This is a genomic window from Kamptonema formosum PCC 10802 (genome assembly GCF_000332335.1).
In the GTDB taxonomy this organism is placed as follows: Bacteria; Cyanobacteriota; Cyanobacteriia; order Cyanobacteriales; family Oscillatoriaceae; genus Oscillatoria.
Map to the genome: position 1 here is coordinate 976,497 of NZ_KB235948.1, position 115,343 is coordinate 1,091,839.

General features: G+C 53.8%; 89 protein-coding genes and 2 pseudogenes (1 of these 91 only partly in view). 46 read left to right on the forward strand and 45 right to left on the reverse strand.

The window, feature by feature from the left end; translation table 11 throughout:
• Positions 1-477: 477 nt before the first annotated feature.
• Positions 478-618, reverse strand: coding sequence for a hypothetical protein (locus OSC10802_RS48805; RefSeq protein WP_155967374.1), 141 nt, complete (start codon positions 616-618; stop codon positions 478-480).
• A gap of 6 nt (positions 619-624) precedes the next feature.
• Positions 625-1,320: a uracil-DNA glycosylase family protein gene (locus tag OSC10802_RS0104205; protein ID WP_017715534.1), complete on the reverse strand. Its 696-nt coding sequence runs from the start codon at positions 1,318-1,320 to the stop codon at positions 625-627.
• A gap of 227 nt (positions 1,321-1,547) precedes the next feature.
• Between OSC10802_RS0104205 and OSC10802_RS43935 the strand changes: the two genes are divergently transcribed.
• On the forward strand, positions 1,548-3,860 hold the full coding sequence (locus tag OSC10802_RS43935; RefSeq protein ID WP_017715535.1) for a GUN4 domain-containing protein: 2,313 nt from the start codon (positions 1,548-1,550) through the stop codon (positions 3,858-3,860).
• Between the two features lie 969 nt (positions 3,861-4,829).
• On the opposite strand, the gene OSC10802_RS0104215 is transcribed toward OSC10802_RS43935, so the two are convergent.
• The 3 genes from OSC10802_RS0104215 to hisD form a co-directional block, all read right to left on the reverse strand.
• On the reverse strand, positions 4,830-5,135 hold the full coding sequence (locus tag OSC10802_RS0104215; protein ID WP_017715536.1) for a small RNA NsiR4-regulated ssr1528 family protein: 306 nt from the start codon (positions 5,133-5,135) through the stop codon (positions 4,830-4,832).
• A gap of 66 nt (positions 5,136-5,201) precedes the next feature.
• Positions 5,202-5,627, reverse strand: coding sequence for a universal stress protein (locus OSC10802_RS0104220; RefSeq protein ID WP_017715537.1), 426 nt, complete (start codon positions 5,625-5,627; stop codon positions 5,202-5,204).
• 251 nt (positions 5,628-5,878) lie between these two features.
• Positions 5,879-7,219: a histidinol dehydrogenase gene (gene hisD / locus OSC10802_RS0104225; protein ID WP_017715538.1), complete on the reverse strand. Its 1,341-nt coding sequence runs from the start codon at positions 7,217-7,219 to the stop codon at positions 5,879-5,881.
• 271 nt (positions 7,220-7,490) lie between these two features.
• Here hisD and rpsT point away from each other — a divergent pair, with 271 nt between their 5' ends.
• The 7 genes and pseudogenes from rpsT to OSC10802_RS38650 all read left to right on the forward strand — a co-directional run.
• Complete coding sequence (gene rpsT, locus OSC10802_RS0104230) at positions 7,491-7,814, forward strand: 30S ribosomal protein S20 (protein ID WP_017715539.1); 324 nt, start codon at positions 7,491-7,493, stop codon at positions 7,812-7,814.
• A 76-nt stretch (positions 7,815-7,890) separates the two neighbouring features.
• The gene (locus OSC10802_RS0104235; protein ID WP_017715540.1) at positions 7,891-8,730 is read left to right on the forward strand and encodes a TatD family hydrolase; all 840 of its coding nucleotides are present in this window, start codon (positions 7,891-7,893) and stop codon (positions 8,728-8,730) included.
• 670 nt (positions 8,731-9,400) lie between these two features.
• Positions 9,401-12,760 (forward strand): DNA-directed RNA polymerase subunit beta, encoded by a 3,360-nt coding sequence (rpoB, locus tag OSC10802_RS0104250; RefSeq protein WP_017715543.1) that lies wholly within the window; start codon positions 9,401-9,403, stop codon positions 12,758-12,760.
• Between the two features lie 163 nt (positions 12,761-12,923).
• Complete coding sequence (locus OSC10802_RS38645; protein ID WP_017715544.1) at positions 12,924-13,907, forward strand: HNH endonuclease; 984 nt, start codon at positions 12,924-12,926, stop codon at positions 13,905-13,907.
• A 49-nt stretch (positions 13,908-13,956) separates the two neighbouring features.
• The gene (locus tag OSC10802_RS45785; RefSeq protein ID WP_071593272.1) at positions 13,957-14,223 is read left to right on the forward strand and encodes a hypothetical protein; all 267 of its coding nucleotides are present in this window, start codon (positions 13,957-13,959) and stop codon (positions 14,221-14,223) included.
• Positions 14,224-14,858: 635 nt separating this feature from the next.
• Complete coding sequence (locus OSC10802_RS48810) at positions 14,859-15,032, forward strand: hypothetical protein (RefSeq protein WP_017715545.1); 174 nt, start codon at positions 14,859-14,861, stop codon at positions 15,030-15,032.
• Positions 15,033-15,061: 29 nt separating this feature from the next.
• Positions 15,062-16,714: pseudogene (locus OSC10802_RS38650) on the forward strand (DNA-directed RNA polymerase subunit gamma); the annotation flags it as partial.
• Between the two features lie 154 nt (positions 16,715-16,868).
• Here OSC10802_RS38650 and OSC10802_RS54025 read toward each other — a convergent pair.
• Positions 16,869-17,660 (reverse strand): HNH endonuclease, encoded by a 792-nt coding sequence (locus tag OSC10802_RS54025; RefSeq protein WP_017715547.1) that lies wholly within the window; start codon positions 17,658-17,660, stop codon positions 16,869-16,871.
• Positions 17,661-17,799: 139 nt separating this feature from the next.
• On the opposite strand from OSC10802_RS54025, the gene OSC10802_RS0104270 reads away from it, so the two are divergent.
• The 5 genes from OSC10802_RS0104270 to OSC10802_RS0104290 all read left to right on the forward strand — a co-directional run bounded on the left by OSC10802_RS0104270 (position 17,800) and on the right by OSC10802_RS0104290 (position 28,621).
• The gene (locus OSC10802_RS0104270; protein WP_017715548.1) at positions 17,800-21,948 is read left to right on the forward strand and encodes a DNA-directed RNA polymerase subunit beta'; all 4,149 of its coding nucleotides are present in this window, start codon (positions 17,800-17,802) and stop codon (positions 21,946-21,948) included.
• A gap of 788 nt (positions 21,949-22,736) precedes the next feature.
• On the forward strand, positions 22,737-23,519 hold the full coding sequence (locus OSC10802_RS0104275) for an ABC transporter permease (RefSeq protein WP_017715549.1): 783 nt from the start codon (positions 22,737-22,739) through the stop codon (positions 23,517-23,519).
• Between the two features lie 48 nt (positions 23,520-23,567).
• Positions 23,568-25,916 carry an alpha-amylase family glycosyl hydrolase gene (locus tag OSC10802_RS38660; RefSeq protein ID WP_232731620.1) on the forward strand — a complete coding sequence of 783 codons (2,349 nt, stop codon included), beginning with the start codon at positions 23,568-23,570 and terminating at the stop codon, positions 25,914-25,916.
• 70 nt (positions 25,917-25,986) lie between these two features.
• Positions 25,987-27,402 carry an MFS transporter gene (locus tag OSC10802_RS0104285; protein ID WP_017715551.1) on the forward strand — a complete coding sequence of 472 codons (1,416 nt, stop codon included), beginning with the start codon at positions 25,987-25,989 and terminating at the stop codon, positions 27,400-27,402.
• 127 nt (positions 27,403-27,529) lie between these two features.
• Entirely contained in the window at positions 27,530-28,621 is a 1,092-nt protein-coding gene (locus OSC10802_RS0104290) for an acyltransferase (RefSeq protein WP_017715552.1), read from the forward strand.
• Positions 28,622-28,974: 353 nt separating this feature from the next.
• Here the strand turns inward: OSC10802_RS0104290 and yidD are convergent, their stop codons facing one another.
• The gene (gene yidD / locus OSC10802_RS45790) at positions 28,975-29,265 is read right to left on the reverse strand and encodes a membrane protein insertion efficiency factor YidD (protein WP_071593274.1); all 291 of its coding nucleotides are present in this window, start codon (positions 29,263-29,265) and stop codon (positions 28,975-28,977) included.
• Between the two features lie 213 nt (positions 29,266-29,478).
• Here yidD and OSC10802_RS0104295 point away from each other — a divergent pair, with 213 nt between their 5' ends.
• Complete coding sequence (locus OSC10802_RS0104295) at positions 29,479-30,351, forward strand: aldo/keto reductase (RefSeq protein ID WP_017715553.1); 873 nt, start codon at positions 29,479-29,481, stop codon at positions 30,349-30,351.
• 162 nt (positions 30,352-30,513) lie between these two features.
• Here OSC10802_RS0104295 and OSC10802_RS0104300 read toward each other — a convergent pair whose 3' ends face one another.
• A complete protein-coding gene (locus OSC10802_RS0104300; protein WP_017715554.1) occupies positions 30,514-31,647 on the reverse strand; it encodes a type II secretion system F family protein in 1,134 nt (377 codons plus the stop codon).
• Positions 31,648-32,012: 365 nt separating this feature from the next.
• A complete protein-coding gene (locus tag OSC10802_RS0104305; protein WP_017715555.1) occupies positions 32,013-32,840 on the reverse strand; it encodes an LmeA family phospholipid-binding protein in 828 nt (275 codons plus the stop codon).
• Positions 32,841-33,127: 287 nt separating this feature from the next.
• On the opposite strand from OSC10802_RS0104305, the gene OSC10802_RS0104310 reads away from it, so the two are divergent.
• Positions 33,128-35,464, forward strand: a complete 2,337-nt coding sequence (locus OSC10802_RS0104310) for a glycoside hydrolase family 31 protein (RefSeq protein WP_017715556.1) — start codon at positions 33,128-33,130, stop codon at positions 35,462-35,464.
• A 149-nt stretch (positions 35,465-35,613) separates the two neighbouring features.
• Here OSC10802_RS0104310 and OSC10802_RS0104315 read toward each other — a convergent pair whose 3' ends face one another.
• A complete protein-coding gene (locus OSC10802_RS0104315) occupies positions 35,614-36,438 on the reverse strand; it encodes a class I SAM-dependent methyltransferase (protein WP_017715557.1) in 825 nt (274 codons plus the stop codon).
• Between the two features lie 115 nt (positions 36,439-36,553).
• On the opposite strand from OSC10802_RS0104315, the gene OSC10802_RS56935 reads away from it, so the two are divergent.
• Both OSC10802_RS56935 and OSC10802_RS0104325 read left to right on the forward strand, forming a co-directional pair.
• A complete protein-coding gene (locus OSC10802_RS56935; protein WP_071593275.1) occupies positions 36,554-36,766 on the forward strand; it encodes a DUF6888 family protein in 213 nt (70 codons plus the stop codon).
• A gap of 1 nt (position 36,767) precedes the next feature.
• Positions 36,768-36,980: a DUF6887 family protein gene (locus OSC10802_RS0104325; RefSeq protein ID WP_017715559.1), complete on the forward strand. Its 213-nt coding sequence runs from the start codon at positions 36,768-36,770 to the stop codon at positions 36,978-36,980.
• 148 nt (positions 36,981-37,128) lie between these two features.
• Here OSC10802_RS0104325 and OSC10802_RS0104330 read toward each other — a convergent pair whose 3' ends face one another.
• The 7 genes from OSC10802_RS0104330 to OSC10802_RS0104360 form a co-directional block, all read right to left on the reverse strand.
• Complete coding sequence (locus tag OSC10802_RS0104330; RefSeq protein ID WP_017715560.1) at positions 37,129-37,932, reverse strand: PP2C family protein-serine/threonine phosphatase; 804 nt, start codon at positions 37,930-37,932, stop codon at positions 37,129-37,131.
• A gap of 107 nt (positions 37,933-38,039) precedes the next feature.
• Entirely contained in the window at positions 38,040-40,205 is a 2,166-nt protein-coding gene (locus OSC10802_RS0104335; RefSeq protein ID WP_017715561.1) for a hypothetical protein, read from the reverse strand.
• A 230-nt stretch (positions 40,206-40,435) separates the two neighbouring features.
• On the reverse strand, positions 40,436-41,860 hold the full coding sequence (locus OSC10802_RS0104340; RefSeq protein WP_017715562.1) for an NERD domain-containing protein kinase family protein: 1,425 nt from the start codon (positions 41,858-41,860) through the stop codon (positions 40,436-40,438).
• A complete protein-coding gene (locus OSC10802_RS0104345; protein ID WP_017715563.1) occupies positions 41,860-42,651 on the reverse strand; it encodes a PP2C family protein-serine/threonine phosphatase in 792 nt (263 codons plus the stop codon). The genes OSC10802_RS0104340 and OSC10802_RS0104345 overlap by 1 nt, the downstream gene beginning before the upstream one ends.
• A gap of 38 nt (positions 42,652-42,689) precedes the next feature.
• Positions 42,690-45,695 carry a serine/threonine-protein kinase gene (locus tag OSC10802_RS0104350; RefSeq protein ID WP_026098159.1) on the reverse strand — a complete coding sequence of 1,002 codons (3,006 nt, stop codon included), beginning with the start codon at positions 45,693-45,695 and terminating at the stop codon, positions 42,690-42,692.
• 453 nt (positions 45,696-46,148) lie between these two features.
• Positions 46,149-46,670: a DUF29 family protein gene (locus OSC10802_RS0104355; RefSeq protein ID WP_017715565.1), complete on the reverse strand. Its 522-nt coding sequence runs from the start codon at positions 46,668-46,670 to the stop codon at positions 46,149-46,151.
• A 119-nt stretch (positions 46,671-46,789) separates the two neighbouring features.
• Positions 46,790-47,308 carry a DUF29 family protein gene (locus OSC10802_RS0104360; RefSeq protein WP_017715566.1) on the reverse strand — a complete coding sequence of 173 codons (519 nt, stop codon included), beginning with the start codon at positions 47,306-47,308 and terminating at the stop codon, positions 46,790-46,792.
• Positions 47,309-47,516: 208 nt separating this feature from the next.
• Between OSC10802_RS0104360 and OSC10802_RS0104365 the strand changes: the two genes are divergently transcribed.
• Entirely contained in the window at positions 47,517-48,074 is a 558-nt protein-coding gene (locus OSC10802_RS0104365; RefSeq protein ID WP_017715567.1) for a Uma2 family endonuclease, read from the forward strand.
• 424 nt (positions 48,075-48,498) lie between these two features.
• Here OSC10802_RS0104365 and OSC10802_RS0104370 read toward each other — a convergent pair whose 3' ends face one another.
• Positions 48,499-49,122 carry a class I SAM-dependent methyltransferase gene (locus OSC10802_RS0104370; protein WP_017715568.1) on the reverse strand — a complete coding sequence of 208 codons (624 nt, stop codon included), beginning with the start codon at positions 49,120-49,122 and terminating at the stop codon, positions 48,499-48,501.
• Between the two features lie 112 nt (positions 49,123-49,234).
• Here OSC10802_RS0104370 and hemH point away from each other — a divergent pair, with 112 nt between their 5' ends.
• Positions 49,235-50,398 (forward strand): ferrochelatase, encoded by a 1,164-nt coding sequence (gene hemH / locus OSC10802_RS0104375; RefSeq protein ID WP_017715569.1) that lies wholly within the window; start codon positions 49,235-49,237, stop codon positions 50,396-50,398.
• 273 nt (positions 50,399-50,671) lie between these two features.
• Here hemH and OSC10802_RS57165 read toward each other — a convergent pair whose 3' ends face one another.
• From OSC10802_RS57165 to OSC10802_RS52570, 4 genes and pseudogenes are all read right to left on the reverse strand, one after another.
• A complete protein-coding gene (locus OSC10802_RS57165; RefSeq protein WP_512699231.1) occupies positions 50,672-50,893 on the reverse strand; it encodes a pentapeptide repeat-containing protein in 222 nt (73 codons plus the stop codon).
• 39 nt (positions 50,894-50,932) lie between these two features.
• A pseudogene (locus OSC10802_RS57170) lies at positions 50,933-51,022 on the reverse strand (pentapeptide repeat-containing protein); the annotation flags it as partial.
• Positions 51,023-51,447: 425 nt separating this feature from the next.
• On the reverse strand, positions 51,448-52,050 hold the full coding sequence (locus OSC10802_RS0104385; protein WP_017715571.1) for a DUF4126 domain-containing protein: 603 nt from the start codon (positions 52,048-52,050) through the stop codon (positions 51,448-51,450).
• 215 nt (positions 52,051-52,265) lie between these two features.
• Positions 52,266-52,442, reverse strand: coding sequence for a hypothetical protein (locus OSC10802_RS52570; protein ID WP_198525058.1), 177 nt, complete (start codon positions 52,440-52,442; stop codon positions 52,266-52,268).
• A gap of 658 nt (positions 52,443-53,100) precedes the next feature.
• Between OSC10802_RS52570 and OSC10802_RS0104395 the strand changes: the two genes are divergently transcribed.
• Together OSC10802_RS0104395 and OSC10802_RS45345 are read left to right on the forward strand one after the other, a co-directional pair.
• The gene (locus OSC10802_RS0104395; protein ID WP_017715573.1) at positions 53,101-54,387 is read left to right on the forward strand and encodes a Glu/Leu/Phe/Val family dehydrogenase; all 1,287 of its coding nucleotides are present in this window, start codon (positions 53,101-53,103) and stop codon (positions 54,385-54,387) included.
• 146 nt (positions 54,388-54,533) lie between these two features.
• A complete protein-coding gene (locus tag OSC10802_RS45345; protein ID WP_017715574.1) occupies positions 54,534-55,484 on the forward strand; it encodes a type IV pilin-like G/H family protein in 951 nt (316 codons plus the stop codon).
• Here the strand turns inward: OSC10802_RS45345 and msrP are convergent.
• The 4 genes from msrP to OSC10802_RS0104420 all read right to left on the reverse strand — a co-directional run bounded on the left by msrP (position 55,481) and on the right by OSC10802_RS0104420 (position 59,080).
• On the reverse strand, positions 55,481-56,464 hold the full coding sequence (gene msrP / locus OSC10802_RS0104405; protein ID WP_017715575.1) for a protein-methionine-sulfoxide reductase catalytic subunit MsrP: 984 nt from the start codon (positions 56,462-56,464) through the stop codon (positions 55,481-55,483). The two genes, OSC10802_RS45345 and msrP, sit on opposite strands and share 4 nt — an antisense overlap.
• A 187-nt stretch (positions 56,465-56,651) precedes the next feature.
• On the reverse strand, positions 56,652-57,008 hold the full coding sequence (locus OSC10802_RS0104410; protein WP_017715576.1) for a DUF5615 family PIN-like protein: 357 nt from the start codon (positions 57,006-57,008) through the stop codon (positions 56,652-56,654).
• Complete coding sequence (locus tag OSC10802_RS0104415; RefSeq protein WP_017715577.1) at positions 57,005-57,244, reverse strand: DUF433 domain-containing protein; 240 nt, start codon at positions 57,242-57,244, stop codon at positions 57,005-57,007. Before OSC10802_RS0104415 ends, OSC10802_RS0104410 begins: the two co-directional genes overlap by 4 nt.
• Before the next feature lie 144 nt (positions 57,245-57,388).
• Positions 57,389-59,080 (reverse strand): AAA family ATPase, encoded by a 1,692-nt coding sequence (locus OSC10802_RS0104420; RefSeq protein ID WP_017715578.1) that lies wholly within the window; start codon positions 59,078-59,080, stop codon positions 57,389-57,391.
• Between the two features lie 541 nt (positions 59,081-59,621).
• On the opposite strand from OSC10802_RS0104420, the gene OSC10802_RS38675 reads away from it, so the two are divergent.
• Together OSC10802_RS38675 and OSC10802_RS0104435 are read left to right on the forward strand one after the other, a co-directional pair.
• Positions 59,622-61,415 carry a PEP-CTERM sorting domain-containing protein gene (locus OSC10802_RS38675; protein ID WP_017715579.1) on the forward strand — a complete coding sequence of 598 codons (1,794 nt, stop codon included), beginning with the start codon at positions 59,622-59,624 and terminating at the stop codon, positions 61,413-61,415.
• 729 nt (positions 61,416-62,144) lie between these two features.
• Complete coding sequence (locus tag OSC10802_RS0104435; RefSeq protein WP_017715581.1) at positions 62,145-63,320, forward strand: trypsin-like serine protease; 1,176 nt, start codon at positions 62,145-62,147, stop codon at positions 63,318-63,320.
• 155 nt (positions 63,321-63,475) lie between these two features.
• Here OSC10802_RS0104435 and OSC10802_RS43945 read toward each other — a convergent pair whose 3' ends face one another.
• Positions 63,476-64,153 (reverse strand): tetratricopeptide repeat protein, encoded by a 678-nt coding sequence (locus tag OSC10802_RS43945; RefSeq protein WP_017715582.1) that lies wholly within the window; start codon positions 64,151-64,153, stop codon positions 63,476-63,478.
• 700 nt (positions 64,154-64,853) lie between these two features.
• Here OSC10802_RS43945 and OSC10802_RS0104445 point away from each other — a divergent pair.
• The 3 genes from OSC10802_RS0104445 to OSC10802_RS0104465 all read left to right on the forward strand — a co-directional run bounded on the left by OSC10802_RS0104445 (position 64,854) and on the right by OSC10802_RS0104465 (position 68,532).
• Positions 64,854-65,162, forward strand: coding sequence for a hypothetical protein (locus OSC10802_RS0104445; protein WP_017715583.1), 309 nt, complete (start codon positions 64,854-64,856; stop codon positions 65,160-65,162).
• Between the two features lie 149 nt (positions 65,163-65,311).
• Positions 65,312-67,039, forward strand: a complete 1,728-nt coding sequence (locus tag OSC10802_RS0104450) for a succinate dehydrogenase/fumarate reductase flavoprotein subunit (RefSeq protein WP_026098160.1) — start codon at positions 65,312-65,314, stop codon at positions 67,037-67,039.
• An 827-nt stretch (positions 67,040-67,866) separates the two neighbouring features.
• A complete protein-coding gene (locus tag OSC10802_RS0104465) occupies positions 67,867-68,532 on the forward strand; it encodes a TMEM165/GDT1 family protein (RefSeq protein WP_017715586.1) in 666 nt (221 codons plus the stop codon).
• A gap of 95 nt (positions 68,533-68,627) precedes the next feature.
• Here OSC10802_RS0104465 and OSC10802_RS0104470 read toward each other — a convergent pair whose 3' ends face one another.
• Positions 68,628-69,476, reverse strand: coding sequence for a tetratricopeptide repeat protein (locus OSC10802_RS0104470; protein ID WP_044170433.1), 849 nt, complete (start codon positions 69,474-69,476; stop codon positions 68,628-68,630).
• 398 nt (positions 69,477-69,874) lie between these two features.
• On the opposite strand from OSC10802_RS0104470, the gene patR reads away from it, so the two are divergent.
• Positions 69,875-70,915, forward strand: coding sequence for a heterocyst master regulator PatR (gene patR, locus OSC10802_RS38685; protein WP_017715588.1), 1,041 nt, complete (start codon positions 69,875-69,877; stop codon positions 70,913-70,915).
• A 94-nt stretch (positions 70,916-71,009) separates the two neighbouring features.
• On the opposite strand, the gene OSC10802_RS0104485 is transcribed toward patR, so the two are convergent.
• The 3 genes from OSC10802_RS0104485 to OSC10802_RS54030 all read right to left on the reverse strand — a co-directional run bounded on the left by OSC10802_RS0104485 (position 71,010) and on the right by OSC10802_RS54030 (position 74,553).
• The gene (locus OSC10802_RS0104485) at positions 71,010-72,194 is read right to left on the reverse strand and encodes a homocysteine biosynthesis protein (RefSeq protein WP_017715589.1); all 1,185 of its coding nucleotides are present in this window, start codon (positions 72,192-72,194) and stop codon (positions 71,010-71,012) included.
• A gap of 720 nt (positions 72,195-72,914) precedes the next feature.
• A complete protein-coding gene (locus tag OSC10802_RS38690; RefSeq protein ID WP_071593277.1) occupies positions 72,915-74,102 on the reverse strand; it encodes an AI-2E family transporter in 1,188 nt (395 codons plus the stop codon).
• A gap of 94 nt (positions 74,103-74,196) precedes the next feature.
• A complete protein-coding gene (locus OSC10802_RS54030) occupies positions 74,197-74,553 on the reverse strand; it encodes a hypothetical protein (protein ID WP_232731622.1) in 357 nt (118 codons plus the stop codon).
• A 167-nt stretch (positions 74,554-74,720) separates the two neighbouring features.
• Here OSC10802_RS54030 and ftsH point away from each other — a divergent pair, with 167 nt between their 5' ends.
• Both ftsH and purU read left to right on the forward strand, forming a co-directional pair.
• The gene (ftsH, locus tag OSC10802_RS0104500; RefSeq protein WP_026098162.1) at positions 74,721-76,670 is read left to right on the forward strand and encodes an ATP-dependent zinc metalloprotease FtsH; all 1,950 of its coding nucleotides are present in this window, start codon (positions 74,721-74,723) and stop codon (positions 76,668-76,670) included.
• Between the two features lie 151 nt (positions 76,671-76,821).
• Positions 76,822-77,676 carry a formyltetrahydrofolate deformylase gene (purU, locus tag OSC10802_RS0104505; RefSeq protein ID WP_017715593.1) on the forward strand — a complete coding sequence of 285 codons (855 nt, stop codon included), beginning with the start codon at positions 76,822-76,824 and terminating at the stop codon, positions 77,674-77,676.
• A gap of 109 nt (positions 77,677-77,785) precedes the next feature.
• On the opposite strand, the gene OSC10802_RS0104510 is transcribed toward purU, so the two are convergent.
• The 3 genes from OSC10802_RS0104510 to mrdA form a co-directional block, all read right to left on the reverse strand.
• Complete coding sequence (locus OSC10802_RS0104510) at positions 77,786-78,733, reverse strand: PmeII family type II restriction endonuclease (protein ID WP_232731623.1); 948 nt, start codon at positions 78,731-78,733, stop codon at positions 77,786-77,788.
• A 70-nt stretch (positions 78,734-78,803) separates the two neighbouring features.
• Entirely contained in the window at positions 78,804-79,979 is a 1,176-nt protein-coding gene (locus OSC10802_RS0104515) for a DNA cytosine methyltransferase (RefSeq protein WP_017715595.1), read from the reverse strand.
• A gap of 411 nt (positions 79,980-80,390) precedes the next feature.
• The gene (mrdA, locus tag OSC10802_RS38695) at positions 80,391-82,157 is read right to left on the reverse strand and encodes a penicillin-binding protein 2 (protein WP_017715596.1); all 1,767 of its coding nucleotides are present in this window, start codon (positions 82,155-82,157) and stop codon (positions 80,391-80,393) included.
• A 445-nt stretch (positions 82,158-82,602) separates the two neighbouring features.
• Between mrdA and OSC10802_RS48835 the strand changes: the two genes are divergently transcribed.
• Positions 82,603-82,758, forward strand: coding sequence for a hypothetical protein (locus OSC10802_RS48835; protein ID WP_155967377.1), 156 nt, complete (start codon positions 82,603-82,605; stop codon positions 82,756-82,758).
• Positions 82,759-82,800: 42 nt separating this feature from the next.
• Here OSC10802_RS48835 and OSC10802_RS0104535 read toward each other — a convergent pair whose 3' ends face one another.
• Positions 82,801-83,160: a DUF732 domain-containing protein gene (locus tag OSC10802_RS0104535; RefSeq protein ID WP_198525059.1), complete on the reverse strand. Its 360-nt coding sequence runs from the start codon at positions 83,158-83,160 to the stop codon at positions 82,801-82,803.
• A 481-nt stretch (positions 83,161-83,641) separates the two neighbouring features.
• Positions 83,642-83,935: a hypothetical protein gene (locus tag OSC10802_RS52575; protein WP_198525315.1), complete on the reverse strand. Its 294-nt coding sequence runs from the start codon at positions 83,933-83,935 to the stop codon at positions 83,642-83,644.
• Between the two features lie 119 nt (positions 83,936-84,054).
• Here OSC10802_RS52575 and OSC10802_RS0104540 point away from each other — a divergent pair, with 119 nt between their 5' ends.
• Genes OSC10802_RS0104540 through OSC10802_RS0104550 form a run of 3 tightly spaced genes read left to right on the forward strand, consistent with a single transcriptional unit; the run spans position 84,055 to position 87,266 of the window.
• Complete coding sequence (locus OSC10802_RS0104540) at positions 84,055-85,218, forward strand: DUF262 domain-containing protein (protein ID WP_071593379.1); 1,164 nt, start codon at positions 84,055-84,057, stop codon at positions 85,216-85,218.
• Positions 85,215-86,324, forward strand: coding sequence for an AAA family ATPase (locus OSC10802_RS0104545; protein WP_017715601.1), 1,110 nt, complete (start codon positions 85,215-85,217; stop codon positions 86,322-86,324). Before OSC10802_RS0104540 ends, OSC10802_RS0104545 begins: the two co-directional genes overlap by 4 nt.
• A 3-nt stretch (positions 86,325-86,327) precedes the next feature.
• Positions 86,328-87,266 carry a hypothetical protein gene (locus OSC10802_RS0104550; RefSeq protein ID WP_017715602.1) on the forward strand — a complete coding sequence of 313 codons (939 nt, stop codon included), beginning with the start codon at positions 86,328-86,330 and terminating at the stop codon, positions 87,264-87,266.
• 91 nt (positions 87,267-87,357) lie between these two features.
• On the opposite strand, the gene OSC10802_RS0104555 is transcribed toward OSC10802_RS0104550, so the two are convergent.
• The 3 genes from OSC10802_RS0104555 to OSC10802_RS0104565 form a co-directional block, all read right to left on the reverse strand.
• Positions 87,358-88,524: a CO2 hydration protein CupB gene (locus tag OSC10802_RS0104555; protein WP_017715603.1), complete on the reverse strand. Its 1,167-nt coding sequence runs from the start codon at positions 88,522-88,524 to the stop codon at positions 87,358-87,360.
• Between the two features lie 240 nt (positions 88,525-88,764).
• Positions 88,765-90,261, reverse strand: coding sequence for an NADH-quinone oxidoreductase subunit M (locus tag OSC10802_RS0104560; RefSeq protein ID WP_017715604.1), 1,497 nt, complete (start codon positions 90,259-90,261; stop codon positions 88,765-88,767).
• Between the two features lie 102 nt (positions 90,262-90,363).
• Entirely contained in the window at positions 90,364-92,196 is a 1,833-nt protein-coding gene (locus OSC10802_RS0104565; RefSeq protein WP_017715605.1) for an NAD(P)H-quinone oxidoreductase subunit F, read from the reverse strand.
• An 839-nt stretch (positions 92,197-93,035) separates the two neighbouring features.
• Here OSC10802_RS0104565 and OSC10802_RS0104575 point away from each other — a divergent pair.
• From OSC10802_RS0104575 to OSC10802_RS0104605, 7 genes are all read left to right on the forward strand, one after another.
• Positions 93,036-93,347 carry a carbon dioxide-concentrating mechanism protein CcmK gene (locus OSC10802_RS0104575; protein ID WP_017715607.1) on the forward strand — a complete coding sequence of 104 codons (312 nt, stop codon included), beginning with the start codon at positions 93,036-93,038 and terminating at the stop codon, positions 93,345-93,347.
• 206 nt (positions 93,348-93,553) lie between these two features.
• Positions 93,554-93,895, forward strand: a complete 342-nt coding sequence (locus OSC10802_RS0104580) for a carbon dioxide-concentrating mechanism protein CcmK (protein ID WP_017715608.1) — start codon at positions 93,554-93,556, stop codon at positions 93,893-93,895.
• 6 nt (positions 93,896-93,901) lie between these two features.
• A complete protein-coding gene (gene ccmL / locus OSC10802_RS0104585) occupies positions 93,902-94,204 on the forward strand; it encodes a beta-carboxysome shell vertex protein CcmL (RefSeq protein WP_017715609.1) in 303 nt (100 codons plus the stop codon).
• Positions 94,205-94,293: 89 nt separating this feature from the next.
• Complete coding sequence (ccmM, locus tag OSC10802_RS0104590; protein WP_017715610.1) at positions 94,294-95,931, forward strand: beta-carboxysome scaffolding protein CcmM; 1,638 nt, start codon at positions 94,294-94,296, stop codon at positions 95,929-95,931.
• Positions 95,932-96,108: 177 nt separating this feature from the next.
• Positions 96,109-96,729: a beta-carboxysome scaffolding protein CcmN gene (gene ccmN, locus OSC10802_RS0104595; protein ID WP_017715611.1), complete on the forward strand. Its 621-nt coding sequence runs from the start codon at positions 96,109-96,111 to the stop codon at positions 96,727-96,729.
• Positions 96,730-97,080: 351 nt separating this feature from the next.
• Positions 97,081-97,905: a beta-carboxysome assembly protein CcmO gene (ccmO, locus tag OSC10802_RS0104600; RefSeq protein WP_017715612.1), complete on the forward strand. Its 825-nt coding sequence runs from the start codon at positions 97,081-97,083 to the stop codon at positions 97,903-97,905.
• A gap of 268 nt (positions 97,906-98,173) precedes the next feature.
• Positions 98,174-99,103: a LysR family transcriptional regulator gene (locus OSC10802_RS0104605; RefSeq protein ID WP_017715613.1), complete on the forward strand. Its 930-nt coding sequence runs from the start codon at positions 98,174-98,176 to the stop codon at positions 99,101-99,103.
• A 202-nt stretch (positions 99,104-99,305) separates the two neighbouring features.
• Here OSC10802_RS0104605 and OSC10802_RS0104610 read toward each other — a convergent pair whose 3' ends face one another.
• Positions 99,306-99,881 carry a VOC family protein gene (locus OSC10802_RS0104610; RefSeq protein ID WP_017715614.1) on the reverse strand — a complete coding sequence of 192 codons (576 nt, stop codon included), beginning with the start codon at positions 99,879-99,881 and terminating at the stop codon, positions 99,306-99,308.
• A gap of 690 nt (positions 99,882-100,571) precedes the next feature.
• Here OSC10802_RS0104610 and OSC10802_RS0104615 point away from each other — a divergent pair.
• The 3 genes from OSC10802_RS0104615 (at position 100,572) to OSC10802_RS0104630 (ending at position 103,829) form a co-directional block, all read left to right on the forward strand.
• Entirely contained in the window at positions 100,572-101,195 is a 624-nt protein-coding gene (locus OSC10802_RS0104615) for a sigma-70 family RNA polymerase sigma factor (RefSeq protein ID WP_369797110.1), read from the forward strand.
• Between the two features lie 111 nt (positions 101,196-101,306).
• Positions 101,307-101,564, forward strand: a complete 258-nt coding sequence (locus tag OSC10802_RS0104620) for a tetratricopeptide repeat protein (RefSeq protein WP_198525060.1) — start codon at positions 101,307-101,309, stop codon at positions 101,562-101,564.
• A gap of 870 nt (positions 101,565-102,434) precedes the next feature.
• Positions 102,435-103,829 (forward strand): AAA family ATPase, encoded by a 1,395-nt coding sequence (locus OSC10802_RS0104630; protein ID WP_017715618.1) that lies wholly within the window; start codon positions 102,435-102,437, stop codon positions 103,827-103,829.
• A gap of 84 nt (positions 103,830-103,913) precedes the next feature.
• Here the strand turns inward: OSC10802_RS0104630 and OSC10802_RS48845 are convergent, their stop codons facing one another.
• On the reverse strand, positions 103,914-104,162 hold the full coding sequence (locus OSC10802_RS48845) for a hypothetical protein (protein WP_155967382.1): 249 nt from the start codon (positions 104,160-104,162) through the stop codon (positions 103,914-103,916).
• A 201-nt stretch (positions 104,163-104,363) separates the two neighbouring features.
• On the opposite strand from OSC10802_RS48845, the gene OSC10802_RS0104635 reads away from it, so the two are divergent.
• Entirely contained in the window at positions 104,364-104,954 is a 591-nt protein-coding gene (locus tag OSC10802_RS0104635) for a DUF4157 domain-containing protein (RefSeq protein WP_232731624.1), read from the forward strand.
• A gap of 76 nt (positions 104,955-105,030) precedes the next feature.
• Here OSC10802_RS0104635 and OSC10802_RS0104640 read toward each other — a convergent pair whose 3' ends face one another.
• Positions 105,031-106,353: a sensor histidine kinase gene (locus tag OSC10802_RS0104640; protein WP_017715620.1), complete on the reverse strand. Its 1,323-nt coding sequence runs from the start codon at positions 106,351-106,353 to the stop codon at positions 105,031-105,033.
• A 498-nt stretch (positions 106,354-106,851) separates the two neighbouring features.
• Between OSC10802_RS0104640 and lhgD the strand changes: the two genes are divergently transcribed.
• Positions 106,852-108,051: an L-2-hydroxyglutarate dehydrogenase gene (lhgD, locus tag OSC10802_RS0104650; RefSeq protein ID WP_017715621.1), complete on the forward strand. Its 1,200-nt coding sequence runs from the start codon at positions 106,852-106,854 to the stop codon at positions 108,049-108,051.
• Between the two features lie 190 nt (positions 108,052-108,241).
• Here the strand turns inward: lhgD and OSC10802_RS38700 are convergent, their stop codons facing one another.
• Positions 108,242-111,238: an adenylate/guanylate cyclase domain-containing protein gene (locus OSC10802_RS38700; RefSeq protein WP_017715622.1), complete on the reverse strand. Its 2,997-nt coding sequence runs from the start codon at positions 111,236-111,238 to the stop codon at positions 108,242-108,244.
• Positions 111,239-111,266: 28 nt separating this feature from the next.
• On the opposite strand from OSC10802_RS38700, the gene OSC10802_RS55430 reads away from it, so the two are divergent.
• Positions 111,267-111,398 (forward strand): hypothetical protein, encoded by a 132-nt coding sequence (locus OSC10802_RS55430; RefSeq protein WP_255349117.1) that lies wholly within the window; start codon positions 111,267-111,269, stop codon positions 111,396-111,398.
• Between the two features lie 752 nt (positions 111,399-112,150).
• Here the strand turns inward: OSC10802_RS55430 and OSC10802_RS0104665 are convergent.
• The gene (locus OSC10802_RS0104665; protein WP_017715623.1) at positions 112,151-112,981 is read right to left on the reverse strand and encodes a hypothetical protein; all 831 of its coding nucleotides are present in this window, start codon (positions 112,979-112,981) and stop codon (positions 112,151-112,153) included.
• Positions 112,982-113,384: 403 nt separating this feature from the next.
• On the reverse strand, positions 113,385-115,343 hold the 3' portion of the coding sequence (locus tag OSC10802_RS0104670) for a glycoside hydrolase family 15 protein (protein ID WP_017715624.1). 1,251 nt of this gene lie beyond the right edge of the window; the window shows 1,959 of its 3,210 coding nt (coding positions 1,252-3,210); the start codon falls outside the window, past its right edge — the gene reads right to left on this strand; the stop codon is at positions 113,385-113,387.

The window sequence follows — 115,343 nt, forward strand, 5'->3', positions numbered from 1 at the left end:
ACCAATATAGCGCAAGATGCCGGTGCTGTCAACCTTTTTGCGGGGAATTTTTTCTGAATTTCGTTTCAATTGTCCCTTGGGGAGGTGGGTTGCCCTCTTAGGACAACCCACCCTACAGCTGTCCTGCAAAAAACCCCACATATTTTTGAGAGTCTCACTCTTCTATGAAAGCCCGCGTAGGCGGGCTTCGTCTGTATAGCCGCGATTTCCAATCGCCAGGAACCTCTCACTCTTCTATGAAAGCCCGCGTAGGCGGGCTTCGTCTGTATAGCCGCGATTTCCAATCGCCAGGAACCTCTCACTCTTCTATGAAAGCCCGCGTTGGGCGAAGCCCTTCCCGAAGGGTAGGCGGGCTTCGTCTGTATAGCCGCGATTTCCAATCGCCAGGAACCTAGCTAATCGCGGAGGAACTAGCTGTATCTCTTCCCCACATCAATTCGCCAACAAGCTCTTTCCAATCGTCGGGTATCTGAGCAACTAATCCCCCACCGGCTCGCTTCCTCGATCTCCCCACAAATCCCCCGCTCCCGAACCCTTTCCCAAACAAGTGCCGGCAATTCTCCCTCGCCCCTCATCACAAAAAATTAGGGGCGAGGAAAATTCAGCATCTCCCGACAAACCCCATCAGATAAAACTTGTTGTCTGCGGGAATATCTCCGTAAGCCGGTACTGGAGCATCTGCGGAAATTGCGCGTAATATTGCTGGTTCAGCGGCGAAGGGTGAGGCAGGGGGCGCAGCGTCACTAGGCGCTGGTGCTTCATCCCTCCCTGATCAGACGCCTGCAGCGTCACTTGAATGCTGCTCGCGTACCGGTCGCCTCGCTCAAAAAACTGCTTTATCGCCCCTTTTGGAGCGTAAGGAATAAACCAGTTAAACGCTTCATTCCCCAGCGTGATAATATCAGAGCCTTTCCAGTGGAATACCAGAAACCGCTCTAAAAAAGGGCGAAATCGCTTCTTTACCGCTTCAGTATAAGCTTTATTTCCGGGCGGTTTGTAAGGTACAGTATTAGTGAGGGCAACCCGTTCGAGGACAATTTTCATGTCGGCATTTTGGCTAGGCAAATGTCCGTAGAGCGCTCGGTAAACCCCCTGGCGGACAAGGGAGCCGGCGGCACCGTAAAGGGGCTGTCGCGCCCGAACTTCATCAGCCCCCAAATCGCGGGCAAAAAAGCACAGCTCGCTTTCCAGATTGCCGGCATATAGAACCGGCTGCGTTGGCTCCAAGCCGGCAGCCCGATACACCGGCTCATCAATGGGAAAAGGTTCCCGCTGCGCTTCTAGCTGGATTTCGGCAATCAACTGCTGGATGTCTGACATAGCTGTTAGCGGTTATCAGGATTCTAGTTCGGATACAGTGAGCGCGAGCGTCACTGGTAGTGGTACGATCTATAGAATAGCTGTGGGGTATGGGGCGTGGGGCATTGGGCATGGGGCATTTTTGCCCTTCTCCCCCGCTCCAGAGCTTCCCCCCTCTCCCACCCCCGCCCCCCTGCAGCAGGGAAAGGAGAGCCAAAGGTAAAGAACTGCCGCAGCTATGTGCCACAATGAACGCAGGTGTCAAGGAGGCGTCATCGGTGATTTGGCCGGCTGGGCAGAAGTTATACGGCGATCGCTATATCATCGAACGGGAACTGGGCAAAGGTGGTTTTGGCATCACCTACCTGGCGAGGAATAAAAGGGGCAGGCTCGTCGTCATCAAAACCCTGAAAGACGAGGTGCTGAGCGACCCCAACCAAACTCAGTTCGGTGACAAATACCAGCATAACTTTCGGGATGAGGCGTTGCGGCTTGCCCTGTGCAGGCACCCGCACATCGTGCAGATTGAGAACGCTTTCTATGAGGGTTCTTTACCCTGCATTGCGATGGAATATGTGGAGGGGGAAGACCTCTGGAATCTCGTGAAACGCCAGGGGATGCTGTCAGAAGCGCAAGCGCTGCTGTACATCCGGCAGATTGGCTCGGCGCTCGCAGCCATTCACGAGAAAGGTTTGCTGCACCGGGATGTGAAGCCGCGCAACATTATTGTGCGTGCCGGCAAGCCGGAAGCGGTTCTGATTGATTTTGGGGTGGCGCGGGAGTTTGTCCCTGACGAGACTGTAACTCACACTTTAGCCGGCTCAAACGGGTTTGCTCCTATCGAGCAGTATGCTGAGAAAGCCCGACGCGGAGAGTGCACGGATATTTACGCGCTGGCGGGAACTCTGTACTATCTGCTCACCGCAGAAGTGCCGGTGCCAGCACCGGCTCGCGCTGCTAGAATTGCCCTTAACCCACCGCACCAGTTCAATCCCCGCATCAGCGACAGGGTGAGTCAAGCGATTCTTAAAGGCATGGCGTTTGAGCCGGAAGATCGCCCGCAGTCGGTGCATGAGTGGCTGCAATTATTGGAGCCAGACCGATTTAAACTCACTCAGCGACTTGACGCACCCCCGTCAGATGGGGCGCTGTTTTTCCAGACTCCTCAGTCCGCACTCTCTGGGAAACTGCGGCGAATTCTCTGGGTGAATAACCCGACGGCAAGCAATCCTTGGATTGTCGATCAACTGCAAAATATGGGGGTGGAAGTCGTCCCAGCACTTTCCACCGCTGAGGCGATGCAGCTTGTCACCTCAGACGGTTTATTCTTTGACGCGGTTATTTCCAGTATGGGGCGCACGGAAGAGGGCGAGTTCCGAGCCAAGGCTGGCATTTCCCTGATTGAAGCTATGCGAGAAGCCGGCATCAATCTGCCAATTTTTGTCTACACTTCCGCAAGGGTAACCGCTACAAATGAGGTGCTAGCCGCCGGCGGGAATGGCGTGACGGATTCGGCGGTAGAACTGTTTGAATTGCTCAGGGAGCACATCAGCCCACTCCCGCTCGCGTTTAACCCCAGCACTGCGCCTTTTGACCGGCACGCCCCTGACGGGCTCAGTTCCACAGTGGGCGCGGATTACAGCAAACTGCGGGATCTCCTCGCCGCCGGCAACTGGCGAGAAGCCGATCGGGAAACAGCGGCGGTGATGCTTAAAATAGCCGGTCGAGAAAACAGCGGCTCTTTGAAAGTAGAGCACATAGAAAGGTTTCCCTGTCAAGACCTTTACACTATAGACCAACTGTGGGTAAAATATAGTGACGGGCGCTTTGGATTCAGCGTCCAGCAGCGCATCTGGGAGAGTCTCGACGGCACAAAAAATGGCAATATAGAAACTTGGTGCCGTTTTGGCGCTCGCGTGGGATGGCGTCGCAACCGCACTTGGCTGCTGTGGGCGGATCTCGATAAAACTTCTAATGCGCCGGTGGGGCAATTTCCCGCACTTTTGGGCGCAGGGCGTCTGGGAGTGTGCGGGTTGGGTTTGCTGGTTTGGTTTTGCGCCCTCGTCTCCAGGCTGGCCATCTGTGAGAGACAGCTGATCGCTCCTGAGGATCTCAGCTCAGCGGTGGGGATAGATTATAGCCGACTGCGCGACTTGCTCGCAGCGGAGAAATGGCAAGAGGCTGATGGGGAAACTGAGGCTGTTATGCTCCAGATTTTGCGCCGCGAATCAAAAAAAGGGCTGAGCAAAGCAGAAATGGAAAAGTTTCCCTGTACAGATCTGCGCACCCTTGATGAACTCTGGGTAAAGTATAGCAATGGGCGGTTTGGCTTCAGCGTCCAGAAACAAATCTGGCACAGTGTTGGCGGGAAAGCGGATTACGCCACCTACTGCCGGTTTGTCGATCGTGCCGGCTGGCGCGTCAGTGGGGATTGGCTGTCTTGGTTTGACCTCAACTTTAGTTTAGATGCTCCCCCAGGACACCTGCCGGTGGCATTGGGGCGGGCGGTGGTGGGTTTTGGTCTGGCTTTTCTGTCTCGCATTGAAACTTGCGGGCTGTAATGTTCAGGGGTGCCGGTGGGTTTTAAGGATTAGACTTCGGAAATTAGGTGGGTTAAATAAATCTGGGTTTTTGCAGCTTTCTGGCAATATTAATTTAGCTTAGTAAGCTATTGCGCATTTATCGCAGCAGTCATATTGGTTAGGACATCAGTGGCCTAGGGGAAAAGGCGTAGGACAGGCGCTCCCTCCGATCTTATAGCAGCAGTCCTATTGGTTAGGACATTCATGGCATGGCGTATGGGGCTCATGCGCATGGGGCATCGCGCATGGGGTAAGTAGGGGCGGGTTCACCCAAGATGTCTCTGGGTTTTACCAGATGTTAGCAAACCCGCCCCTACCAGCTTTTGCGTGATGCCATGCATGCGTGACGCCCATGTACTAACCTAAGTGCATACTGCTATTCTTTCCTAAGAAAAGGCGTAGGACAAGCGTTCCCTCCGATAGCGAAGCGGGACGCGACAGCGTCCTTCCTACTGTCCTAACCTAAGTGAATACTGCTAGAATTTGTGATATAGCAGCAGTCATATTGGTGAGAACAATAGAAGCTTCGGGAGCTCTGGAGCAAGGGAGGCCGGAATGTAGGTTTCCTAAATGCTTACTGCTATATAGACGTAGGGGGGGCGTCCGCCGAGCCTGAAGGTCTAATGTTCTAATCTAAGTGGCTGCTGCTATATTCATTTCTATCCCTCTCGTTCCCAGGCGGAGCCTGGGAACGCGCCTCGGTCGGCTCTGCCTCCTTTTTACAATAAGCAGATTAAAAGCGTAACAGCTTACATGACGGTCTATTGCCACATCTGCGTTAATCTGGGTCGCTCTGCGGTTCAATATTTAAAACCCCAGATGAACGCAGAAGTTGATGGACGCGGATAGGGAAACCTATGAAGCTCTCACTCAAAAAGGTGGGAGAGGGGAAATTTTTTATTGCCCCCTCTCCCTTCGCACAAATGGGATGCTCCCTGCCAGACTTTCTTACTTCCCGCCGTAATAAAATCCGATTTCTTTCTCTTTCAGGGGGGCGAAGTCGGCGGCGGCGAGCATCTGGTTGAGTTTTTCGAGGGGAATGTGCTTAGCGCCAATCCGCACAATTCGCGAACGCATGGTGTTGGACACGCCGCTGCGCTGCCGGCCTGCCTCTAGGGCCATGACTTGGCGGTAGAGTTCGAGTTTGGCCGGTGGGATGGGAGAGCCGTCAAAATCAATTCCCTTGGCAATCGCTTCATCAACAGCATCAGCGCCGGTGGTTGTTTCAAGACCTGAGGTGGTTTCGGGAGTCATAGGAGTGTGAGAAAGGTTTACCGCAGCATTCTACCAAGGGTGCCGTCCCCATTTTCCCCCAGCTCGCTATCTGGGTTTAACGACTAGAACGGAACAGTGAGCGTCCGCAACGACTTGACTGCTGACAGAGCCTGACAAAATCCGCTTCATACCTGTTAGTCCCCGGCTGCCGATCACAATGAGATCGGCGCGGTGGATATTCGCCAAGCGGAGAATTTCTTCTGCTGGATCGCCGGTGACTATTTCCAATTCACTCGGGCAAGGCAAGTCAGTCTGGTAGGAATTCAGCTGTTTTTCTATCTGCCGGTAGATGATTTCCTCAGGAGGGTGGGGTCTGTCAGCGGCGAGCAGTTCCAGATCGGCGCTTCGCGGGGGAATTACATGGGAGAGGATGATTTTGGTCGCCGGTTGGAGTTGCAGTTCGCGTAGAGTCTGAATGACTTGCTCCGAGAAGTCTGAACCGTCAAGGGCCACCAGAATTGTTTTGAGCACCGATCGAATCTCCTGAAAGTTAAAAGCACTGCCTCTGCAGCTTGGCTCCCAGACGCCCCCAGACTCAGCGTCTGGTAGGGGCGCAATTCGGACATCCAGGCCAGAAGAGGTAGGAGAGTCCCTCCCAACGTCAGTTTAGCGGCATTTCGGCCTGAAATTGGGAACAGCCGCTGGAATCCCCGCCTCACTGTCTGTCAATTTTACAGCTGAAGTGGGGCGCAACTTGCTGGCGTCCCAAGGCGGCTCACTTTTTATTCTCGATCGCTCTGCCCATCGACTAAGCCCCATCCCCCATCGGCGCTTTGGGTTCGCAGCCGCACTGAGTCGGCGTGGGAGGGAAGACCTTCCGCATTGGCCAGCAGCTGGACAGCGCTGGCCACTTTCTGGAGGGCGGCAGGGGAGTATTGAATCAGGCTGGAGTGTTTCATAAACGTCTCGACGCCAAGGGCAGAGGCGTAGCGGGCGGCTCCAGAGGTGGGCAAGGTGTGGTTGGGGCCGGCCAGATAGTCTCCCACAGCTTCCGGGCTCGATCTCCCCAGGAAAATGGCACCGGCATGGCGGATGAACTCCAGCAGCGCCCAGGGATCGGCGACTTCCAGTTCCAGGTGTTCCGGTGCGAACAGGTTGGAGAGTTCTGCTGCGGCTTGCAGGGATTCCACGACAACGATTAAGCCGTAGTGGGCGATCGATTTCTCCGTCAGGGTGCGGCGCGGGTGATCCATCAGCAGGCGCTCTACTTCTCCCGCCACTTTTCTGGCTAGATGGGGGTCCGCTGTCAGCAGGATCGCCGCCGCCATTGGGTCGTGTTCGGCTTGCGCCAGCATGTCCGCCGCCACGTGGGTGGGATTGGCCTCGGCGTCTGCGATAATCAGCACTTCCGATGGCCCTGCTAGGGAGTCGATGCCCACTGTCCCGTAGACCAGTTTTTTGGCCAGGGTGACGTAAATGTTGCCCGGGCCGGTGATAGCGTCTACCTTGGGGATGGTTTCCGTGCCGTAGGCCAAAGCTGCGATGGCCTGTGCTCCCCCCACCCGATAAATTTCCTCCACCCCCGCTTCCTGCGCCGCGACCAGCACCGCAGGGCTGATCGCTTTCTCAGTTCCGGGGGGGGTGCAGATGACAATCCGGGGCACGCCGGCCACTTTGGCGGGAATGGCATTCATCAGCACGGTGCTGGGATAGGCGGCTCTGCCCCCTGGAATGTAGAGTCCGGCTCTATCTACCGGCGTGAAGCGCTTGCCCAGCACGATCTCGTCGTCCCCAAATTTTACCCAAGACTTGGGGACGCGCTGCCGGTGAAACGCTTCGATTTGTCGCGCCGCTAACCGAATGGCGTCTAGTAATTCTTTGGGCACCTGTTGGTAGGCGGCATCTAATTCTGAGCCACTGACGCGCAGCCCGTCAGGCTTCAGGGAAATTCGGTCGAATTCCTCCGTGTAATGCAAGAGGGCTCGGTCGCCTTGGCGCTTCACCGCCTGTAGCACCTCCCGAACCGTTGCCTCTTTGTGAACGACAGAGTCGTCGCCTGTGCGCTCGCAGATACGCCGCAGTTCAGCCTCTGCCTCAGCCCGCTGAGTGATTATTCGCAGCATGGAGTAGGAATGCCAATCTAGGTCTTACCCGTCCGAGAGCCGGTCCCGGCTTCAGGCCATATCAGCGCTAGGCGGTGGGTCTATTGCTAGATTGCCTGTTGCTCGATTGCCTGCTGCCCTGGCTTGTGCCAGACTTACCCGATCTCCCTGTTTCTATAAGCTTAACTCGGATTTTCGGTCTGGAGCGCGATTGAGTCGGCTGGAGATGCTATATTAGTTTTTCCAGGAGTTTGAATGTTTCTGCAGTAATAGAGCTGTTTCAGTACCAACCGTGGCCAATATTAAATCCGCCATCAAGCGCGTCCAAATCGCCGAACGCAATCGGTTGCGCAACAAAGCCTACACCTCAGCGGTCAAAACGCTGATGAAGAAGTATTTTGCCGCTGTGGAGCAGTACGCTGCTTCCCCCACTCCGGAACACATGCAGCAGGTGAGCCGGTCTATGGCAGATGCTTACAGCAAAATTGACAAAGCCGTCAAAAAAGGTGTCCTCCATCCCAATAATGGGGCTCGCAAAAAATCCCGCTTGGCCAAAGCCCTCAAACCCCACACCGCTCCGGCCCCGTCCGCCCCTGAGGCGGCAGCCAGCGCCTGAGGCCTAGTTGCTAATTGCCCGCCGCCGCAATGATCACTTATCAGTTGACCATTAGAAACAAGCAATCCCTTGACTCATGCAGCTGATCGATACCCACGTCCACCTCAACTTTGACCGGTTTGAGGCCGATCTGGAAGCCGTGCGGGACAGGTGGCGGGAGGCGGGTGTAGTCCGTCTCGTACATTCGTGTGTCGAGCCGGCTGAGTTTGCCGGCATTCAAGCTATAGCCTCCCGCTTCCCGGAAATCTCTTTTGCCGTTGGCTTGCACCCCCTGGACGCCTACAAGTGGACAGGCTCTTCCCAAGCGGAGATTTTGGCACTGGCCAGTTCTGATGGCCGAGTGGTGGCCATTGGGGAGACCGGCTTGGATTTTTACAAGGCAGATAATAAGGAGCTGCAAAAAACAGCGTTTGAGGCTCAGCTTTGTGTGGCGCAGCAGCTGAAGCTGCCGGTGATTGTCCACTGCCGGGATGCGGCAGCAGAGATGGCCGAGCTGTTGCGGGATTTTTTCGACTGCTTCGGTGCGGTAAAAGGAGTGATGCACTGCTGGGGGGGCACTCCAGAGGAAACTCAGTGGTTTCTAGATTTGGGCTTTTATATCAGCTTTAGCGGGACTGTGACGTTTAAAAACGCCACCGGGATTCAGGAATCGGCTCGCACGGTTCCTTTGGAGAGGCTGTTAGTGGAGACTGATTGTCCCTTCCTCGCCCCGGCACCCAAACGGGGAAAGCGCAATGAACCGGCTTATGTAAGATATGTAGCCGAAAAAGTTGCTAAACTGAGAAATGTCTCCCTAGAAACCCTAGCCGCCCAAACGACTCTGAATGCTAGCCTCCTGTTTGGCCTGCCGGCAACTCCCCCGTCAGAGCTCCCCGACGGGGGAGTTAAAGCAGCAGTTGCCAACGCTGCGCTATAATGGATAACCCAGGCAAACAACCCGCCGCTAAACTGAACGCTGACTTTTGTGCGGGGGCTGTTGGCAAATTTCCCCCTTTACCGGAGTCAGCCAAGGAAGTCCCTCTCTTTGGGACGGGGGTTGGGGAAGGGCTGCCGGTGGGACAGCCAGGCCCGCTGGCCGTGTTCAGCCGGTTTTGAGCGGTGCGCTCAACCGGCACGGTCTGCGTCAAAACCACTCGAGAGGCGGTGTCTTGCTGGCACAAGCGCTGGATAAAATTATGGTTGTTAGGGGAACGGTCTGGCTCGTTATGGCAAACGTAACCCCTCTAAGGGGAGTGCAATCCCTGCATGGAAGCAGATTTCCAGAAAAATATTTATTTCGAGAAAAGGCTCAATCCCTGCCCCGCCTTTCCTCCCCCCCCTCACCTGCTTCTGTGGCGGGAGTCTGTGGGCGGGAAGATAAATGAAGGCAGTTAAGGCGCAAATCCATTGCCCGCACGAGTTGAACAGCCCCTTGAAGTCCCTGAAAAACAAGGAATTTGAACGCTTGTGACGATCTAGCCACCAGCAACCAGCCGCTGAATGCTGGCAGAGCGTGGCTGGCGTCCTTTTTTGGCTGTTGACAGAGCAGCGTATGTCAGGTAAAATATGGAGTTCGCGCTCTTCGCTAACCCGTTTCCTGGAGAGGCATGACTAATCAGACTTACACGACACCGTCCTTTACCTTACCAGACCTCGTGGAGATCCAGCGGGCTAGCTTTCGCTGGTTTTTGGAAGAGGGACTGATAGAAGAGCTCAACAGCTTTTCGCCGATTACCGACTACACCGGCAAGCTGGAGCTGCACTTTCTGGGCAAAGACTACAAGCTCAAGCGCCCCAAATACAGCGTCGATGAAGCAAAGCGGCGGGACAGCACCTACGCGGTGCAGATGTATGTGCCGACTCGCCTGATCAATAAAGAAGACGGGACAATCAAAGAGCAAGAAGTGTTCATCGGCGACCTGCCCCTGATGACAGACCGGGGCACGTTTATTATCAACGGTGCCGAGCGAGTCATCGTCAACCAAATCGTGCGCTCTCCGGGAGTTTATTACAAGTCGGAAACCGACAAAAACGGACGCCGCACCTACAACGCCAGCCTCATCCCCAACCGGGGCGCGTGGCTGAAGTTTGAAACTGACAAAAACGATTTGGTGTGGGTTCGGATTGACAAAACCCGCAAGCTGTCCGCCCAAGTGCTGCTGAAAGCTCTGGGACTTTCGGACAGCGAAATACTGGACGCCCTGCGCCACCCGGAATACTTCCAGAAAACGATTGAAAAAGAAGGTCAGTTCAGCGAAGAAGAAGCTCTCATGGAGCTTTACCGCAAGCTGCGCCCCGGAGAGCCACCAACAGTATCGGGGGGACAGCAGCTGCTCGACTCCCGCTTCTTTGACCCCAAACGCTACGACCTCGGTCGCGTGGGCCGGTACAAGCTCAACAAGAAGTTGCGGCTCAATGTCCCGGATACATTGCGGGTGCTCACGCCGCAAGATATTTTGGCGGCAGTGGATTACCTGATTAACTTGGAGTTCGATATCGGCAACACGGACGATATTGACCACCTGGGCAACCGGCGCGTGCGCTCGGTTGGGGAGCTGCTGCAAAACCAAGTGCGCGTCGGGCTGAACCGGCTCGAGCGGATTATCCGGGAGCGGATGACGGTTTCGGATTCGGAAACTCTGACACCGGCTTCGCTGGTTAACCCGAAACCTCTGGTGGCGGCGATTAAAGAGTTTTTTGGCTCGTCGCAGCTGTCCCAGTTTATGGACCAGACTAACCCTCTGGCAGAACTGACCCACAAGCGCCGGCTCTCCGCTCTCGGACCGGGCGGGCTGACGCGGGAGCGGGCCGGCTTTGCCGTGCGGGACATCCACCCCTCCCACTACGGGCGGGTGTGTCCGATTGAAACGCCGGAAGGGCCCAATGCGGGGTTGATCGGCTCTCTGGCAACTCACGCCCGGGTGAACGCCTATGGGTTTATTGAGACGCCTTTCTATCCGGTAGAAAAGGGGCGGGTGCTGCGGGACCGCCCGGCGGTGTTCATGACGGCAGATGAGGAGGATGACCTGCGGGTGGCTCCGGGGGACATCTCGATGGATGAAAATTGGAAGATTCTGGGGGACACCGTGCCGGTGCGCTACCGCCAGGAGTTCACCACTACGACGCCGGATCAGGTGGACTATGTGGCGATTTCGCCGGTGCAAATTATCTCGGTGGCTACTTCTCTGATTCCGTTTTTGGAGCATGATGACGCCAACCGGGCCCTGATGGGGTCAAACATGCAGCGGCAAGCTGTGCCCCTGCTGAAGCCAGAACGCCCCCTGGTGGGCACCGGACTGGAAGCGCAAGCGGCGCGGGACTCCGGGATGGTGATCGTGTCGCGCACTGACGGGGAAGTGGTCTACGTCGATGCGGAGCGGATTCGCGTCCGTCCTGCCGTCCCGCCAAGCTCTGGGCCAGAGGGCAGGCCGCAGCCCGGAGAGCCCGGAGGGCCGCCTGCGCCCCAAGATATTGAGTACGAGCTGCAGAAGTACCAGCGCTCCAATCAGGATACCTGCTTGAACCAGCGCCCTCTGGTGTCGGAAGGGGATGATGTGGTTGCCGGTCAGGTGCTGGCAGATGGCTCGGCAACGGAAGGGGGCGAGATCGCTCTCGGTCAGAATATCCTGGTGGCCTACATGCCCTGGGAGGGCTACAACTATGAGGACGCCATCCTGATCAATGAGCGCCTGGTCTATGATGACGTGTACACGTCGATTCACATTGAAAAGTACGAGATTGAGGCGCGGCAAACCAAGCTCGGCCCTGAGGAAATTACCCGGGAAATTCCCAATGTGGGTGAAGACGCTCTGCGCCAGCTGGATGAAAGCGGTATCATCCGGATTGGGGCTTGGGTGGAGTCGGGCGATATCTTGGTGGGCAAGGTGACTCCTAAGGGGGAATCTGACCAGCCGCCGGAAGAGAAGCTGCTGCGGGCCATTTTCGGGGAGAAGGCGCGGGACGTGCGCGACAACTCTTTGCGAGTGCCGAACGGGGAGAAGGGGCGCGTCGTGGACGTGCGCGTGTTCACCCGCGAGCAGGGCGATGAGCTGCCGCCGGGCGCGAATATGGTGGTGCGCGTCTATGTGGCCCAGAAGCGGAAGATTCAGGTGGGCGACAAGATGGCGGGCCGGCACGGGAATAAGGGTATTATTTCCCGGATTCTGCCTCAGGAGGATATGCCTTTCCTTCCGGACGGGACGCCGGTGGATATCGTTCTCAATCCGCTGGGGGTGCCGTCACGGATGAATGTCGGCCAGATTTTTGAGTGCCTTCTGGGCTGGGCGGCGAAGAATATGGACGTCCGGTTCAAGATCACGCCTTTTGATGAAATGCACGGGGCTGAGAAGTCTCGGGAAACGGTGCATTTCAAGCTGCACCAAGCGGCGGAGAAAACTGGCAAGCACTGGCTGTTTGACCCGGAAAATGCCGGGAAAACTCTGGTTTATGACGGGCGGACCGGCGAAGCTTTTGACCGGCCCGTTACGGTGGGGAAAGCCTATATGCTGAAGCTGGTTCACTTGGTGGACGACAAGATCCACGCTCGCTCGACCGGCCCGTACTCTCTGGTGACGCAGCAGCCTTTGGGCGGCAAGGCGCAACAGGGTGGCCAGCGTTTCGGGGAGATGGAAGTGTGGGCCCTGGAGGCGTTTGGCGCGGCGTACACGCTGCAAGAACTGCTGACGGTTAAGTCGGACGACATGCAGGGGCGCAATGAGGCCCTGAATGCGATTGTGAAAGGCAAGACGATTCCCCGTCCGGGAACGCCGGAGTCTTTCAAGGTGCTGATGCGCGAGTTGCAGTCCCTGTGCTTGGATATTGCGGTTCACAAGGTGGAAACTAAGGAGGACGGCACGAGTCGCGATGTGGAGGTCGATTTGATGGCTGATGTGTCCACTCGCCGGGCTCCTTCGCGGCCCACTTATGAGTCGCTTTCTCGGGAGGGGTTTGACGATGGCGACGAATAGTTGCGCTTCGGGCCGGTAATGTGGGGACGCGACATGTGGCTTCTGCGACATGTCGCGTCTCTAGACAGCGGCGGGTAAAAAATGGGATAATGAAGTAATCTCCACGGTGCGCAAACACCGCGAGATCCAAACCAACGTCCAAACTTAAAGGAAATACGTTGATATGTCTCTTCATTTTGTCACAGTTGACCCTGGACTGACAGGCGTTTTAAATGATGCCGGTTGTATCATCTGGCAAGGGCCAAAAAAAGCTGACGGCTACGGCTACACAAAGCTCAACCGGAAAATGGTATCTGTTCACCGGCTGGCTCTGCAAGCTAAATTAGGCCGTCCAATTAAACCAGGATATTTCGCGTGCCATACGTGTGATGTGCCCGACTGCATTAACCCGGAACACCTGTGGGAAGGGACTCCTGCAGAAAATATGCAGGATGCCGCTCGGAAAGGACGGATGTCAAGGAAAAAGGGCGGGCGAAAGCCGGTGTCTAAAAGTGTAAAAGCAGCAGATCCTGCTAACTTAGTCGTTGTCCCTCCAGGATTAAAAGGGGTATTAACTGAATCTGGCTGTATCTTGTGGCAAGGTGGCAAAGGACCGAATGGCTATGGCAGCGGAAGCATCAACGGCAAACGAGTATTAGTTCATCGAGCCTCTCTCGAAGCTAAATTAGGCCGTCCCATCAAACCCGGTTATTGCGCTTGCCACGCTTGCGATGTCCGGCTCTGCATTAATCCAGAGCATCTCTGGGAAGGCACTCAGAAAGAAAATCTCAAAGATGCGGCTCAAAAGAAACGGATGAAAGTCTTTGAGCCGGGAAACCTTCCGGGAAATCACAAGCTGACCGCAGAGGAAGTAGAAGAAATTCGGATAAAGCTGCAAAACGGGCACAAACGCCTGCATTTGGCCAAGGAATATGGCGTGTCTCGTGCGGCCATTCACCGGATTGAGTATTATATTGGTTGGAAAGGAGGTGGTGTTCCTGAAAATGTAGTAAAATCTAATCACTGCACCAAAAAAAAGCTGACAGACAAACAAGTTGAGGAAATTAAGATGAGGCTGGCAGCTGGAGAGACAAGGACTCATTTAGCAGAGGAGTATGGAGTTTCCCGGCGGTCGATTTACAACATTGAGCATGGCTTAGGTAAGTAGGTAGTTAGCCTTGCCCCCAGGGGGCAAGGCGTTCAAGAGAGGTCAAAAAGTGGCAAAACTAGAGCAACGCTTTGATTACGTGAAAATAGGTCTGGCTTCTCCAGATCGGATTCGTCAGTGGGGGGAACGAACTCTCCCTAACGGTCAGGTAACCGGCGAGGTGACGAAGCCAGAAACAATAAATTACCGGACTTTAAAACCCGAAATGGATGGCTTGTTTTGTGAGCGAATTTTCGGGCCGGCAAAAGATTGGGAATGCCATTGCGGCAAATCGACGTATATATGCGTTAATCGGGCTGCGATTCGTTCAACCTAAATGAGCTGTAAAAAACTCAGGGACGGTTGGCTTGGTTTAAACAGAACCTTGATAACTTGACAGACATGAGGGTGCGATTGATTTTAGGGTTTGGGCCGTTATTTAATTAAATAATCGGCGTATTTTAGATTCAATCCAAAATCCAAAATCCAAAATCGGTTCAGTCCCTCTCCGCAGGTGCAGCGGTAAAAGCAGCACCCCCAAGGCAGCGACTAGCCATCAATCCTTGAAGCGGGGTGAAAAGGCGGTAACTGGAAGCCTAAATCTGGAAGGCCGCCCTTGCAGGAACCCATGAGCAGCGCAAGCAAAGATGCATGTGAACCATCGTAACAATGACCCGGCCAAATAAGGCTGACAGGCCGGAGCCAAAAGGCACAGGATAATGGGGTTGGCGGCTGTTTGCCCGACCAATACGCACTCCCAAGAAACCCGGTGGATAGCATCGCTCTAAAGGTTCAAACCAATGGCTGTCAGGAACGAAGTAACCCTCTCTAGCTCTGCCAATTTTAGATGGGGATTTTGGATTTTAGAGGGTTGGGCTGTCTGTGAGAGTCAAAGACCTCTGATTCTCAGCAGCGGATTCCAATCTAAAATCTGAAATCTGGACTCTGAAACCGGCAGCAGGTGCTAACCGCATGCAAGAGACGGGTGGGATTCCCCAAGAAGCCAATGCCTCGGGTAATGCCGAGGATATGCAGACGTGGGGAGAGCTGTCTGCCAGTGGCGCTGAAGTGGGAACCTTTTTCCGCTTTGGGGCAGACACTCAGGAGCCGTGTGCGATGAAAGTCGCACGCACGGTTCTGGAGTAGCGGCGACTACAGCGATGTACCGCTGACTACAACATAAACGTGTTCGCCATCGTGGTATTGTTTGCGAACGATGCGGAGTGGAGGTGACAGAATCGCGAGTGCGCCGGCATCGCATGGGATACATTAAACTTGCTGCGCCGGTGGCTCATGTGTGGTATCTCAAAGGCATTCCCAGCTATATGGCAATCCTCCTGGATATGCCGCTGCGGGATGTGGAGCAAATTGTCTATTTCAACGCTTATGTGGTTCTGGCCCCTGGGAACCACGAAAGCCTGCAGTACAAACAGCTGCTGACTGAAGATCAGTGGATGGAAATTGAGGATCAGATATATAGCGAAGATTCTGAGCTGCAAGGCATCGAGGTGGGGATTGGCGCGGAAGCGCTGCAGCGCCTGCTGCAAGATATCGACCTCGAAGGAGAAGCGGAATCTCTGCGGGAGGAAATTGCCAATGCCAAAGGGCAGAAGCGGGCCAAGCTCATTAAGCGCCTGCGGGTGATTGACAACTTCATCGCCACCGGCTCCCAACCGGACTGGATGGTGCTGTCGGTGATTCCGGTGATTCCGCCGGACTTGCGCCCGATGGTGCAGCTGGATGGCGGTCGCTTCGCCACCTCGGACCTCAACGACCTCTACCGGCGGGTGATTAACCGCAACAATCGCTTAGCGCGCTTGCAGGAAATCTTGGCCCCCGAGATTATCATCCGCAACGAAAAGCGGATGCTGCAAGAAGCGGTGGACGCCCTGATTGATAACGGTCGCCGGGGACGGACAGTGGTGGGTGCCAACAACCGGCCTCTCAAGTCGCTGTCCGATATTATTGAGGGCAAGCAAGGCCGGTTCCGCCAAAATCTCTTGGGCAAACGGGTGGATTACTCCGGGCGTTCCGTGATTGTGGTGGGGCCGAACCTGAAAATCCACCAGTGCGGCTTGCCACGGGAAATGGCGATTGAGCTGTTCCAACCGTTTGTGATTCACCGGCTGATTCGCCAGGGGCTGGTTAATAACATTAAGGCAGCGAAAAAGCTGATTCAGCGAAACGATCCGAGCGTGTGGGACGTATTAGAAGAAGTGATTGAAGGGCACCCGGTTATGCTCAACCGGGCACCGACACTTCACCGATTGGGAATTCAAGCTTTTGAACCCATTTTGGTAGACGGTCGCGCTATTCAATTGCATCCGTTAGTATGTCCAGCTTTTAACGCTGATTTTGATGGCGACCAAATGGCCGTCCACGTTCCTCTGTCGTTAGAATCGCAAGCTGAAGCGCGTTTGCTGATGCTAGCTTCTAACAATATTATGTCGCCGGCAACGGGGCGTCCGATTGTAACTCCCTCTCAAGATATGGTGCTGGGATGTTACTATTTGACGGCTGAAAGTCCGCAAAAACCAGAAAGTGTCCTGCGCTATTTTGCCAACCTCAATGATGCGATTCTCGCATACGAGCAGAAGCAAATCGACCTGCACGCCTACATCTGGGTGCGGTTTGACGGCATGGTGGAAACGGACGCTCCCGATAATGAACCCCAACAAGTGGAGCAGTATTCGGACGGCACCGTGAGGAAACTCTATAAGTTCCGCCAAGTTCGGGAAGATTCTGCAGGAAATCGGATTTCCCAGTACATCCGGACTACAGTCGGTCGCATCATCTTCAATAAAACCATTGAAGAGGCCCTGAAATAAAAAGTAGGGTGCGCGCCGGCGCACCCCACTTAAAAAAGGCCGGCCCTCTTGCCGGCCCTACCTTCTGTCAAAAAGGGGCGGGCGATACGCCCGCCCGGCGCTCACTCAAAAGGGGCAGAGGAGACGCCAGCCCTTCTCTCACTCAAAGGAGTTATCAGAAAAGTGGGAGCTGGCGATAGTCAACTTTAGACTTTCCCAGAATGCCCACTATCTTCTTCCATCGTTTTTCCTGATAGAACACTTTCTGGCGATACCACGCCAGAGGGTCAGAGTCATTCTTAGAAGAATTGCAACTGCCGCAGGCGGGGACTATGTTTCCCAGACAGTGCGGCCCACCACACGCAACCGGCAAAAAATGGTCTTGTGTCAGTTTTTCTGGCCGGCAGCCACAATAGGCGCAAACATTGCCGAAATCTCGGCATCGCTGCTCGAACTCCGCATCGGTAAACGGAACAAAGTGGATTTTCTCCAATTGCGCCCGATTCTTGGCAGCGTACTTGTTGGCAGCCTGCCGCTTAACCTGTTTGCGGCGCTCCGTAGCACTGGATTCCCGGTGGCGTTGCAATATCTTCTCTCTGTTCTTGCGATAATAAACCGGGTCATTTTTCTGATTGCGCTCTTGGCAGCATTTCACACACATGTCACTTTGGGTGTAGCGCCGGCTCTTCCCCTGACCGGCATCATGTCCATTAACGCACAGCGTGCCGAGGTAAAATTTTTCACCGGCAGCCTTCGCTTGTCGTCTGGCTTCGCCGCCCTCGGTTCTGGAATAATAAGTCCGGGCTTGCTGGGCTTGGTGCACTTGTGCTCGGCTGCGCATCACGGCGCACTCGACACAAACTTGGTTCTTTTTGTAGCGCTGGCTCAGCCCCGTCCCTTGGAAGTCGTGGCCCCGCTTGCAGAGAAGCCCCAAAAAATACTTAGTGTCATCTAAAAGTGCTATCATGGTCAAGCGTCCTTAAATTGAGATAAACGTCGTAAAACGCTTAGGAGGTGCGGAGTATATTAACAATTTTAATGGCTACAGGAGTCCCAGCAGGCAGTAGGGATTAGAAAATAGGGTAAGCAAAGGAGCAGGAACACAGATGGCAGAGCAAAAGATGATTTTCCGCAACCGGATCATCGATAAAGGCCAGCTGAAAAAGCTGATCGCCTGGGCTTTCACAAAATACGGCACAGCCCGGACAGCCCAAATAGCAGACTACCTGAAGGATTTGGGCTTCCGCTACGCCACGAGAGCCGGTGTGTCCATCTCGGTGGACGACCTGAAAGTGCCGCCCAGCAAGCGGCAGCTGCTGGAAAAAGCAGAGGCGGAAATCCGCAACACGGAAAACCGCTACATCCGAGGAGAAATCACGGAAGTGGAGCGGTTCCAAAAAGTGATCGACACCTGGAACAGCACCAGCGAAGACCTCAAAGATGAAGTAGTGCGCCACTTCAAAGAAACAGACGTATTAAACTCCGTCTACATGATGGCCTTCAGCGGCGCTCGCGGGAACATCTCTCAAGTGCGGCAGCTGGTGGGGATGCGCGGACTGATGGCTGACCCGCAAGGAGAAATTATCGACCTGCCGATCAAAACCAACTTCCGGGAAGGGCTGACGGTCACGGAATACATCATCTCCTCCTACGGCGCTCGCAAAGGATTGGTGGACACCGCCTTGCGGACAGCAGACTCCGGCTACCTGACCCGCCGGCTGGTGGACGTGTCCCAGGACGTAATCGTGCGGGAAACAGACTGCGGCACCCAGCGGGGCATCCCCATGCGCAGCATGACCGACGGCGACCGCGTATTGATCCCCCTGAAAGATCGCTTGCTGGGCCGGGTTTTGGCACGGCCAGCTCGCCACCCAGTTACCGGCGAGCTGGTGGCGGATCGCAACGAAGCTATATCCTTAGAACTAGCCAGTGAAATAGGTAGCGCCGGCATTCCAGAAGTCATGGTGCGCTCGCCCCTGACTTGCGAAGCCAGCCGGTCGGTTTGCCAATACTGCTATGGCTGGAGTTTGGCCCACGCCAAGCTGGTAGATATGGGCGAAGCCGTGGGCATCATCGCCGCCCAGTCCATTGGCGAGCCGGGAACCCAGCTGACCATGCGCACCTTCCACACCGGCGGCGTGTTCACCGGCGAGGTGGCGCGACAATTGCCGGCTGAAATAGAAGGCACGGTGCAGTTCGAGACAGGACTGCGGACTCGCCCGTTCCGCACCCGTCACGGGGAAGACGCCTCGATCGCAGAAAGCAATGCCAACTTGCAGGTGGTTCAGACCGGGGACGGCGGGAGGGCCCGCAAGACAGTGGCCATTACCCAAGGCTCCATCCTCTACGTTCAGGACGGCCAAAAAGTTCAAGCCGGCCAAATCTTAGCAGAAGTGCCGATTGCGGGACGGGCCACCCGCAAAAGTACGGAAAAAGCCACCAAAGACGTGGCCACCGACCAAGCGGGTGAGGTGCTATTTGCTGACGTAGTGCCGGAAGAAAAGACAGACCGGCAGGGGAACACTACCCGCATCGCCCAGCGGGGTGGCTTGATTTGGATTCTGTCTGGGGAAGTGTACAACTTGCCCCCCGGTGCGGAGCCCACTGTCAAAAATGGCGACCGCGTAGAACCGGGCAGCGTTCTGGCAGAAACCAAGCTGGTCTCCGAACACGGAGGCGTGGTTCGGCTGCCCAAGGAGCCGGTGGCGCATGAGGACGCTGCTGGTGAGGAGTCGGAACCGGCTTCTTCGGCACCGCTCTCGCAGGGGGCTCCTGAACTGCCCCGGGAAGTGGAAATTATCACCGCCTCGGTGCAGCTGACTGAAGCTCGCGTCCGCGCTGAAAGTTTCCAAGGTCGCGACCACTACGTGATTGAAACTAGCAACGGCCAGCAATTTTCCTTGAAAGCCACTCCGGGCACCAAGGTGCAAAACAATCAAGTGGTGGCGGAGTTGATGGACGGGCGCTATCGCACCCAGACCGGCGGGATTATCAAGTATGCCGGTGTGGAAGTGGCCAAGCGGGGTAAAGCCAAGCAGGGCTACGAGGTGATAAAAGGCGGCACCCTGCTGTGGATTCCGGAAGAGTGCCACGAGGTCAACAAGGACATCTCCTTGCTGCTCGTCGAAGACGGGCAGTATGTAGAAGCCGGCATGGAAGTGGTCAAGGACATCTTCTGCCAGAACAATGGCGTGGTGGAAGTGACCCAGAAAAATGAAATCCTGCGGGAAATGGTGATCAAGCCGGGCGACCTGTATATGGTGGATGACCCGGATGAGGTGATGGCTAAAGACGGCACCCTGGCTCAGCCGGGCAGCGAAGTCATCTCTGGCTTGGTGGTGCAGGAGCTGCGCTACATTGAGTACGTAGAAACTCCCGAAGGGCCGGCTCTGCTGCTGCGTCCGGTTATCGAGTTTGCCGTTCCCGACGAGCCGCCGGTGCCCTCCCAAACCTCGCGCGGCGATACGGAAGGCGCGGCGATCGAGCTGCGCGCTGTTCAGCGCTTGCCGTATAAGGACGGCGAGCGGGTGAAGTCGGTTGAGGGCCTGGAGCTGGTGCGGACTCAGCTGGTGCTGGAAATCGGCAAGGACGCGCCCCAACTGGCAGCAGATATCGAACTGGTGCCGGACCCGAACGACCAGGAAGTGATGCGCCTGCAGCTGGTGATTCTGGAATCTTTGGTGATTCGCCGGGATACGGCAGCGGACGCCCTGCAAGGCAGCACTCACACCCGGCTTATGGTGCGCGACGGTCAGGTGATTCAGCCTGGGGCAGTGGTGGCCCGAACCGAAATTCAGTGCAAGGATGCCGGTGAGGTGCGCGGCATTCGCTCCGGAGGGGAGGCGATTCGCCGGATTCTTCTGGTGCGCGACGCTGATCGGGTGAGTGTCAGCACCGGCACCCACAAGCCGGCCCTCAAAAGGGGCGACCTGCTGGTCGGCGGTAAGGATGAAGTGGCACCGGGCGTCCCTGTGCCAGAATCCGGCCAGGTGGTGTCGATTACGGCTCAGAGGCCACCGGCAAGGGAAGCTCTGCCGGGAAGCGCTTCAGGCGAAGCGAGCGCGCCGGCGGCTGAGGGGGAAGACATCTACACCTTAACCCTGCGCATCGCTCGCCCCTACCGGGTGTCTTCCGGTGCCGTGCTGCACGTTGAGGACGGGAGTTTGGTGCAGCGGGGCGACAATTTGGTGCTGCTGGTGTTCGAGCGGACTAAGACGGGGGACATTATTCAGGGTCTGCCCCGGATTGAGGAACTGCTGGAAGCTCGCAAGCCTAAGGAGGCGTGCGTGCTGGCTCGCACGTCAGGGACGGCTCAGGTGGAATACGCCGAAGACGAAAGCGTGGAAATTAAGGTGATTGCCCACGACGGGACGATTGAAGAGTATCCGCTTGGCCCGGGCCAGAACTTGATCGTCTCTGACGGTCAGGATGTGGAGGCTGCAGAAGCCCTTACGGATGGGCCGGCTAACCCTCACGAGATGTTGGAGATTTTCTTCAATTACTACATGGAAACGATGGGGGTTTACGAGGCGTCGATCGAAAGCTTCCAGAAAGTGCAGACTTTCTTGGTCAATGAGGTGCAGTCCGTTTACCAGTCTCAGGGCATTGACATTTCTGACAAGCACATTGAGGTAATCGTCCGCCAGATGACTTCTAAAGTGCGGGTCGATGACGGCGGGGACACCACTATGCTGCCGGGCGAGCTTGTGGAGTTGCGCCAGATATCTCAGGTGAATGAGGCTATGTCTATTACTGGAGGCGCTCCCGCCCAGTACACGCCGGTGCTCCTCGGCATTACTAAGGCTAGCTTGAATACCGATAGCTTTATCTCGGCGGCTAGCTTCCAGGAAACGACTCGCGTCCTGACTGAGGCCGCTATTGAGGGCAAGTCTGACTGGCTTCGCGGTCTTAAGGAGAACGTTATAATCGGCAGACTTGTGCCTGCTGGTACGGGATATAATGCGTATGAAGACGCTAATGCGGATGGGGATGTGGGGTATGAGGGGGCTGGCGTCCTCGATGAAGACGAAGAGCTCAAAGAGGTGGTTTACGACGACCGCAACCAGCGCTCTATGAAGGGTAATGGCCTCTTCGACCGCGACAGCGAAGAAGGCCCCCCTCCCAAGAAGCGACCCAGCAAGACTTTCGACTTGTCCCACACCGATGCCTTCTCTCCCTCTTTGGAAGAGGAGGACATCAGCGAGGATGACATTGACGAGGAGGAGGACGAACCTGAAGACGACGATGACTACTAGGTAAGCTGAGGGGCGGTTTCATAGCCGCCCCCACAGCAATGGACAGCTCGGACATTGGGACAGGCAGCCGGCAACTGTCCTGCGAGCTATATCCGCAGGTGGGAGTGCGGCGTGCCGCGCCCGCCAGAACGGCTCCGCCCTCAATGTCTAATGTCCCAACCAATGTGGCCAGTGTTCTATAGCAGTATGCACTTAGGTTAAAACATTAGACCTTCAGGCCCGGCGTTAGCGCAGCGGCGCGTTAGCGCTACGCCTTACCTATGTCTATATCCCAGTAGTAATATGGGTTAGGAGAATAGGAGCCGGAGTGCGGGGGTGCAAAAGAGGCCGAAATGTACGAACCTCAGTGGCTACTGCTATATTATGGGCCGGCGGGCCAATAAACTTCAGAAACCCAGTTTCTTAAAGAAACCGGGTTTCTATTTTTTCGGTTTATGTGCTATAGCAGTATGCACTTAGGTTAGAACATTAGACCTTCAGGGGGGGCGGGACGCCTGCCCTACGTCTATATAGCAGTAAGCATTTAGGAAACCTACATTCCGGCCTCCCTTGCTCCAGAGCTCCCGAAGCTTCTATTGTTCTAAGCAATATGACTGCTGCTATATAATATAGTGCTTTTAGCGAGTGTAAGACACACTAACGTTGTAGGACAGGTATCTTGCCTGTCCCACGAGTATTGGGCAACCGAAAGGGGCTAGGCTCTGAGGGGGAGAGGCTAGAATTGACTGGGGTAGTATTAGATGATCGCTCTAAAATCTAAAATCTAAAATCGAAAATCGAAAATTGATATGAGAAGATACCTGCAAGTCGTGGGGCTGTTTTGGAGTGCGGCAATCGCTGCGGAGCTGGAGTACCGCATCAATTTCGCGCTCTCTACTTTCAGCAGCTTGGGGAACCTTTGTGGGAGCGTGTTCGGTCTGTTCCTATTTTACCGCACCGGCTACACTTTTGCCGGCTGGAAGTGGGAAGAAGCTCTTGTGGTGCTGGGCGTCTTCACCGTGCTTCAAGGGTTTTCCACGACGTTCCTCGCCCCCAACTTGAGCCGCATTGTGGAGCAGGTGCAGGAGGGCACCCTGGATTTCGTGCTGTTAAAGCCGGTGAGCAGCCAGTTCTGGCTTTCCACCCGCACGGTTTCCCCTTGGGGGCTGCCAGATTTGGTCTTTGGAACCATACTGTTGGGATATGCCGGCAGCAAACTGGGTCTGGGAATAGCCAATTACCTCCAAGGTGCGCTTCCGCTTCTATTTGGCATGGCAATCCTCTACAGCTTGTGGTTTATGCTGGGAGCGACTAGCATTTGGTTTGTGAAAATTTACAATGTGACTGAGGTGCTGCGAGGGTTGCTGGAAGCCGGTCGCTACCCGATGGTGGCTTATCCGGAGGCTTACCGGTTTTTCTTCACGTTCGTGGTGCCGGTGGCGTTCCTGACTACGGTGCCGGCGGAGGCGCTTCTCGGTCGCGGAACCTCTGTGCCGACTGCCGGTGCTGGGGTGCTGGCGGTGGCGCTGCTGTTCGCTTCCGCCGGCTTCTGGCGGTTTGCGCTGCGCTTCTACACGAGCGCTTCTAGCTAGGGGAGTGAAAAGTGTTTCGCCGGGATTAGGGGATTGGGGGATTGTGGGATGGCGATCATTTCTTTAACGGCAAAACCTCTAATTATAGAAGAGGCACTAACAAATAGTCGAGCCAAAAATTTTTTTTCAAGGGGGTTGACAAGATTATCGAGAACTGCTAAGGTACAAACTACATCGCAGGAGGGCGAGCGCCATGCCTGCCGCAGTCAGAATAATTTTTCCGCCAGTCAAAGAATTGGCTGTATTTTCCGTAGGGTTTTTGGGAGGTTAATTGTGCGTTATTTTGAAGATTATTGTGAGTGTCATTTGGAATTAGGAAGTGCTCCTTTCCAATGGGTATGGAGGAGCAATGAAAAGATTCGGATTAGATTTGGAGTGTCTGTATTTAAGGAACCTGACTGCGGTCAAATTATATTAGAGACATGCGACGCTCAAGGATACGATACTGTAGAACGGATTACTGCCAAGACGGAATTTATCGCGAAAAATAACTTCAAAATGTTTTCGGTAACTTTACCTCCGGGTGCTAACGGGAGCCGGTATCGCTACAGGTTAGGGTATCGCGATAGCCAGGGGGTATCGCATACAAGTGAGCAGATTCGTGATATAATGGTCTGTGATGAAGCACCTCGGTCTGTTGGGGAGATTGAGTACGCGCTCTTGGATGTGGTGGATAATCACCCCTTGTATGGACCGGCACCCCAAGTTCAGATTACGCCTGGGCCCCAAGATTGGGATAAACGACTATTTTATATGTTAATGATTGATAGATTTGCTGTAAGCCAGGAAGAAAATCGCACAAAGCTAGGGATAGTGCCCTATGATTTATCAGCTCCCCATACCAGTCATGGGGGCACTCTGCGTGGGGTCTGTGAGAAACTCGAATATTTAAAATCTCTGGGAGTTGGTGCACTGATAATTAGTCCGGTTTATGTAAATGAGGCTAGTGGCTATCACGGATATCATCCGGTTAACTTGCTGATGGTAGACCCCCGTTTAGGAACGTTGCAGAGTTTGCAGGCATTAGTGGCTAAAGCCCATGAACTCGATATTGCAGTGATTTTAGATGTGGTGGTGAATCATTTAGCTGACAGCATTGACTGGGAAAAGTATGGGGGACCACCTGGAGGGGAATTTAAGTATGTGCGGGGTGATGCGACTGCGGTAATGCCATATCCGCTGGAAGCTCGCAACACGGTGCTGTTTCACGGATCGGAACACACAGATATGATTAACCAGCGGCTGTTTGGGTTTCTGGAAGATTGGCGGACGGAAACGACCTATGTGCGAGAACTATTGATACAGCACCTGAAGTATTGGCTAGCAGTAACTAATGTGGATGGGTTCCGGTATGATGCGGTCCGTCACGTTGGCTTGGATTTTTGGCAGCATTGTGTTGAGGAGATATCCAGATATGCGAAGTATTTGGGGAAAAAGCAGTTTTTCCAAATTGCCGAACATGCCGGGAGCTGTCACACTGAGTTGACGGCTTATAACGGGGCTAATTTTTCCAGTATGTTCGACTACCCAAATTACTATAAGCTGAAGCATTCATTAGGGCGCGGAGAGAATCTCAGTCCGTTTTCTGATTACTTTTGTGGTTTTATGGAGCCAGGCGAACCTTATGCAGCGGGCTGGCAGAATAACTTGATGTTTCTGGACAATCAAGACACGACACGAATTTTTCATGAATTTCTAAGCCGTCACGGGACACGAGACACGGCGAGAGCTTGTTTGCATTTTGCCCTGGCCTGTTTAATTTTAGGGCCACAGCGACCTGGCATTTATATGGGAACAGAGCAGGAGTTTTCAGGGGCGAAGGGGATGCACTACGACCTAGAGAGAAGGGAGTGGATTGGGCATGATTTCCATGTGCGGGAGGATATGTTTGACAATCCTGCTTGTGTGTGGAAGTTTGGCCCGATAAATCGCAAGGCTTTTCCCCCATACAGTCAAGATCACAAAACCTTTAAGCTGATTCAACAGCTGGCGATAATTCGCAGGCAAAGTCCAGTTTTTACGGAGGGAGAACGCACTCTGTTGGTCTCTCAGGATAATGGGCTGCGGTGCGTAATACTGCACAGCCAGCAGGAATCGCCTCCCCTGGTGGCGATCTTGAATGTAGGAATGAGTCACATCACGGAAATAGGACTGGCTGTTCCCAAAGATTACGGGAAGATTTTAGGAGTAGATATCCTAGTTACCACAGCAGACGGACGTCTGAAATGGGAGCACGATAGGATGCAAGTTCAATGCCCCCCTTTTGCTTTTGTGCTGGCTCAACTTGTTACAAAAACTTCCGCTCAAAGGCTGCATCAGTTTTCTGCAGAGGATGCAGTTTTGCCTTTTCCAGGCGTGGAGAGTAACTATATTTTGACGAACCGGGAGCCAAGTTAAATTAGAATGTGCTGCCCCGGGCTGTGAGTTTTGACGATTTTGGCTCAAATGACAGAAAATTTATTGGGAAATGAATTTGTTTGAAATGAACAGTACACAACCTCCTGTACCAGAAAATAGGGGCTCCGGCGACCGGGGAAAATCTCTGCTAGAATTTCTCTGGGATCTGCGCAATTTCACCATCTTTTGGCTGGGTCAATCGCTCTCGGAGATTGGCACTGCTCTCACGGGGTTTGGATTGGGGATTTGGGTGTATCAAAATACTCACGCAGTTACTCAGTTGAGTTTAGTGTTCTTGGCGACAACACTGCCTGGTGTGCTGTTAACTCCTTTTGTGGGTGCTTTGGTAGATCGCTGGAATCGGCGCTGGATAATATTTTTCAGTGATTGTGGCGCAGCCCTGATTACTTTCGTGCTGCTCTTGCTGTTGATGGGAAATCATCTCCAAGTCTGGCACACCTATATTTCAGCCTTTTTAACCTCTTTATGCGGCTCGTTTCAAATGCTGACAAAGGGAGCCTCTATCCCCATGCTGGTGGACAAGCAAGAGCTGGGGCGGGTGAATGGGCTACTTCAATTTAGTACAGCAGTTAGCCGCATCTCAGCGCCGGCTATAGCAGGCTTTCTTATCGCTAAAGTTGATATTGAAGGGTTGCTGTGTATTGATTTAAGCAGCTATGCCATCGGACTATTAACGCTTCTCTTTGTGTCGATTCCGCAACCTGAGTCTGAACCAAATTTATCTGAACCGGCACAGAAACCCTCTCTTGTGCGTGAAATTCTTGATGGCTGGCATGTGATTCAATCCAAGTCGGTGTTCATCATTGTGATATTATTTATGAGCTTGCATTTCTTTATTGATGGCATGACCAATGTTTTGATCAATCCTTTGATTTTATCTTTTTCCACTCCGCAAATCTATGGCAATGTGATGTCTGTAGCTGGCTGTGGCATGGTGGCTGGCAGTATCTTTATGAGTGTTGTGGGAGGGAGAAGAAACATTTTATCTTCCCTGAGTATTGCATCTGCTATAAATGGGCTCGGCTTGATGATAGCGGGCTTCCAGGCATCAATTACTGTGATTACTTGCGGAGTGATGCTGTCATTTTTTACGATCCCAATCATCTTAGGTTCTAACCAGGTGATTTGGCAGAGCCATGTTCAACCAAATTTTCAGGGAAGGGTACTTTCGTTAGTGGGTACATTGACTGGTTTGGGGGTTGCGCTAGGAAATATTAGTGCCAGTCCGCTGGCAGATTTGGTTTTGGAACCCATGTTCTTGAATGATGGTCTGCTAGCGCACAATATTGGTCAGTTCACTGGCACCGGCCACGGGCGAGGGATTGGCTTCCTAATCATGCTAGAGGGGCTGCTAATATTGCTGGTTTCTTTTAGTTTTTATGTCTATATAACCTGGCAAAATTTGGAAGAGGGTTTACTGATGGATGAGGGACCTATATTGGCAAGCGATTTGGAAGAAAGTTGAGTTAGCCAACTAGATATAAATGCAAGGAAGTTAGTTTGAATCTATCAATCTTAATCCTTGCATGTCTTTAAATTGGCACCGGCAGATACAGTGCAAGCATAAGTTCAGAGGGAGAGAAGATTGAAATATGAGTGACACTAAAGGCGGATACTGGCTGGGACTAGACATTATCCGGGTTGCGGCAATTGTGGGAGTTGTGTTTATCCATGTGGTTCAAAGCGAATTGCGAACTTCTCCCAACCTGGATTGGCAATGGTGGTCTTTGAACATTACTCAGAGTCTATTTATTTGGGCGGCACCGTCCTTTGTCATTATTAGCGGAATTTTACTGCTCACCCCACAAAAGAAAGAGGAAGAACCGCGTGAATTTTATCGGAAACGACTGCCAAAAGTCGGGATACCCCTCCTGTTTTGGGGCTGTGTATATGTACAGCTGGAACCGCGATGGGATAGCTCCCGGACTCTGGAAGTTATTTTGCACGACCTTTTTATCGGACAGATATCCGAACATCTTTACTTTTTGTTCGCTATCATTGGATTGTATCTCCTCACACCTTACCTGCGTTCTTGGTTAGCTACGCTTTCAGAACATCAGGAGCGCTTGCTACTGGTTGGTATATTTAGCACTCTCATCCTGATTGAGATAGTTCAATCCCTTGCCGGGATTTATGTGCTTTTCTTTGGGACACAATGGATTCCTTTTTTGGGATATTACTTATTTGGTCACTATCTAAGCCGTTACAAAACGCGGCCAATTCACTTCTTCTTTTACTTGGCGTTGAGCGCTACTAATGTGCCGGTAAATAGCATTAGCAAATATTTCGAGCGAATATCGGCGACGCACACAATTAGTTTTTTTTACAGTACAAAATACAATAGTGTGACCGCTGTCCTATTAACGATAGGGATTTTCGGAGTGCTTTTCATGCTCACGGAATCCATGTCTGAAGAAGGGGCTATTGCCAGAATATCTCGCTTCTTAAATCCCCGAGTATTTGGAATTTATTTAATTCACATACTCTTGTTGAGGGGATTTCATTATTATTTTGGGATTCCCTACCCAACTGAGGCGGCGACAGCCTTGTTTGAAACAGTCCTAGTAATACTTTTTAGTCTTATGGGAGTGTCTATAATTAATTTAGTACCTGGAGGTTTGTGGGTGGTAGGTTTTAGCACTCCAGTAAGAAGTGCATTCATCTCCAAAGTTGAATCTCAATAACAGCTTATGCGAGCGCAGATGCCGGCTGAGTGAGGTGCAGATATCGATCTTTTACCCCGTGATAAAAAAATCCTCTGCCCTTTTTTTTTAGGGGGCGGGGGAATAAAAAGGGGGGCCAGTAAGCCCCCTTATAGGGGGTAGCGCACGAAGAATGCCCCTTGAGTGGAAGAAATCTGTCGCGTCCCGCAACGCTTAATAACGGGAATCGACGCTAGGAAAAAGAGCGCCAGAAGATAAAAAATAAAATCTCTCTGAAACGAGACTTGCAATGGGCGGTTTGCGCTACGATTCTAGACTAGCAAAGATTGGCAGGGATTTGGGGATTTGGGGAGTGTGGGATGGCGCAGAAAGGTTTATATTGGCAGGCAGCAGGGGATGACAATACATCTGAAACTGGATTTCGTCGCTCTCAGGGTTTGGCTTGCAGCTGCGCAATCCCGGAATCGCTGGCGAGACGAAAGCACAGCGGACATTAAATTCTGAGTGGCAAATAGGCGCTTGACATAATCTGAGCAAGACTCGCCCTGGTGCAGCATTCTGTGGGCGCAGGAAAAGCCTTTCCTGGGAGAAATATAGGTCTGGTATGCTTCGATAGATTCAAGGGCTATTTGTCGAGCTACAGAATCAAAGGTGCTAACTTGCATACGGTTTCAGGTTAGGGTACAGTGGTAATTACTTTCTTATAGCACAAACAGATATCTCGGCATCTCTGCCAAAAGGTTGAGTTTTTAGAGGTAGATTCAGGATAGAAAGACATCGTGGGGCTAATTGTATAATGTGCGAGGGCGCGCTACACTGCGAGGCGGGATTTAAAAATGCGACGCTCCCAGCAATAGACTCAGGAGGAAATCTAAACAATGGAAATGAAACAGCTGGGTTCCACCGGCATCACGGTCAGCGCCATCGGTTTGGGTGCGATGCCACTGTCGATAAGCGGCAGACCTACAGAATCGCAAGCTATTGAGGTTATCCACAAAGCTCTCGACCTCGGCGTCACCCTCATTGACACAGCAGACGCCTACTGCCAAGACGAGTCTGACAAGCACCACAGCGAGCGACTGATCGCTAAGGCACTCGCGCAGTACAGTGGCGATGCCAGCAATGTAATTGTCGCTACCAAAGGCGGTTTGGTCCGTCCCGGTGGCAGCTGGGCGCGCAAGGGCAACCCCGACCACTTGCGCAAGACAATCCGGGAAAGTTTTGCGGCGCTGGGGGGGGAGAAACCTATCGATGTTTGGCAGTACCACGCGCCGGATACTGAATACACGATTGAGGAATCGCTCGCACCGGCAAAGGAAGCTGTGGATGAGGGGCTGATTCGCTTTGTTGGCGTCTCTAACTTCTCTGTCGGGCAAATCAGGCGCGCCCGCAATGTGGTTGAAATTGTTTCGGTACAGAACCAGTACAACCCCTGGCACCGGCAGCCGGAATTTGATGGCGTGCTGGAATATTGCGAAGGGGAAGGGCTGACGTTTTTGCCTTGGAGTCCCCTGGGAGGGAGGCGTCAGGTTGCTCTGCTGAAAGAGATTCCGGGGATAGTACGGCTGGCTGAAGAAAAAGGCGTCTCCATCTACTGCCTCGTTCTGGCGTGGCTGCGGGCTAAATCCCCCTGCGTCTTGCCTATCCCCGGTGCTACCAAGGTTTCCAGCATTGCCGACTCCGTGCGTGCCGCTGATGTGCGGCTGACTGCGGAAGAAGTGGGGCGAATTGACCGGGCAACGTCCGGTTAATTTGGAGTTTTGAGTTGGGAATTTTGAATGAGGCTCTTGCCGGGCCTCATTCAAAAATATGAGTTCCTGGCAGACTCTTCTCCGTCGTGTGAGCGGCACCCCAGAAACCGGGTTTCTCAGCATCTCTCAGTACCCCACTAATATGAGAAAGGCTATAAAGTTTTACCCCAGTTTGTCAAAGACCTTAAACATGGGGAGATACATGGACATGAGAATGGAACCGACCAAACCCGCGATGCCAACCATCATCACCGGCTCCAAAATACTGGTTAGCCCTTTAACGGCTTGCTCCACTTCATCTTCGTAGAAGTCCCCCACTTTCTGCAGCATTTTGTCGAGTTCGCCGGTTTCTTCACCAATAGCCATCATGCTAAGTGCCATCTCCGGAAAGACATTCTCTCTGGTAAAGGCAGCGGTTAAACTGCCGCCCTGCTCAACGTCTGCCTTGGCATGCAAGATAGCCTGGGTGAGTACCTGATTTCCCGCCGTATCGGCGACAATTTCAAAGCAAGACAGCAGCGGCACCCCAGCGCCGGTCAGCATGCCAAAGGTGCTGCAAAAGCGAGCGACGGCTGCTTTTCTTAGCAAGTCTCCAATGAGAGGAAGCTTCAGGAGAAGGCCATCAATTAGCAGGCGACCGGCTGGGGTGTTGTAATAGGCATCGAAGGCGAACTTTAAACCCAAAATGGCAGCGATGAGTGAGCCAATTTTTGGGGGAGAGCGGAAAAATTCACTGCAGGCTAGCATGAATAGGGTCAAGGGCGGTAATTCAGTCTTCAGATCCGCGAAAATATTGGCAAAGGTGGGCAGCAGAAATGTCGTCATTGCGAAGAAAACTAGGATCGCGATAGTCCCGACGGCTTTAGGGTAAGCCGACGCTGCTTTGATCTGGTTCTGCAGCCGAGCGGACTTCTCAAGCATGGTGGCTAATCGGTTCAGCACCATGTCGAGAACGCCGCCGATTTCTCCGGACTGGATCATGGCGCAGTAGAGCCGGTCGAAGCAGTCCGGATGTTTTCGCATCGCCTCCGCTAGGGGCAAGCCGGTTTCTAGATCGATCTTAATTTGCCCTAGAGCTTTTTTGAGCTTGGGATTGCGGCACTGATTGTGTAAAATGCTGATGGCTCTCACTAAGGGAAGACCGGCACTGAACATTACCGCCAGCTGGCGCGAAAAAACGGCTTTATCCTTGACCGTCACCTTGGCAAACGCCATTTCGAGTTGATTTAGGTCAAAGCTAAATCCTTTGCTTGCCCTGTGTTTGCGAAACGGCTCCGATCTGGCAACAGCAGTCATAGTCTACCTCCAATACAGTTAAACGTAAAAAGCCATGTCAAAGAAAACTGGAGAGGGCAAGCCGGCACTTCCTCTGCTGGGCTTTTCAGCTTGCTGAGAGGGTGAAAAGCTCCCGTCCGCTTTGAGCTTTAGATTGTCGATTCGCAATTAAGCAGGCGAGCAAAAAACCTGAAACGAGGGTTCCATGCTGTCTGTAGAGATTGACACCGGCAGCAGGAGAGCTGCAAAAGGAAACTGCATTTTAACCTAAGTAAACCGGCATAATAAATACGGCTCTAGAAAGTAATGAAAAAGCAATCCACCCTGGCTGTGTTGCCAGTTTGGCATTTTCTTACAAAAATTTACACAAATTCCAGGCAGCGGGCTCATTGATTCCCTGTCAGCAAGCCGGTCGGAGGCGGGTAGGGACCGGCTCGACAGGGCAGGAAGTCTTTTTTCAGAAGTCTTCCTGCTAGGCTGTGGGAATTTGCAAGGGCATGCGCTCGGGCGTGCAGCGTCAGCTTGCAGGCACCCACGTCTAGCTGTTGAATTCGCAGCGACATCCCCTCCAGATCGAAGTTGCTGAAGTCCAGAATTTCCGCCGCTTTTTCTAACAGAGCCGCCGTCAGTTCTGGCGACAGTTCCTTTCCTCCGGCATACTGAACATCCTCCAGCACCACGCCCTCGCCACGAGGTCCCACGCGAGGTGTGGCGGTGAGAGAAACCTGCTGAGTCTGGCTTGTTTCGCGCAGTAGCACCTGAGCGCTCAAAGTGACTTTGCCCTCACCCGGAAGGCGGAACTCCACCTGCTGCGTATCTAAAGTCACGGTTTGGCTGTCTGCGCGCACCGGCAAGTTTTGCAGCATGCTGCTGATATACTCGGAGTTGAAAGCGCGGTTGATATCCGCTTCCGTCAGGACGACGCAGGCGCTACCGGCTGTAGGCTTAGTTAGTTCAATTTGACCGAACGCTACCTGCAAAGGATTGATGGCAATTGGGCCCATTTGCATTTCCAGCCGCTCCACCCGCAGGTCTTGGTTCATCACCAAACCTTCGCCTTCTATGGCGACAGCATCGACCTCTCCTGTAACCAGCTTGAACGGATCGGCTTGAACCGCTACCCGCAATTGCTCGACTTCATCCAGTTGGCTGGCTATTCCCAGTTCTGCTGCTTTGTTGAGCGCTTGCTCGTGCAGCCCAGCTTGTTGTTGCATCACGCAGATATCTCCTGTCGTCTTTGCTTTCGATTAATCTAGGTGATTCAGATCGAGAGGCGTATCTGTCTCGCGGAGGAAGAGCGCCTGCTAGCTTATCTGTCCGCAGACTAATTAACAAGTCTGCCGAAAAAATAGATAATTTTAAGCTAACATTTAGAGAGGTTAATGTTCCGCCTGCCCGCTGAAGGCGGGGAGTGGGGGGCGGGGAGTGGGGTTTTAAGTTTATTTATGCCAAACTACTGATAAAAGAAGAGTTTTTGTAGAAATTTAGGCTTGTGAATGATATGCCGCAATACTTCGGAAAACTTCCAACCACAGACCAGCCCTGGTCAAGCATTGGGGCGGTGCGGGAGGTGCGGCGCTTTGAGCGCTATGTCCGCGTCAATTGTGGTGGCCCGCGCCTGTCCGTCAGCGTGCTGGCAGCGAATCTGGTGCGGGTGCGGATGACGCCAACCGGCGAGTTTGCGCCGCGCCGCTCTTGGGCGGTGACGCGGGATGATGAAGAGTGGCCGGTGGTGCCTTTCGAGTTTCGGCAAACAGCGGACGCCGCAGAAATCGAAACTGAGCGGATAAGGGTCCGAATAGCGCTTGACAAATGCCGGATTGTGTGCTATACGAAAGACGGCCAGCCTTTTGCGGAAGACACTGAACTTGGCATGGGTTGGCGTCTGGGTGCGGTTGCCGGCTGGAAGCGCATCGAAGCGGAGGAGCACTTTTACGGGTTTGGGGAGCGCACCGGCTTGCTGGACAAGCGCAGCGAAGTCAAAACCAATTGGGCGCTTGACGCGCTGGATTACGGCTCGCTCACCGATGAAATGTACCAGGCGATTCCATTTTTTATCGCCCTGCGTTCTGGAGTTGGCTACGGGATTTTCTGCAACACGACATTTTGGAGCCAGTTCGATATTGGTGCCGAAAAACCGGGAGTTTGGCGGATGGAAACGCGGGGCGGGGAGCTGGATTACTATATTATTTACGGACCGGAACCGGCGCAGATTGTGCGGACTTACACGCAGCTAACGGGGCGCATGCCGCTCCCGCCTAAGTGGGCGCTGGGATATCACCAGTGCCGGTGGAGTTATGAATCGGAAGCGGTGGTGCGGGCGATCGCCAGGGAATTTCGCTCCCGCCGCATCCCCTGCGATGTGATTCATCTCGATATTGACTATATGCGCGGCTACCGCGTGTTTACTTGGAGTCCAAAGCGCTTCCCAAATCCGCAGCAGTTGCTGAGGGATTTGGCGCGGGATGGCTTCAAAACGGTGACGATTGTTGACTCGGGGGTTAAGTATGATCCAGAGGCTGATTATCGCGTATTCGATGAAGGAATAAAAAACGACTATTTTGTGCGGCACGCTGACGGGCGGATTTTCCACGGGTATGTTTGGCCAGATAAGGCGGTTTTTCCGGATTTTTTGCGCTCTGATGTCCGGATGTGGTGGGGGGATTTGCAAAAAAGCCTCACCGATATGGGTGTGGCGGGCATTTGGAACGATATGAATGAGCCGGCGCTCGACGACCGGCCTTTCGGAGATCCGGGAAATAAAATATGGTTTCCTCTGGATGCGCCGCAGGGGGAAGAGGGCGATCGCGCGACGCATGCAGAAACGCACAATTTATATGGGCTGATGATGGCGAGGGCGTCCGCCGAAGGGCTGCACCGGCACCGTCCGGCGGAGCGGTCGTTTGTGCTGACGCGATCGGGGTATGCCGGCGTGCAGCGGTGGTCGTCGGTGTGGACCGGCGACAATCAGTCGCTGTGGGATTATTTGGAAATGTCGCTGCCGATGCTGTGCAATATGGGGCTGTCGGGAGTGGCGTTTGTGGGTTGCGATATTGGCGGATTTGCCGGCAACGCAACGGCTGAACTATTTGCGCGGTGGGTGCAGGTGGGGATGCTTTACCCGCTGATGCGGGGGCATTCTGCAGTAAGTACGGCGCGACACGAACCGTGGGTGTTTGGGGAGCGCGTCGAGAAAATCTGCCGCGAGTATATTGAGTTGCGCTACCAGTTATTGCCGTACATTTACACGCTGTTTTGGGAGGCGGCGACTGCCGGCGCTCCGATTTTGCGACCGCTGCTGTATGATTTTCCTAATGATAGCAAAACTTACGCGATTCACGACCAGGTGTTGCTAGGTCCGTGGCTGATGGCAGCGCCGGTTTGTCGCCCGGGGGTTGAGTGCCGCGCTGTTTATTTGCCGGCAGGGGTTTGGTATGATTGGTGGAGTGGGGAGCGCTATGAAGGGGGAACTCATATTTTAGCGCCGGCACCCTTAGAGCGAATGCCGCTTTATGTGCGTGCCGGTGCGGTGATTCCGGTGATGCCGGTGATGCAATACGCTGACGAGCGTCCGCTGGATGAATTGAGGCTGCGAATCTGGCCGGGAAATGGTGAGTGGGCGTTTTATGAAGATGATGGCAAGACGTTTGAATATCAAACCGGCGCTTGGGCGATAACAACTTATATTGTGCGACCGCATGGGGAAGAAATTCTCGTAGCTATTGGGGCGCGGGAGGGCAATTGGACGCCGCCGGCGCGCGATATAATTGTGGAAGTCGTTGGCGTGGGAGAGCAGCGTTTTGCTGATGACGGTGCGGGGCGGCGGCTGGTGTTTTGAGCGAAGATTATAATCAACCGCCAAGAACGCCAATAGGAAGCTTCTTGGCGTCCTACCCTGCGGGAAGCCGAGAAAGCCAGTCTATGGCGTTTTAGCGGTTCATTATTAAGTTTAAGCTGGCACCAATGGGGTGAGTCTCGCGCCAATAGCTACTTTTGAGCCGAGGCAACTAGCGCCGCCATCGGCAGAACCAGTCTGCCATTTTTCATATAGCTTGACGCAGCTTGATTGACGGCGGCGCGGATATTTTCCAGCGACTGGCTGTTCTGAACTCTCAGCAAGCCGCCGGTCCTTGCCGTACCTTTATAAAAAGCGTCGAACAGTTCGTCTCCGCTAGAAAGTTCCCAAGTCAGGGGGATTTTCTGGACTGAGGGATTGGCAAAACCGGCACTTCGCAAAGCCTCGACGCAGCGTTCTGGGTCGCTAAATTTAAAGAAGGGTGGGCCTTCTGGGAGAGACACACCGGCATCGCCCTGGGTTTCGATGGCGTGAATCATAATTTTGAGTCCGATTGAATGTTCAGGCTTTTCCCAGATAGTAAAGGCAAACTTCGCCTCGCTGCGAATGACGCGAAAGGCTTCGGAGATGGCTTTTTCTGGCTGGGAGAGGTGCAAAATCCCAAAATTCATGACAGCCGCGTCAAATTGCGCGTCTTCAAACGGCAGGGATTCCGCATCGCCTTGCTGGAATTCGACTTGGGGGTGGATTTCTCGCGCTTTCGCGAGCATGGATTCGGAAAAATCCACTCCGATTGGATGGCATCCCCGCTTGAATGCTTCGGCTGAGACATAGCCGGGACCCGTTGCGATATCCAGCAATTTTGTGCCGGTGCCGGCGCTGACAGCATCGAGCAGGGGTTTAATGGTCTGGCTTGTGAGAGAGCCAAAAGAGGCGTGATATTGATCAGCGGATTGCTGCCATCCGCAATATTCAAATTCTCGAAAGGCATTGGGAGGAGTGGCGGCTTCTGTCATGTTGAAGTTCCTTTGCGTGTAGAACTGGTTTAGGAGTCTTATCTAGGCTACCCTAAAACCGGCACCCAGAACTAGCGGTGCGGGGGGAGTGCCGGTGTTAGCCAGAAATGGCGAAATGGTGTATAATAGAGGGGGCAGAGTTTCTGGAGGATCGATTATTCCGACAGCAGCGCAGTTATGGCAGTGCTTCGTTCTTTGTTCTTGGGCGACAAAGATGTACCTGCCTGTTAACCTAGTCCGCATAGATGAGCGCACCGGGAATGTGTTCATTCTGATAGGCGAAGAAATGGAAATTGAAATCGACCCAAATGGTGAGTGGATTGAGTAATATGAAACCCAATTTTCTGGAAATGACTCGCAAAGAGTTACGAGCCTATGTTTTGGCTCATCGAGACGATGATGAAGCTTTCTATGCTTATGTGGACAAGATAAAGACAGAAGGTGACAGGGTAAAACATCCACCCGTGAAGTCAATGGAGGACATGGAAAATTATCCGGAGTTTCTTGAGAGGCTGCGCAAAGATACGGGCCGGCAAGCGTAAACTCGCTCGTTGGAAGGCGTTTTCCACGAAAGGGAAAATCCCCTCTTGATCCCCCTCCCCGCGTGCGGGGAAGGTGAGGCCCCCTCTGGGGATAAGGGGCTGGGGTTGGGGGGTGGGGTTCTTCATCCGGCGTTCGGGGTGCCGGCACTCACTTATTTACAGGTTGAAAAGCAATCAAAGTCAAATCATCAGTTTCACCCCCAGTTTCGCCCAACTCAGCCAGTTTTTTAGTAATCTCTTCCACCCCTTTCTGAAGATTCTCTGTCCGATCGCGAATTGTCTTGAGGATGTTAATCTTCTGAAACCCCTCGTTTCCTGATACCACCCCATCAGAACACAAAATCAGCAAACCGTCAGGCGGAATAGTATCGCTCCCGCTTATACCTTTCCAGTCCTTGGGCGGTGCGCCAATGTGATTCGACAAACTTGTACGCCCTTCCCCACTTTTGCTTTTTTGGTCATCCAGGGGAAACGCTGAGGTGAGTTCGCCATAGGGCGATAGCGCATACAGCCGGCTGTCGCCGCAATGCGCCCAGAAGAAGTTGCTCTCGCGCACGACAGCAAAAGTCAGTGTCGAAGTCGCTTCTTTATACTTCTCCTTAGGCTCGTCGCGGCGTTCAGTGCGAAAGGTTTCGTGAATCTCATTGAGCCATTGCTGCATAATTTTATCTTCTGATTTCGCAGTGTCAGGGGAGAGCAACTTTTGCTCGTATTTGGGCAGGGTGCGCCAAATCAGCTCAACGCATTTATTGCTAGCCCACCAGCCATGCGGGGAACCTGTCACTCCGTCAGCAATTGCCAGCAGCCACATTTTATCACCGGCTATAGGGGCAATGAAAAAAGCATCCTCGTTGACGGATTTGCCGGCACTTGTGCCTTTTCGCGTAGAGACACCAATCCTAGCTGTGGGCGAGGCTTGTTTGACTGTCACCAACTTAGGTCTGTTATTCATCACAATGCTATCTCAAATTACAGCTGCGCAGGTGGATATAAATAAACTCGACCGACTCGGATCGCACCCCATCCCCGCTTGCGGGGAGGGGGAGAAGACCAGGGTTTTTAGATAACAGGAGTTTCGCCGGCAGTTTGCGTCACCGGCTGGGGCGCAAGACGTTCCTGAAGCTCAGTTGCCGGTGCGAATGCGCCCTTGGCTTGAAGCGATCGCCGGCACAGTTCCTGACACTGATTGCGAACCTCATCTGGCAGAAACTCGCCGTCGAGTTTGCCGGCATAATAGCGCAACTCCGCTTCCAAAACCAGCAATTCAGGTTGCTCCCGGAATTGCCGGTCTAGATTGAGATACCGCACAATTGCCAGCGCCATATCAATCGATATTTTACCCCATTCCTCGCCATCATCGCTAGGACGGGTGAGGATATCAAAAAAAGCCATACAGCTCGCCCAGTGGGTTGGTGCGGCGAGCAGCGCTCGGACAATTCCCTCCGCAGCCTCAATCCAATTGTCCCCATGATTCTCCCCCGCGCACATCTGGAATTTCTGCCGAGCTTTCTGCAGCGCCAGTGGCCATTCCCAAGCCTTCAGCCGGCATTTCTGAGCCGCCGAATTGACAGTAATGCCAATCCCCACTGCAGAGGAGGCGCTTTCCAATTTAGCCACCGCCAGCGCCAAACCGCACAATTCCAGACTCAGCAACTCACTAGCAACAGTCGCAAAAGTGGCGGCTGTAACACCGGCATCCTTGCTGTTCAAAAACAGCAGCGCTGTCTTAAAATAATCGCTTTTACCCTTAGGTTCTTGCGTGCTCCTAGCGCGATACCACCCCACCGCCAGGTTGTCCGGCTCCTGTTTGGACAGGAAATCGAAGAACGCAAAAGCGCACCAAGGCTTGTTAGCCATTTTCAGCTGGCTGTACAGGTTCTCAAGCTTCTTGAGCGCCGGCTCCCGAACCGTCTCCTCAATTATTTTGCGAGGAACCGCCTTCATTATACCGCCTTCTTGCAGGTAATTGTCGTTCTCGCCCCACAACTCTTCTAAATTCGCCAGAAACTCCGCCTGCTGTTTGAGCAGCGTGGCTTCTGCATGGTTTGGCTTGAGGTTCAGCGCCCGATCCGCGTGCGACAGCGCTTTCTGAAGGTACTCTAACGCCGGTGAGTGGAACCTCGCCAACTCCAAGCACAGGCGTGCGAGGAGAATTTCTATCCGGAAGTGCGGGCTGTCGCCCATCTCCTCCTGCAGCCGCGAGAAAAAGCCGTAAATTTTGTCTAGGGAAAGTAAAGACGGGTAGTTGCTGGAAAACTCTTCCAGAGATTGGAACACCCGGATAGCAACTGCTTCCACATGCCAGTTTCCCGACAGCCAATTTTGGGAATTGTCTTCCAGAGAGTTCAGCACCTCGGACAGAGATTCGCTCCCGCTGCGAGCCACTTCCAAATAGGACGAGACAAACATTGCCTTAAGCCAGGTTGCCGAAAACAGGTTTTCCGCTTCCAGCAGATTGACAGCGTTAACCAGAACCTCGTGATTAGCCTCGCTTGTGACTTGCTTTTGGATTTTCTGCACCTCAGGGATGGAATTGGATTCTTTCGGCTGAATTTGGCGCAGCCGGTCGAGCAGCAAATCGGGAGTCGCTTCAGCCGTTTCCGCAGCTGTCTCAGTGAGGAGTGGCTGTTCGGGGGGGGGCGCAGCCGGCTGTCCAGTCGCCTCCGCGAATGCGGACTTTAACCTTTCCAGATCCGTTGCGAGCAAGTCCAAATCCGCATCGGGCAGGAGACGATTTTCCCAATCTAAAAGATTCTTGATAAGTTTGCGTTTCAGAGCCGGTTTAAGCAGATCGCTTCCCAGAACCTCAGTTTGAAATTCCTCCCGATTCTGGCGCATCTGCTGGCACCTCTGTTGCGCTTTCCGCGCTTGCTCTTGCTCCCTAATCTTGGGAAGCATATCCCGGAAGCCATCCCGCCATTCGCCCAACCGCGCAATTAGCTCTCGCACGGTTGGGGAAGCCGGCGATTCCTCTTGACACTGGGCAACAATCTCAGCGAGTTCCTCGTGCACTGCTGAGTTTTCCAGGATTTCCTGCATTTCAGCCAAAAATCCCTCACCCTCTTTCCCTACCTGCTCGATCGCCCTCACCGTGCGGAAGATTTCAGCCACCGAAAGCTCGCCCTTACCACTTTCCCAGATTTCTGTCAAGCGGTCAATCAGAGTATTGAGGGACTGGAAAAGCGGCGAGTCTTCTAAGCGATTCATCGGGACAACCTTGGCCATTGAGCAATACAGAGTGGTATAATAGGATTATACATCTTCAGCGCAACACAAAACCAGACTGCCAATTGCCGGTCCACCCCTCCCCCTCAGACCGGCCTCTGGGTGTGGCCAGAAACCGGGTTTCTCCCAGAAACCCGGTTTCTACGCTTTCACACAGAGATGCCCCTCCCCTTCTTCCGGGCGCTTCCTTAGCGTCTTGGCGGTTAATTGGTTCAGGGGGGGGGAAACCCTCAACTTTCCGATAGCGCGGCGAGCATTTCATCGATGTCGCCGTACCTGTCGCTGCTGCGGTATTGAGTGGCGCGGTCAATGATGCCGGCGAGATGAGTATCTACTCCCTGCAAATCAATTTTATCATCCCGCAAGCGCTGCCGGTATTCAGCATCGCCCAGCACGCAGTACGCGGCTAAACGTCCGAGGGAGAAAATGTCATTTTGGGGCTTGCCTCGGTGGGGGTGTTTGTGAATCTGCATCTCCGGTGCCGAAAAAGAAGACTCAAAATCATTGCCAAATACTTGTGTGGACAAGCGCCTGTCATCAATGAGCGGACTCGTCAATCCTGTGATTAAATGTTCTTCTCCTCCGTGAGATTCGAGATTGGGAGCAACTAAGACGTGTTCCGGTCTGATATCGTGGTGAATGATGTTTTGCCGGTGCAACTCCTTGACAGTATTAGCGAGATGTCTCACTAAAGACTTGACAGTTGCCACCGGCAGTGATTTACGACGTTTGAGCAATTCAGCCAGCGTCTCGCCGTCAAAGCGTTTAAACGCTATCACCACCATATCTGGCAGTTCCTCGAAAGTGAGGACCTGCATCACATGGCGACTTGGAAATTTGTAAAGGGCTTTCATGCGTCGCTTCACGCGGTCGAGAAACCTGTCAGAATTGTCATTCCACGGCCATTTCCGGTAAATCCTTACCTCCACCTGCTCTCCCGGCGGATCTTTTACTCCCTCGTAAGCAGTCATGGAAACAGGGCATCCGGGTTCGCTGCGGTTAAGCTGTTTGCCGAGACGGATTTGGCACAGTGAAATGCCACCTTTCGGCTGTTGGGGAAGTGCCTGGAGTTTCTCAAATATCAGGCGTCGCTTATCCATTGTATAGGTGCGCCCTTTGTGAGCTTTTCCCTCCTCAATAATGGCACCCACAAGTTCGCTTAACTTAAGCACGCGCAGGTTGAAGACAAACCCATCCTGGGTATGTGACTGATTATTTGGAGTTACCTCAGCATGATCCGGCACAACGATAAGAGATTGGACGCGATAATTTACCAAAGCTTTTATACCCTTGCAAGTCGCGTGCAAAATACTTCCTTTCTGCTTGGCGACGTGAAAGGGGTTAGCTAAACGTGAGAGTATTTTTGTCTTGTTGCCATTTTTCCTTTTGAATTCAGGGGAGGATGTGCGCCACTCAACATCACTGTTTCCTGGAATATTGTAGTAGCCAGGTTCATACTCCTTGGCGTCGATGGTATATGCAGCCCAAGGAAGCAGCAAGACGATATCGTGTTCGTTGGGATTGTAACGGTCGTTAACATTTGGCAGCAGGATATTGTGGGCGATGAAGCCATCTTCATCGAGCCGGCTCAGCTCCCGCACCACTGAACCCTCGAAAGCATTGCCGACAGGGTGTGAGGTATATTCCAGAGGCATCAGTTATCTCCAGGTTGAAAAGCAATCAAAGTCAAATCATCAGTTTCGCCCGAGTCAGCCAGTTTTTTCGTAATCTCTTCCACCCCTTTCTGAAGATTCTCTGTACAGTCGCGAATTGTCTTGAGGAGGTTGGTCTTATGAAACCCCTCGTTTCCTGATATCACACCATCAGAACACAAAATCAGCAAACCGTCAAGCGGAATAGTATCTCTCCCGCTTATACCCTTCCAGTCCTTGGGCGGTGCGCCGATGTGATTCGACAAACTGGTACGCCCTTCCCTACTCTTGATTTTTTGGTCATCCACGGGAAACGCTAGGGAGAGTTCGCCATAGGGCGATAGCGTATACAGCCGGCTGTCGCCGCAATGCGCCCAGAAGAAGTTGCTCTCGCGCACGACAGCAAAAGTCAGCGTCGAAGTCGCTTTTTGATACTCCTCATCAGGCTCTTTCCGGCGTTCAGTGCGAAAGGTATCGTGAATCTCATCGAGCCATTGATGCATAATTTTCTCTTCTGATTCCGAAGAGTTAGGGGAGAGCAACTTTTGCTCGTATTTGGGCAGAGTGCACCAAATCAGCTCAGCGCACTTATTGCTAGCCCACCAGCCATGCGGGGAACCTGTCACTCCGTCAGCGATTGCCAGCAGCCACATTTTACCACCGGCTATAGGGGCAATGAAAAAAGCATCGTCATTGACGGATTTGCCGGCACTTGTGCCTTTTCGCGTAGAGACACCAATCCTAGCTGTGGGCGAAGCTTGCTTGACTGTCTGCAACTTGGATCTATTATTCATCACAATGCTATCTCACATTAAAACTGCGCAGGATATTTTTAGGAAGCAAGAAGTTGCTCTAGTTCAGCAATCAGCTCTTTCCAACTCTGGTATCGGTCATTTTTATTGAAGGCTACCATTTTCAGGAGTACAGATTCCAGTTGCGCCGGCGCGTCAGTATCCGCGAGGATGTCCCGCAATGGGCGCAGCGACTGTGCGACTTCGCTACCCGAACATATATCATGTTTGTACTCGCTGTACTTATCCACCGGATAGGGAAATTCGCCGGCAAGCAGTTCGTAGAGAATCACGCCCAGGGCAAACATATCAGCCCGCAAGTCCATCTTATTGCCATATTCGGGAGCGCGATAAATCATGCGGCGATCCACACCCTCAAGCGCCACCGTACTGGTTGGCCCGCCCGGAATGCGGGCCAAACCGAAGTCTAAAAGCTTGGCGTCAGGATTTTCGGTCGTTCCCATCACCATGATATTGCCCGGATGGATATCGCGATGGGCGAAATCGGACTTGTCAAAATCGCGCTCGACGACTTTCCCGGCATAGCTCAAAGCCTCAGCAATCTGGCGTCCGATTTCCGCAGCACTTTTCCAAGGCAGGGTAATTTTGTTGTCGAGCTTGTCTCCCACAGTTTCCCCATTGATAAACTCCATGACCAAGCATTTATGCTCTTTAATAAAATCGCACGTCTTCACGATGTGCGGGTGATCCAGCCGCACCGCGATTTTTGCTTCTTGCTCCAATAACCTGGTGAAGTGCTGCAATTTTTCTGAAGTAGCTGCGTCGGTACGAACCAACTTCAGGGCCACACTCTTTGGCCCTGACCACTTCTCATCCGTGACCTCAGCCCGGTAAACCTGACCGAATGAACCTGTGCGCATCGGCGAAACAATGCGATAGCGATTCACAAAAGTTTCGCCGGAAGCCAGCGTCACCAGCTTGGGCGCAAGACGTTCCTGAAGGCGAATCGCGGGTGCGAATGCGCCCCTGTCTGGATGCGCTCGCCGGCACAGTTCCTCACACTTATTGCGAACCGCATCCGGTAAGAACCGGCTCTCTAATTTGCCAGCAGAATAGCGCAACTCAGCTTCCAACACCAGCAATTCAGGTTGCTCCGGGAATTGCCGGTCTTGATTGAGATACCGCACAATTGCCAGCGCCAGATCGATCGCTGTTTTGCCCCATTCCTCGCCATCGTCGCTAGGACGGGTGAAGATATCAAAAAAAGCCATACAGGTCGCCCAGTGGGTTGGTGCGGCGAGCAGCGCTTGGACAATTCCGTCCGCAGCCTCAATCCAATTGTCCCAATTGCCCTCCCCCTTGCACATCTGGAATTTCTGCCGAGCTTTTTGCAGCGCCAATGGCCACTCCCAAGGCTGGAGCCGGCATTTCTGAGCAGCCGAATTGACAGTAATGTTAATCCCCGCTGCAGCGGAGTCGCTCTCCAATTTAGCCACCGCCAGCGCCAAACCGTACAGCTTCAGACTCAGCAACTGACTAGCAACAGTCGCAATAGTAGCTGCTGTAACACCGGCATCCTTACTGTTCAAAAACAGCAGCGCTGTCTGAAAATAATCGCTTTTCCCCTCAGGTTCTTGGGTGCTCCTAGCGCGATACCACCGCACAGCCAGGTTGTCCGGGTTCTGTTTGGACAGGACATCGAAGAACGCAAAAGCGCACCAAGGCTTGTTAGCCGTTTTCAGCTGGCTGTACACCTTCTCAAGTCTCCCGATCGCCGGCTCCCGAATCGTCTCCTCAATTGTTTTGCGAGGCTCCGTCTTCATTATACCACCTTCTAGCTGGTAATTCTCGTTCTCGCCCCACAACTTTTCCAAATTTGCCAGAAACTCCGCCTGCTGTTTGAGCAGTATGGCTTCTGCAAGGTTGGGTTTTAGGTTCAGCGCCCGCTCCGCGTGTGACAGCGCTTTCTGAAGGTACTCTAACGCAGGTGAGTTGAACCTCGCCAACTCCAAGGACAGGCGTGCCAGGATAATTTCTATTCTAAAATGCGGGCTGTCGCCCATCTCCTCCTGCAGCCGTGAGAAAAAGGCGTAAATTTTTTCTAGGGAAAGTAAAGACGGGTAGCTGCTGGAAAACTCTTCCAAAGATTGACACACCCTAATAACGACAGCTTGCACATCCCAGTTCCCCGCCAACCACTTTTGGGAGTTTGATTCCAGAGAATTCAGCACCCCGGACAAAGATTCGCTCCCGCCGCGAGCCACTTCCAAATAGGACGAGACAAACATTGCCTTCAGCCAGGTTGCCGAAAGCAGTTTTTCGGCTTCCAGCAGATTAATAGTGTTAACCAGAACCTCGTGATTAGCCTCGCTTGTGACTTGCTTTTGGATTTTCTGCACCTCAGGGATGGAATTTGATTCTTTCGGCTGAATCTGGCGGAGCCGGTCAAGCAGTGAATCTGGAGTCACTTCAGTGGAAGCACCGGCTGTGCTGGTTAGAGGCGGCTGTTGGGGGGGCGGCGCAGCCGGCTGTCTGAGCGCCGAGCTGAATCTCGCCCTTAACCTTTCCAGTTCTGCTGCGAGCAACTGCAAATCCGCCTCTGGTTGGAGACGTTCCGCCAAATCGAGCAGATTCCCTATCAGTTCCAACTTCAGACTGTCTTGGAGTTGCTGACTGTTTCGGACATCCGTTTGAAGTTGCTTCAGATTCTGTTGCAGCTCTTGGCAGGTTGGTTGTGCTTCGCGCCGCGCCCTAGCTGCCTCTCTTTCCTCAAGCATTTCCCGGAAGCCATCCCGCCATCCGCCCAACCGCGCGATTAGCTCTCGCACCGGCAGGGAAGCCGGCGATTCCTCTTGACACTGCGCAACAATCTCAGCTAGTTCCTCGTACACAGCTGAGTTTCCCAGCAGTTCCTGCATTTCAGCTAAAAATCCCTCACCCTCTTTCCCTATCTGCTCGATCGCCCTCGCCGCGCTCAGAATTTCACCCACCGATGGCTCCTCCTTACCACTTCCCCAGATTTCTGTCAAGCGGTCAATCAGAGTATTGATGGACTGGAAAAGCGGCGAGTCTTCTAAGCGATTCATCGGGACACCCCTGGCCATTGAGCAATACAGAGTGGGATAACAGAATTATACATCTTAAGCGCAAGCGCAACACAAAACTAGACTGCCAATTGCCGGTCCTGCCCTCCCTCCCACACCGGCATCCAGACATCAGCCCAATTATATAGTATCTGGCGCACAAGAGATGCCCCTCTCCTTCTTCCTTGGCGTCCTTGGCGTCTTGGCGGTTAATTAATTTAACCCTCTAGACAGAGAGCGCAATTATATGGTAAAGAGCGCAGGGGAGATCGCCCTCCCCTTCTTCCGGGCGCGTCCTCTGCGTCTTGGCGGTTAATTAGTTTAACCCTCTAGACAGAGAGCGCAATTATATGGTAAAGAGCGCAGGGGAGATAGCCCTCCCCTTCTTCCGGGCGCTTCCTCAGCGTGAACCCTGCGGGAAGCCACTACCCTTGTCTATTGCGGTTTAACCCCATCTTACTTGCGCCGGTTTATCCAATCTTCCCCACCCGGTAACTGAGATAAATACTCAATCACCGCTGCCGGTAACTCCTTAGCTGAATGGGAATATGTCAGAGCTAATAACTTCTGAGCTGTCTCCATAACTTGAGGTCTGTCCAGTATCTCTGCCAGTTCAAATGGACTGTAGGCTCCATCCATCACTTCCTCACTCGCACCGGCAATCGCATCCTCAATAATTGCGTCCTCCAGCAACCTCGCCCATTCATCTGCTTTGATATAATATGAAGTCTGATTTTCCTTGAGATTCAGGTCTTGTATTTCTCGAATGGCCACTCGAATCGACGACACCCAAGACCCCGTTAAGCGCTGCTCTACTTGATTTTTTATCAAATGAATTAGCAGGACTCTCAAAAAAGACTTGATTTTTCGCAGAATTTCCTTTTTACTCATCCCTTCTAGCTCATCCACTATCGCTAAAGCATCTGCGTACCGCCCTTCCAGGATGCTCGCTCTTAATTCTGTCAGTTCTTGCGTCATATTTCTGTCCCTCAAAACTTCTGGCTGCTAAGCTTAATATAGCACGAGCGCTTCCTCCAGGATTCAACCGGCTGAAAGCAGCGCTCTCCGGGGAGATCGCCCCTAACCTGATGGCAATCTTACTTACGCCGGTTTATCCAATCTTCCCCACCAGGCAACTGAGCTAAATACTCATCCAAGATAGCCGGCAACTCTTTGGCTGAATGAATGTAAGTGAGAGCTAGCAGCTCAGTCGCAGTCTGTATGACTTGTGGTTTCCCCACCATTTCTGAGAGTTGCAAACGGTTATATCTTCCATTCATCACTTCCTCACTTGCCTCGGCAATCGCGTCCTCAATCACATCCTCTAGCACATCTTCCCACTCATCGAGATTGATGTAATAGGAGGTTTTGTTATCCTTGATATTCAGCTTTTTAATTTCTCGGATGGAAGTGCGAATCGAATTGGCCCAAGATCCCGTTAATCGCTGCTCTACTTGGTTCTTAATCAAATGAACCAGCAGGACCAGAAGATAAGATTGTATATTTCGCAGAATTCCCTGTTTGCTCATCCCTTCTAGCTCATCCACAATCGCCAAAGCATCTGCGTAGCGCCCCTCCAGGATACTCGCTCTTAAGTCTGTCAGTTCTTGCGTCATATTTTTGCTTTCAAAACTTAATTACGCTAAACTCAATATAGCACTTAAACCCTGCAGGTGCAAGATTCAACCGGCAGTCGCGCCGGCACGGCAGTTTTGGCATCCATCCCACTCACCGGCAGCACCGGCAATCCCTCACACGCCCCACACACATTTTAGCCAGCAGCGTGCTAGAATAATACCAGTTACTACCTCTTGACTAATCCTTATGCAAGTCCAGCTGCAATACCTCAGCTTTGCTGAATACGTCGAATGTGAAAAAAACAGCCAGATTCGCCACGAATACGTCGGCGGTCAAATCTTTGCCATGACCGGCAGCAGCCAGGAACACAACCTCCTTGTCGGCAATATCTACGCTCGGTTGCGCCCCCACCTGCGAGGCACCTCCTGTCGAGCCTTTGTGTCAGATATGAAAGTTAGGATAGAAGCTGCCAACACCGGCTACTATCCGGATATCATGGTAGTTTGCGACCCCGCAGACAGAGACAGATATGTCAAAACCAGCCCCACCTTAATAGTCGAAGTCCTCTCCCCAAGTACAGAATCCACCGACCGGCGAGAAAAATTGTTAAACTATCAAAAACTGCCCAGCCTTCAAGAATACATCTTAGTCTCCCAAGAAGAAATCAAAATAGAAATCTACCGGAAAGACACGCAAGGCAACTGGACACTAGAAACCTTAGGCAAAGACGATCAACTCCGATTTGAGTCTGTCGGGTTAACCGTGACACTGGCCGAAATCTATGAAGACGTGTTTACTGTCTAGGGTAAAAAGGTAAACAAAATTAAAGCCGTGCTATCTGTTCGCCAACCCTAGGGGCGCAATTGAGACTTTTAATTTGCTTGTTGGGAAAAGGGGGCAGCTCCCCCACAGTCGCCTTTTTTAGCTGTAGGGGCGGGCCCCCGTGCCATCGGTGTCAACTTAAGCTGTGTCCCGCAGTCTCTAGGCGGTTGAAACCGCAGCTATACAGACCAAACCCGCCTGCGCGGGTTTGAAAAGTCCCGCTCTTCTCTTAAGTCCGCGAAGGCGGACTTCGTTTGTGTAGCCGCGATTTCCAATCGCCGGGAGCTTAAGTTGACACCAGTGGCCCCCGTGCCCGCCCCGGAAGAATAAATGCGCAACACCTTACAGTAGGCACCGGCATCCCGCCTGTCGTGCAAAAACCGGCGTCTCGCCTGTGGGTAGAAGCTCACTTCCTCCCGTGAAGCACCTGCAAACTCCCCCCTGCATACAGCACCGGCTCCCTAACCGCAAACCCCACCTCCCTTAGCGCACCGGCAAGATCGGTATCGAGCAGCTGCCACGCCGTCTCCGTCTCAAACAGCCAGAGAAACACCGCCACCCCGGGCCAAAAAACCGGATTGGTGGGCCGGTGAAAATCCACTAGCGCAAACACGCCACCTGGCTTGAGCACCCGATACACTTCTTGAATAATTTGCCTTAGCTGAACCGGCTCCATCTCGTGCATCGCCGCACTCGTATGAACTAAGTCAAAATGCTCATCCGGGAGCGGCATCCTCTCAGCAAACGCCTCCACATAAGACGCCTGAGGGACATTTTGCCGCGCCCGCTTCAGAGACAGCGGGGAAGCATCCAAGCCGGTGACATCCCGCGAATACTGTACCAGCAATTGAGTCGCCTGACCGCTGCCGCAACAGAGGTCCAGCACCTTCGTCTCTGGAGTCACAGTCAGCCCAGCCAGAGCCAGCCGGCGGAATCGCCCCTCACCGCCAACGCTGAGAGCAGCCAGACGCGAGATCCCATCGTACAGCCACTGATAGCGGTAACTCCAGTCCCTGAGAATGGTGGCCACAGCTCTCCCCTCTGATAAAAATCTGTTAACGGTGATATCGGTTTGATTTATCCAACCATTTTATTGTTAAAATAGGTAACGAAAATGAAAAAGCTGAGAAAACGTTACTGCTATGGGCCGTGTTGGGGTTTTACTGCTCAATCTAGGTGGGCCGGATCAGCTAGAGGATGTCCGCCCCTTTCTATTTAACCTGTTTTCAGATCCAGAAATTATTCGCCTGCCCTTTCCCTGGATGCAAAAACCGCTAGCGTGGATGATTTCGACCATGCGAGCCAGGAAATCTCAGGAAAACTACCGCCAGATCGGCGGTGGCTCCCCCCTGCGCAGGATCACCGAGGAGCAAGCGTGCGCCCTGCAACAGCACCTGCAGCAGAAGGGACAAGAGGCCCAAGTCTACGTGGGCATGCGCTACTGGCACCCCTTCACCGAGGAAGCCATCGCCAGAATCAAGCGCGACCGGCTCGAAAAGCTGGTGATCCTGCCCCTTTACCCGCAATTTTCCATCAGCACCAGCGGTTCTAGCTTCCGGCTGCTGGAAAAACTCTGGCAAGAAGACCCATCCCTCTACCGGATGGAATACACTGTCATCCCCTCGTGGTATCAGCGCCCAGGCTACCTGCAAGCAATGGCCCAGCTGATCGCCCAGGAGCTCGACCAGTTTGACAATCCAGACGGAGTGCACATCTTCTTCAGCGCCCACGGCGTGCCGGTGAGCTACGTCGAAGAAGCAGGCGATCCCTACCAGCAAGAGATCGAGCACTGCACCGAGCTGATCGTGAAAACGCTCAACCGGCCCAATGCCCACACCCTAGCCTACCAGAGTCGCGTCGGGCCGGTGGAATGGCTCAAACCCTACACTGAGGAAGCCATTAAGGAACTCGCCGCCCAAGGAGTCAATGATTTGCTCGTCGTTCCCATCAGCTTCGTCTCCGAACACATCGAAACCTTAGAAGAAATTGACATAGAATATCGAGAGATCGCCGAAGAAGCGGGGATTCACAACTTCCACCGCGTGCCGGCGCTCAACACCCATCCCGTATTTATTGACGATTTAGCCGATCTCGTAGTCGAAGCTGCCGTTGCCCCCAGCCTGAAGCTAGACGAAGTAATGCACCCCAAGAAAAAAGTCAAGATGTACCCGCAAGAGCGCTGGGAGTGGGGGATGACCACCACCGCCGAAGTCTGGAACGGGCGTCTGGCAATGATTGGCTTTGTGGCCTTAATCGTCGAACTCATCAGTGGCCACGGACTCCTGCACTTCGTCGGGTTGCTGTAGGCGCAGGCGTCTCGCCGGTGCACCCCCCGAGAAACCGCCAGACGGGACAGGCGTCCCGCCTGTCCTGCGCCTTGGGACAGGGACAGGCGAGACGCCGGTCCTGCGCCTTGAATCACTTATCGAGTTAGTTATAGCAGCAGTCATATTGGTTAGAACAATAGAATCTTCGGGAGCTCTGGAGCAAGGGAGGCCGGAATGTAGGGTTCCTAAATGCTTACTGCTATATAGACGTATGTACGGCGTCCGCCGAGCCTGAAGGTATAATGTTCTAACCTAAGTGCATACTGCTATTTCTCGTTCCCAGGCTCTGCCTGGGAACGCGCCAAGCCCGAGGCTCTGCCTCCTCTGTATAATAAGCTTATTCAGATTTGCCCGAAACAAATTCGCCTCCCTCAAATGAGGGCCAGCCAAATCAGCCCCCTTCAGGTTAGCCGCATTCAACCTAGCCTCACTCAGCCGAGCCTCATTCAAATTAGCGCTCGCCAAATTAGCCACATCGAGATTAGCGCCGCTGAGGTTCGCACCGCTGAGGTTAGCGCCGGTCAAATTAGCGCCATTGAGATGAGCGCCGCTGAGATGAGCACCGCTCAAGTGGTAGTGCTGCACAAGTAATGTTTTTTGCATTTTATAGCAGTAGGCACTTAGGTTCGTACATTTCGGCCTCTTTTGCACCCCCGCACTCCGGCTCCTATTGTCCTAAACCATATTACTACTGGGATATAGACGTCGGTACGGCGTCCGGCGGGCCTGAAGGTCTAATGTCCTAACCCAAGTGAATACTGCTATAAATTACTTAATTATTCTGAGCCCGCAAAGGCGGGCTTTGTCTGTATAGCGGCAGAATTCATTCTGCCGGATAACTTCTGCCGGATAGAGCAATATTCACTTAGGTTCGGACACGCTCGTCGGAAAGAAACGCCTATCCTGCGAGGTCCTGACGTAGGGCAGGCGTTCCCTCCGTGCCCTAACCTAAGTGGCTAGTGCTATAACTTCTGCCGGCGTGCCGTCTGCCGGCGTGCCGTCTGCCGGCGTGCCGTCTGCCGGCTCGGTCAATCGGGACTTTTTTTATAGCGGCGGGGATTTTTAGCCGGTCCCTGAGAGACATACCAGCGATACCACTCCTTAGAGCTGCGAATCGCCAGCCACAGCAGCAGCAAAGCAATTAAGCCCCCCTGCTTGGGTGCGTCAAAGGCGAACAGGACCAGGGAAACGCAGAGGATATCTTGGGCCAAAATCACCCAAACCGGCAAGCCGCGCAGCCGGTAGAACCAGCCGGCTTGAACCAGCTGCAGGACAAGCGCCAGCAAGCCGCCGACTGTGCCAATGATCCAGACAAGCCAGGGGGGAGCGGGATTTCCCTCAATAAAAGTTGCCTGAGCGATCGCCATCCCCATAATGCCGCCGACAATCGGGCTAAACACGAGCTGGACAATTTGCAGGACGCGCTGGCCCAAAAGCTTTTTCGAGGCAAATAGCTCAAATAGCGACCAGCTGACCAAAATCGCCACAACCACCTGCGGGTGAATCCTGGAGAGAAGCGGAACGCGATCCCAGAGACTGTCGCTGTGCAAGAGGCCAATTAAAAGGAGAGGCAGGGCGATTCTCATTCCCCCTGCCGCAGAGGCGGAGAGCGCGGCTAGGAGTTCTGTCATAATCGCAATTCCAAAGTTTGCTTGTTTTTGACACTCTCCGCGCTCGAGAGCGACGGAGATTCGGGATGGGAGCCCAAATGGACTCTCACGGGTGCAGTCAAAGCGCCCCTACAGCTTGCCTGAAGGCTTCCCTTTACGTTTTCGGTTTAACATGCTTTGCCTAGAAACTCTCGCCGATGGGACATCTTTGCTGCCGGCAGGTATATTTGCCCACTCTATTCTACAGCGGCAGAAGGACGCAGGGTCGCATTTGCGCCCCGCTCGAGATCGAGACAGGGCGTGACGCGAGCTGCCGAGCTTCCTTCGTGTGCTTCATTCGCATGTCCGGGATACATTCTCACGCCGGTCCCGCCGGCTTTCATGCCTGCGATCAGTATTGCGGATTTTTGCATCCCAGAATTCCCACCCGCTTTCTCTTATTATATGTGTCTTTCCCAGAGGGGGGCCAGAAAATCGCTCCCTCCCTGGATGTATTCGCCACATCCCCCGGGCGGGGGTTTTTTCACCGGCCTCGGGCGGAGAACAGTCCAGGCGTGCCTTGTGGGGGAGCTTCTCTGTCAAGATAGCAAACCCCCACAGCGATGCGGGCATCCTCTCACCCCCTCACCCCCTCACCCCCTCACCCCCTCACCCCCTCTGGCCTCACCCCCTCTGGCCTCACCCCCTCTAGGCTCACCCTCTCTGTTCCAGTTCCGGATGGTGTTCCCCCGTTCCTGAAGTGACAAATTTGTCTTTGCCAGCGCCGCTGTCCCTGCCCCCAGTTTGTCGTTGGGCTAATGCCCCAAAAAAAAGTCGCTGGACTTTAGCACAAAATTGGCCGCCCGGATGCGGCCACCGGCGATCCCCGCAGGTTTTTTCTCGATCCCCAACGAGTTGTTGACAACCCAAAACACATGCTAAGATAAATTTCAGTAGCGAAAGATACAGTTTGCGGGGTGCGCGCGAGAAACCATAGCGCGGGGAGTGGCCACGGTGAGTGACTGTGCCACAAACGCGCTTTGCCGGTGCGGACTTTTTGGGGCTTAAAAACTACAGGAGAAAACAGCTAAAATGTCTAAATCATTATTTTCGGATGCCAGCGAAAGGCTAGAGCGAGCCATGAAATATGTGTCCATTTCAGAAGACGCTCTGGAACACCTAAAACACCCTAAAATCAGCTTGAGCGTGTCCATCCCGGTGCGCATGGACAATGGCTCATTGCGAATTTTCCAAGGCTACCGGGTGCGCTATGACGATACGCGAGGTCCGGGAAAAGGAGGGGTGCGATATCACCCCAATGTTACCCTAGACGAAGTGCAATCCTTGGCCTTCTGGATGACCTTTAAATGTGCCGTGTTAAACTTGCCGTTTGGCGGCGCGAAAGGTGGGGTGACAGTTAATCCAAAAGAGCTATCGAAGCTGGAATTGGAACGGCTGAGTCGGGGGTATATTGACGCCATAGCCGACTTTATTGGCCCGGATGTGGATATTCCCGCCCCAGACGTTTATACGAACCCCATGATCATGGGGTGGATGATGGATCAGTACAGCATTATCCGGCGTCAGCTCACCCCAGCGGTTGTCACCGGCAAACCGATTACCTTAGGCGGGAGTTTGGGGCGAGACACCGCAACCGCAATGGGGGCATTCTTTGTCATGGAAGCCATGATGCCCAAATTTGACCTGCCACCCCAAGAGACATCCGTGGCGGTGCAGGGGTTTGGGAATGCGGGGGCGCACATCGCAGAATTGCTCTCCAAAGCCAGTTATAAAGTGGTGGCGGTGAGCGACTCTCAAGGCGGAGTCTATTGCAAAAAAGGGCTGGATATCCCCAGCATCCGGCGGTTCAAAGAATCTCAGAAAGGAATTAAAGCCCTCTACTGCGAAGATTCCGTCTGTAACGTTGTGGAGCATGAAATTATCAGCAACCAAGAGCTTCTAACTTTAGATGTAGACGTGCTGGTTCCCGCCGCCTTAGAAAATCAAATCACTGAGGCGAATGCCAAAGATATCAAGGCCAAAATTATCTTTGAAGTCGCTAATGGCCCGACAACCTCAGGGGCGGACAAAATTTTGGAAGAAAAAGGCGTCTATGTGTTTCCGGATATTTTAGTCAATGCCGGCGGGGTGACGGTTTCCTATTTCGAGTGGGTGCAGAATCGCAGCGGGCTTTACTGGACGCAGCAGGAAGTCAATCAGCGATTGAAACAGAAAATGGTGGGGGAAACTGAGCCTATTTGGCAGCTCTCTCAGGAGCTAGACATCTCGATGCGAACTGCGGCTTATGTCCACGCACTAAACCGGCTGGGCGAAGCGATTAGTGCCAAAGGCACAAGGGATTATTACCTCAGCGCCTGAGCCAGATCGCCGCAGCCACCAATGCGTGGCCAGAAACCCGGGCAGAAACCGGGTTTCTTTAAGAAACCCGGTTTCTCGCCGATCGGGTTGGAGGCGGGGATGCCGGCGTTTCAGCTAAAATCCAGAAAATGCCTTTCCGGGTTCTTATGAAGAAAAGCCTCCTGCACCGGCACCTCCGCCTTCCTGCCTTCGCCGCCAGTCTCTATCTGAGTCTGCTCGGCAGTCTCGGTGCGCCCGTCCTCGCGCAGCCATCCGCCGCACCGGCAGCCCCCCAAGCCCAGCCATCCGCCGCGCCGGCAGCCCCTCCATCTCAACCGGCAGCACCATCGAGCCCTGCTGTCAAGCAATTGCTGGGGCAGTGGGAAGCAAAAGACCCATCCGGTCAGCGGCTGCTAACATTCATTTTTGCGCCCGGAGGCAAGCTGTTTATCGTGCTCCCGTCACCGGAGGAGCCCTCACCTGCCGTCGAGATGGGGTATCAAATCAATGATGCGCCCAAACCGATGCACCTGGACGTGAAAATTAACAGCGATGAAACCGTCTTGACAATTGTGGAGATCACCCCCGACGGCAAGATGCGCTTGCAACTGGAAGGCACGAATCCCGGACTGCCCAGACCGGCAGCGTTTACTCAGGGCGGTACGCTGTTCGAGAAAATTTCCGACGCCACCACGTTGCCGAAGAACGCTCAACTCGTTGAGATGAAAAAGACGCGAGCGCCAGAAAGTGAGGGCGAAGTGATAATTGACGTGATGACCCGAGCGCAGCAGGCTTATTATGTGGAAAATTCTAAATTTGCCACAAAGTTTGAGGATCTCGGCATCGGCATCCCCTCGGAAACAGATCAGTATCGCTACCAGATTTTAGCCGAAAGCGACCGCGCCCAGAGCGTAAAGGTAACCGCCCAAGCAAAGGCGGACGGGCTCACCAGCTACACCGGCGCAGTCTTTGTCAGGAAAAACAATGGGGAAGAAATTACAGTGCGCGTGATCTGTCAAACTAATTCCCCCTCCACCTCGCCGCCAGCGATGCCCGCCCCGCCTGAGAGTGGGGCTACAGACAGTCTGTGTCCCGCTGGGTCAAAGCCTTTGCCTTAAGTGTAAAGCTTTGCGACGTATTCGCCATAGCCATTATAGGGCAGGGTGGGGCGCACTTCCCAGGCAATCGACGGCCCTTTGCCAACAATGCGTTCTGTCGCCTGGGACCAGCGGGGGTGGGGCTTGCTGGGGTTAACATTGGCCTCGAAGTCATACTCGCCCGGCACCAAGGTGTTCCAAAAGGTCGCCGGTTGCTTGTCGAGAAACTCGATTTGGACGATGGATTTGGCTCCTTTAAAACCGTACTTCCAGGGTGTTACCATACGGATGGGGGCACCGTGCTGCTTGGGCAAAGTGTGGCCGTAGATGCCGGTGGCAAAAAAGGCCAGATCGCTGGCCATTTCGTCAGTGCGCAGGCTTTCAGTATAGGGCCACGGCAAGGAGCCGAAATGCAAGCCCGGACCGGGGGTGATTTGCGGGTTATAGTAGGATGTGAAGCGGACAAATTTTGCTGCAGGTTCGGGTTCGACCTCTTTGAGCAGCAGTTTCATCGGGAATCCAATCCAGGGCACCACCATCGCCCACGCTTCCACGCAGCGGAACCGGTAAATTCGCTCTTCGAGGGGGAATTTTTTTTGCAGGTCGTCTAAGTCGTAAGTGCGGGGGTTTTTAACGAGTCCTTTGACTTCGAGTTTCCAGGTTTCGGTAGGCAAAGCTTGAGCGTTTCTCCAAATGGATTTGGTGCCGCCGAATTCGTAGAAGTTGTTGTATGTGGATGCGAGAGATTGGTCGGTGACGGGGCGGTCAACTTGTGCGAAGGCGGGATTGCGCTGGATGGAGTCGAGTTTGAGGGTGCCGGCGTAAGGATCGGTTGCCGATTCGGATTTGTTCTGGCAGCCGGTGAGTGCCGGCATGATAGTGGCACCGATACCGGCACCTATCAGGGTTTTCAGGAAGCGACGCCGGTTGAAAAAAACGTCACTAGGTGTCACTTCTCGTTCCGGAATCTCCCAGGATTTAGGGATGCGGATCAGTACCATTGTCAGGCAACTCCATGTTGAACTATACTGTTTGTAGCATAAAGTTTGTAGTTGGGCTTCAGCCCAAAAGTTTGTAGTTGGGCTTCAGCCCAAAGGTTCGTAGTTGGGCTTCAGCCCAAAGGTTCGTAGTTGGGCTTTAGCCCAAAGGTTCGTAGTTGGGCTTTAGCCCAAAGTTTGTAGTCGCCTCTTATCCCCCCCGAATTCTTATCCGCGTTTCCTCAATAATCCATAAGCGATGTTCCACCGGCTCCCTAGCCATCAGCGGGATGGCACGCTGAAAGACTGATATCAGGTAAGGCTTGTCTTGCCGGCTCACGCGCAGTACCATTATACCAGGAAACTCTTCAGGTGGATAGGTTTGAATGTCTGCGAAGTCTAAATCCAGCGTCACCAGAATCCGCTCCTCTTGCCGGCACACCTCAATCACCAAAGCATCGCTCTTTCCTTGGAGTTTTTGCTCTGCAACTGTTACGGCATCATAGCCAGCTGCCTGAAGGAGTCCGGCAAACTCGGCGGGTAAATTTTCATCAATTTTAAATTTCATCTGCCAGCTTCCAAGCTTACCGGCACGATGCGCTCGCGGGCAATTTCAGCCGCATAGGCGAGCGCCGCCTGAATATCTTCAGGAGTTAAAGAGGGATAACTTTGCAAAATTTCTTCTGAACTGACACCGGCAGCAAGGTTATCGAGAATAACAGATACCATGATGCGAGTGCCGGTGATGCAAGCTTTGCTGTGGCACACTTGGGGGTTTACAGAAATCCGGTTTCGCCATTCCATGACACTAACTCGGGGAGAATGAGAGTATCTTTACCTGCCTAATTATAACACATAAAAAGGTTCGTAGTTGGGCTTCAGCCCAAAAGTTCGTAGTTGGGCTTCAGCCCAAAAGTTCGTAGTTGGGCTTCCGCCCAATAGCGCGTGTCATTCCTCAAGATCGCCAAGCATCTCCCTGACTTCAAAGTCAAGATTGCCGGCAACTTGTGAGGTGTGATACAATAAAGAAAGTGAGTGTTTCTCTTTTCCATAACCCCACCGGCGCAGGCACTCATCCATCCAGGCAATTGTCCGCTCTGCTTCCGGCCAATCTTCTGCCTGAGACGCATGGTAGTGCGCCCTGAGCAAAGGCTTGATATCCTCGATATCGTTCCATTCAGATTCAGGTTTGATGGGAAGGGTGATAAAATAGTGGTAAGCTTGCCGGTGAGCGGTGCGGAAGGCTTCAGGATTTTGAGACAGGATGTGACCGGCTTTTTCGATGACGAGGGGGTGAAGGCGGTAGGATTCTCGCTCCCTGTCATATTCTAGCAAGTGCCGGCGTTTCAGCGCCAGGAGGATGTTTTCTTTGAGATCGTACCGGCTCACTTCTGGCATCTGGGCGGCAATGCCGGCAATAGTGAGGGGATATTCTGAGGTTTGGTAGACAGAAAGCCGGCACAGGCAAGTCTGCTCCTCATCGCTGAGGTGTTCCATCACTTCATCTAGTATACTCTCAATATCGTGCGTCAGCAACCAGTCTCTGTCCTGCAAAAATATCCGGACTCTTCCTCCGTATTCGCTATCGTCTCGAATCAAAGCGGCGACGAGTTCTAGGGCTTTGGGATGTCCGCGATAGCGGGCTTGCAGTTCGTGCAGTTCTGTGGGGGTAGCGGTTAGGTGAAAAGATTGCAGCAGGGCGACTGCGGCTTCGGCATCGAGTCCAGTCAGTGTCAGGGTGTGGGTTTCCCGTTTGGGCAATTCTGCCAAAGTTTCCCGGCTGGTAAAAATGATTTTGCTCTGGTGTTCTGTTTCTGCCAGCTGTTTGAATAGCCAAGCGTAATCGGAGCAGTCTTCGGCAAAATAGCCGGCACCTCCGGCTTGTCCTGTTTTCAAGAGTGTCTCGACGCCATCGAAGACGACTAGGCAGGGTTTTTCTTTGAGCAATTTTAGCAGGTTTTCGGTCTTTTTGAGGCAGTTATCTGGAGGGGAGCCCGATTCGATTGCCCCAACTTTGGGAAGTTGGGAGGGGTTGGGGGGATCTGTGCTGGAGAGGGAGAGGGAGAGGGAATCGGCAATGGTGTCAAAGGGGAGGGGTTTGCCGGTGGGCGAGCGCAAGGTGGCCCATGCGGCGGCGGCGAAGGGGGCTTTTTCGGTGTGGAGTTGGCGGATCAGCTGGTTGGCGAGGGCGGTTTTGCCGGTGCCGGTGAGTCCAACAATGCAGATGGCGGTGGGATTGTCCCTGGGATGTGTGCCGAGAATGTGAGCTTTAAGGGTTGCGAGTTCCTGCGCTCGCCCTGTCCACATGTGTGCCGGTGGCAGTTTGTCTGGGAGTGGGAAGCTTTGAGCCGGCTCCCCCGATGCCGGTAAATCGGCCATCGCCGCAGCCAGGAGTGGCTCTGTTTGCTGGATGTCCCTGCACTCAATAATGTCTTCCCAGTTATGGATGCCTACAGCCTTGCAAATATCGATAAACGTCTCTCGGCGAATTGGCTGTCTGGCCCAAAACCGCTTCAACGTGGCTTTTGAAGTCAGCGCCGCCTGACACCAGGCATCCCCTGTCTTGTTCCAGCCGAGGTTGCGTCTGGCTGTGTCCACGATTCTCAGCCCCTCTTCAGATGCCCTGAGCAAACCCGCCATCGTCACTCCTTTACCACAATTTTGCCTAAATTGGATTATAGCTCAGCGTGGTGAGCGGAAAGATGAGCCAAATGAGACAAATGAGCCAAAAAGTGAGCCCTTATGAGCTGATTAGTGAGCAAATTGCTGAGCTAAATGAGTTACGTAAATGAGTAGCCGGGGCTTTATACTAGACTCAAGGTCAGGAACCTCAACTGTTTTGACTGAGAAAAGTGTTGACTGTGAACATTGCAGCTCTTCTCTTAGTCCGCGTAGGCGGACTTCGTTTGTATAGCCGCGAATTACATTCGCCCGGAGCTTAAGTTGACACCACTGGGGGAGTGCGCCTCCGAGTCGGCACCATCCGCCATAACCGCTCAGATTAGGAGTGCAGAAATCTGGCAAGTTGGTTTTCCAGTGTTGGCTATTTCAGTGCGAGAAACCAAGCTGACCAACCGGCAGATTATGTAAAAGTTTGTTAACCGCGTTTCTCGTCAAAGTCGGGGTTCGAGCCAGATACAAAGATAGGAGCGACTCTATATATTAGGAGAATCAGGGAACTATGAAAGGGTATCAAAAAGTTCAAGCCGTGGCCATAGGACTGTGCCTGAGCGTCCTGGCCGGTGGCAAGGCAGAAGCCTTTACCTTCACGAAGATCGCGGACAGCAGCACCAGCAGCAATAATGGCTTCAGCAGTTTTGGTCAGGGGTTTTCCACTACCTGGAGCTCTACTAACTGGAATGGGTCAAGTCAGAACCCCAACTCCCCACCCCTGGGACTCGCAATCAACGAAAAGGGAGAGGTAGCCTTTTTCGCGAATTTGAAAACTGGCGGCACGGGCCTGTACATAAACAATACCATAGCCAACGCACTCACCGGAACCAACAAAACTGTTGCAACGAATATCAACTCCCAGTTTAGCAATTTCGGGCAGGGACTTTCCCTTAACGAAAATGGACAGGTAGCCTTTTTCGGGAATTTGAAAACCGGGGGGCAAGACATTCTTATCGGTCAGGGCAATACCACCAATTACACGACCATTGCCAGCACCACCGGCCAATATAGCAGTTTCGCGCAGGGACTCTCCCTCAATGATAACAACGAGGTAGCATTTTTTGCCTCTCTGGATGCAGGCGGTTCGGAAATCTTCAAAAGCAACGGCACTGCAACCACAAAAATTACCCACTGTTCAGGTGGTGGGGGCGGGGCTGAATGCCCGATCGCCAGTCAAAGACCTTCCATCAACAACAGTGGAACGGTTGCCTTTACCAGTGCCAACGGTGTCTTCACGAGCAAGGACGGCATTACGACCAACAACATCATGTCTGACCCTGCCACTTTCATGACTGGGCGATACCACGACGCCAGCATCAACAACAGCGGCAGAGTGGTCTACCGGACTGGGTTGAATAATGGGGCAAGCGCCGCTATCTTGAGCAGCAGTCAAACTAATACTAGCCTAATTGCTGGCAATACTCCTCCCATTCATAGCGTTTCCAGGAGCCCTTCCATTAATAATAATGGAGAGGTGGCATTTATCGGTGAGTGGGGTGGTTATCAGAACTTCGGCATTTTCACAGGTATGCCGGACTACCTCTCCCCCAAATATAATGGGAATAGTGCTCAAGCGTGGGCGGATATGCTGGCAAAAGATAAGGTTATTCGGGTTGGCGATACCCTGTTTGGTTCTACAGTGACAGCTCTTTCGATGGACCGGGAGAGCATGAACAATAAATGCCAGATAGCCTTCTGGGCTCAACTAGCGAATGGCATTCAGGGTATTTACCGCGCCGAGGCAGGTCAGGGTCAGTGCCAGACCAATCCCCTGATGCCGGATGTGGTTAATAATCCCACAGGAACGAACGGGCCCGTTTACCAGTTTATCAATCAGCCCGGACGTGCCTGGTATGACCCACCATCTGCTACTGGCTTCACCTTCAAGATGACTAGCGACTCCCTGTTTACCTCGATTCTTAACTTACCCGGCGGTTTTGACAGTCCTTTTACCGTTTCAGTCGGGGAAACCATTCTCGGTGAATTCACAGGCGGCGACAGCATAGACTTTGTTTCCCTATTCGGTAGCGGCGTTAAGGAGTTTAGCATCACCGGCCTCAACGTTGACCCAACTAACCCTGATGTTTTCCCCATTAAACTCGATTTTGACACCGATTTAGCCAGTTTCGACATGTACACGCTAGGCTATCAGGAATCAGACACCAAAAAAGTCCCAGAACCTAGTTCTGTATTGGCGCTTCTGGCTTTCGGTGCTTTCGGTGCCGTCACCCTGCGGAAGCGCCAGCAGAAATTAGCCGCCAAAAGTGCCGGGAATTTGTATAGGACTTACGCACAACCATGAAAGAAACCGGGTTTCTGATGCCATCCCCTGCACTGAAAGTCAAGGAACAGGGCAGGAAACCCGGTTTCTGCCTAAGTTCTATTGCAATTATCGCTTATCTCATATGAATGAGATAAAAGCAAACCGGGTTTGTGGGCCATAGTTCATCCAACTGAGAAACGCTATATAGCAGTAAGCTATGGCGCATAGAATGTGCACTGCCCATCTCTATTCTCTCGTTCCGAGCCTTACGGGAAGCCTGCGTGCACTGTGGGGAACGCAATCTGGAGGCTCTGCGTCCTTTCAACGAAAAAGCAGGTTAAAAGCCTAAGAACTAAGCGACTTAGGGAACGGACATATTTACCTTGAGGGTAGGGCGTAGCGCTGTAGGCGCTTGCGCCAGAAGCTCAAGAGCGCATGCGCCGCTTCTCTAACGCTGAACTTATGTTTATACCTTGTAAAACAGGCGTTCCCTCCGACCCAGTTTTCGCGCACTGACTGTTTATTGCTATCGCTCCCACCGGCACTTTAACAAGGCAATCTTCGTCTTGTAGCGAAAGGCAATAGCTCCAGCTTGACTTGTGCGGGACTTACGCAAAGCCTCTATATGTAGGGTGGGTTAGCGCTAGCGTAACCCACCCCAGACCACATGAAGTAACCGGCACCACAATTAAGTGTCGCTGCGTAAATCCTGTTATGGCCTTCTGGAGATTGCCCGCACCAACAACTACGCTGACAGGGTTGTCTGCTATGAACATTGGAAAAACTGTAACTGTAATAACACGCAGCCAGAAAGTTCACCGCGTGATTGCCTCCGCTGTGACAGCGCTAGTGGCAACAGCCGGCACGAGCCAGATCGCAGCTGCCGGCACCATCCGCCACGATCGCTCAGATTCGCAATACAGAAATCTGGCAAATCAATATGCCAGTGTTGGCTATCTCGGAGCCAAAAACTCTGCTAGCTCTTGGAGCTGTTCGGGAACCCTCATCGGATCTGCCTATGTGCTGACAGCAGCTCACTGTGTTGAAAGTCAAAACCAATTTCTCACCCAGGGCACATTTTGGGTGGGCGGTAGTAGCTACTCTGTTATAGGTGCCACAGCACGCGCCAGCTGGTTTTCTACCAATCGGGATTTGCTAGCCGGCAATGACCTTGCCGTTCTGCGTCTGGCGAGCAATGTCGCGAATGTCACAGCGGCGAGCCTGTTCTCGGGTGCCGGTGAGGATATGCAACAGGGGACATACGTTGGTTTCGGCGCTACAGGTACTGGCATAACCGGCTATAATATTAACACAGTCGGAACTAAACGCGCTGGACAGAACATCATCGCACTTGGGAACAAACTTAGCAGTCAGGGGTATACTGACAATTTACTGATATCTGACTTTGACGATCCGCGCACAGCCAAGTCTTGGGACCCTCTCAGCCAACCTCTAAACTTAGAATACCAAGTGGCACCTGGGGATAGTGGCGGGGGACTTTTCATTAACGGTTTGCTAGCCGGTGTTAACTCTTTCATCAGTGGCTTATACGACGACCGAACAGATTCCAGTTACACCGATATTTCAGCCGCCACTCGCGTTTCGCGGCACACGAGTTGGATAAATGGTGCCATGGGAGCGCTTGCAGGAAAGAACACCGCTAGCGCACCAACTGCCGGCACCTCTGGAACAAGCAGTGGCGGAAGTTCGTCTGCCTCTGGCGCACCCACTCCATCTGAAGCCCCTCTCCCACCAGAATTTGACTATTTTGATGACTCCTATCAAGTTTCTTGGCTTTGGGATAGCGGTTTTGAGAATCCGTCCCCTCCCTCAAACGCCGAAAAAGTTCCCGAACCGGGCACAGTTTTTGGCTTGTTGAGCTTTGGGGCGCTTAGTGCCGTTACCTTGGGCAAGCGCCGGCGGAAACCCGCATATCACGGGTGATAAGCTGTTAGGCTTTTAACCTGCTTTTCCGTTGAAAGGAGCCAGAGCCGGCAGATTGCGTTCCCAGCCTGAGGCTGGGAACGAGAGAAAACCGGGTAACTTCGGCGAAACCCGGTTTCTGCCTCCTCGCAAGAAACCCCGTTTCTGGATACCAACTAACCGGCAGCCAACATTCCCGCAAAGCCCGCCGTACTCGCAGCAACCTCCACCGCTTTATTATAAGCTTTTTCAAACAGCGTCTCCGCCTCGTCATAGCGTCTTAACTTCGACATCGCCATGCCTTTCATTTCCAGAATGTAAATCGAACCCATGCCCTTCGGGAAAATTGCCAGCGACTGGTTGTAAACCCCAATCGCTTCCTCATACAGTTGCAACTCGAACAGCAGCGCACCCTTGGCATTTAGCGCCTGGTAGCGAGAAATTGGATTAGCGCTAAACTCAATCGCTCTGTTATAAGATGCGATCGCTTCTGGGAAGCGCTGCAGCTGCCGCATCGCCTCACCTCGCTGCTGCCACGCATAACACGCATTCGGTTTCAGCTCCAAGGCTCGCTCGTAAACTGAGATCGCCTCTTCATAGCGCTTCACCGCCAGCAAGCGATTGCCCTCCTGACTGCAAATCTCAACGTCATTGAGCTCAAATGTGCCGGCTCTCTCAGCTGGCTGTTGCCGGCAATTGGCTGCGTTTTCCGGATGGTGCTGCCCGACCGCCGGCACTAGCCCTTGCTCCACCCCCAGCACCCCCTCAGAACATTGCTGACGCAGGCACTTCGAGTCGGGCACAGCCCACACCCTATTGACGATTCCCGCCCTGGCAGCTTGCAAGCTAGACATATGGGTTCTCCCGAACACGAGCGTTATTGATAACTTCCCCTTAACCTACAGGGATTTCTGTTTTCTCAGCCAATACTCTACACCCTGGCTTTGCAATTTAATAGTAATTAGTCTAACAATTCCGGTGAAAAATTCTCCCTCAAAAAGTTAAATTTTAATTAAGGCTGCAACTGGTATATATAACTACCATTCCCCTGCGGGACACCCCTGGCGCTGGCCATCCGAAACTCTTAAAAGAATCTTATAAAAAACGCAGTTTAACAAATTGTGTGTACTGTTTGCGGCGAACATTTGAGCCGGTTGCGCCGCCTTTGATGTTGGGCTTGGCGCTCGCTTAGCTCAGCTCCTTGAACTGGAACCAGCAAGATTAACTGAGATGCTCTAACATTTTTACAAGACCTTCCCTGTTTGGCGAAGGCTCCACCCCACTCTGACTCGGGTGAGCTGCAATTCTGCTGTGCCAGACGCTTTGTGCGTCAAGTTTCACCCCCCAACCCCCCGCTTCCCGGACGGGCACAAGTCCACCCCCTACTGTCCGGGAGTGTCAAGGAGGCGCAGGGGGGAGTCAGGCGAATCCACCCTGAGCCAAAAGCGCCGGCAGATTGTAAAGTAATATTGCAAACCTTTTCTAAATATGAAGGAAATTTTCTACAACTGAGTCAGAGCCTCTTGTAAAACCAATATTGCGAGGAATCACAACATGGATAAACTCTCAAAGTATCGTTTAGTCTGCACCCTGACCTTTGGTGATATCTACGGTCAGATCATCGTTTGGCTAATCGTCATCTTCCTGAGTCTAGCCTCAGCACTCGCCCTGTGGAGCAGCGCTCGCCAAATCTACGCCTTGGCCACGGTTGGCCTGATCCTCGTCCTGTCTCTGCCCTTCCTGCTGTTTGCCTTCGTCACCACCCTGCTCAACCACATCGAGTTCCTTCCCATAGAGATAGCAGACAAACCCTCGCCAGCCGGCAGCGCCCCCAGCCAGAAACCCATCCAAGCCACCAGCTGAAGCTTCTGAGAATCTCGCCAGAAACCCGGTTTCTTCAAGAAACCGGGTTTGTTAACCGCGTCATTCTAAAAACTTCCCTGCCGTTTGGTGGGGAATTTTTGTTGTGCGGCACCATAGTGATGGTAGGAATTCTGAATAAAAGCCTGAGCATGCTAGAACACGACGTCATCATCGTAGGCGGTGGACTTGCCGGCTGTCGCGCCGCAGTAGAGATTGCCCGCAGTAACCCCAACTTGAGCGTAGCCACAGTCGCTAAAACCCACCCGATTCGCTCCCACTCCGTCGCCGCCCAGGGAGGAATCGCCGCTACCCTCAAAAATGTCGATTCAGCTGACACCTGGGAAGCCCACGCCTTCGACACCGTAAAAGGTTCCGACTACCTCGCCGATCAAGACGCCGTAGCAATCCTCACCCGCGAAGCCCCAGACGTGGTGATTGACCTGGAACACATGGGCGTGCTGTTCTCCCGCTTGCCCGACGGGCGCATCGCCCAGCGCGCCTTTGGCGGACACAGCCACAACCGCGCCTGCTACGCCGCCGACAAAACCGGTCACGCCATCCTCCACGAACTCGTTAGCAACCTGCGCCGGTATGGGGTTCGCATCTACGACGAGTGGTATGTGATGCAGCTGATACTCGAAGAAGGCCAAGCCAAGGGCGTGGTCATGTACCGCATCCAGGATGGCGCGATTGAAGTCGTCCGCGCTAAGGCGGTTATGTTTGCCACCGGCGGCTACGGTCGGGTTTACAACACCACCTCCAATGACTACGCCTCCACCGGCGACGGTTTGGCCATGTCTGCCCTGGCCGGCGTCCCCCTGGAAGATATGGAGTTTGTCCAATTCCACCCCACCGGCTTGTATCCCGTGGGCGTCCTGATTTCTGAGGCGGTGCGGGGGGAGGGTGCCTACTTAATTAACAGCGAGGGCGAGCGGTTTATGGCCAACTACGCCCCCAGCCGCATGGAACTCGCACCCCGCGACATCACCTCCCGCGCCATCAGCCGCGAAATTCGCGCCGGACGCGGCATTCATCCCGATGGCAGCGCCGGCGGGCCATTTGTCTTTCTCGACCTGCGCCACATGGGGCGCGAGAAAATTATCAGCCGGATTCCTTTCTGCTGGGAGGAAGCCCACCGGCTCCTCGGTATCGACGCCGTGCACCAGCCCATGCCGGTGCGCCCCACAGTCCACTATTCTATGGGCGGCATCCCGGTGAGTGTCGATGGCCAGGTGCGCAGTGGTCCGGACGGGCTGGTTGAGGGGTTCTTTGCTGCCGGTGAAGCCGCTTGCGTCTCCGTCCACGGTGCCAACCGGCTGGGCAGCAATTCCCTGCTGGAGTGCGTGGTCTACGGGCGTCGCACCGGCGCGGCAATAGCACAATATGTGCAAAACCGCAAGCTGCCAGAGGTGAATGAGCAGCGCTACCTGACCGCCGCCATCCAGCAAATTGAAGCGCTTTTCAACACGGGGGGCAAATACCGGATTGGCCAAGTGCGTCAGGCGTTCCAAGACTGCATGACTGCGCACTGCGGTGTGTTTCGCAGCGAGGACGTTATGCGCGAGGGGCTGAACCAGCTGGAGGTGCTGCAGCAGCAGTACCAGCAGATATACTTGGATGACAAGGGGAGCAGCTGGAACACGGAAATTATAGAAGCGCTGGAATTGCGCAGTTTGATGATTGTTGGCCAGCTGATTTTGACCTCGGCGCTCAACCGGCAAGAAAGTCGGGGTGCCCATTACCGCGAGGACTGTCCGGATCGCGATGACGCCAATTTCCTCAAGCACACCTTTGCGTACTACTCGCCGGCGGGGATTGACTTGCAGTACAAGCCGGTGACTGTTACCATGTTCCAGCCCCAAGAGCGGAAGTATTAAGCCGGTGGGCACTGCGGCGGGAGTGGGGCATTGGGCGTTCGGGCATTGGGCATTGCTGATTTCTCGCCAAGCCTAAATCTTCGCCATACCCCATGCCCCATGCGCTATGCCCCATGCCCCATACCCCCTACGCCGCCACTCGCTCAAATTCAGAGATATCCGAAAGAAAGGTTTTTACAAATTCCCGAGTTTAGACCGGTTTTGTATATATGCTTTCTTCCGGAAGGCAGAAAATTATGCCCTTGGCGGCCAAAATCTCCCCCAGAACCGGCTGAAATTTGGCCATTTCCCCTAGAAATATGGCCCATACTGGGTCGGCGGAAGGCGCAAACCCCTCAAATTTAGGGATATCCGGAAGAAAGGTTTTTACAAATCCCCGATTTTAGACCCGTTTTGTATATATGCTTTCTTCCGGAAATCAGAAATGTGTATTTCGCACAAAAGATCCAAGGGCAGTTGGGTGAGAGCATCCCAATGCCCCATGCCCCATGCCCCATGCCCCATGCCCCATGCCCCCGCCCAGAAAAAATTTTTCCCCTCGGGTATTGCATCTTGCCAGAGGGAGATGTAGTATTACCTATATGCGAAAGGGAGTAGCTGCTAGCGAACCATCCAGCTAGCCCATCTGAATCAACATACTGGCGATAAGCCTGGTTCAGGTGACAAGTTTTTGATCCCTCAGGCCGGTGAGTCCGGGCTGAGTGAAAAGTTGAAAAACTTGGGAGCGAGACTTTCACTGAGTTCACATCTGATGTGAGCTTGGTGAAGTCTTGTGACTGAAATCAAGCTCACTCAGAGGAGTAGATTGTTCTGAGGAGTTTGAGAAAGTGTTAACAGCTTTTACTGCCGGTTTATTGCTGATTACGGTTTCGGAATTAGGCGATAAAACCTTTTTTATAGCCGCTATATTAGCCATGCGCCACCCCCGGCGTCTGGTGTTTGCCGGCGCAATAGCAGCGTTAGCAGCGATGACGGTACTGTCGGTTATAATTGGACAAACCGCCGCGTCCCTACTGCCCAAGGTGTATATTCATTACGCTGCAGTGGCTTTATTTTTCGCCTTTGGGGTAAAGCTGCTGTATGAAGCGAGTCAAATGCCGGCTAAAGCGGACGTTTGCGAGGAAGCGGAAGAAGCTGCAGCTGCGGTTAAGGAAGCTGAGTTGAAGATGCCGCCGGCGGGTGGGAAGGCAACCGGAGCCGCTATATCTTTGCAGTCCCCTCAGATAGCAATTTTACTGCAATCGTTTCTCCTGACATTTCTTGCGGAGTGGGGCGATCGCACTCAATTTGCTACAATTAACCTAGCTGCAGCGAATAACCCTCTGGGAGTAACTGTCGGTGCGGTTCTCGGACACAGCATCTGTGCCGCAATTGCAGTCGTGGCGGGACGATCGATCTGCGGTCGGATTTCAGAGCGCACAGTCACCGGCATCGGCGGCTGTCTGTTCCTAATTTTTGGTGCAGTCGCCTTGTTGGAAGGTGTTGGGGGTTAGGGTTTTGGGGTTTGGGGTTAGGGGTTAGGTTTCAGGTCGCACTCCAACCCATGCGATGATGCCCAATGCCCCATGCCCCATGCCCCATGCCGTGACTAATTACTGGGTGGGCTGTCACTGCCAGTTCGGGCTGCCGGTGCCGGTGCCGGTGCCGGCTTCGGTGAGGCCAGCTGCTGGATTTTATCTTTGTAAGTGGCGGGAGCCAGGGTAACAGCCTTTGAGAAGAGTGACTTGGCATCACCCTCTTTTCCCTGGGTTTTCAGCACCAGCGCCTTACCCAGCACGGGGCGGAAATCATCGGGCTTGGTTTTAATCAGTTCATCGTAGATGGCGTTCGCTTCGTCAAAGCGTTTCTGCTGGGCGTAGACATCTCCCAGCAGCAGCTGCACGGAGGGGACATCCACACTGCCCGGCTGAACCTGATTAGCGCCAGCTGCCGTTTTGAGAGTGTCTTGCAGCAGCCCAATAGCGGCTTCAGGGCGGTTTTCCCCCAGAAGCAGGTTCACCAGCCCTTGCAAAGCTTCCAGACTTCCGGGTTTAGAGGTGAGAATGGCCCGATAGATTTGAGCGGCTCCCTCGACATCGCCCAGGTACTGCTTGGCTTGGGCGAGCAAGACACCGTAACGGGGCTCGTCGGGATTGAGCTTGGCCAGTTTTTCCAGGGGCGGTATGGTCCCCTTGATGTCGCGCAGTTCCAGGCGAGTCCGCAGCAGCCCCTGAAGCGCCGTTTGGTTGTCCGGCTCCCGCTGCAAAACCAGTTCATAGCCCCGCGCCTGACCTTCCAGATCGGTTTGCTTGGGTGCGGGCGGGCTGCTGGGTGCCGGTGCCGGTGCCGGCTGGGCCGGTGCGGGCGCGGTCTCGCTGCGCACTTGATTGTTCTTGAAAATATTGCTTAAGAGGGGAAAGAGGGAAAATCCCACAAAGGCGATCAGTGCAAGCACCATCACCACTTGAATTATCCAGCGACCGGGCTTTTGGGACACACAACTGCTTTGAACTCTATTAACATTATCGATCGGTTTGGAACCGTGGAGCGCCCGGTAGCTCACTTTAGATCGTTTGGTTGAGTCAAAATTTTCGCGCTACTGTGAGGGGAGTGTGTCAGGCTAGTTGATGGAGAAATCTTGCTGATCGTCTCCTAGCCTTGTTGCATTCAGTAAAATAAGCTGACTGATGCCATCTACTCCCTGCCTGAAAACAGGAGTCTGCCGCCGGCACGTTTTTTGATGGTGCTGCTAGTCGCTCATCGCTCAAAGCTGTCAGCGTGCGGGCATCTCAAACCAGACAAGGTACAGAACCCGACTGATCGGAGCGGAAGAAGTCTCCGGCGCAAGGACGTTTTATGAGTATCTCTCCTGAGCAGTTACCCCAACCACCTGATTCAACCGCATCTGACTCTGGCCAGCCTAACGATGTGCCGGCTGTCAACCCACCGGCTGCTCCATCACCAGCCACTCCCTCCGTCAGCGGGGATGCCGAAAGCACTGGCAGTTCAGCTGAAGCCAGCAGTGCCCCCAGTGGTGAGAGTCCCTCTCCCCCACCGGCAGCACCCCGACTGGAACCGATCCCACCGCCCTCTGAGCCAATGCAGTACCGGGCTATTGGCTTGGTGCGGGGCCGCTACATGCCCTCGGCCAATCAATTCACTCAGGGCATCCTGCTGAGCTCAGACGGTACGGTAATTGATGCCGTGCTGCTGGGCCGGATCATGAGTTTGGTGAAGAACCACCTGAGTTTGGAGCAGGAACACCTGTGGGTGGTCTATCCCCGCACCCGCCAGAAAGACGGCAACTTGCACACCCAAATTGTCGGGGTGTGGGAGCCGGAAACTCTCTCGCCCGACGAGGCGGAGGGCGCGGCGGATCTTTCCGCCCCGATTGACGATGGCTATTTTTCCATTCGCGGCGAGGTGGTTTACCAGTCCCAAGAGCAGGAATATATCGTCGTCAAGATTCGCCAGGCTCCCCGCAAGCCGACCGATACGCCTAAGTTCTTCAAGTTGAAGCTCAAGGGAACTTTACCGGGCAAAGCGGTGGGGAACTTCTGGGACATGCAGGTGCAGCGCCAAGCTGAGAACCTGGTGATTCAGCAGTCGGCAGATATTGGCCCCGTTCCCGGCAGCAAGCCGAAGCGGAAGCCGGGCAAGCCCCGCAAAGGCGGGCGTCCGCCCAGTGGTGGGAAAGGGCCTCGCGGTGCCAAGCCCTACCCGCGCAAAGGCCCGCCTGCCGCACCTGGGGCTCCTGGGGAAGCTGGGGCTCCTGCGGCTCCTGCCGGACCGCCAGCTCCACCCAAACGCAAGGAACCGATCGCCAAGCCGGTGATCAAGCGCCGTCCCCCGAATCCCGAATCTGAAGAAGGAGGAAAGGGCAAGGGGGAAGGATGAGCGCTGCTGCCGGTGAGTTCCCTGCCGGCATTCAGCAGATATTACACCTGTTCCCCCCGCCGGCTGACCGGCGGGGGGACACTTGACAATTCTGCTATTCTAGGGTAAAGTTAGCACCCCACAAGTCTTGAGGCAAAAAGGATCGATCCATCGGAATCGGGGCAACCGGCTCGCTGAGCGTAAATTGGCCCGCTTCAATCCACTGCTTCAATTCCAATGCCACTTGACAGGACAGAAAAATGCTGGCCAGGGGTGCGACTCGCACCGGCTTGCCGTCAATGGCGATCCGGCCTGTCTTGAGCTGGGCGTAGCTGACCAAACCAAAAGTGGGGCGGACGCGCCGGGGGATGGCAAAATCCACCACCGGTGCGACGAGATCCTCGTCTCGCACGGCGCATTTGGCCACAACTTCTTCGCCCAGCACCGGCAGGGGAACGCCAACGCCCAGCATCAAAGAAGGACCGTAATTTTTGAAGTAGCAACCGCGAACCCAGCGAGGGTGCATCTGCTTGGCATCGCCAATCAAGGCTAGGGTGGCAGCTGGGCCAATGGGAGTGCGATTGGGCAAGCGTTTTTGCATTGGGAAGTGCTGGGTGCCTTCCCAGGCGACGTAGCCAATCCCCCCACCCAGAAAAATCCGGCTGCCAATGCCAATGAGCTGCAATTCAGGGTCATTGAGCAACGGGGAAAGGGCACCGGTGTTGGAGTAAACAGCATTCCCCACCCCGGGTTGCAGCGGACCGAGATAGGTAAACAGGAGGCGATCGCCGCCATTGACGCCGACAATGAAATTTTGGTACAAGTTGCGGGGATTGTACAGGTAAAATTGGTTAACTGTCTCGCGGGTGATAGTGGTTTCAAAGGATGAGCGCGGGTAACAGTCTGTTACTTGGCCAACGGCTCGCAAGTGTACGGGTTTGCCGGCAATTAAATTTTCGATGACGTGACCTCCGCCTCTGTTGTCGCGCAATTCTTCCCCGTCTGGGGATTCGCTGACTTGGGTGGCTCCGAGATACAGGTCTACCGCCCCAAAGCCAGAGTAAGCCAAGACCCCATCCAGCCAGCAGCGGCGAATTTTAATCGGCGGGTCGGTGTGGCCAAGGTTGATAATCGCTCCAGAGGATTCCATCGGCTCAAAGGTGCCGGTGGTAATTACATCAACTTCCTTGGCGGTTTGGCTGACGCCTACTTCCGCAACGCGAGCTTTCAATTCCTCGACGGTTAAAATTGCGGCACGCCCGGCGGCGATTTTGTCGTTAATTTCGGCAATGGTTCGCATGGGGAACTCTTGAGTGTTGAGTGTTGAGTGTTGAGTTGTGCGCTCAATAGGTCAGCAAAATTAAACGCCTGCTGTTAAGCTGTTAGGCTTTTAATCTGTCTGTCTGCCTGCTGGGGGCATTTCCTCCAGAACGGCGTTCCCAGTCTGAGGCTGGGAGCTAGGGGATAGAGATTTCTAGTGCAAATTCAATGCGCAAAGGTTCATATTAAGCATATAATTTACTTACTAAGCGTTAAGGGGAGAGGGAGTTTAGGTGATATCAGTATAGGAATTGAACGTTTGCCCCCAACTTACATAATAGCAAATTAGATGCGCTTTGCTTAAAAGATTAAACCGGGCACCCTGCGCTTCCTGTGGGACATGGGGGTGCCGGTCAAACCCGGGGAGGGGCGTCAGAAGCCCAGCAGTGATGCCCCACTCCCCCCGCAATCCGCAATGCTCCTCTCTAGAGAGATTAGGGGCACTCAACCGAACAGTCTCTCACTCCAGATGGAAAGCTGGCAGGAAAGGAGGTATGTAAACCCGCCCCTAGTAGTGGCAAAGGCTATCTGTTAATCCGCCCCTACTTTTTTTTATAAAGACTCTGTTACTGCGCCAGAGCGGGTTTATTTATCTTTTGTTGATAGAGAGTCTCTCAAGGCTGGGAGGTGGGAAAGCGCTCTCGAAACTTTCCCATATTTTATCGGGATGAGATCGGCAGGCACCCTCTCAACGCTTCAATTACTGAGCGCCGGCGGCGTCATCAACTGCAGGGCGGTCGGGATGTGGCGGACTCGGTGCCGGCGGGCTGTCAGTCAGGGGTGCCGCCCCGTCAGCTCCAGCACCGAAAACCTCAGCCGCTACAGCCGGCTTGACAGCTGTGTCAGGAGCAGTTCCCCCCCATTTATCCAGCACATCTTTCACCAGCACTTCTCGCACCCAAACTTGACCGACAACAGTCAGGGGGATCGCCAGTAAAAACCCCAAAAAGCCGAAGAAAGTGGCGAAGAATACTTGGGATAGTAAGGTCAGCGCCGGCAGCAGCGACACTTGTTGCGCCATGACGTAAGGGGTCAGGAAGTTACTCTCAAACTGCTGGATCAGAACGTAGAGGATGAACACCGCACCGGCTTTCCAAGGTGCGTCCAAAAGCGCGATGGACATGGGCAGCACCACACTCAAAGTCGGGCCAATATTGGGAATAAAGTTGAGCAATCCAGCTAAGACTCCCTGCGCCAGTGCCGGCTGAACCCCCAAAACCGACAAGCCAATCACGCTTAAAACCGCCACAACACTCATGCTAATCAGAGCGCCGAAGATCCACCGGCCCAATGCCACCTCACACTGGTCAAGAATCCCCTCCACCCGCCGCCGGTAGAAGGAGGGAAACACCCGCACAAATGCCTTGCGGTAAGATAGGGGCTGGGCTATCAGCATCAGCATCAAAACCAGCACCAGCAGAAAATTGAGCAGAGCTCCTAGGGAACTGGAGAAAAAGGCAAACGAGCTGTTCAAGAGCTGCTTGCCCAGAGACTGGAGTTCCGGCTGGAGTTCTCTGTTCAAGTTTCTAAAATCTGGGAGATACTCCATCGCCTGGGCGGGGATAATGGTCCGAAGCTGATTGCGCCAGCGGTTGAGCAGTTCTAATACTTGAGGCAGCTTGGTTGTCGTCAGCTCGTGATACTGAGCCGCAAATGGGGGCACAATCAGCAAGAAAAAGCCCACCAGTACGGCGGCGAAAATGCTAACCGACAGCAGGACGGCCCAGGAGCGCTGCAGCCCCGACTTTCGCAGCCGTCGAGCCAGCATATTTAATGCCGTGGCCAGGACAACGGCGGAAAATACTAGCAAGAGAACTTGACGGATCTGCCATAGTATGTATAGGGAAAGAGCTAAGGCTAATAAGCCAATCCACTGACCTAGTTGCACGGTGCTGACTCCTTTTCATCTAGGGGCTGGGGGGGGGAAAGTAAAAACTAAAAAGTCAAGTTGTGTGTTGGCGTGCCTTTTAGCTGATTGGGCTTCACCCTGGCGCTGCGGCAGACCGCCAGCAAAGGGCGGCGGCTACGATCGCCGGCAAAAGGAACACCCCGATCAGGGCGCTGGCGGGGGTGGCGGGAATGGACAGGGTGGGGCCTCCGTACTTGAGCAAAACAGAAACAGCAGTGGAGGCGAGCAGCACTTTGAGAAGGAATTGGGCATTGCTATTCATAGCAGCGGGTTGATGGGGAGAGAGTGGGCACAGGAACATTGCATCATTCATCGGAGGCAGGTTCGCCGGAGGGGCGCGCCAATTTTTCTCATGGTAAAGACCGCTCAGGCGCGCTCCTGTTAAATTCCATACAATCACCATAGGGCGATAAATCTCAACTCCTATCACGAGTTTAAGCGCTCCCTTGCCGGCTTGGGCATTCGAGAGATCGCCCCCACGAAAAGGTGGCGGTTCGGCTCGCCCTCGCTCGCCCGCAAGCCCCGCCTACTGCCGTGTGGGGTTGCTCTGCCCCAGTGCCTGAAGTTTGACAGCCGAGCATGGAGGGTCTATTTATTATGCCTGTAGATACCAATAACAGCCGCCGCCTCAAACCGCCTGAACCGAGGCAGTTTGGGGGCAGTATACTGATTCTGCTCGCAACGCTGCTGATGCTGAACCTGCTGCTTCCAGGGGTGAGCCCCCGGTATCGCGAGGTTCCCTACAGCGAATTTATCAATCAGGTAGAAGCTGGGAAGGTGGCGCGGGCGCTTGTCGGTCCAGAGCTGATTAAGTACGAGCTTAAATCTGACCCGGGTGAAGGCACCGGCAAGCCGTCAGACCAGTCGGCTAGGGTGTATACCACCAGGCCGGTGGCCATTGATTTGGAACTGCCGAAGATTTTGCGCCAGCACGATGTGGAGTTTCGGGCGGCGTCTCCGGACAGTCTTGTCTGGTTGTGGACTTTACTCAGCTGGGTCGCGCCGCCACTGATTTTCTTTGGCATCTGGGGCTGGCTGCTCAGCCGCTCTCAGGGGGGTGGGCCGGCGGCGCTGACGGTGGGCAAGAGCAAGGCTCGCATCTATTCCGAAGGCAGCACCGGCGTCCGCTTTGACGATGTTGCCGGTGTGGATGAGGCGAAGGCTGAACTGCAAGAAATTGTGGATTTTTTGAAAAATGCGGCTAAATACACCCGTTTGGGCGCGAAAATCCCCAAGGGGGTGGTGTTGGTCGGGCCACCGGGCACCGGCAAGACGATGCTGGCAAAAGCAATTGCCGGTGAGGCGGGGGTTCCTTTCTTCAGCATCTCTGGGTCGGAGTTTATTGAGCTATTTGTGGGTGTTGGGGCGTCGCGGGTGCGGGACTTGTTCGTGCAAGCGAAGCAGCAGGCTCCCTGTATTGTGTTTATTGACGAGTTGGACGCTTTGGGCAAATCTAGAGGTGCCGGTCCCCTGCTGGGGGGCAACGATGAGCGGGAGCAAACCCTCAACCAGTTGCTGACGGAGATGGATGGGTTTGACGGCAACACCGGCGTGATTATTATCGCGGCGACGAACCGCCCAGAGGTGCTGGACCCGGCGCTGCTGCGTCCGGGGCGGTTTGACCGGCGGGTGCTGGTGGACCGCCCGGATAAGATTGGGCGGGAGGCAATTTTGAATGTGCACGCTAGAAATGTTAAGCTGGCGGCGGATGTGGATTTGGGGGCGCTGGCGGCTCGCACTCCCGGGTTTGCCGGTGCGGATTTGGCAAATTTGGTGAATGAAGCGGCGCTGATGGCGGCGCGCAAGAATCAAGACGCGGTGAGGATGGCTGATTTTAATGAGGCGATTGAGCGGGTTGTGGCGGGTTTGGAGAAGAAATCCCGCGTGCTCAATGAGGTTGAGAAAAAGACGGTGGCCTATCATGAAGTGGGGCACGCGATTGTGGCGGCGCTGATGCCGGGTGCCGGCAGGGTGGAGAAGATTTCTATCGTGCCTCGGGGTGCCGGGGCGCTGGGTTACACCCTGCAGCTGCCGGAGGAAGACCGGTTTTTGATGGTGGAGGATGAGATTCGGGGCAGGATTGCTACACTGTTGGGTGGCCGGTCGGCTGAGGAGTTGGTGTTCGGCAAGGTGTCTACCGGCGCGAGTGATGATATCCAGAAGGCGACTGATTTGGCTGAGCGTTCTGTTACTCTTTATGGAATGAGTGATGAACTCGGGCCGGTGGCGTTTGAGAAGATTGAGCAGCAGTTTCTGGAGGGATTGACGAATCCCCGCAGGCCGGTGAGTCCCAAGATTGCTGAGGAGATTGACCGGGAGGTTAAGTTGATTATCGATGGGGCGCATCACATGGCGCTGTCTGTGCTGGTTGAGAACCGGCAGCTGTTGGAGGAAACGGCTCAAATGCTGTTGCAGCAGGAGGTTTTGGAAGGGGAGAAATTGCGGGAGTTCCTGAAGCGGGGGTCCGTGCCAGTGGATATGGAGCAATGGTTGCGCACCGGCAAGTTCCCCGAAGGGATAGTGTGGATGCAGACAACTTTGACTTGATGAGCGACTGTTCTGTGAGATGGGATAGATCGAGACGAGATAAATCGCGTCTCTACAAGAAGGCGCGATTTATCAGAGGCGATAAATCGCGTCTCTACAAGAGAGAGAGATACACTGCAATAATAATTTGAGTTAATCAAACGGAAGTAAGATGACCAGCCCTACTGCAACACTGCTTGTTTCTTGCCCCGACCAGCGGGGACTTGTGGCAAAACTTGCTAATTTCATCTATTCCCACAATGGGAATATTATTCATGCTGACCACCACACGGATTTTGCGGCTGGGCTGTTTCTCAGCCGGCTGGAGTGGCAGCTGGAGGGGTTCAATTTTGCCCGCGAGGAGATCGCACCGGCATTTGCGGAGATGGCGGAACCGCTGCAAGCGACTTGGGAGTTGCATTTTTCGGATGCGGTGCCGCACATTGCCATTTGGGTGAGCCGGCAGGACCACTGTCTGCTGGATTTGATTTGGCGTCAGCGAGCTAAGGAGTTCTCGGCTGAGATTCCGCTGATTGTCAGCAATCATAAGAATCTTAAGGATGTGGCGGAGCAATTTGGTGCGAACTTCTACCACATTCCGATGACCAAAGAGAATAAACTAGAGCAGGAGGCGAAACAGTTAGAGCTGCTGCGGCAGTACAAGATTGATTTGCTGGTGCTGGCGAAATACATGCAGATCGTTACGGCTGATTTTATAGCACATTTTCCGCGAATTATCAATATTCACCATTCGTTTTTGCCGGCTTTTCCGGGGGCGAATCCTTACGAGAGGGCGTATGAGCGGGGGGTGAAGATTATTGGGGCGACGGCGCATTATGCGACGCCGGAATTGGATGCCGGTCCGATTATTGAGCAGGATGTGGTGCGGGTGAGTCACCGGGATGAGGTGGGGGATTTGATTCGCAAGGGGAAGGATTTGGAGCGGGTTGTTTTGGCGAGGGCGGTGCGGTTGCACTTGCAGAATCGCGTGTTGGTTTATGGGAATAAGACGGTGGTGTTTGGGTGAGGTTGTCTGGGGGAGTGCCGGTGGGTGAGTGCCGGCGAGATGGCACAGGCGAGACGCCTGTGCTACGGGGTTTGGGGGGAGGGGTGGGGTGCCGGTGGGTGGAGGGGATTTAAAAGATATCTGCCATGTAGTTGGAGACACCTTGGCTCCCCTCACCGTATTGGGTGATGAACTCATCTTTTATCCTGCCCACACATGCCTCTATGGCGTCAGTAATAGAATGCTGTTGCAAAACTTTGGCGGCTGAGTTGCGCAGGATTTCAAACAGCTGAGAGCTATAGTCCGGATCTTCGCTTAAAAAGTCCCAGAGTTCCCGTCCTATCAACGTTCTCATCTCCCAGTCAGGTAACAGTTGCTTCAGCAGGCCAATTGTTACAGTTACGTTAGTTCTTTTTCCATAAGTGATTCCTATATAAGCCCTGTCTCCAGCGCTGATTTTCTCTTCAATCTTCTCAGCCCAGTACACTATCTGGTCTTTATCCATGTTGTTTGGGCCACTTTTAATTTGAAGCCAGCATCGCTCACCCGTAGGAGCCGTCTTAATTAAGTCCCATCCTGAATTTTTCGGGCCATTTTCGACTGTTTCTGAACTAGAAAGGAGGATATCTTGGATAAAAAATCCCATTGATGTGACGATAGACCTGGTGGTTGCCATATAAACGTTAAGTCGGACCACCTCTTCTGGGGTGTCCAGGTTTAGCGCTCTGATTAAGAATGGGTTGGGATTAATCTTTTCCAGGGTTAAGATTCTCAGCATTGCCAGCTGCCTCCTCGTGAAATCCCGACTGATACAGGCTAAGAAGTTCTCAGCGACTGTGAGGTCTGGCGAAATATTACCGGAAGCTTTAAAAGCTAAGATGCGCGAAATTTCATCATCAGTCAGTTTGAGTATCCTTTTTCCAGCGATACTCCTGATGTTCGTGAGGTTTTCCACTTCAAGATTAAAGAATTCTTCTATATCGGCAAATTGGTAAGCAAGAGACCGAGCTTTGCTCCTGGTAAGGCCAACCTCTTTTTCCAAAACGAAGGCCAACATATCATGAAGTTGTTCTGACACCGCCTAGACTCCCATTCAAGTTTGAAGCCAATACAAGGTACTGGCTCATGTAGCTCCACTTTACAGCATGTCATAACTTGAAGAGTGAGAGTTGCTCAAACATCTCTCGCCCTCTCGCCCTCTCGCCCCTCACCCACCGGCACACATATTCCCCAATCTCATGAGCCAAAAGCACCGGCACCGCATTCCCAATCTGCCGGTACTTGGAAGCTGTCCCCCCATAAAACACCCAATCATCCGGAAACGTCTGCACCCTCGCGCACTCCCTCACACTCAGCGGGCGCAACTCTTCCGGGTGGCACATATCTGTGGCTTTCTGGTGCGGGCTTGTCGTGACAGTAGGTGCCGGCTTGTCCCACGACAGCCGCCGGTAAAAGCCAACCTTGCCGCCTCCAGATTTATAAGCGCCTCCCATCGCTTCTGCTTTCATATTTTCCGGCAGATGCCTCCAGTTTTGACCGGCTTTCAACAAGCGCAGGTATTTCAACCGGCTCTCTGAATAAGGGACGCACTGTGGCTGGGGGTCATTTAACCCTGCGATAGCATCTCTGAATGTGCGCCATTTCGGCAGCCCACCGGCACCCGTTTCGCTGTGAGTCGGGAGCGGGAGACTAACGGATTCACCCTCTCTCGAACCGATAAATATCACTCGCTCCCTCGTTTGCGGCACCCCGTAATCAGCGGCATTCAGCAAACCGTAAACCACCTCATACCCGATGCGCTTCATCTCTGCCAAAACGGCACGCAGCGCCGCACCGGCAATCTCATCCGCTGCTAGCGGATATCCCCCCACGCGCTCGCGGTGGGGGCGGTGCCGGACCGGCGCGGAAAGCAGCCCCCTGACATTTTCCATTATAAAGAATCGCGGCTGAATTTCTTCAACCATGCGGATAAAATCCACAAACAAACTGCCGCGCGGGTCCATAACTGAGCCCCGCTTGCCGGCTGTGCTGAAAGGCTGGCAGGGGGGTCCGCCTGTCACCAAATCTACCTCACCGGCACGCAGGGATCTCCCGATATCTAGAACACGCCCCCCTTCCTCAAGTACAGTCTGGGCGCTGACACAGCGGATGTCTCTCGGCACAGCACTTTCTGCAAGATAGGGGCGGTTGAGAGCGATGGTTTTTGCAGCGTCAGCATCCAGTTCCACCACGCTGACTGTGTGGAAACCGGCTCGCTCCATGCCGAGGTCTAAACCGCCGGCTCCCGAAAATAGACTGACAGATATGAGCTTGTCGTTAATCACAGCTGTTCTAGGAATTTTGGATTTTTGATTTTTGATTTTGGATTGATAAAGGCGGCAGTATAAGCTTTTTAAGCGCCTGGAGAAAACTCTTATAGCACTAGCCACTTAGATTAGGACGTAGGACAGGCGTCTCGCCTGTCCCAGAGACTTTGAGGCTCGGCGGACGCCGTACCAACGCCTATACTTCGTATCCGAGTGTCCTAAACTGACTGTCTATTGCTAAATCTATCCCAACTTGCTATTATATTATATAGCGGTTCTCAGATAGATGAACTCTGGCCCAGAAACCCGGTTTCTTTAAGAAACCGGGTTTCTCAGTACCTCACTAATACTGCAATTATCTAGCGCTGGGTATTCGTGGGATGAACCCCACTTGGGGTTCATCCAACCGGCTGTGCAACGCCGGTGAATTTAATTCCCCTCATCCACACCCGCCGGCGGAAGCTGCACCGGCTCAACCGGCTCGTTTTGCTGGAAATACGCCTCCAGCACTCGCAGCACCATCGGCGCTGCAAAAGAACCGCCGCCTCCGCCAGAATTCTCCCCAAAAGCCACCACCACAATCTCCGGTTTGTCAGCCGGCGCATACGCCCCAAACCAAGTGTGAGACTCGCGAGGCGGATCTTCCGCCGTGCCCGATTTTCCTGACGCCGGCGGGATGCTCGAAGAATTCAGCGCCTTGCCGGTGCCTCCCGCCACCACACCCCGCAATCCGTCTCGCAGGATATCCACCGTTACCGGTTTCAAATTCAGCGATTGCCGCCACTGCTGCACCGGCTTATTGTCTTTGAGCAGGTGAGGCTGCACCCGGTAGCCGCCATTCGCCGGCACAGCAAACATCACCGCAACTTGCAGCGGAGTTGCCAGCAAATACCCCTGACCGATTGACATATTTATGGTATCGCCTTGATACCAGCCTTCTTTCAATTCCTTCTGCTTCCAAGCGTCATCGGCGACTAATCCCGGGGATTCTTCTTCCGACAGTTCAATGCCGGTTTTTGCGCCAAATCCATATTTTCGCGTCCAATCGATCAGAGTTTTCCCGCCAATCCCGTCGCCGATTTGATAGAAAAAGGTGTCGCTACTCCAAGTGAGCGCCCCCACAAATCCCAGGGAGCCAAAACCGGCGCGGTTCCACTCCCCAAACTCAATCCCGCCGAAGGTGAGGGAAGGGTAAGTTCCCAAAACCGTGTCCGGAGAAAACACCCCGGATTCCAAACCGGCAGTGGTGGTGACAATCTTAAACGTACTCGCCGGCGGAAAGCCTTGGATAGCGCGGTTGACAAAAGGGTGATCCTCACTTTGCAGTTCTTGCCAAGTTTCCTCAGAAATCCGCGTCGAGAAGATATTCGGGTCGAAACCGGGGCGGCTCACCATTGCTAGGACTTCGCCGGTGTTCGGGTTCATCGCCACAATCGCACCTTTATTGTAGCCGAGGGCGGCTTCTGCTGCGTTTTGCAAGTCTAAATCCAGAGTTAAGTGTATGTCCCGACCCCCCTTAGCCTGCTTTTCACCCAGCACTCGCAGGATCTGACCGCTGCTGTCAACTTCAACTCGCTGCCCTCCCCATTCACCGTGCAATTCCTTATCGAAGGCTTGCTCAACCCCCATCTTGCCGATGATATCGCCCATGCGGTATCCTTGCTGTTTGAGCCGCTCTAAATCTTCAAAATCCGCTTCGCCGGTGTAGCCGAGCACGTGCGCTGCCACACCGCCGTTGGGGTACACCCGCACCCCTTCCACATTCACTTTCACCCCCTTGAGATCGTGGCTGTTTTCTTGCAGGGCTGTGACTAGGGAAAGGCTGATATTGCGGGCAACCCGCACCGGCTGCGCCGAGCGATAGCCTATTTCCAGGCGCTTGTACAGTTCTGATTCCGGGATCTCCAGGATTTGCGAGAGGCGCTTCAGGGTAGCTGGCCACTCTGTCTTTTTCTGCGCCCAGGGGGAGAGAAATATAGAGTGGGACAGGCGGCTGGTGGCCAAAATTCTGCCCTTGCGGTCAAAAATATTGCCCCGTGCCGGTTGGTAGGGGATGACGCGAACCCGGTTTTCGTCTGCCAGGTGCCGGTTGCGCGTTCCCTCAAACAGCTGCAGGTAGGCAAGTCGAGCGCCCAGCGCACACAGCATCAGGAGGGTGATCCCCCCCACAATCAGCGACTGGGAAGGTTTTCCCACTGTGCGGCTGGAGAATTGACGACCTGTTGAGGGAGAGTGAATCACAGTCATAGAACGGTGGATCAGCAATGACAAATGTTGCTCTCAACAGGATATACCCGATAGAGCTCAGCGGAAACACACTCTGGCAGTTTTTTTCAGTTCTGGGGCTTGGCCCAGAAAAATTTAGGCAATGGGCTGCATTTTGCGGTAAGATGCAGAATTTATCTCACCTGCTTTTGGCGGAAAGTGGGGATTTGTGGCTGCCGGCTAAAGTGGGGACAGTTTGTAAAATCCTCTCTCAGGAAGAATGAAGAAAAGTTTTCCCTTGGTCCTTCGCTCCCTCTCTCCATATTGCCCCTCTCCCCTGCGCCCCTGAAGTCTCTCGCCCCTCACCCCAAAAAACCCTCTATTCAAAGGCTCGCCTCAGGGGGAGCCCAGCCGCACTTGAGGGAGTCGGCCCAGTTTGCAGCCATTGGGCACCGGCAATTCAATTGGTGCGCCGGCAGCAGGGTTGATTTTAGCGTGCCGGCTCTCGGATTCGATCTCCCGCGCCGGCACCCTGACAGGATTTGCCCGCAGCGCCGGTGGCGAGAACTGGCGAGAAACCCGGTTTCTTTGAGAAACCGGGTTTCTACCTTCGCAGTAGGAGAAACGCTATAGCTTAGGGTTGCAACTCTTGCAACTGTTGCATGTGTTGCGGGCACAGAGTAACCACAGCTGCTGCTATCACTTTTCCCGAAAACAAGGCTCTGGCTTCTAATTGCTCTTGCGGCACTCCTTGAGATGAGATGGACTGGGCGACTTGAGTGGCATAATCTCTAATGGAAACGCCAGAATCAAGAGACTTGCAGGTATCGCTCGCGAGTTTCGTGGCTTGAGCGTTACCTACTTGACTGTAGACTTCCGCTTCTGCCGGCGTCAGCAGTGCCGGTAAGAGTTCTTCAAATTGCTGGGCTTTCGCCGGGATAGCGGTCAGCAGTATTATTGCGGCAGTCAGGCTGATAAGCGATTGTTTGAACACAGGATTTACCCTCATATATATATAGATTCTAACTTCTCCGTTTTCTAGGGGGGATTGGGCGTTATAGCGTGGCCAGAAAGCCGGTTTCTTTAAGAAACCGGGTTTCTCCGCTTTCAGCCCTAGCACTGCCGGTTGGCTGTTTGTAAGTTCAGCGTAGCCCAAAGGTTTGTAAGTTCAGCGTAGCCCAAAGGTTTGTAAGTTCAGCGTAGCCCAAAGGTTTGTAAGTTCAGCGTAGCCCAAAGGTTTGTAAGTTCAGCGTAGCCCAAAGGTTTGTAAGTTCAGCGTAGCCCAAAGGTTTGTAAGTTCAGCGTAGCCCAAAGGTTTGTAAGTTCAGCGTAGCCCAAAAGTTTGTAAGTTCAGCGTAGCCCAAAAGTTTGTAAGTTCAGCGTAGCCCAAAAGTTTGTAAGTTCAGCGTAGCCCAAAGGTTTGTAGTTGGGCTAAAGCCCTCCCACTCCCGCACCGGCAGCCCAATTCTGGGCCTTCAGGTCCTGGAATGCAGCACCCCTGTACTAGAGGGGATCTCCACTGTTTTTGTTTCAGGTGCCGGTGAGGATATTGCCGGTTGACCCCAGGGCAAGGGCTTCGAGATGCCGGTGGTTGGGCCCACCTGCCGGTGGTTGCGCTTAAGCGCAGCGAGAGCGCTTTGCTGCTTTTGCAAGCCCTTTGGCGGAATTTGCAACAGAGTTCGATACAATATCCACAGGTAAGAAAGCTGCCGGTGGTATAGCCGGCCTACCCGGACTAGCGCTTCCCAATTTTCTAAGCAATCTGGCAAAATTAGCGACAGAATGTGATATAATATCGACAGGGAACAAAGCTGCCGGTTGCGGATGCAGTATCATCAAGCTTGACCGGGGGAGAATGAATGAGTGTTGGCGAAAAGGAGCGCAGGCTGTGACCGATAATAAAACAACAAACGTGGAAATCCCTGACGAAGACATCTTCGCCGACGGCACCGGCATCGAGGAGGAAATCGAGGCAGAGGACACTGATAAAGAAGAAAGCATCACCGAACCGTTCAATCCCGCCCTAATTCGGATCGACACTAGGCCGATGACAATCGATTTGCTACTCACAAGAATTAGAGAGGGTGAACTGGACTTAACGCCTACTTTTCAGCGAAAAAGTGGCCTTTGGAAGCCGAAAGAACAAAGCCGACTGATAGAATCTCTTCTGATTCGCATCCCGCTTCCAGCCTTCTACATGGATGCAACCAATGACGAGAGATGGCTGGTTGTGGATGGGCAGCAACGCCTTACAACAATGAAGCGATTTGTGCTAGATAAGGATCTCAAGCTATGCGATATGGAGTTTCTCAAGGATCTTGAGGACAAAACTTACAATGAACTCCCACGTAATTTCCAGCGCCGAATCCAGGAAACCGTCGTCACCGTATATCTCATTGTGAAAGGGACACCACATCAAGTAAAATTTAATATATTCAAGCGCATCAATACTGGGGGTTTGCCCCTCTCACCGCAAGAGATACGCCACGCACTCTATCAGGGAAAGGCAACTGAACTTGTTGCGAGACTCGCTGACTCTGACGAGTTCAAGAAAGCAACAGGTAACAGCCTGCGTCGAGATTACCGAATGGAAGATCGTGAGTTTGGGCTTCGTTTTTTGTCCTTTGCAATTACTCCCTACACAGAATACAAAATCCAGGATTTTGATGAGTTTTTTAATGAGACAATGGCCGCTCTAAATAAAATGTCTGACCGGCAATTGCAGGAACTTGACCGGGGATTCAGGCGGGCGATGATAGCAGCAGTTGAAATTTTTGGGAAATATGCTTTTCGCAAGCGCTATCAAGAGAATACAAGAATGTATCCGATTAATAAAGCATTATTCGAGGTTTGGTCGGTTTCTCTCAATCAACTGAGTGACGGACAGCTTCAGCTACTAAAAGAGAGAAAGGGCGAGGTGAATCAGAAATTCATGCAACTCATGAATAATAGCGATTTCAATAAAGCGGTTTCGGAGAGTACCGGACAGATTAAAAATGTCCAGCGGCGATTTAGTGCCATCGAGCAACTCATCAAGCAGGTATTATCATGATTCAATCACTGCGCTTGCAAAACTTCAAACCTTTTGAAGATCAGTCCCTTCAGTTCAGACCGCTCACTGTGCTTTCTGGGCTGAACAGCACCGGCAAATCCTCAGTGCTTCAAGCACTGCTGCTGTTGCGTCAATCTTACCAGCAGGGTTTATTGAAAAACACCGGCTTGGCGCTCAATGGTGACTTAGTTTGTATCGGTACGGCTCAAGATGCTCTTTTCGAGGGGGCAAAAGAGGACTCAATCGGTTTTGATATTGTCTGGGAAAATGGCAATAACGGAAGCTGGCGTTTCAACTACAAGCGAGAGACGGACGTGCTAGCGCTTGCCTCACCCCCAGCTGCTCGTGAAGTCTATAAATCTAGTCTTTTCACAGATAACTTCCACTACTTGCAGGCAGAACGTATTGGCCCGCGCACATATTTAGAAATATCGGATTTCCAAGTGCGACAGCACCGGCAACTCGGCACCCGAGGCGAATACACGGCACACTTCCTGGCAATTTATAGGGATGAACATATTCCCAGCAGCACCCTGAGCCATCCGCAGGCAACCTCACTGAATCTGAGAGAGCAAGTCGAGGCATGGATGGGAGAAGTCAGCCCGGGAACACGCCTCACAATCAACTCCAATCCGGATTTGGATCTGGTGAGTTTGCAATACTCCTACGGACTAAGTAACAATTACCGCGCCACCAATGTTGGGTTTGGAATTAGCTACACCTTACCCATTGTGGTGGCGGTGCTTGCATCCCCGCCAGGCACATTGGTCTTAATAGAAAACCCAGAAGCCCATCTCCATCCCAAAGGACAATCTCAAATGGGTCAGTTATTGGCACTGGCAGCGATCTGCGGCGTTCAGGTTGTGATAGAAACGCATAGCGACCATGTTTTAAATGGGATTCGCCTTGCGGTTCATGGCGGCAAACTTGACCCCAAAGATGTGCAGCTGCACTTCTTCCAGCGCCAGGAAAAACAAGGACAAGCTGTGAGTGAGGTCGTGTCGCCCCGAATTGATCGAAACGGACGAATTGACCGATGGCCAGATGGCTTTTTCGATGAGTGGGACAAGAGTTTAGAGGCTTTATTAGAACCGGCGGGAGAATAAGAGATGGATCTGGAGATGGTATTGAATGAACTCTCCCTGCAAACTCCCGCTGCTGATATCCCAACAGCGCGACAGCGGATGTCAGACTTAATTAGCACTGTACGCCAAGCAACTAAAAGAGGTGTAAAAAAGATACTTCGCACTCACAGAGATGTTAACACCATCGAACTCGCTCCCGGATATCCGGTGGCTCGCTGGCGCAATGATGAGGAGGTAAATCGAGAGGAGCGCAGTTTCTTCAGAACTCTAACAGCAAAAGCTCCCTTTTGGACTGAAGTTGCTGAAGAAATTAAAACCGACTTTGATTTGTCGCAAGTTTGGCACCAAAAAGAGCAAGCAATAGGATTTTGTTTTGCTTTGGTGAGTGAGGCACTCGCGGTTAGCTTGAACTCGGAAGCGCGATGGGATTGCAGCCGGTTAGAGTTGGAAGTCACACGACTTGACGGCAGTGAAGAATTAATCGATAAGCGAGTCGAAATTGTTCACGCAAGTCGCAGCAACCATGTGGGAGAACACGCTGATTGGATTAAGGAACGTATCCGAATAGCAGTGGGCGACGGAGTGGAACTCTGGAATCGTAAAGAAGAGTTATTTCCCAAGCTAATATTCTGCGATTCTATTGGCGAGCAATTGCAAAGCCTAAAGACCGGCAACCCCATGCTGCGACAGGTTGTGAAACGGCTGTCTGAGCTTGAGGAGTGCTGTAACAGTTGGACAGTCGGAGCGTTCGATCTAGACAGTCTTCCCAGTAAAGCATCTCCGGAGAGTGAGACAAGACTGAAGCAGTTGAAACAGAAACTAACCTTTAAGTGTCCTGATGGCAAGCAACGCCTCTTCAGTTTGCACGTCCGCATGACACCGGCAGCTTGGCGGCTTCATTTTTCTGCCGAATTAGGCTCCAGAAAAATAATCATCGGTTACATTGGCCCTAAACTGCAATAATCGCAACCTTATCTTACCGCAGGACAGGCGTCCCCCCTGTTAGGGGCACAGGCGAGACGCCTGTGCCTGCGCCATCTTTTGGCCTCCCGCTCTAGCGCTCCGGAAACAGCTGGCCGTACCGCTCAGTCGGCTGATTCACCTCACGCAAGCGAGACGTGACAAACCTGTCCATCCAACCCTCCAAATACGCCCGATTCGCCTGCCGTTCTTTCGCATCAGCTGTATCCAGCGGATACGGCGCTAACCCCTGAATCGCCGCCGTCGTCACGCAAAACATCGACTTCTGAAAAGTCTGGCAAATCTGCACCCGCAAGTCATCCTCACCCCGACAACTCTTGCGATAAACCTCATGCAAATACTCCGGGATAAAATGCCGCATATCCTGCATCAGCTGCGTCGGCGGAATACCGGCACCCCCAATCGGAAGCGGATCGGCATACAAAGCCCCATAAGCAAAATCCTCCTGACCCACAGGAATTTGCTGCGCTTGCGCATTGAAAGAAACCGTCCCCGGAAAAGGCGTCCCCCGGAAGAAAACCGCCTCCACATAAGGCACCGCCGTATCCGCAAGGAACGTCAAACCGGCTTCTTTCGGAAGGATATCATACACCTCGCCCCCGATCTGCACACTGTAGGTAATCGGGTTATTTGCCGCCGCCACCAAACCCGCCTTAATATGCTCCACCACCTGCGGAATCGATTTGATTTCCCCGCTGTCATAGCGGTCAGATAGCGTCAGGAAAATATCTCGCATTACCTCCCAGAACTGACCCAGACCGCTGTAATACGCCAGCATGCGGATTTGTTCCGGCAAAAACTCCGGAAACAGCCGGTGCAGTCCTCCCATCAGCACATTGCCCTTCAATTTAGCCCGGATAGCCTTTTCAGCCAGCTGGTAGAATTGTGGGGAATCCAAAAACTCATCCAGCCCCCCGCCGCCGTGCCAGAGCATGGATCTCATGCAATACTCAGCATACTCAAAATTAATCCGGTCATGCCACCAGTGGCGCAGCAGCTTCTCCAGAGTAATCTCCCCGTTAAAATATTTGAAGAACGGGAACAAAACTAAAAACTGATGGTCAGCAATATAGGTGAGGTTGCGGGAGTAGGCATCCAAAACGATGCCATAGCTTTTTAAAATACCGACAACTTCCAATAGGTTTTCCGGCGAATCCGGCAGCAGCGCAACACCTGCTTCCAGGCGCTCAATATACTTGGCCAGAGGATGAGTAGAAGGTTTTAAAGTTGCAATTGTCATAGCCAATTCCCCTCAATTTTTTCGATGTTTCTCATTGCGGGGCGGAGCCCCGGAACACATGTATAAGAGGCAAGAGCCTGCTCTCTTTCAGCACATGTGTGATATAAGCTGTTAAGCTTTTAATCTGCCTGTCACTTCAGAAGGAGGCAGAGCCTCCAGAACCCGTTCCCAGGCTCTGCCTGGGAACGAGGTATCCTTTCCTGTCTCATAGGTATGAGACACTTTTTTAGGAGATAAAAATCACTTGGCGGCGCTTTCTGGGAAGACCTGCGCGACAGCCGGCGGCGCATCCAGCATGGCTGTCGCGGTGCTCTCGCTCCAGCGCACCATCCAGCTCGGCTGAACTCCCAGCACAACGATAACCACTGCCAGAATCATCGCCGGCATGCGATCGCGCCAGCGCACCTGCGGCAAATTCACCACTCGTTCCGACAGCCGGCCAAAAAAAGCGCGGTTAACCAGCAGCAAGAAGTAAACAGCCGTCAAGCCGGTTCCCACCATGCACAGCAGCGTTTGCGCCGGAAAAACTGGGAAACTGCCGCGAAACACCAGAAATTCAGCAATAAACCCCGCCATGCCCGGAATGCCGGCACTCGCCATCACCCCCAAAATCATCAGGCTGCCAACCACAGGCAACCCGCGTTCCGGGTTGAGCAGCCCCGTGAGGACTTGTAAATCGCGACTTCCCGCCTTCTTGTAAACCACACCCACCAGCAAGAACAGCATCGCCGAAATCAAACCGTGGCTGATCATCTGGAAGACAGCCCCCACCAGGCTCACCGGCGTCGCCGCCGCGCCCGCCAGCAGGATGTAACCCATGTGGCCCACGGACGAGAAGGCGACCATTTTTTTCATATCTGTTTGGGCAATCGCCGCCAGTGCGCCGTAGAGCACGCTCACTACTGCCCAGCCCGCTAGCCACGGGGCCAAAGTCGCCCAGGCATCGGGAAACAAGCCCAAGCCAAACTTGAACAGCCCATAAGTCCCCAGTTTCAGGAGCACGCCAGCCAGCAGCACAGAAATCGGCGTCGAAGCCTCAACGTGAGCGTCAGGGAGCCAGGTGTGGAAAGGAACCAGGGGAATTTTGATCCCAAACGCCACCAGGATTCCCCCCAGCAGCAGCAGTTGCGTCTCCAGAGGCAAAGCTTGGGCCAGCTGCGGCTGGTAAGCAAAGCTATTTGCGCCGGTGTTCCAAACCAGCCCCAAAAATGACGCCAGCACCAGAATCCCAGACACGGCGGTGTAAAGGAGAAACTTGGTTGCCGCGTAGCCGCGCCGCTGCCCCCCCCAAATCGCTATTAAGAAATATAGAGGAATGATTTCCAGTTCGTAAAACAGGAAGAACAGCAGCAAGTCCTGAGCCAGGAAGGCACCGGCAACACCGGCACTCAGCAGGAAAAGCAAACTGTAGTAAAACCGTGGCCGCAGGACGGACTCATCCGTGCTGTAAATAGCAATCCAGGTCAGCAGGCCATTTAAAATCACCAGCGGCAAAGACAAGCCGTCCACTCCCAGCTGGTAGGTCAAACCCAAAGCTTCAATCCAGGATACTGACTCAGAAAACTGCACTCCCGCCGCAGCAGGGTCAAACTGACTGGCCAGGATGACTGACCAGATGAAAATGCCGCCGGCAATCGCCAAGGCGACTTGACGGGTGCGAGCCGGTGTCACCGTTCCTGGCCAAAACCCGATGAGAGCAGCACCCAGTACAGGCACCCAAATCAAGGCACTAAGCATCAATAGTTATGTCTCCTTTTGCCAATCGCTAATTTGAAATTTGTAATCTATAACCTGACGTAGGACAGGCGTCCCGCCTGTCCCTCCTCTGGGCGCACCTCCCTAAAATGGCCAGCTCATCAGAATCACTAAAAGACCGACGCCGACGACTATCGTCAGCACGTAGAACTGCGACTGACCGGTAACGTTATACTTCAAGCCTTCGCCGCCGAAAATAGCGCTCAGCCCTACTAGGTTAACTGCGCCATCGACCACATAGCGGTCAAACCAGGCGGTTATCCTGGAAAACCGATCCACGGCAAACACCACAGTCACGCGGTAAAGCCGGTCAATATAGAAGTCATACGCCAGCAAGTCTTGCAGGAATCGCAAGCGGGGCTGCACCGGCCTCGACCAAGTTCTCTCCAGAGAAATCGCTCCCCCTGCGACAGTGCCGGTGAGCCCAGATAAAATTAGCAGCACCACCGCCGCCAGATTTAGGTAACTCCAGTCTGGCAGCAGGGACAAGCGCAGCATGATCGCCGGCAGGAACAGGGTGACCAGGATCAGCGACACCATCGGCACCGCCATTGGCCAGGGAACCTCTGGGGCGCGGCGCGTTTTCGGCCCGGGCTTGCCCAAAAACACCAGGCGGAAGAGGCGGGTGAGATTCAAAGCGCTCAAGAAGTTGACCGCCAGCAGCACCGCCACCACCCAGGGATGGCTGAACCAAAACACGTCAATCCCTTCCCGGAAGGCCCAAAAGCCTCCCAGGGGCAGCAGTCCCACCAACCCAGCTGAACCGACCGCAAACGCCGTGGTGGTTGCCGGCATGCGCGACCAAAGCCCGCCCATTTCGGCAAGGTTTTGGTTGTTGGTTGTGGCGATTACCCCTCCGGCGCTCATAAACAGCAGCGCTTTGGCCCATGCGTGGGTGAACAGCACAAGCAGGGCGAAATTCGTCCACTGCATGCCCACGGCGATAAATACCAGTCCCAAGTAAGCGCTTGTGGAGTGGGACAGCGCTCGCTTGATGTCGATTTGGGCGATGGCGACTAAGGAAGCGCCAATTGCCGTGACTGTTCCGATGGCGATCAGGGCGGTTTGCGCCACCGGCGAGAGCACCAAAACCGGCTGGAGTTTAATCAGGATGTAAGCGCCGCAACCCACCACCACCGAGTTTCGCAAAATCGAGGCAGGGTTTGGGCCTTCCATTGCTTCATCCAGCCAGATGTGCAGCGGGAACTGGGCGCACTTGCCGGTGGGGCCGGCAATCAGGGCCAACCCCAGCAGCGTCGCTGCTGCGGGAGAGAGAGAGGCTGTTTCCGCCCAGTCATAGAGGTCGTTAAAATTCAAGCTGCCGGCAATGCAGGCTAGCGCCACAACGCCCATCAGCAGCAGTACGTCTCCCACCCGCTTGGTTAAGAAAGCGTCTCGCGCTGCGGTCACCACCAGGGGCTGGGCGTACCAGAACCCCACCAGCAAATAGGTGGAAAGGGTGAGCATCTCCAGAAGGGCGTAGCTGAGAAATAAGGAGTTGCTCACCGCCAGCCCGCTCATCGCCCCCTCAAAAAATCCCATCAGGGCAAAGAAGCGGGCTAGGGCCCAGTCTTTCTCCATATATCCCAGGGCGAAGAGTTGCGCCAGCAGACTTAAGCCGGTCACCAGTTCCATTGCTCCCACACTCACCGAGGAGATGTCCAGCGCTAGGGATAAGTCTAAATCTGCTACGCGAAGCCAGTGGATTATTAATTCTTGCGCCTCTTGGTTCCAGGTCTGCCGGAACACCAGCCCGCCGTGGGCGAAGGCTACGACGGTCATCAGCAGGTTGAAGTACGCCGCCGGTCTCGGTCCTGTCCTGCGGATCGCCCCCACTGACCACGGCAGGGTCAAGATGGCACCGATTAAGCCATAGAAAGGTATCCACCAACTGGTTTGGAGGAGAAACTGATTCATCAAAGCCCAACCCCTTGCGATTGCGAACTATACAAAATGATCAATCTGTCCCTGAAGGTATTTCAGGGTTCCGGCGCTGCTGTGTCAACGTTAGATGAATATTTTTTAACTTTTGTTCTGTTCAGTTTAACCTATGGCTTGCCATAAAGTAAAACTTGTCAGCTAAAAATAAACTCTATTGCTCCTCTAACTTTTACTTATATGTCTCAAGCGCGTTGAGTGTTTTTACTTAGGTATCTGCCCAGCCGCCCCCACATTTGGGCTGCCGGCAGCCCCCGGAGGCCCCCCGGAGGCCCACCTGAGGGGGCCGGATTCGAGGTCACTCCCTAAATTTAGTAATATCCGAAAGAATGGCTTTTACAAAATCCGTCTTCAGACAGGTTTTGTCTATATGCTTTCTTCCGGAAGTAATAAATTTCGAGAGGTGAGCCACCGGCATAGCTTGGACATCGGCGATCGGTGCCCTCTGGCCCGCCGCCCGGGGCCATGCCCCATGTCCGATTCCCTCCGGTCCGAACCGGCAATCTTGCCGGTATTAAAAGTCTAGTTTTAGTAAAAGTAATAAAGAAATTATAAAACAGCCGCCGCCCCGCCAGAAACCAGCCCGCTGTGCTCCTGGCACCCGGCGCTGGGCCCGACTGTTAAATTTTGTTAATTTTTGCAATCAAGTTTTATGATAAGGATTTATATTGTCAAGGAAGCCACTCTTCCCTATTCTTGAATTTGGGAATGCTAAGCGTTTTTCTCCGTAGGGGAAAATAGGGCATTTCCGTCAAAAGTTTCCGGGGTCAAGCTGGGCGAGGCCCAGTGAATTACGCTCATCCTACAGGAGATCCAAGATGTCAATCGCAGTTGGAATGGTTGAAACGAAAGGCTTTCCGGCTGTCGTGGAAGCTGCAGATGCGATGGTCAAAGCCGCCCGCGTCACCCTGGTGGGGTACGAAAAAATCGGCAGCGGTCGCTGTACCGTCATTGTCCGGGGGGATGTGTCGGAGGTGCAAGCCTCTGTCGCAGCGGGGATTGAATCCGCCAGGCGGGTGAATGGCGGTGAGGTGCTGTCCACCCACATCATTGCCCGCCCCCACGAGAACTTGGAGTACGTTCTACCGATTCGTTACACCGAAGCAGTTGAACAGTTCCGAAGCTACTAGGGCCACCGGTCGCCAGCAAGCGTGGCCTCGGTCTTCACTGCCCTTGCCCGCAGGGGGCGTCCAAAAACACCAGCAGCCGCAGGCGGCGCGCCCGGTGTGGGGGGCCACCGGCATCCCTACGGCCCCCCGACCGGGCGGCTGCCGGCGCGGCGAGCGTGATTTTTGGACAAATCGTTTGAGCTAAACATGTTTTAGGAGCACAGCAGATGTCAATTGCCGTAGGAATGGTAGAAACTTTGGGCTTTCCGGCTGTCGTGGAAGCTGCAGATGCGATGGTGAAAGCCGCCCGCGTCACCCTCGTGGGCTATGAAAAAATCGGCAGCGGTCGCGTCACCGTGATTATCCGGGGGGATGTGTCCGAAGTGCAGGCTTCCGTCGCCGCCGCCATCGATAACGTCAAGCGAGTCAACGGCGGGCAAGTCCTGTCCACCCACATCATCGCTCGCCCACACGAAAACCTGGAGTACGTCCTGCCGATTCGTTACACCGAAGCCGTCGAGCAGTTCCGCGAAGCGACAGGCGACATTCGCTCGCTCCGCAGACCGTAAAAACCGATGCAAATTGCCAAAGTCAAGGGCACGGTCGTCAGCACCCAAAAGGAACCCAGTCTCAGAGGCTGCAAATTTCTGCTGCTGCAATTGCTAGATGAGGAAGGACGCCAGCTTCCAGAGTACGAGGTGGCCGGGGATACGGTCGGTGCCGGTGTCGATGAGTGGGTTCTCGTCAGCCGTGGCAGCGCCGCCCGCCAGATTCCCGGCAGCGAACACCGTCCCCTCGACGCTTTGGTGGTGGCGATTATCGACACGGTGACCGTGGAAAATCGCCTGCTTTACAGCAAGAAAGACCAATATCGTTAACCAGTCAGCTCTCAGCCAACCGCAGGCAACACACGGCGGGCTGATGGCTGGCACAAGCGAGTGCTTATTAAGAAAGGAGAAACTTAGATATGGCAGTCCGCAGCCTAGCGGCACCCCCAACGCCGTGGTCGAGAAATTTGGCTGAGCCAAAAATTCACGAGACAGCCTACGTGCATTCTTTTTCTAACATCATTGGGGATGTGCGCATCGGGGCCAATGTCCTGATCGCTCCAGGTACGTCAATCCGGGCTGATGAGGGCACTCCTTTCTACATTGGTGACAGCACCAATGTCCAAGATGGGGTGGTGATTCACGGTCTGGAAGCCGGTCGGGTGATTGGAGATGACCAAGATCGCTACTCGGTGTGGATTGGCAAAAACAGCTCCATCGCCCACATGGCCTTGATTCACGGGCCGGCCTACGTTGGGGATGACTGCTTTATCGGCTTTCGCTCCACAGTGTTTAACGCCCGCGTCGGCAAAGGCTGCATCGTGATGATGCACGTCCTGATCCAAGACGTTGAGATCCCCGCCGGCAAATATATTCCTTCCGGAGCGGTGATCACCAACCAGCAGCAAGCCGACCGGCTGCCAGACGTTCAGGAATCAGACCTGAAATTTTCCCGCCACGTCGTGGGCATTAATGAGGCTCTCCGCGCCGGCTACCAGTGCGCTCAGGACGTGGCCTGCATCGCGCCGGTGCGGGACGAACTCGGGAAAGGCACCAGCTCCAATGGCCACAGCGCCGGTGCGGCGGCTTCTTCGACGCTCAGCAGCGAAACCGTCGATCAGGTGCGCCAGCTTCTGGCTCAAGGGTACAAGGTGGGCGCGGAACACGCCGACGAGCGCCGGTTCCAAACCAGTTCTTGGAAAACTTGCGGGGCGATTAAGGCCAAGCAGGAAGCCGGCGTGGTGGCTGAGCTGGAAGCTTTTGTGGCAGCATTCAGCGGCGAATATGTGCGCCTGATCGGCATTGACTCGAAAGCCAAGCGCCGGGTGCTGGAAACCATTATCCAGCGCCCCAATGGCCGCACTAATCCGCCGGCGAAGTCGGCACCGGCACCCGCCGCCACCAGCAGCGCACCCGCTGCGGCAGCTTCCGGCAGCTTGAGCGCCGAAACCGTCGAACAAGTGCGCCAGTTGCTGGCTCAAGGGTACAAGATCGGCACCGAACACGCTGACGAGCGCCGCTTCCAAACTTCTTCTTGGAAGAGTTGCGCTCCGATTCAGTCCAAGGATCAGTCTGCAGTCGTGGCTGAACTGTCAGCTTGTCTGGTAGAACACGGCGGCGAATACGTGCGCCTGATTGGCATTGACCCGAAAGCCAAGCGCCGGGTGCTGGAATCGATTATCCAGCGTCCGGGGGACAAGGCCCCCAAGGCGTCGGGCTCCGCACCGGCAGCAGCCCCTGCTGCGGCACCCGCTTCTAGCAGCCCCTCTGCCAGCAACGGCTTGAGTGGCCCAGTGCAGGACCAAGTGCGCCAGCTGCTGGCTCAAGGGTACAGGATCGGCACCGAACACGCCGACGAGCGCCGCTTCCAAACTTCTTCTTGGAAGAGTTGCACTCCCATTGACTCCAAGAATGAGTCGGAAGTAATGGCGGCTCTAGCCGGCTGCGTCGCTGAACACAGCGGTGAATATGTGCGCCTGATTGGCATTGACCCGAAAGCCAAGCGCCGGGTGCTGGAAACCATTATCCAGCGGCCCAAAGCTCTGGCCAGTCGCTAACGGCCAATGTAGAGACCGTACATGTACGGTCTCCACACAGCGGCCAGCAGCCAGCGGTCAGGAGTGACAAATAGCACAACTGCGCTATATTGTCAAAGTCTAGCGCCGCATGCCGGCGCTCTCCCGACAGCTGGCAGCTGGCAGCTGACTTAGAACAAAAAAGAGGTTCCCATTCCCATGCATTTGCCGCTACTGCGACCGATTAGCACAGCTAGCTATTTCGTAAGTGGCGATGTGGTCATTGATGAGTGTGCGGCGATCGGGCCGGGCGCAATCCTGCAGGCAGATGCCGGCAGTCGGATTGTCATCGCTGCCGGTGTCTGTATTGGCATGGGGGCAATTCTCCACGCTCACCAGGGAAGTATAGAAGTGGAGGCCGGTGCCAACCTCGGCGCGGGCGTCCTGATCGTGGGCACCGGCAAGATTGGAGCCAACGCTTGCGTGGGCGCTGCAACGACGGTATTCAACAGCTCGATCCAGCCAACCTCTGTGGTGCCGGCGGCATCGATTATCGGAGATACCAGCCGTCAAGTCGCTCTGACGCCAGAACAGGTGGACGTGGGCCGAAACGGCTCAGCACCTCCCGTTGAGGACGTGGCAGAAAACAGCCCGGACAGCGCCGCAACCGGCCCGCCGGCAGCAGAGCCCGCCCCAGCACCGCCAGAGCCTCAATCCCCCGTGTCCCCACCCCCAGCGTACAGCCAGCGTCACCTGAACCGGCTGATGATGACCCTTTTCCCTAACGGTCAGTCCTTAAACCGCAACTCGTTTCAGGGGCCTCCTGCTGGAGGCATCTGAAAGTAACACATCTAAATTTCATAAATAGAGGAATAAGGGAGGGGAGAGAAAGAATTGGGGAGAAAGAATTATGAATGGAAAGGAAAACTTAAAAGTTCAAAAGTCTCAACTCTCCCAATCTCCCCCTCTCAAGCACGCGAGCGTCGGGTTTGACAGGCGGTGGTTAAGCCAAGGCGGAAAAACTTAATAAAAACAGTCAAAGCGCAGGAGAGAGCGGCCAGCACGGGCAGCCGGCAGGCGGAGCGGAGAAGCAAATGTAGAGACAGCGGCCTGACCTTGCCTCTACAAAAGACAGAGGTTGCAGAAAAGTTGTGAGATTTATTCTTTTGTTTAATTGAAGTCTACAACATGATGGAATTACAAAGGCAACGGCGAGTCTCCCTGGAAGAATCGAGGCAACTAGACCCCCTGCGGGAAACAGCCCTGGGGTTAGTCTCGACCCGGAGTTTTCCAGCTATCGTGGGCACTGCAGATATGATGCTGAAATCCGCAAAGGTGACCCTGGTCGGGTACGAAAAAATTGGCAGCGGGTACTGCACGGCGATTGTGCGGGGCAGAATTGCAGATGTCCGCCTGGCGGTGGAAGCGGGGGCGGACACCGCCGCCCAGTTTGGCCAATTAATCTCCAAGTTGGTGATCGCCCGACCCATGCCCAACCTGGAAGCCGTGTTCCCGATTGGCAGCCGCTTGACGGACTTGGTACAGGGAAACAGTTACAGCCGGTTGAGCAATCAAGCTGTGGGGTTGCTGGAAACCAGGGGCTTTCCGGCAATGGTGGGAGCGTGTGACGCTATGCTCAAGTCCGCTGAGGTGCACCTGGCGTCCTATGAAACGATTGGCGACGGGCTGTGCACGGCTATTATCCGGGGGCGCGTGGCGGATGTGGCGGTGGCGGTGGAAGCCGGCATGTACGAAGCTGAGCGGATTGGGGAATTCAGCACCCTGATGGTGATTCCCAGACCTCTGGATGACTTGGAGAAAACCCTGCCGGTGGCCAGCTGCTGGATCGAGGAGCAGAAACCCCTGCTGATGCCGGTCAGCGTTAGGGAGAAGCAACTGGAAACAGAACTGGTCAAACTACCGGATTTGCAGAAGCTGCCGGCAGTCAGGGAAACCGAAAAGGAATTGGTGGAACTGCCGGATTTGACCCAGTTGCCCAATCGCAGGGGGGAGTGAGAGAGAAGAAAAAGGCGCTGCTGCAGAGCTGGGATAGGAAGGCATTGGACAGTTCGCCGGCGGTCCCTACAGGAAACCGAGTTGCGGGCGAAACAGGAGGGGTAACTCCGCCAACACACCATCACCTCTCTGCGCAACGCCATCTGGAAGGGGAATTACGCTCATGAGATTTGTTTGATGATAGCTTGCCTATTTCATAAAGGGAAGTAAAGGTTACTGATTGTTATAATAGAGAAAAGTCTATGAAGGGGGGTTAGGAGTAGGTCACTTGCTACAGGCAACGCTCCATCAGTTAAAGGTATTTGAAGCGGCGGCGCGGCACGGCAGCTTTACCCGCGCCGCTGAAGAGCTGTTTCTGACTCAACCCACAGTCTCGATGCAGGTGAAGCAGCTGACGAAAGCAGTGGGCCTGCCCCTGTTCGAGCAGGTGGGCAAGCGGCTCTATCTCACGGATGCCGGTCGAGAGCTGCTGGCGACTTGTCACGAGATATTCGCTCGGCTGTCGGAGTTCGAGATGACGGTGGCGGATATGAAAGGGCTCAAGCAGGGCCAGCTGCGGCTGGCGGTGGTGACAACGGCCAAATATTTTGTGCCGCGCATCCTGGGCCCGTTCTGCCGGCGCTACCCGGGGATTGATGTCTCGCTGCAGGTTACTAACCACGAACAGATGCAGGAACGTCTCAGCTTCAATCGGGACGATCTCTATATTCTCAGCCAGCCACCGGCAGGGTCCGACCTCCACTGCCAGCCGTTTCTGGAAAACCCGCTGGAAGTGCTGGCGTGGTGCAATCACCCGCTGGTTGGGGAAAAGAATATTCCCTTGGAGCGGATTGCGGAGGAGCCTTTTATTATGCGGGAGCCTGGATCGGGAACGCGGGGAGCTGTGCAAAAGCTGTTCGAGGAACGGGGGCTCAAGCTCAAAGTGCGGCTGGAGTTGGGCAGCAATGAGGCGATTAAGCAAGCGATTGCCGGCGGTTTGGGAGTGTCTGTGTTATCTCGCCACGTCTTGGCGCTGGAAGGCAATACGGGTCAGGTGACTATCCTCGATGTGGAGGATTTTCCGATTCCAAGGCAGTGGTATGTTGTCTATCCCACCGGCAAGCAGCTGTCTGTGGTTGCTAGCACTTTTTTCGACTATTTGCTGGATGAGGGAAAGCGGGTGGCTGAGGAAACTGCGGCGATTAAGATTACGGGTTAGTCGGGACAGGCATGGGGCATGGGGCATGGGGCATGGGGCATGGGGCATGGGGCATGGGGCATGGGGCATGGGGCATAGGGAATAGGGCATAGGGCACCGCTCGTGGGACATTGGCAATTTCCCCGGCTCCCCCGGCTCCGTTGCTCCCCCGCTCAATTCGCAATGCCCAATGCCCACTGCCGGCTGCCCACTGCCGGCTGCCTTAGTTGGACACCTCGGACATCTCAATCACCCGCCCTTCGATATCTTTGACCAAAAAGTTCAGGGGCTTGTCTTGGCGAATTTTGTACTTGATGTTTTGCGTCTGCACCCGCATCAGCAGTTGATCGAGGCAGTCGCGATCGAAGCAGACATGGCGCTGCCGGTTTTTTTGCCCCGCGCTCGCCCCAGAGATAATGTGCAGCTGGGTGTTTTTCTGGAGCTGGTACCACAGCCCATCGGAGGTGTTGAGGTTGGTTTTGGGCGTTGCCACACCGGCTGACATGTAAAGCGGGTCAATGCCGGTGGCTCCCAGGGTTTGCTCGTAGTTGTAGTAGTAGTGCAGCGGCACTTCTGCCACCGGCAGGTCTAGCAGCCCTTCATAGAACTGTCGCGCTATCTCCAGATCGGACACCATGACGGTATAAACTTTGGGGGCGCTGGTGAGAAACATCCACATGGCCCCGGCGTAAGCCGCCAGCAGCATCACCATGATCCCCTGGGTGGAAAACAGGCTGTCCAGAGGCAGGGAGGGCAACAACGAGCTGAGGGTGGGAGGGAGACTAACTGTTAGAGGCATGAGCCAACAATAAGGGATGAACGACGCTATCTAGAATTTATCTGCGGACTGGCGGTCTGCTGTCTGGGACTGAGAGTGAGAAAGCAGGCTATTGTTAATTATTCTATCAAGGCCACATCAATCCCGCTGCCGGTGGCCCGGGGAACTGGGGTGCCGGTTTGAAATTTCACTCATCCTGTCCCCTCGATCCGTCTCCCCCCTCCCCACAGGCGAGCGGGCTGTGTCAGTTCGGGGTTTCACTAGATATATTAAATGAGGCTGGCAGCAGCAAGCGATTTGCCACCATATGCTGATCTATGCTATACTTTGCTCAAGACAGCCACCACGACCCGAAAACCAAAGGCGGGTGGTTGCTCTGAAAAGTCCAAAACAGCTATCTAAACCCGATTTCCACTCGGTAGGTGGCTGTGTCTAAATCGCCTTAAAGCCCGAAACCCAAAGGCAAATGGCCTTTAGACTTGATTGAGACAGCTTCTTTCTCAAAGGAAGTCACTTTGTCTGGAGTTTGGACGTTGTGCTCGCGGGTTCCCTGCGGGCATGGGTTGATACGCCTTGGCTGAAAGGTAGCCTCCTTTGCTTATGTATTTGTTATCAATTGACAGCAATTGATAGCAAAAATGTATCGGAAACAATCGCAGCAAGTGGTTGGACACTGTGGAACTGCCTACTTTTCCAGAATGCAACCATCCGATGGTCAAGTCGCTGTTTCATCACAGCGATCAGGAATTGCTGACGCTTTTTCAGCGCCATCCTGACCTGGGGAAGTTCTTTACAGCGATTTTCGCTCGCTACAGCCCGATTGTCTATACGCTGATTTCCCACTCGGCCAAATCGGTGGTTCAGGCTGACTATCTGTTTGCTCTCACCTGGCGGCACATCTTTCACGAACTGCGGGATTTGGACCTGCGCCAGGACTATGACACCGGCGGTAAGACGTCGGCTCTCAGCTTGCAGAACTGGCTGATCAATACGACGGCTCTGTGCATTAATTCGGTGGAATTGCCGCCGGTGGAGTCGATCCACTACTCGCTGCAAGCTGCGCCCCCTCCCCTGTGGTGCTATGTCCAGCAATCGCTGGACTTGCTTTTGCCCCTGCAGCGGGTGGCGATCGTGATGGCCCAGACGTTCCACTGGAGTGAAACGCGCATTGCGGCTTACCTTCAGGCGGAGGGAGAGAATCTCACACCGGCTGATGTGCCCAAACTCCTCGAAGAAGGCTATCGCCTGCTGGAAGCTCAGCTGCCGGCTGATATTCACGCCATTTATCTCGATGGCCAGACGAGTCCTGGCGCTGAGGGCTCAGCTGTTAATTAGGTGCGCCGGTGAAGAAATTTCCTTGACAAATAGAAAAGTGTATGGTATAATGCCGCAACGGTTTGTAGGGCTGGCGGTGGGGCTGGCGGTGGGGCTGCGGCGATTGACGGTTTGGTGGCGTCTAGCAGCTCTCTGGGACGGTATTCCCGCGCTTTTCAATTGCTGGAGGAGCGGTTTAAATTGGCCACGGAGCCGGAAAGCCGGCGTCAGGAACTGGTGACGCTGCGGTCTTTTGCCAGACTCTACCGGCAAGTGGGAGACTGCCCGAAAGCCCGCAGTTTTTACCGGCAAGCGGTGAGGGAGGCTGGCGCTGTGGAGGATGGGATTAGAATAGAGAAACCGGCTTTCTTTAAGAAAGCCGGTTTCTGAAGCATATTATTTGAACCCCGGCAAAGAAACCCCCCTACTTTTTAAAGTAGAGGGGGTGAGGGAGTTTAATCCAGCCAGAGAAATTCAAAGCCAGTCTATGTTATGAGCGCTTTTTCCTGAGTTACGGAGCTGCTGGGGTCTCAGGCGCTGGGGTTTGATCGAGCGCTGAAGATGCTGCATCGGATTTTGCCACAGGAGAAGCGGCAGTAACCGGAAGCACGCCTTGGGGATGGCAAATTGGGGTATTGGCAAATACCTCCAGGTCTAGAATGATAGGGACATATAACTTGATAGGAACCTTGTATGTGCAAACTTGGTTGCAGTCGCAATCGCCGGGTTTCTTGTTAGTGTCAGGCATCGTTTTTTCCTCAAATTTAGCGTGTCCTTTTGGGGGACACTTTCAGTTTGCCTCTGCAACTACAGGTCAGTCAACCGAAGTTTAGGAACTTAAGAAAGAAGTTAAGCATTAATCTCGCTCTGTCTCTAAAACAAAGCAGTAGACTAGGTTTTAGCTGATTTAAAATTTTGCTGGAGCGCGGGAGGGTCGCTCTTGAACTGTGAAAAAAAACCTTTATCTTCGGAAACGCTCTCAGCCTTTACATTTATTAAAAAAATCTGCCAGCTGGCCGTCTGAAAATCTACCCTTGGGGGGATGTGAGCTGTAAGTCACATCCATTAGGAATAGAGTAAAGCAGTTACGATGGGGAAATTCGGGTCAGTTTTTTGGCCTGAACAGCCGGAACCCCTCGGAAAAGTGCATCTCACCTTTGAAAATCTTTGTGGGGCAAGCGAAACAGAGCGCACAGCAGCGGAAGCTCGTCTCGCCTTGCCCCTTTCCATAAGCCTATTGACATTCCTGAGATGCTCTCTATGAATTCAAAAAAACAGAGACGCCGGCGCGGTGTCATCCTCACGCCACAAGGATTGCAAAAACTCAAAGCGGCAGAATCCCAGGCGGAACTGAGGGAAAACAAAGGCAAGCGCTACACCCTGGAAGCCTTGAGCGAGCGCACCGGCTTAAATCCAGATACGCTGATGAAGGTATTCGCTTGCCAAGTTGGGGTGGATAAACAAACCCTGAATTGTTGCTTCAAAGCGTTTAACCTGCGGCTGGAGCCAAGAGATTATTCCCGCCCCGATCCTCAGGTTGAGAAGCGAGAGGGTGCGGGGGTTCAGGTGCGCCGAGATTGGAGCGAAGCGCCTGATGTTTCTGTTTTCTACGGGCGCAGTGAAGAACTGGCGACGCTCCAGCGCTGGATTGTGGGAGAGCGCTGCCGGCTGGTGGCGCTGTCGGGGATGGGCGGAACCGGCAAAACCTGTCTGTTGGTGCGCACCGCTGAGCAAATTGAAAATGGGTTCGAGTTCGCAATCTGGCGAAGTCTGCGCCACGCACCGCCGGTCAGGGATATTCTAGCAGAGTTGCTGAGATTCCTCTCCAATGAGTGCCCCCCCACCCCCCCCAAGGCATGGGGCGGTGAGGGGCGAGAAACTGCAGAGGCTATGATTTCGCAACTGATTCGCTATTTGCGCGAACACCGGTGTCTGCTGGTATTAGATGATGTTGAGGCAATTCTCGGCGGGGGCGCTGCGGAAAAGGAAAGGCGCAGCCTAGGAAACTATCGCTCTGGCTGTGAGGGGTATGGGGAACTGTTTCGGCGGCTGGGAGAAACGCCCCATCAAAGCTGCTTGCTGCTGGCAAGTCGGGAAAAGCCCAAAGAAATTAGACTGCGGGAAGGAGAGACATTACCTGTGCGCTCGCTGAAACTGACGGGGTTGCCGGCGGCAGAAGCTGAGAATATCTTGAGAGGGAACGGGTGCTTCTGGGGCTCGCCCGACGAGAGCAGCCAGCTGATTGAGTTCTATGCCGGCAGCCCACTGGCTTTGAAAATCGTCTCCCAGACGGTGTACAGGTTATTTGAGGGGAGTCTCTCGGAATTTATCAAACATAATATAACTGTTTTTGGCGATATCTGCACTCTTTTAGATCAGCATTTCGTTCATCTGTCAGAGGCGGAAAAGGAGATTCTTAAGTGGCTGGCGATTCATCGCGAACCGGTTTCATTTTCAGAACTGCTTCAAAACATGTTGCCGGCGCTCTCGCCGCAAAAACTGCTAGAGGATTTGGAATCCCTGCAGGACCGGTCCCTGATTGAGAAAAATGCCGCTCTTTTCTCCCTGCAGCCCGTGGTTGTGGAATATGTGACTGACCAGTTAATCTCGGAAAGGACCGCTGCAGGCGTTCGCCTGCAGCCTGTAGCAGCGTAGCGCGTGGCTGGGGTGCCTTGATAGCGCACCCCACACCGGCACCCAGCTCACCTCCCACAGGTGCTCGCCGGCTCTCCGGCAATTCTACCCAGGCGCTGGGCGCAGGGGCGAGTTGCCGCGAAATGGGGCCACAGCAAGCGAGCGCAGGAACAGACGCCGCCGCTCAAACGTCGCGTTCGTTGAATGCCAGCTGCTCTCGCGCGTCGCCCCTGTCTCGCATGAGGTGTGGGCGGTTCCGGCGGTGCCGGTGCGGAGGGCGCAGCACCGGCAGCCGATCGCAGGCGTGGGAAGCGCAATCGCCTCTTGATTTACTGTCACCCTGTTGTTTAACATAGGAAACGTGTCACATCAGGAAGCTCGCTCAGTAGAATCTCGGACAAGGGATTAAGAAATGTAAACTCTCACGGGAAGAAAAAATCTCTCAAAGAAGAACTGCCTAAAAGTTGAAGTGGTTGTGCTATGAAGTGGGCCGGAAAATTTTGGTGTTTGGGAGCATTCGTCGGGTTAGCAACTTTAGGAATAGGAGTTTATCATGTGGTAGTGAATAGTTTTGACATCGGATATTCATCGCAGATTCTCGCACAGATGGGGAAGGAGAAAGTCCCCAAAAACCTTTCTGAAAAAGCCTGGGGCGAGGTGGGTGCGGTAGCGTACAGAGGGGCCTCCCAATTCATGGGGAAAAATAACGGCTGGGGGCGAGGCTTAGATGACCTTCAGAAGCGATATTTGCGGCCTCACTTTGGGGATTTAGTAGACCGGGTTGAGGTGGTCTACGGCGCTACCTTAATGGATGAGTGGGTGGCGGCTAGTTTAAGAATAGATGTTGGCAAGTCGAACGCGCAAGTTTACGGACATAAAATTTATGTTACCGCCCCCTATAAACCGGGTGATGTTAAGCAGCTTATCCTGCTATCTCACGAGCTTGTACACGTTCAGCAGTATGAAGAATTAGGGGGGATAGATAAGTTTGGCTACCAGTATTTCAAGGAATACAAGCGTGCCGGTCAAAACTACCGGCGCAATAAAATGGAGCGGGATGCTTTTGTGTTTGAGGCAAAATTTGCCAGGTGGCTCTCAGAGGAACTCGCTAAATATCCCGAAGAGGAGGTAAAAGTTAAAAATTAAGAGTTTTTGCAGGGGCTCGGAGGCGGAGCCCCCTCATTTTCGTTTTCAGGCGGAGCCTGGGAACGAGATAACGAGTTTAATTCGTGTTAAACACCGGCAGGGTGACTGTAACCGTTGTGCCGCGCTTCAGCTGGCTTTCAATTTTAATCTGCCCGTGGTGATTTTCTACAATTGTCCGGGCAATCGCCAGCCCCAATCCGGAGCCGGCTGTCGCCCCGTGAGTGCGAGCGGGATCGGCGCGATAAAAACGGTCGAATAGGTGAGGTATGGCGTCTTCGGGAATGCCGGTGCCGGTGTCAGTCACTTTGACTTGCAGGTGGCTGCCGGTGCGCTGCAATTCCAGCCGCACTTCACCGCCAGTTGGGGTGTGCTGCACGGCATTGGAAACCAGGTTGGTCAACAGGCGCGCCAGCTGGTCCCAGTCTCCCTGAAGTAGGAACAGATTCTCTGCAGAGGCGTCGGGGAAAAGGGAAAGGGGCGGCTCAATCAAGTCTGCGCAGAGGGTGATGCCTTTCTCACCGGCAACCGCCTGCTGCTCTTCCATGACTTCCATCAGCAGGGCGTCTAGGGGAATCTCAACCCACTGGCTTTTTACTGCGCCGCTATCCTGTCGGGCGAGAAAGAGCAAATCGTCCACCAAACGCCCCAACCGGCGCGTCAGTCTCTCCACAACTTGCAGCTGCTGCCGGTGCTGCGCCGGGTCTAAATCTGGGTCAGACAGAGACGCCTGTACGTTGGTTTGAATCATGGCAATCGGATTTCTAAGTTCGTGGGAGGCGTCCGCTGTAAACTGTTTCAGCCGCTGGTAAGATTCGCGCACCGGCTTGATGGCTAGTCCGGAAAGAAACCAGCCGCTAGCGGCAACAGAAACGAGCATTAAACTGATGCCTAAGATCAAATCTAGTGTCAGCTGGCGGATGGGTTTGGTGACTTCAAACCAGGGATGGCTGACTCGCAAATATCCCAGCACCTGCCGCCCGATTTCCACCCGCTCTGTCACCTGTCGCAGCAACTGCCCGGAGGGCAGCTGCACTGTGGAGCCGGTGCGCTTGGGGTGCAGGGGAATGTCGAGCGGTTCGCGCAGGGTAGACCTCAGCAACAAGCCGGTGGGGCTAAACCATTCTAAGTCAATGCGATCGTCTTCTAAGTTCTGCGCGTTGTCGCGAAAGCTGGCTTCTACGTTAATTCGGTATTGGTTCCCACCTGCCGGTGATGCCTGCACCGGCTCGATGACGAGCGAGCGCTCTACCACTTCCACCACATGGTTGAGGGTGTCGTCGATCCGCTCTATCAAGGTGCTGCGCACATAGCAATAGACACCCGTGGCAAACAGCAGCAGCAGGATCGCTGTTACCGCTGTGTACCAGATCGCTAAACGCCGGCGAGTCTCTTGGAACATAACATTAGCTTTTACCTTTTTCTTTTACTCTTTGATATTTATAGCCTCTCTCATATTAGTGAGGTACTGAGGAACCCGGTTTTTTTAAGAAACCGGGGTTTCTGGCCATAAAATTCAATAAACCCCCCTGCGATCCTGCAGCAAGATTCCCGGTTTCTAGCCCCTCTCTATCTTAACACTGACTTTATCAACCCGCTCTCATGAAATTGCAACTCTTGACTTTTTGGCGGATATGTGATGGGCAGCGGTGTGAGGGCGCAGTGGGAGCCGGTGAGTGCCGGTGCTGTCTGGCTGCAATATCAGATTGCCAACAGTAAGTGAGGGGAATCGGACAGATGGGGGAAATTCATGTGAGCTTGCGGTCACGTTCGATGGGTGAAGATTCCTGAAATAAAGATAAAGAATTCAGCCCGATCTTAGAACTGTATGCTTAAGTATTGTAGGCTGGGTGACGCGAAGCGCGTCACCCAGCCCCCACAAAGCTATTAAGGAATAATTATGGTTGCGGAGAAAATTCTAATTATTGGCGGCGGGATTGTCGGACTGGCAACGGCATACAAGCTAGGCAAACAATGCCCCGAGGCGAGAATTACCGTTTTGGAAAAAGAGGGTGAAGTTGGCAAGCACCAGTCTGGGAATAACAGCGGGGTTCTGCACGCCGGCCTCTATTACAAACCCGGTTCGGCGAAAGCTCGGCTGGCTGTATGTGGCATCCAAGAGATGATAGCCTTTTGTAGGGAAAATGGGATTCCCCACGAAATTTGCGGCAAGTTGGTCGTGGCGGCAAGTGAGAGTGAAGTTCCCCGCCTGCAGAATTTGCTGGACAGAGGGCAGAAAAATGGGCTGCAGGGGTTGAAGCTGTTAAAGCCAGAGGAAATGCGAGAAATTGAGCCGCATGTTGCTGGGGTGGCGGCGGTGAGGGTGCCGCAGGAAGGTATTGTAGATTACGGGAAAGTTTGCGAGACGCTACAGGCGAAAATCCAAGAACAGGGCAATGAGGTGGTGACAAAAGCCAAGGTGTGCGGTTTGAAACAAGTCGGGGAAAGGTGGGTCGCAGAAACAAGCGCGGTGGAGTTTCAGGCGGATTTTTTGGTCAACTGTGCCGGTTTGCACTGCGACAGGGTGAGCGAGTTGGCGGGAGAGAAGCGGGAAATCCGAATTGTGCCCTTTCGCGGGGAGTATTATAAGATAAAGGCAGACCGGCAGTTTTTGGTGAGGAATTTGATTTACCCGGTTCCAGACCCGCAATTCCCTTTCTTGGGAGTTCATTTTACCCGCTTGATTCACGGAGGAGTGGAAGCAGGACCCAATGCTGTGCTGGCTTTCCAGCGGGAGGGCTATCGGAAATCTCAGGTGGATGTGAGAGATTTGTATGATGTGCTGTCCTATGCGGGGTTTTGGCAATTAATCGGAAAGCACTGGCAGATGAGTGTGAGTGAGCTGCAAGGATCGTTTAGCAAAAAGCTGTTTTGCAAATCTTTGCAGAAGTTGGTTCCGGAAATTCGTGAAGAAGATTTAGAGACGGGAGGCGCGGGAGTCCGGGCTCAGGCTTTATGGCCTAGCGGGGAAATGGTGGAAGACTTTTATTTTATCAGCCGGCGCAACGCACTGCACGTTTTGAACGCCCCCAGTCCAGCGGCAACTGCTTCCCTGGCAATTGGGAGTGAAGTTGCCAGTCAGATTGGCAAAAATTTATAGCAGTAGGGAGTGTTACCTCAAGGGAGTTATCTCCTAGAAATTTTCTTCAGGGGCCAGAAACCGGGTTTCTGGAAAAACTTTTGGCTCTCTGCCGAGAGATTGATTGAGAAACCCGGTTTCTTATCCTCCCAGCCACCAGTTAGAAACCGGGTTTCTGGAAAAACTTTTGGCTCTCTGCCGAGGGATGTATTCAGAAACCCGGTTTCTTCGCACCGGAAAGCAAACCGAGGAGCCAGTAGGTTTCCATTTCTCCCTTCCCCTTGACTTGAATCGCTCCCCGCTTTTCAAATCGGTATTTATCCTTCAGGCGATCGCAGGTAGCCGCTGTTACCTGAATCCTTCCCGGCTCACCGGAAGATTCCATGCGCGAGGCAACATTGACCGCATCTCCCCACAAATCATAAATAAATTTTTTCGTGCCAATCACTCCAGCGACAACAGCGCCTGTATTCATCCCTGTGCGGATTTGAAGGTTCTCGCCCAGTTTAGATCGGAAACCGTGGAGTTTGGCTTGCATGGCCAGCGCCATCTCCGCGATCGCCTCCGCATGGTCAGCTCGCGGCACCGGCAAGCCGGCGGCCACCATATAGGCATCGCCAATCGTTTTAATTTTTTCCAATCTAAACTGTTCTGCAAGGTCGTCAAAACTGGAAAAAATTTCATTGAGTAAGCTGACCAGATCGATGGGTTTCAAGCGAGCCGAAAGGGGCGTAAATCCCACAATATCGGCAAACAGAATCGTCACCTCATTGAAATGTTCGGCGATCGATCCTTGGTTTTCTTTGAGCTGGCGGGCGATCGGCTCTGGCAAAATATTGAGCAATAACTGTTCCGACTTCTCTCGCTCTAAACGCAGCGCTTCCTCGGCTTGTACGCGGTTCGTGATGTCCCGCGCAACGAGAATCGCCGTTTCCTCAGTCAGGGGAGAAATCGTCTCGGCAAACCAAATATCTTTGCCGGCAATGGGCAAGCAATATTCAATCTCGACGGGTTTCTGGCCAGATACCGCCTTGAGGATGCCCTTGAGAATCAACTCGGCTTGCGCCGGCGGCAGAGTTTCGTGGACTTTTCTGCCAATCATTTCGGATGCCGGTTTGTATAAATTCGCCGTATTGGTTGGCATGACATTCAGGCACCGTCCAGAAACATCCCGAACAACCAGCACATCCGTCATCGCCGCAAAGAGTGCCTTCATTTCAGCTTGCACTTTCTTCTGCTGCAGCACAGTTCCCGACTGAGCCGCCACAACACTGACTAACTCGGTCAACCACTTGTCCTCTGAGCGGGTTGAGTGCGTGAAGAACACCAGTACCGCCAAAACAGGAGATTGGGAACTGAGCAAATAACTGCGGCGCTCCTCTGTCTGCTGCTCCCAGTTTCCTAGAGAGACGACCGGCACGCCAAATCCTGCTTTTAAGCCGCACTGCGCAGCCAGTTCCAGTCTCAGGAGGGGATCTTCCATCTCGCCGAGATCGGCAAACCACTGGGACTGTCGGGCTGACCAGACAAGTCCTGGGATTTCTTCACCGGCAAGGAAGGTAAGAGCTTCGCTATATTCTCGAAACCGCTCAATTTCAGCCCCGACAGTTGGGTCAGTTCCCTGGCGCTGGCAGTACCAACTTTTGCTGCAGATTAGGGCTGACCCATCGGTGGTGGGAATCCAGGCTTCGCCATAAATCCAACCGGCTGTTTCGCACACTTGCTGCAAGGCCACCTCTATAGCGGTATCGAAATCTGGCCCAGCACTAATGGCTTGACCGATCGTCAGCAAAAGCTGGACTTCTTCTTCCGCTTGTTTGCGATCTGTGATATCCGTAATCAACCCTTCCAGGTAGAGCAATTCCCCATTCGGGTCAAAAATTCCCTGACCTTGCTCCCACACCCACTTCAACTGTCCTGTCGCTGTAGAAATTCGGTAGCTGCACTGAAAGGAACGCCGGTTTTCCAGAGCGGATCGCACCTCATTCCAGACGGGGGCTCGGTCTTCAGGGTGAATCAGCTGATTGTACGTGACGGTTTTTTGCGAAGTAAATGCCTCGACGGGATACCCCGTCAGTTCAGAGCAGCCTTCGCTCACAAACAGCATCGTCCACTCTCGGTCATTCAGACAGCGGTAAGCGATCCCCGGTATGTGGCTCATCAGGTTCAAAAGGGTGCGCTGGCTCTCGGCTAGGGCTAGCTCGGCCTGTTTGCGATCTCGCGCTTCAATCGCCAAAGACACTAAATCGGCTAGGGAACGCGCAAAGTTCACGTCTTCCAACGTCCACTGACGAGCCGGCCCCATGTGCTCCAGGCATATCACCCCCGCCGTCGATCCCTTTATTATAATCGGAATATCCAGCATCGAATTGATGCCTAACGGCGTCAAATATAACTTGAAAAATTCTCTTGTTCTCTGATCGCTGTGAGCGTCATCTGCAGCAATCGGTTCCTCCTGCTGCAGCGCTATAAAATAGGAGGGAAAATCTGCCACTGCCAGTTCAATGCCTTCGCTATGCAGGTGGCGACTCTTTTCAAATAAGTCGAGGCACTGAATTTTTATCTTGGCGCTATCGTACAGCCACACGCTAGCGCGCTCCACCTCAATATTCTGAACCCCTGCCTCAGTAATTTCTTTTAAAGAAGCTTTTAAATCTCCCTGATGCAGGGCAGGACTTTTGGCTAATTGCGTCAAAATCCGGTTGTGGTTGCGCAACTTGACAGCCCGCTCCCGCTCCGCCTCTTCAGCTTGCTGGCGCGCTTTTATTTCCTGTTCGAGCTGTGCTGTTCGCTCCTGTAGTGATAACCGCTGGCGCGAGATCGTCAGTTGATTTTCCACGCGGGCGATCACCTCTTCAGCCTGAAACGGTTTGGTGATATAATCTGCGCCCCCGGCAGCAAAGGCTCTCACCTTGTCCCACGCCTCATCCAGAGCGCTGATAAAAATCACCGGCACCTCACGAGTTCGTTCCGAAGCCTTCAGTTCCTTGCAAACTTCATAACCGTCCATCTCCGGCATGTTAATATCGAGCAATATCAGATCGGGCTGCCATCTCTGCGCTGCCTTTAATGCCATCTGACCTGAGATAGCCTTGCTAACTCTGTAGCCCCGCTCGGCCAGGATTGATGATAAAAGGCGAAGGTTGTCCGCGATATCGTCAACGGCTAAAATATTTTCTTTTCCGGTCTGAGTCTGTTCGCTAGACATTTTTTCTTCAGTCCAATATTGCTTCGATATGGATATCCTTCAGCGCAGCAAATATGCCCGGATAGATGTCACTTCTACTCGCAAATGGGAGCGGTTTCCGGAGCGGGAGCGAATGCGGGAGCGCAGTTTCTGTCACTTCCCGCCTCGCTGGACAGCCTGACCCCCCCGGTAACTTATCACCCCAGAGGACTGGGCGCAATGTCTGGCCCACAGTCTCGCTCGCGCAGTCAGGTCCCTAGCTGCCTCCGCCGGCACACACTTGGGGGAGTGAACCCACATCGGGCAATTTGCTCCAGTGGGACTTTTTCACCGGCCTGTGCCGGATCAGATCCGCCCGAATTGTGGCCCTCTTCCATCTGCTTTGAGGGCTTTGGGGAGGGGTTAGATAACCGCGCTCGCCGGCGCTGCTGTGGGATCATTCCCTGAGTTTCGCTTGGGGGACAAGTTTGCTGTCCTGTGTGGAGTGGCGTCAGGAATATGTTATCGCGACCGATTGCCGGTCAGCTCGCTTAAGCGGTTCGGCTCCCTCAATCAACACCCCGAAAACCCTTTCCTGTTCATATCCCCTATCTTACGTGACTGCCGCACCGGCATTCGTTCCCTGCCCCCAATCGTGCGCCGGCGCTTTTGGGCTGTCCGGGCCAGCTCTGTGAGGCCCAGTCCCTGTTGGTCCAAGGGCCGGCCTCTGGGTGCTGACGCCCTGCCATCATCTCCGGCTGCGCCGATTTTGTATGTATAGCCCTTTGGGAGCAGGTTCTAGACAGATATTTATCGCATAATTAAGGGCTGTAATAAACCCGCCCCCGCCCGCAAAACTAGCCGATCGGCGACAGCGTAAAGCACCGCCCCAAAGTCTCAGAACAGCGATGCAACCAAACATTATAGCATTTTATGCAGCCCCCGGCAGCCCAATCAATCGAGCCGGTCAATCCTCCCCAAATTTTCTGGCCTTTCCAATAAATACTGCTGGATGTAAGCTCCTTCACTGTGATAGGTTATACTGCCGGCAGCCAGACATTCCTTGAAGTCTGGATTGAGGAAAAACCAGTTTCCCACATCAGTGAAGTCGGGAAATCGAAAAACATCTCTCTGAAAACAAGTTATAATATCCCTGGGGTGGGATAAATCCCTCACCTCCACCACAATAGCCCTCAGCTTAACAACCTCTTCGACCGGCAGAGGAGATCCCATCACCACCAGGGGAAATCGTTTGAAATTCAATGTGTTTAAGCTCTCCAAATCTTTAATCGCCTCAGCAGCAATTAACGCCCCCTCACTGTGCGCTATAATTTTAATAGGCTTCCCCGCCCGTAACGAAGGGAGCAGCGCCTCTTTCATGCCGGTGATGATGGGCTCATTGCCCCGCCCAGTCCAAAAATTGTTGGTTCGATTTAAGCCGGCTTTCGCGCAATCCCAAAATTTGCTACAGGGGGAAGAATTATCCCTGCAGGAGGAACCATTATAAACTAAAGTTATCGGGTGCTGGGTTTGCTCTGCCAGCCTGCTAGCCAGTCTTAGATTGCTGGCATCTCTCACCACACCAAGAACAAAGAAGATTTCTCCTGCTGTCTGCGCAGCACCGGCATAGGGAACATATACGATAGTCCCATCCTTGGGAAAAGCCACATGAGACAGCACCCTGGGGAAAACCGCAACCGCCGTGCCGGTGACTAGAAGAGAGCCGGTCACGAGTTTTTTCAAGCCCTGCCAAAATTTACCTTTTGTTATCTGACTGACAGGCATTGCAATCAATCTCCAAGGACGCTCGCAATCACAGCCTTATCTTACCTTATCTTATCTGCCGGCACAGATTCCCCTGCTCCCACATTACACCAAATTCACTCAAACATCCACCCCTTCCAGGTTAATTTTAGTATAGCAGTAGCCATTTAGGTTAGGACGTAGGACAGGCGTCTCGCCTGTCCCTGTCCCTAATAGCAAGTCAGATGCCTTGTCCTAAACTGACTGTCTATTACTATAACGAGAAACGTGACGGAGCGCCTCACTGTGGCGCTCCGGGGCGGAACGTGAGGCAGAGCCTCACTTAGGCGTTCCCAGGCTCCGCCTGGGAACGAGAAAATTCCCAAATTCTCCCCCTCCCCGCTTGCGGGGAGGGAGTTGGGGGGGTGAGTTTTAACCCCACCGGCTATCCAAACCGCGTCAAAAACCGGAAAGCCTTCACAATATAACTCGCGCAGACATAAGGAGACGTCTCGTAAAACGCACGCCAAGCCGCCGCCTTATCCTCATCATACCGGCTCCCCTTTTCCGGGAAGCGTTCCAGCCACGCCAGCCGCACCGCATGCCCAATCAAAACATCCAGCACAATATACTCCTCAACGCGCCAATTCGGGTTGCGCTCAGCAATCGCCGCCAATTCCTCCAGCGCCTCAATATTCAGCTGCCGGTACTGAGGAGCCTGAATCTTATTCAGCAAATGCTCCACATGCAGGGCAAAATTCTTCTCCCCCGGCGTCATCTCCGACAGCATCACATCGCTATCCAGCCGGTTGCGGCGCTCTAACTTATCCCCAATCACCAACCCCTTGCAGTGCTTCATTAACCTCCAAACCCGCTCGAAAAAGTCTTCCCGAACCCACCCCCGCGCACCATACAGCTGGCGCTTCCGCAACCAGCCCTCCACCGGCACCTCCGCCGACTCTCCCGCCACCGGCACCACCCATTCAATCTCCTGCTCCTGCTGCTTGACGTGCAGGGATTCTTGCTGGCGCAGCACTTGATTCATCCCCTCATACCCAGCCAAAACCCGCCGCAGCCGCGTCTTCACCTCAAACGGACTCAATTGCATCAGCCGCTCATAAGCCTCATCCTGCGTGACGCCCGACTCATAAGCCAACTCGCTCGTTAATAGCAGGATAAAATACCCCACCCGCAATGTTAGCAGTCCGTCAAACAGCTCCGGTTCCGACTTGATCAGCAGTCCCAAATAAATGAGAATTTCTTGGCTGAGCACGCGCTCGCGAATGTCCTCCCGGCAGAAATGGCCGATCTTCCCCACAATATCCGCGTGCGGCATCGGGCGCGAAATCAGCGCCGCCTCACTGTACGCCTTCCCCACCGCAATCTGTTTTTGCCGCACCAGAATATCCGTCACCGCATCCGACAAACTAATATCCACCTTATTCAGCAAACCGGCAGCGTGACGCACCACCGCCCAGCAGATTTTCGATTGCTCACCCTTCCCCGCTTTAAAATACACCTCATTCAGCAAATCCGCCACCGTCACCGGCTCTCCCGGTCCCCCCAAGCCGGTGTCAAAATCCAGCCCCTTCAGGCGAGTCAGCGCGTGCAGCAACTCCACTTGCTCGTAGAGATTCGCAGAGTTGCGCAAACTGGTGAGCAGCAGCTTCAAGTTCGTTTCGCACTCCACCGTAAATTCTTGCGTGTGGCTCAATGGCCAAGTTTTATGAGGATTGTAACCCAAGTAAAAACACCGAATCCCCGCATCTTTCACCGGCGACTGCGCGAACTCAAAATCGTGCAGGAAATCAATCCTCTCAGTGCCGGCAGTCCGCACCAGCTGGTTCAGATTCCCCAGCTTCACCGGCACCCCACTGCACTCGCCCGTTTTCAACTCCTGCATCAAATCCAGCAACGCCTCAGCCCCAGAGTCCAGCATCGCCTCAGTGAGCAAAAGCGTCACCGTCGGGCGACCGATCTGGCACCAGTGGCGGTGAATGTAAGCCACTTCCCGTTTAATCTGCGCCACCAGAAAGTGGTAGTCTAGCGTTAGGTAAAACTGCTGCAAATCCAAAAAAGCCGGCAGGAAAACAACCGTCTCCCCCCGAATCTGAAACACCCGCGAAGTCGTGAGACTGCGCAACCGGCGCACCGGCCTGCCGGTGAGCCCCAATTTATCATTGCGCCCAATTTGCGTGTACGCTGTAGAGAGCTCTGTCGCCTGGCGCACCTGCACCGGCTCCAGCTGCTTCGGCGTCTGCGCCGCAATCCCCTGCGCCGCCAATTCCTCTCGCACACCCTCATTTTCCGCCAGCAGCGCGATTTGCACCACCGGCATTAAATTCCGCCTCACGCACAGGTGGCGTCCCAAGGGATCGATATCCCCAACGGCAATTAACCCCTC

Bases quoted from the DNA above. Each gene is read 5' to 3' on its own strand.
- OSC10802_RS0104205 (WP_017715534.1), bottom strand. From the start codon at position 1,320: ATGTCAGACATCCAGCAGTTGATTGCCGAAATCCAGCTAGAAGCGCAG.
- OSC10802_RS43935 (WP_017715535.1), top strand. From the start codon at position 1,548: ATGAACGCAGGTGTCAAGGAGGCGTCATCGGTGATTTGGCCGGCTGGG.
- OSC10802_RS0104215 (WP_017715536.1), bottom strand. From the start codon at position 5,135: ATGACTCCCGAAACCACCTCAGGTCTTGAAACAACCACCGGCGCTGAT.
- hisD (WP_017715538.1), bottom strand. From the start codon at position 7,219: ATGCTGCGAATAATCACTCAGCGGGCTGAGGCAGAGGCTGAACTGCGG.
- OSC10802_RS0104235 (WP_017715540.1), top strand. From the start codon at position 7,891: ATGCAGCTGATCGATACCCACGTCCACCTCAACTTTGACCGGTTTGAG.
- rpoB (WP_017715543.1), top strand. From the start codon at position 9,401: ATGACTAATCAGACTTACACGACACCGTCCTTTACCTTACCAGACCTC.
- OSC10802_RS38645 (WP_017715544.1), top strand. From the start codon at position 12,924: ATGTCTCTTCATTTTGTCACAGTTGACCCTGGACTGACAGGCGTTTTA.
- OSC10802_RS48810 (WP_017715545.1), top strand. From the start codon at position 14,859: ATGCAAGAGACGGGTGGGATTCCCCAAGAAGCCAATGCCTCGGGTAAT.
- OSC10802_RS54025 (WP_017715547.1), bottom strand. From the start codon at position 17,660: ATGATAGCACTTTTAGATGACACTAAGTATTTTTTGGGGCTTCTCTGC.
- OSC10802_RS0104270 (WP_017715548.1), top strand. From the start codon at position 17,800: ATGGCAGAGCAAAAGATGATTTTCCGCAACCGGATCATCGATAAAGGC.
- OSC10802_RS0104275 (WP_017715549.1), top strand. From the start codon at position 22,737: ATGAGAAGATACCTGCAAGTCGTGGGGCTGTTTTGGAGTGCGGCAATC.
- OSC10802_RS38660 (WP_232731620.1), top strand. From the start codon at position 23,568: ATGGCGATCATTTCTTTAACGGCAAAACCTCTAATTATAGAAGAGGCA.
- OSC10802_RS0104285 (WP_017715551.1), top strand. From the start codon at position 25,987: ATGAATTTGTTTGAAATGAACAGTACACAACCTCCTGTACCAGAAAAT.
- OSC10802_RS0104290 (WP_017715552.1), top strand. From the start codon at position 27,530: ATGAGTGACACTAAAGGCGGATACTGGCTGGGACTAGACATTATCCGG.
- yidD (WP_071593274.1), bottom strand. From the start codon at position 29,265: ATGCAAGTTAGCACCTTTGATTCTGTAGCTCGACAAATAGCCCTTGAA.
- OSC10802_RS0104295 (WP_017715553.1), top strand. From the start codon at position 29,479: ATGGAAATGAAACAGCTGGGTTCCACCGGCATCACGGTCAGCGCCATC.
- OSC10802_RS0104300 (WP_017715554.1), bottom strand. From the start codon at position 31,647: ATGACTGCTGTTGCCAGATCGGAGCCGTTTCGCAAACACAGGGCAAGC.
- OSC10802_RS0104305 (WP_017715555.1), bottom strand. From the start codon at position 32,840: ATGCAACAACAAGCTGGGCTGCACGAGCAAGCGCTCAACAAAGCAGCA.
- OSC10802_RS0104310 (WP_017715556.1), top strand. From the start codon at position 33,128: ATGCCGCAATACTTCGGAAAACTTCCAACCACAGACCAGCCCTGGTCA.
- OSC10802_RS0104315 (WP_017715557.1), bottom strand. From the start codon at position 36,438: ATGACAGAAGCCGCCACTCCTCCCAATGCCTTTCGAGAATTTGAATAT.
- OSC10802_RS56935 (WP_071593275.1), top strand. From the start codon at position 36,554: ATGGTGTATAATAGAGGGGGCAGAGTTTCTGGAGGATCGATTATTCCG.
- OSC10802_RS0104325 (WP_017715559.1), top strand. From the start codon at position 36,768: ATGAAACCCAATTTTCTGGAAATGACTCGCAAAGAGTTACGAGCCTAT.
- OSC10802_RS0104330 (WP_017715560.1), bottom strand. From the start codon at position 37,932: ATGAATAACAGACCTAAGTTGGTGACAGTCAAACAAGCCTCGCCCACA.
- OSC10802_RS0104335 (WP_017715561.1), bottom strand. From the start codon at position 40,205: ATGGCCAAGGTTGTCCCGATGAATCGCTTAGAAGACTCGCCGCTTTTC.
- OSC10802_RS0104340 (WP_017715562.1), bottom strand. From the start codon at position 41,860: ATGCCTCTGGAATATACCTCACACCCTGTCGGCAATGCTTTCGAGGGT.
- OSC10802_RS0104345 (WP_017715563.1), bottom strand. From the start codon at position 42,651: ATGAATAATAGATCCAAGTTGCAGACAGTCAAGCAAGCTTCGCCCACA.
- OSC10802_RS0104350 (WP_026098159.1), bottom strand. From the start codon at position 45,695: ATGAATCGCTTAGAAGACTCGCCGCTTTTCCAGTCCATCAATACTCTG.
- OSC10802_RS0104355 (WP_017715565.1), bottom strand. From the start codon at position 46,670: ATGACGCAAGAACTGACAGAATTAAGAGCGAGCATCCTGGAAGGGCGG.
- OSC10802_RS0104360 (WP_017715566.1), bottom strand. From the start codon at position 47,308: ATGACGCAAGAACTGACAGACTTAAGAGCGAGTATCCTGGAGGGGCGC.
- OSC10802_RS0104365 (WP_017715567.1), top strand. From the start codon at position 47,517: ATGCAAGTCCAGCTGCAATACCTCAGCTTTGCTGAATACGTCGAATGT.
- hemH (WP_017715569.1), top strand. From the start codon at position 49,235: ATGGGCCGTGTTGGGGTTTTACTGCTCAATCTAGGTGGGCCGGATCAG.
- OSC10802_RS0104385 (WP_017715571.1), bottom strand. From the start codon at position 52,050: ATGACAGAACTCCTAGCCGCGCTCTCCGCCTCTGCGGCAGGGGGAATG.
- OSC10802_RS52570 (WP_198525058.1), bottom strand. From the start codon at position 52,442: ATGCAAAAATCCGCAATACTGATCGCAGGCATGAAAGCCGGCGGGACC.
- OSC10802_RS0104395 (WP_017715573.1), top strand. From the start codon at position 53,101: ATGTCTAAATCATTATTTTCGGATGCCAGCGAAAGGCTAGAGCGAGCC.
- OSC10802_RS45345 (WP_017715574.1), top strand. From the start codon at position 54,534: ATGAAGAAAAGCCTCCTGCACCGGCACCTCCGCCTTCCTGCCTTCGCC.
- msrP (WP_017715575.1), bottom strand. From the start codon at position 56,464: ATGGTACTGATCCGCATCCCTAAATCCTGGGAGATTCCGGAACGAGAA.
- OSC10802_RS0104410 (WP_017715576.1), bottom strand. From the start codon at position 57,008: ATGAAATTTAAAATTGATGAAAATTTACCCGCCGAGTTTGCCGGACTC.
- OSC10802_RS0104415 (WP_017715577.1), bottom strand. From the start codon at position 57,244: ATGGAATGGCGAAACCGGATTTCTGTAAACCCCCAAGTGTGCCACAGC.
- OSC10802_RS0104420 (WP_017715578.1), bottom strand. From the start codon at position 59,080: ATGGCGGGTTTGCTCAGGGCATCTGAAGAGGGGCTGAGAATCGTGGAC.
- OSC10802_RS38675 (WP_017715579.1), top strand. From the start codon at position 59,622: ATGAAAGGGTATCAAAAAGTTCAAGCCGTGGCCATAGGACTGTGCCTG.
- OSC10802_RS0104435 (WP_017715581.1), top strand. From the start codon at position 62,145: ATGAACATTGGAAAAACTGTAACTGTAATAACACGCAGCCAGAAAGTT.
- OSC10802_RS43945 (WP_017715582.1), bottom strand. From the start codon at position 64,153: ATGTCTAGCTTGCAAGCTGCCAGGGCGGGAATCGTCAATAGGGTGTGG.
- OSC10802_RS0104445 (WP_017715583.1), top strand. From the start codon at position 64,854: ATGGATAAACTCTCAAAGTATCGTTTAGTCTGCACCCTGACCTTTGGT.
- OSC10802_RS0104450 (WP_026098160.1), top strand. From the start codon at position 65,312: ATGCTAGAACACGACGTCATCATCGTAGGCGGTGGACTTGCCGGCTGT.
- OSC10802_RS0104470 (WP_044170433.1), bottom strand. From the start codon at position 69,476: ATGGTGCTTGCACTGATCGCCTTTGTGGGATTTTCCCTCTTTCCCCTC.
- patR (WP_017715588.1), top strand. From the start codon at position 69,875: ATGAGTATCTCTCCTGAGCAGTTACCCCAACCACCTGATTCAACCGCA.
- OSC10802_RS0104485 (WP_017715589.1), bottom strand. From the start codon at position 72,194: ATGCGAACCATTGCCGAAATTAACGACAAAATCGCCGCCGGGCGTGCC.
- ftsH (WP_026098162.1), top strand. From the start codon at position 74,721: ATGCCTGTAGATACCAATAACAGCCGCCGCCTCAAACCGCCTGAACCG.
- purU (WP_017715593.1), top strand. From the start codon at position 76,822: ATGACCAGCCCTACTGCAACACTGCTTGTTTCTTGCCCCGACCAGCGG.
- OSC10802_RS0104545 (WP_017715601.1), top strand. From the start codon at position 85,215: ATGATTCAATCACTGCGCTTGCAAAACTTCAAACCTTTTGAAGATCAG.
- OSC10802_RS0104550 (WP_017715602.1), top strand. From the start codon at position 86,328: ATGGATCTGGAGATGGTATTGAATGAACTCTCCCTGCAAACTCCCGCT.
- OSC10802_RS0104555 (WP_017715603.1), bottom strand. From the start codon at position 88,524: ATGACAATTGCAACTTTAAAACCTTCTACTCATCCTCTGGCCAAGTAT.
- OSC10802_RS0104560 (WP_017715604.1), bottom strand. From the start codon at position 90,261: ATGCTTAGTGCCTTGATTTGGGTGCCTGTACTGGGTGCTGCTCTCATC.
- OSC10802_RS0104565 (WP_017715605.1), bottom strand. From the start codon at position 92,196: ATGAATCAGTTTCTCCTCCAAACCAGTTGGTGGATACCTTTCTATGGC.
- OSC10802_RS0104575 (WP_017715607.1), top strand. From the start codon at position 93,036: ATGTCAATCGCAGTTGGAATGGTTGAAACGAAAGGCTTTCCGGCTGTC.
- OSC10802_RS0104580 (WP_017715608.1), top strand. From the start codon at position 93,554: ATGTCAATTGCCGTAGGAATGGTAGAAACTTTGGGCTTTCCGGCTGTC.
- ccmL (WP_017715609.1), top strand. From the start codon at position 93,902: ATGCAAATTGCCAAAGTCAAGGGCACGGTCGTCAGCACCCAAAAGGAA.
- ccmM (WP_017715610.1), top strand. From the start codon at position 94,294: ATGGCAGTCCGCAGCCTAGCGGCACCCCCAACGCCGTGGTCGAGAAAT.
- ccmN (WP_017715611.1), top strand. From the start codon at position 96,109: ATGCATTTGCCGCTACTGCGACCGATTAGCACAGCTAGCTATTTCGTA.
- ccmO (WP_017715612.1), top strand. From the start codon at position 97,081: ATGGAATTACAAAGGCAACGGCGAGTCTCCCTGGAAGAATCGAGGCAA.
- OSC10802_RS0104610 (WP_017715614.1), bottom strand. From the start codon at position 99,881: ATGCCTCTAACAGTTAGTCTCCCTCCCACCCTCAGCTCGTTGTTGCCC.
- OSC10802_RS0104615 (WP_369797110.1), top strand. From the start codon at position 100,572: ATGGTCAAGTCGCTGTTTCATCACAGCGATCAGGAATTGCTGACGCTT.
- OSC10802_RS0104630 (WP_017715618.1), top strand. From the start codon at position 102,435: ATGAATTCAAAAAAACAGAGACGCCGGCGCGGTGTCATCCTCACGCCA.
- OSC10802_RS48845 (WP_155967382.1), bottom strand. From the start codon at position 104,162: ATGTTAAACAACAGGGTGACAGTAAATCAAGAGGCGATTGCGCTTCCC.
- OSC10802_RS0104640 (WP_017715620.1), bottom strand. From the start codon at position 106,353: ATGTTCCAAGAGACTCGCCGGCGTTTAGCGATCTGGTACACAGCGGTA.
- lhgD (WP_017715621.1), top strand. From the start codon at position 106,852: ATGGTTGCGGAGAAAATTCTAATTATTGGCGGCGGGATTGTCGGACTG.
- OSC10802_RS38700 (WP_017715622.1), bottom strand. From the start codon at position 111,238: ATGTCTAGCGAACAGACTCAGACCGGAAAAGAAAATATTTTAGCCGTT.
- OSC10802_RS55430 (WP_255349117.1), top strand. From the start codon at position 111,267: ATGGATATCCTTCAGCGCAGCAAATATGCCCGGATAGATGTCACTTCT.
- OSC10802_RS0104665 (WP_017715623.1), bottom strand. From the start codon at position 112,981: ATGCCTGTCAGTCAGATAACAAAAGGTAAATTTTGGCAGGGCTTGAAA.